We start from the raw sequence: 115,343 nt of genomic DNA, 5'->3' as shown, positions 1-115,343 counted from the left end.
TTAAGTAAATCTTTTGGCATCATTGCGGTCTATGGTGGTTCATCTTTAAGTTTTGCCGGTGTGACTTTACCTTTAAATAATGCGCCCCTATTCACCCAGCTCTGGTCCAATATTATTCCGTTTACGCCCTATGCCAAATTACAAACTGAACAATGGGTGATTGGTAGTCCATTGCATATTTCACTGCAAGCTGGATTCATGCTGCTGATCTATGCCCTAGTTTACGCTCTGCTGGCTTATCTGTTTCTTAAAAAAATAGTTAAAGGAGCAGTCCAATGAAATCCCTCTGGTTTTACTATCTGCAAAGCTTTAAGGATATTGTCAGTCACGGCACGATCTTTACCACGCTTATTCTATCCGTCTTGTTTTACAGCTTTTTTTATCCAACCGCTTATCAGGCACAGCAGGCTGAAGCCTTACCGATTATTATTGTCGATGAAGAACAAAGTAACTTAAGCACCCGTATTATTGGTCAAGTGGCACAAAGCCCCAATGTGGAGATTGAGGCGATTACCGGCAATTTTTCCGAGGCCAAACAATGGGTGGAATCACAAAAAGCCGATGGTATTTTACTTCTGCCAGACAATTTATCGCAAAGCTTAAGGCATGGTGAAACAGGTGGCATTGGCCTGTATTTAAGTACAGCCAACTTTTTAGTAACCAAACAAATTGGTCTGGGCTTAGCCACATCAGTTGAGCAAACTTTGGCAGATTATACTGAACGCTTTGGCAAGGTCTCGGATTTTTCACCTGCCCTTTCTGTGCATCAAATTCCTTTATTTAATCCGCTGTCCGGCTATGGCAGCTATGTCTTTCCTGCGGTTGCACCTTTAATTATCCACCAAACCATTCTTTTGGGTTTGAGTATGCTGATTTTGGTATATCGGGAAAGAAAAATAGAATTAAACACAAATGCATTGATTGGGATGTGTTTAGCGGTCTTCACCATTGGTTGTCTGGGATGTTTCTATTTATTCGGCTTTAGCTTCTGGCTATTTGATTATCCGCGCGGTGGCAACCTGCTCGGGATGCTGCTGGCTGTTGCGGTTTTTATCTACACGATAATTGGCATGACCTGCTTATTTGCTAGTTTTCTGGATCTGCCGGAACGTGCGGGGCATGTCATTGTATTCACTTCTATTCCACTGTTCTTTTTATCTGGTGCGGCCTAGCCGCATGCTGCCATGCCCACCTGGATGCAAGTCGTTGGCGAAATCCTGCCCTCTACCCAAATTGTGCAGATGTTTATTCAACTCAATCAGATGGGTGTGCCTACAACACTGATCTTGCCTAAATTGCTCTATCTTGGAATGATCGGTAGCTTGTGCTTTTTTTTGGCTTATCGACGTTTAATTTCTGGTCATCAAAGCAGATAGAGCATTATAGCAATGCTCCTATTCCACTTATTTACCCGATTCGCCAAAGACTTGAATATTGAAATTATGAATCTTGTTGCTACCATTCGGCTTGTCAAAACTAACATCATACTGAACCAGATTTTCTGGATAGGCAATTTCATAGCTGACCTTATATTGCCCAAGCTGATCGGTTGCTTCTTCAATCTCTTTGGTCATTAAAGTCTTAGACTTGTATTCACCTTGAGGAATTGAACGTGAAAAGCGTTTCATCAGCTTTTCATTGTCCTTAAACTGGGTTTGCAACTGCGGCTCTAACTGATCCAAAAACTCGTCATACTTCCCATCACGCAACTCCTCATAGGCTAGCTGTGCCGCCTTTTCCTGTTCAGGACTCGGATCTGGAATATTGTCCATTGAATTACAGCCACTCAATGCAACCGCTGCTGCCAACAACATTAATTTGGTTTTCATCGCTTACCCTTATGCAGTCAACGTTTATAAAAAAGGACGCCGAAGCGCCCTTTTTATCAGTAAAAAACTTATTCTTCTACTGAATTTTCACCGTCTTTTTCCACTTGCTCAGTTTCAGCAACTGCATCCGTTTCAGCCACTAAAGATTCTGCACCTTCAATCGCTTCAACAAACTCGTCTTCTTCCACAGCTTCAATCGCCTCTACACCCACCAATGTTTCGTTTTCACCTAAGCGGATTAAACGCACACCTTGTGCATTACGACCTGTTTGTGCCACTTCAGAAGCGCGAGTACGCACTAATGTACCGCCATCAGAAATCAGCATCAGCTCTTTACTTTCATCAATCGCAACTGCACCGACCAATTCACCATTACGTTCAGAGGTCTTAATGGCAATCACGCCTTTACCGCCACGTTTTTTGGTTGGGAAGTCATCTACAGGTGTACGCTTACCATAACCATTCGCCGAAGCACACAAAACTTCGCCTGTTTCTGGTACTACAACTAGCGATACAATACGACTGATGAGTGCTGAATCTGAATTATCTTCATCATCGCTATCTACTTCTGCATCTTCGACATCTTCAACTTGCGCAGAACCAAAGCTGACGCGCATACCACGTACACCTTTGGCCGCACGACCCATTGACCGCACATCAGTTTCAGCAAAACGAATGGCTTTACCTTCATTAGAGAACAACATAATTTGCTGTTCGCCATCGGTAATTGCAACACCAATTAAAGTGTCTTCTTCATTCAATTCAATGGCACGTAAACCATTCGAACGCACGTTACTGAATTGTTCCAATTCAACACGTTTCACTGTACCTGATGCCGTTGCCATAAATACATAGAAGTTTTTACGCAAGGATTCTGCTTGTGATGCAAATTCCGCAATAATCTCATCATCTAAATCGGTTGCAGAAAGCTCTACACCCAATTGTTTCAATTGCACACGTAATGCGTCAGATAAATCATCACCATCTGCTAATTCAGCAAATGCTGCTTCTAATTCTGCATAATGTGCAGCAATGATAGCGTTGGTTTGCAGATGTGCCGCATTGGCTTTCACATAGCTACGGAAGTCCGCTAACCGCTCGGTAAATTTCTTCGGTGCATCAATGACCGGTAAAATCGCAGTGATGGTTTCATTGGCATCTAACGGCAATAAGTTCACCATTGGACGACCTTTAGCACCACGCGATGCTTGCGGGACTTCAAACACTTTCAGACGGTACACTTTACCCACATCGGTAAAGCACAGCACCGTTGCGTGGTTGGACGTCACAATTAAATGCTGCACATAATCATCTTCTTTCATCGACGTTGCAGATTTACCACGACCACCACGACGCTGTGCTGCGTAATCTGACAATGGTTGAGTTTTTGCATAACCTGTTTGTGAAACAGTCAGTACCACTTGTTCTTCTGGAATTAAATCTTCACGCGAGAAATCAATACGCGATTCTACAATTTCAGTACGACGTGCATCGCCATATTGTTGTAAAACTTGCGCCAACTCTTCACGAATCACGCCCATCAACAAATTAAAGTCATTCAGAATTGCAGTTAATTCAGCAATTTGTGCCAAAATTTCAGAATATTCCGCATGTAACTTGTCTTGTTCTAGACCTGTTAAACGATGCAAACGTAATTCTAAAATTGCGGTCACTTGCGCAGGCGATAAACGATAAACCTGACCATCTAAACCAAATGGGCGGTTAGGATCTTCACCTTCAATTTCGTCTGGACGTACAGAAACTGAACCAGCTTTTTCTAATAATGCGACTACACCGCCTGCTGCCCATTCGCCTACCTGTAAACGCTCACGCGCTTCGGCTGGGTTGGCAGAAGATTTAATGGTTTCGATGATGGCATCAATATTGGCCAACGCGACGGTTAAGCCTTCTAAAATGTGCCCACGTTCACGTGCTTTACGCAACTCGAACATGGTACGGCGGGTCACTACTTCTTGGCGGTGACGAATAAATGCCGCAATAATATCTTTCAGGTTCATCAATTTTGGCTGACCATTGTCTAGGCAGACCATGTTGATGCTGAATGAGTTTTCTAACTGCGTATTTAAGAACAGGTTATTCACAATCACTTCAGCGTTTTCACCACGCTTCAGATCAATTGCAATACGCATCCCTTCTTTATCAGACTCATCACGTAATTCTGAAATACCTTCGAGTTTCTTCTCTTTCACCAGTTCAGCAATACGCTCAATGGTTTTGGCTTTGTTGACCTGATAAGGGATTTCAGTAAAGACGATGGTGGTACGACCAGATTTTTGATCTTCTTCAAAATGGTACTTACCACGAATATGCAAACGGCCTTTACCTGTACGGTAAGCATCAACAATGCCTGATTTACCGTAAATAATACCGCCTGTAGGGAAGTCTGGACCTGTGATATGTTCCATCAACCCTTCAATTGAAATATTTGGGTTGTCTGCATAAGCCAAACATGCATGCACCACTTCAGTCATGTTGTGCGGTGCCATATTGGTCGCCATACCTACAGCAATACCTGCAGCACCATTGACCAATAGGTTTGGAATACGAGTAGGCATCACTTGAGGAATACGCTCAGAGCCGTCGTAGTTATCTTCCCAATCGACAGTGTCCTTTTCTAAATCGGCCAACAGTTCATGAGTAAGTTTGCGCATACGGACTTCGGTATAACGCATGGCTGCGGCACTATCGCCATCAATCGAACCGAAGTTACCCTGACCATCGACCAATTGATAACGCAAACTGAAATCTTGCGCCATACGAACAATTGTTTCGTAAACTGCATAATCACCGTGAGGGTGATATTTACCGATGACGTCACCGACTACACGGGCAGACTTTTTGTAAGCTTTGTTGTAGTCATTGCCCAATTCGTGCATTGCGAATAGCACACGACGATGCACAGGTTTTAGACCATCTCGTACATCTGGCAGCGCACGTGACACAATCACGCTCATCGCATAGTCTAAATACGAGTGCTTGAGTTCATCCTCAATGGCAATCGGTCTAATTTCCGATACGCTCATGCATACTCCTTATTCTGCAAACAAATTTTGCTTGCATTTTATATGTCGTAAAACTTGCAAATGATTAGCCTGAAATGCAGGCTAAAAATAAAAACTAGCGAAAAATTATAGCATATACGCCTGTGTTTTTGTGCTTTAGAGATGATCTTAATCTTGTTAATTTACTTAAATTTAACGGTGATTTTTTAGACAAAAAATATTCACACTCAAGAAACAAAAGTGCTTCATATTTTTAAGAGTCACGTCAAAATATCTTCAACATATACTTGCTCGATATGTACCCACATATACGCTAAGTTCACATAATGTACTTAAAACCAATCACTGCATCTTAATTAAAAAAAGACAATAAAAAACGCCCCTATGCTATTCACATAGAGGCGTTTTTGACTGTGTTCAGTAATTAGATTTTAGATACTAACTCTGGAACAACAGTGTTCAAGTCACCCACTAACCAGTAGTCAGCTACTGCGTTGATTGGCGCTTCTTCGTCTTTGTTGATCGCAACGATCACTTTAGAATCTTTCATACCTGCCAAGTGCTGAATCGCACCAGAGATACCTACAGCGATGTACAAATCAGGTGCAACGATTTTACCTGTTTGACCTACTTGCATGTCGTTTGGTACGAAGCCTGCATCTACTGCTGCACGTGAAGCACCTTGTGCTGCACCAAGTTTGTCTGCTAATGGATCAAGTACTTTGTGATAGTTCTCACCAGAACCTACACCACGACCACCAGAAACTACAATACGAGCTGCAGTTAATTCTGGACGCTCTGATTTCACAATTTCTTCAGAAACAAATTTAGAAATACCAGCATCACCTGTCACAGTCGCAGCTTCAACCGCAGCCGAACCACCTTCTGCAGCCACTGGGTCAAATGCTGTACCACGTACAGTACCTACCACAATCGCTTCTGAAGATTCTACAGTTGCAATCGCGTTACCTGCATAAATTGGACGTTTGAATGTCTTTGCAGAATCTACAGCGACGATGTCTGTGATCATGCTAACATCAAGAAGTGCAGCCGCACGCGGTAAAATGTTTTTACCTGTTGTTGTAGAAGCAGCAAGGATATGGCTATAACCTTTGCCTAATTCTGCAACAAGTTTTGCTACGTTTTCAGCCAATTGGTTTGCATAAGCCGCATCGTCAGCAAGTAATACTTTGCTTACGCCTGCAACTTTGGCTGCTTGGTCTGCAACTGCTTGTGCACCAGAACCCGCAACCAATACAGTGATATCACCACCGATTTTTTGAGCTGCAGCAACAACGTTTAATGTTGCACCATTTAGTGCTTTATTGTCGTGCTCAGCGATAACTAAAATACTCATGATTTTTATCCTTCTGTATTAGATCACTTTCGCTTCGTTTTTCAATTTATCTACAAGTTCGTCTACAGATTTCACTTGTACGCCCGCTTTACGCTCGGCAGGTGCTTCAACTTTTACAGTTTTCAGCTTAGAACCTGTTGCAACGCCATAATCTGCAGGAGATTTGGTGTCTAGCGGTTTTTTACGTGCTTTCATGATGTTTGGAAGTGCCGCATAACGTGGCTCATTCAAACGTAAGTCAGTGGTAATGATTGCAGGAAGTGCAAGCTCAACAGTTTGTAAACCACCGTCAATTTCACGTGTTACCTGAACTTTGTCGCCATCTACTTTTACTTCTGAAGCAAAAGTACCCTGACCTGCACCCAGTAAAGCGCCGAGCATTTGACCAACTTGGTTAGAGTCGTCATCAATGGCTTGTTTACCCAATAAAATAAGTTGTGGTTGTTCTTGTTCAACAACACCTTTTAAGATTTTAGCCACTTCAAGTGCACCAATCTCATCGGCTGTTTCAACCAAAATACCACGGTCTGCACCAAGCGCCATTGCAGAACGGATTTGTTCCTGCGCTTCTTTAGGACCAATGGATACCACCACGATTTCTGAAACAGTTCCTTTTTCTTTTAAACGAACCGCCTCTTCCACTGCGATTTCACAGAATGGGTTAATTGACATCTTAACGTTAGTCAGGTCAACTCCACTATTATCCGGCTTAACGCGAACTTTAACGTTGGCATCTACCACACGTTTTACAGCAACAAGAGCCTTCATGTAATCCTCGGCTGTTTTAGCAAAAGTAAATATTGAGAAAAGTTAATAATAACTCTTCGCTTTAAATTTTTTAGGTGTCCTATCTTGCTATGTGATCGGCATTTCGGTCAAGTCAGAATTGTCTAAACAAGGCTAAAAATGCCGAAAATTAACTGAACGATGCGTTCATACTTTTTTATTTCTAAAAATAAACAAACCAAGCGACGATTATATAAGCAATTTTAAACTTTGATTTATATTATGTTTTTTATTTATTCCCCTCATCAACAAAATTGATTGAAATGCAATTCAAATTGAGTTCCGCCTACAATTTAAGCAAAGTTCCTTACATAAAACCCTATAACCTGACTGTCATTTAAGATAGAAAACTTTATTTTTTACAGTATTTTTTCAGATATAAATGCGCTTTTAAACTGTGACTGCTGGTTCACAAAACTGTATTTAGCAATTGAATGGGTATGAATTAAACAATCTATTTTATTTTGATGGATATTTATGCGCTTTCACCACGCCAGCTTCCTGATAAGGGAGATAAAAAAACTCAGCTTAAACTTGCTGAGTTTCCAAGAAGTCACGGTGGATATGACTCAGATCAATCAATTCATACGCCTGTAAATTAAAAATTTTCCAGACTGCAATAAAATCTTGTTTTACATCTATTTTACTGCTTACATTTGGGCCTGCTTGCCACTGTTGATCTGAAATCCACACATAGCTTTGTTGTGTTTGTGGATGAATCGCTTGCATTTTACCTTCGGCATTAATGCCCCGCACTACACAATCGGCAGGTAATTCTTGCTCAATCATCGGCAAACTTATTTCGACAAAATGTTTCACTTGACGCAAGCCATAACCTGAAAAAATTTCTTTTTGGCTTGGACTCAATTGTTCATACTTTTCTTGAAGATTTGAAATCATGGTTTTGCCTATCATTTGATATCCAAAGTGTTATACAGTGGAACAAAAAATAATGTCATCCATGTCTATTATTCATGTGACCCACTCTTTCTGCTTCTTTTATACTTCATAACTCACTTTTTTATTATTCTACAATAGTTGCAATGACATCTAGGTGAAAGCGCTTTTACTTAAAATATTGAGTACAGCACTAAGACTTTGCAACTGACTGTGAGAAAAATATTTGCAGTATGAAACTTATAGGGTCTGATGACACTTCGTCTATGTTTGCGGCGACGCATATTTTTTAGCTGTTATAAGGCATGGGACAGGAAATTTAGTCATTCTAAATGACTGGCACATAACGCAATAGCAGCAAAAAATATGCTCGCCCTGAAAGGCTGTGGCTAAAACTATCTCAGATTGCGTTATGAAACTTGACAATAGTCTCGCTATTCCCTGCGTTTCATGCCTAATCTGCTCAGTTTTAGCCTACAGCGCAAGCCATTTATGAAATGTCAACAGACCCTAGATTTTAACTAGCAAAAATAATGCCTACTTTAAGGTAAAGCTTTACTTTTTACTCGCACGTGGATGTGCCTGATCATAAACTCGTGCTAACTGATCAAAATCGACATGTGTATAAATTTGCGTGGTGCTTAAATTGCTATGCCCAAGCATTTCTTGGACTGCACGTATATCCCCACTATTCGACAGCATGTGACTGGCAAAACAATGTCGCAATAAGTGCGGATGTAAATCGACATTCACGCCCGCACGCTGTGCCTGAAACTTCACCCGATTTTCTATTTGGCGTGCTTTTAAAGGTTCGCCTTTTTGGGTAATAAACAATGCTGCATCAGGTACAAAATCGCCCTGCCACAGAGGATAAATCTGTAACCATTGCATCACTGCATCTTTGGCTTTACGACCAAAAGGCACAATGCGGGTTTTATTGCCTTTACCTGTTATGCGCAGCAATTGACGGTTAAAATCTAAATCGCGGATACGCAAACTTTGTACTTCTGCTAGGCGCAAACCACTCGAATATAACAATTCTAAAATCGCTTTATCGCGTCGCCACATTTGTTGTTGTACTTCAGTTTCAGGTTCTGGCTGATCCAAAATTTGATGAATCGTTTCAATATCAATCAAACCTGGCAAAGGTCTTGGCTGACGTTTTAGCTGAAAATTATCAATTGGATTAAATTGTAAATATTGTCCATACTCAGCCCATTTCATAAACTGACGAATCGCTGACAACATGCGCTGCAAACTGCTGCTATTTAATTGCTGCTGTTCTACTTTTTGCGCTAAATAATGGCGCAAATCTGCAGCTTCTACATCATATAAGGCAAGTTGTTGTTGCTCACAAAAGCTAAAAAAATCATTTAAATCACGTGCGTAGGCTTTTAATGTATGTGGTGACTGCTGTTGTATTTCGCGCTCTTTGAGCCACATCTTTATTAATTGCTGCGAATCGTACATTAGTCACACTCCGATTGCTGAACTGAGGCAAACTGAGATAAATAAGCAGCAATGTATTCAGCTGCCTGATCTGCATGTGTTTCTAAAAACAAATGATCACCACCATGCACAACTCTTAATACAGCGTGTGGAAATTGTTGCTGCAAAAACTCACCTACAGCCAGTGGACTTATCGGGTCTTGATCGCCCCATAACAACAAAATAGGCATGTGGATTTTAGCGAAGTCTGCTGTGTAATCGACTTTTGCCTCAACAAACCAGTCAGGATAATTTAAATCACTTGCTTTATAGTCTTGTCGCCAATCTTGCGCCTGAAAACTGCTTAAATCCATGCCACCAGATGTTGCAGCCAATACCAATCCTTTCACTTTTTCTGGATATTGCAACGCGGCAGCAACTGCAAAAATACCGCCCATCGACTGTGCAATGATAATGCAATCATCTGGGATATTCGCCAACACATAAGCCTGCAAACTTGCAAAATCATGTACCTGTGAATGTGCAGGTTGATGATTAAACTCAGGATAAGCCACAATTTTTACAGCAAGCTGCCACGGCAATTTTTCAATCTTTTCGATTAGAGGATGAAAAAATGCGGTATTGCCTGAAGCGCCAGGTAAAAAAATCAGTTGCGGCATAATGAGTAGAAGTTTTTAGAATGACGTTCGGTACAGCATACCTGATCCGTGCCGCAAGATACAAAAAAGCACCATTCGTTTTGAATCGTGCTTTTAAGTAAGATAAGGGCTGTTTATGTTAGAACGAAGCTTCAACCCTGAAAATAATTTAAATCCAAACGACCGTGATAGACGTTAGCAGTTGGCCCTGTCATCCACACCACATCACCTTCACGCCATTCGATTTGCAACTTACCACCTGCCAGTTCAATTTCAACTGAATTAGACAATAAGCCACGACGCATACCCGAAACGGCTGCAGCACATGCACCTGTACCACAAGCCAAGGTTTCACCCACGCCACGTTCAAACACACGCAAACGCGCATGTTTTTCATCAATGATTTGCATAAAACCTGCATTGACACGCTGCGGGAAACGCTCATGTGATTCGACTTGTGGGCCAATTCCTGCAACATCGGCAGTCAATACATCAGGCACAATGGTCACAGCATGCGGATTGCCCATATTCACCACATCAATGGTCAATGCAGCACCATTTTTCAGCGCGATGTCATATAAATTATCAGGCTGATCGGCAATGAATGGAATCTCATGCGGCAAGAATTTTGGATACCCCATATTCACTCGCACCCAACCGTTTTGCCCCAGCTCAGGCTCTACAATGCCTGCCTTAGTTTGCACCTTGATTTTGGTTTTAGTCGTAAGCTGACGTTCATGCACAAAACGCGCAAAACAACGCACACCATTGCCGCACTGCTCCACTTCAGAACCATCGGCATTGAAAATGCGATATTTAAAATCAACATTTGGCAAATCGGGCGGTTCCACGATCAGGAGTTGGTCAAAGCCAACCCCAAAGTGACGGTCTGCAAGGCGCTGAATGGTCAATGCATCCAAATAAGCACGTTGGCTGATGAGATCAACCACTATGAAATCGTTGCCCAGACCATGCATTTTGGTAAATTCTAATAACATCTCGAATTCCCCTTATGGCAATAAACGCTCTCTTTCCCACAACGATTCAATGCTTTCACGTTCACGAATTAAATGTGCTTGATTTGCATCGACCATGACTTCGGCTGCACGGCCACGGCTGTTGTAGTTAGAGCTCATCACAAAACCGTATGCACCCGCACCCATCACAGCCAAAACATCATTTTCTTTGATCGCAAGCTGACGTTCTTTACCCAAGAAGTCGCCTGTTTCACAAATTGCACCAACCACATCCCACTCTAGCGTTTCAACATCCGTACGCGGGGTTACGGGCTGAATGTCCATCCATGCTTCATATAACGCAGGACGGATTAAGTCATTCATGGCAGCGTCAATAATCGCGAAGTTACGATGATTGGTCGGTTTGAGTAAATCAACTTTCGTTAGCAGCACACCTGCATTTGCAGAGATACTACGCCCCGGTTCCATATACACTTTAAGACCTAACTTTTCTAAAGCGGGACGTAAAGCATTGGCATATTCTTCAACCGTTGGTGGGGTTTCGTCTTTATAAGTCACCCCTAAACCACCGCCAATATCAATGTGTTTGAGCTGAATACCCATTTCTTTTAAGGTATCAATCATCACAATCACGCGATCTAAAGCATCTACAAACGGTTGTGTTTCGGTCAATTGTGAACCGATGTGACAGTCGATGCCGACGATATCTAAGTTCGGTAAAGATGCAGCATATTCATATGTGCTGTACACCGAATCTGACGGAATACCGAATTTATTTTCTTTCAAACCTGTCGAAATATAAGGATGGGTTTTGGCATCAACATCTGGATTAACCCGTAATGAAATTGGTGCTTTGACATTCATGCTTGCCGCAACTTTTTGGATACGGTCTAATTCTGCATGTGATTCTACGTTAAAGCAGGCAATCCCAACTTCCAAAGCTGTTTGAATATCGGCTTCAGTTTTACCTAAACCTGAAAAGACTATTTTCGAGGCATCACCGCCTGCTTTGAGAACACGCGCCAATTCACCGCCTGTCACAATATCAAAACCTGCACCCAACTTAGCCAATACATTCAATACCGCAAGATTAGAGTTTGACTTTACCGCAAAACAAATTTGATGATCGATAAAGTGAAAAGCACGATCCATATCTAAATAATGCTTTTCAAAAGTCGCTTTTGAATAAACATATAGCGGTGTGCCAAATTGCTGTGCGAGTTGTTGTAGCGAACATTGCTCTGCATGCAATACCCCTTGAATACGGGTGAAACTCATGGAGGTATCCTTTATCTAGAAAGCGTTAAGGTGTAGTCGATGTAGATGCAGCAGGTGCAGCAAACTGCTGTTGCACAGGTACGGCTGTGTCTGACGATGTTGCCGATTGCGTTGCACGTTTAGGCGCAGCATCTGGATATAACAAATATTTTGCGCGTTTGTCGTAATTTGGGTCATTGGGTAACTGTAATGTACCTGACTGACCACAACCGACCAAAACCACTGTTGTAAGCAAAACACTCATGCAGCAAATGACGGTACGCATCTGACCACCTATAAAATATTTTCGATGAAGTATAACGCGATCACTGCCGCGACCAAAGTGCTAATGCAGAGAGATTATATTGAGCTTAGTAAAAATTCTAGCTTACTTACTATTCTGCTGGCATAGATTGACCTTATCAGGTCTGAAAAATTGCGACTTCTGACACAGATAAAGTCAATTTTATTTCAAGGCATCAATTGTCAAAATCTAAAAACTATGCAAAAAATATAACGTGCTTAAAACCAAGTTCTTTTAACAGGAAGTTTTAAAGACTGGCATATCACTTGCTTAATTTTTACAACTGTTCAACTACAGTCACAAACTAAGCATTTATACACTGCGTTTATAAGAAGAAATTTATGCAAAATTTACAATCGATGATGGAAACCCTAAGCGGTTGGGTCTGGGGCCCATACATGTTGGTGCTCATTGTAGGCACAGGTGTCTTCCTCACCTTCCGCTTATTGTTCTGGCAATTCCGCATGTTGCCACTGGCTTTTAAACAAGTCTTTTGCAAACACGACAAAGCGCAAAAAGAACCGGGTGATATTTCACATTTCGCATCACTCATGACTGCACTCTCTGCCACGATTGGTACGGGAAATATTGCAGGTGTTGCAACGGCTTGCGTACTCGGTGGTCCGGGCGCCGTATTTTGGATGTGGATGACTGCTCTGTTTGGTATGGCCACCAAATATGGTGAAGGTGTTTTGGCGGTTAAATACCGTATTAAAAACGAAAAAGGGCAAATGTCAGGCGGCCCAATGTACTACATTGAACGCGGACTAAAATGGAAATGGCTCGCGATTATCTTTGCTTTTTTTGGTACAGTCGCCTCGTTTGGGATTGGCAGCTCAGTACAATCCAACACCGTAGCTTTAGCGGTTGAAAATAGCTTAGGTTTAGAAACTTGGATTACAGGCGTGGTAATTACCGTATTTTCTGCATTGGTGATTTTGGGCGGAATTAGCTCAATTTCCAAAGCATCTTCGGTGATTGTTCCAATTATGGCCATTCTATATGTTACAGGCGGTTTAATTATCATCCTGAATAATTTGCACCTTGTCGTGCCTGCGTTTGAGCTAATTTTCCGTGATGCCTTTACTGGCGAAGCGGTTGCTGGAGGTGCAATTGGTGCAGTAATTCGTTACGGGGTGGCACGTGGCGTATTCTCTAACGAAGCAGGGATGGGTTCTGCCCCTATTGCTGCGGCGGCCGCCAAAACCGACCACCCTGCGCGTCAAGGTTTGGTGTCTATGACAGGTACCTTTATCGATACCATTATTGTCTGTAGCATCACGGGGATTGTTTTGGTAATGGGCTTCATTATGGCAGGTAATAGCTTTGGTGGTGCAACAGGTGCTGTACTCACCACACAGGTTTTTGACCAGTTATTGCCAGGCTTTGGTGGTTGGGTCGTCACTTTCGGGATCATCTTCTTCGCCTATTCCACCATTCTCGGTTGGAGCTATTATGGTGAAAAATGCTGTACTTATTTATTCGGCGAAAAATACGTGTTGATTTACCGCTTAATTTATATTGCTTCAGTGTTCATTGGCACCATCGCCACCCTAGATTTAGTCTGGTTATTTGCCGATACCTTTAATGGTTTAATGGCTGTACCAAACTTAATTGCCTTGTTGTTACTGTCTGGTGTGATTGCCAAAGAATCCAAAGACTTTATTGCGAAACGCAAATCTGGCGAGTTGTATTAGATAAGCCCAATTCATTGAATTATTCCCTTCAAATCATAAATCATACAATCACCCACGTGGTTGTATGATTTTCCATGAAAAATCTAGATAACATTCATTTCGCGAACATTCCTCTGTATGCTGTAGTCAGTTTTTAATTGATGCAATGACTGGGTTATGGCAAAAGTAAAAAGTGTCTATCGTTGTGAACAATGTGGTGCAGATCATCCTAAATGGGCAGGTCAATGTTCAGAATGTGGGGAATGGAACTCACTTCATGAGGTCAGTATTGCCCCTGCGGTGACGCATCGCGCCCAACCTAAAATGGGCGGTGGCTATGCAGGACAAGCGGCCGCCATTACCACCCTCAATAAAGTGTCTGTATCGCATGAAACCCGTTTAACAACAGGCATTGGGGAATTTGACCGTGTTTTGGGTGGCGGTTTGGTTACGGGCTCTGTAGTACTGATTGGTGGTGATCCTGGTATCGGAAAATCGACCATTTTGCTACAAACTGCGACACACATGGCGGCTGCCAATAACACCGCTTTATATATCACAGGTGAAGAATCTCTTTCTCAAGTGGCGTTACGCGCTCAACGCTTAGACTTACCCACCGATCAACTGAAAGTCATGGCAGAAACCTGTGTCGAACGGATTTGTGAAGTTTTGGCGCATGAACGCCCTGCGGTAGCCATTTTGGACTCGATTCAAACTTTATATACCGAAACATTGCAGTCTGCTCCAGGTGGTGTTTCACAAATTCGTGAATCAGCTGCCTTGCTGACCCGTTTTGCAAAAAATAGTGGCACTGCGCTGTTTATTGTCGGTCATGTGACCAAAGAAGGGGCTTTGGCTGGGCCGCGCGTCCTTGAACACATGGTCGATTGCGTCTTGTATTTTGAAGGACAGTCAGACTCACGCTACCGTATGATTCGAGCAGTCAAAAACCGTTTCGGTGCAGTGAATGAACTGGGCGTTTTTGGCATGACCGATAAAGGCTTACGCGAGGTTGCCAATCCATCGGCGATATTTTTGAGCCGTTATGATGAGGCAATTCCAGGTTCTATTGTCATGATTAGCCGCGAAGGAACGCGACCACTTTTAGTTGAAGTACAAGCTTTGGTGGATGATGCACATGGTCAGCCTAGACGTGTGGCTTTAGGTCTGGAACAAAACCGTCTGAATATGCTATTGGCGGTGATGCATCGGCATGGTGGCGTACAAACGTCAGGGCAAGATGTGTATGTAAATGTGGTCGGTGGTTTAAAAATTACCGAAACAGGTTCAGACCTTGCTGTATTGCTTGCCTGTGCCTCTAGCTTGCGTGGCAAAGCGCTACCACAACAATTGGCCGTATTTGGTGAGGTCGGTTTATCGGGTGAAATTCGCCCAGTGCCGAATGGTCAAGAACGCTTAAAAGAAGCGATTAAACACGGATTTAAATACATTATTGTGCCGCGTGGCAATGCTCCACAAAAAGCCATTGCAGGTGTGCAAATTATTGCGGTGGCGCGTTTGCATGAAGCCTTAACTGAAGCTATGAATTTAAGTGAAAACTTAGGCTAAATCCTTGGATAATATTTTTTGTGTTTCAAGAAAAATATCATATTTATATTGAAATTCGCAGCAAATGCCTGCATAAATACACAGCTTAACTTTATTTTAATATAGGAAAATTTGATGGAAGTTCGACAGCGTGGTTTGATCGCAGCAATGCTCACAGCGACTTTATTGGTAGCGCCGTTAGCAGCAGAAGCAAAACGTGCAGGTGGTGGTAAAAGCCATGGCATGAGTCGTTCGGCTGCTCCAACTCAGTCTTACCAACAACCTCGTCAAACAACACCAGCACAACAACCAACAACTGCACCAGCACAGCAAAAATCTGGTCCAGGCGTAGGTGGTATGGTTGCTGCAGGTGTTGCAGGTGCGGCAATTGGTGCGGTTGCTGCCAATGCCTTGGCTGATGATCAAGCTGCAAGTGCTGCCGAAGCGCAAGAGGAAAAAGGTGGTATTCCAAGTTGGATTTGGATTTTACTTGCTGCTGCCGTTGCCTTCTTCATTTTCCGTAAGATGGGCGCAAAAAAAAAACTAACGCCTAATCCGTATGCGCCAAATAGCGGTGCCAATCAGGCACCGTTTGCGCAAACACCACCTGCTGCTGCACCACGTAATGACAATACCAATATTTTTGGTCAATCTGTTGGGGGTTCTGCAGCTTCTACTCAAGCGCCTTTTGGTCAAACTACCAATAATAACGCGCCATTTGGTGCAGCTTATACCAACAGTGGCAATCAATTGCCTGATGGCTCAGAGCCTGCAAGCTTTTTACGTGTAGCACGTCAGCGTTTTAACCATATTCAGTCTATGAACACCGCCAGTAATATCGCAGAAATTCAGCGTTATTTAAGTCCTGATCTATATCAGTCGATGTATCAAGACATTATGGCGAACCAAGACCAAGATGTGGCTGAGTTTTCTAACTTGAATGCCATGGTGGTCGATTCTGCAACTGAAAATGGTCAATATGTCGTAAGTGTACGTTTTACTGGTACAGTCAGCGAAGACCTGAACAGCCTACCGCAACCATTTACAGAAATTTGGCACTTTGTAAAACCTGCAGGTTCTAATCAAGACTGGTTGGTAGCAGGCATTCAACAAGAGCAATAATTTCAATGGATCTAGAAAAACAGTGACTTCGGTTGCTGTTTTTTATGCCTTTCTTTATTTAAGTTGAGACCCATCATGTATAAACAGCACGTTTAACTCTTCTAAGACATCAACACCGAATTCATCCACACTTGCCACACAAAAGCAAACCCTCGATTGATTAGATCTATCAAAAAGTATCCTCATTCATCAATACAGTTTATTTAGCCCACCTTCTCTTTGTATCTACCCAGAGATAAATCAATTCACCTTATCCGTATCACTTTGATTATTTACAGTCGATCTTCATTGACTTAACCAACAAAAAAGCCCTGCAAACGGGCAGGGCTAAATTGTTACTGTTAAATCTATTATTCAGGCAATGGGATAAATTGCTTATCAGTATTTTGAACTTTGCGCTCACCAACTACGACTTGCAAATCTAAGGCTTCTTCACCACGTTCCACTGAAACAGTCACCGTCGTATGCGGTGCTTGTGCAGCAACATAATTAATTAAATGCGAGGTTGAAGTAATCGCTTCATTATTCACTTTTAAAATTTTATCGCCACGTTTTAAACCAGCCTCTGCTGCAGGGCCGCCGGGTAGTACATCGGCCACCACTACACCGCCTTGTGTAGGTTCTAAAATATTGTCTTGTTGCACAGGCAATAAACTAATGCCTAACCAGCCACGAACCACACGTCCATCTTTTAAAATCGAGTTTAAAACCTGCTGACAGACTTGTGCAGGAATTGCAAAGCCAATGCCCAATGAACCACCCGATTGCGAGAAAATTGCGGTATTTACCCCAATCAAATTTCCTGCCACATCAATCAATGCACCGCCTGAGTTACCTGGGTTAATTGCTGCATCGGTTTGAATGAAATCTTCATAGGTATTAATGCCCAAGTCAGAACGTCCTGTCGCAGAAATAATACCTTGCGTCACGGTTTGTCCCACACCAAATGGGTTACCAATCGCAAGCACGACATCGCCCACTTCATTGCCACTGAGTTTAAATGGCAATACAGGCAGTTTTTCTAGGTCAATTTTAATTACCGCCAAGTCTGTGTCTGGGTCAGTTCCAACGACTTTTGCAATCGCACGGCGACCATCATGCAAAGCCACCACAATTTGTTCAGCCTGCGCAATCACGTGATTATTTGTTAAAATATAACCATCTGGACGAACAATTACCCCAGAACCCAAACTATTTTCATTTGGGCCTTGCTTAAATTGATCTGGCAACTGGTTACCAAAAAATTCACGAAACGCAGGATCATTTAACAATGGATGATCCAATTGTTTAACTTTTTGTGTGGTAAAAATATTCACCACCGCAGGCGCTGCCACTTTAACCGCAGCACTATACGACACCACCCCACCTGTCCGTGTTGTATCAATTAATGGTTCAACTTTTTCGGCAGGCATTTTGACCCCATCGGCAGCTACAGGCGCTTTCGGTTTTTGCAGTTGTTGCCAAGTCACAAAGCCAATAATGACTAGAATGAGTAACACCCAAGGTAACCAGGTAAAGGTCCGGCGCACGTTTTATACCTCTAAATAAATTTTTTTGATGATTAAGTCATTGAATGAGCTATTGTAAAACGAAATACAAATAGAAACATAAAAAAGCCCAAGAGTTTTGTCTTGCTTTAGTTACAATACAAAATATATTTTGATATTCGCTAAATATGAGCAATTTGAGAGAGTTATGGCGCAATTAAAAGAAATTATTCAATGGTGTGATCAAACTTTAAATACACATGAATTTAAAGATTATGCGCCAAACGGTTTACAAATTGAAGGCAAGTCTGACGTTCAAAAAATTTTATGTGCAGTGACTGCCTCTCAAGAAGCTATCGATGCTGCAATTGCGCAAAATGCAGACTTATTGTTGGTGCATCATGGCTATTTTTGGAAAGGCGAACCTTACCCAATTACAGGCATGCGCGGTAAACGCATCAAAAGTTTAATCCAACACGATATTTCTTTGGTCGGTTATCACTTACCGCTCGATTCACATCCAAGTCTAGGCAATAACGCAGCGATTGCTGAATGTTTAGCGTTAGAAAATTTGCAAGCCTTGGACCCTAGTGAACGTCATCCTATTGGCAATATTGGTTTTTTAAAGCAAGCCATGAGTGCAACTGAATTTCGTGATTATCTTACAGCACGTTTAGGCTTTAATACCATTCATCTTCCTGCCGAAAAAAGTCAGATTCAAAAAATAGGTTTTTGTACTGGTGCAGCACAAGATTTTATTGGCAAAGCGGCTGAACAAGGTTGTGATGCCTTTATTTCGGGCGAAGTCAGTGAACGCACCTATTATGAAGCCAAAGAATTAGGTGTGCATTATTATGCCTGCGGACATCATGCGACTGAGCGCTATGGTGTACAAAGACTCGCAAAAGCTATTTCAGAACAGTTTAATATTGAGTATAGTTATTTTGAATTAAATAACCCAATTTAATACACTGTTTCACCCAACATTTCACTCAAATGACAGCTGTTTTTAACATCGTCTTTAGATGTATACATTCGAGTCTAATTCTGTATGGTTATTTAAACCTAATGCGCAATTTATCTCGAAATCTATTACAATAGAGCCACTTAATGTTAAAACCCAGCAAAATGCAAGGAATTGAAAACATGACAACCATTACTTTACCAGCTTTACCATACGGTTACGAAGATCTTGCTCCACACATCAGCAAAGAAACTTTAGAATACCACCACGACAAACACCACAACACTTATGTTGTGAACTTAAATAACTTGATCGCGGGTACAGAGCTTGAAGGTAAAACTTTAGACGAAATTATCAAAGCAACTGCAGGTGATGCAGCTAAAGCTGGCGTATTCAACAACGCAGCGCAAGTTTGGAACCACACGTTCTACTGGAACTGTATGGCGAAAAACGGTGGCGGTAAAGCAACTGGTGCTTTGGCTGCTAAAATTGATGAAGCTTTCGGTTCTTACGAAAAATTCGCTGAAGAATTTGCTGCTGCAGCAACCACTCAATTCGGTTCAGGTTGGGCTTGGTTAGTGGCTGACGAAGTGAATGGCAAACTTTCTATTATGAAAACTTCAAATGCCGACACACCAATGGCACACGGCAAAGTTGCAGTATTGACAATTGACGTTTGGGAACACGCTTACTACATCGACTTCCGTAACGCACGTCCTGCTTACATCAAAACTTTCTTAGAAAGCCTTGTAAACTGGGATTACGCAAATGCGAAATACGCAGGTCAAGAAGCTGGTGTAGAAAAATAATTTCTATTTTTTCTGTAGAAAAACTGCTCGTTATGGGCAGTTTTTTTATTTTTGCAGATGAAATGAATATTTATAACGCAAACAATCCATTTCTAATGATGAACGTGTTGACGACTTAAACTTTCATCCCTAAAATGCCCCACAGATTCTCCAATAGCTCAGTCGGTAGAGCGACGGACTGTTAATCCGCAGGTCCCTGGTTCGAGCCCAGGTTGGAGAGCCAATCTATTCTCCCATAGCTCAGTCGGTAGAGCGACGGACTGTTAATCCGCAGGTCCCTGGTTCGAGCCCAGGTGGGAGAGCCAAGATTTTAAAAATCCCACGCAGCATGACGTGGGATTTTTTTGCAATTTTTATCGTTTTTATAGTGAATAAGATGTTCTAATCGAATTGAACAGGCCTCACTCTCCCCATAAATTAAAATTAAAACCATACAGTGAAGATCGGGCTATCCCCTCTTGTGATGCCTCTATTTTTTCGCTAACTTAATAGGTGCATCAACAACAATAAAACTTGAAAGCCCATGCAAGCGCCTTGGTTAAAATCCCTGATTTTTTGGACAATTCTAATTGTGGTGATTTTTTCAATTTTTCAATGCACACAAAAATCTGAAAGCAATAAAACTGCTGCGACACTCATGTACGAACGTCTATATCAATGCAGTCGAGATCTGAACGCACAACAACAAGCCACTTTAAAACAAATTCAAAACCAAGTGAAAGCAGAAATGACCCAGCAAGAGATGCTGGAATTAATTAATTTATGTCGCAAAACTAGCCCTCCACAAACACGCGAAGATTATATAAAAGCCATTCAAGCACTCTAAAAACTGCGTTAAAACAAAGCTAGATGATTATTTTTAAAGCAGTTAATCTATAATTACGGTTTTTTTTCAATTCTGACTTGACCAAAAACAGATAGACACATAGAATGCGTGTCAGATTCTCCCATAGCTCAGTCGGTAGAGCGACGGACTGTTAATCCGCAGGTCCCTGGTTCGAGCCCAGGTGGGAGAGCCAAAATTCTTAAAAAACCCACGCAGCATGACGTGGGTTTTTTTATTCCTGCTGTTTATTTGGGTCTAACGGCACCGCATCATCTATGTTTGAATCCAGTCAATCGACTTTCTTGCTTATTGGCAGCTTGGCTAGCCTTGCCCTGTTTATCTTAATTTTTAAGCCATTATTTTTCCCCAATAAAAGTTTTTATCCCAAACCGATTATGACTGCTTTTGAACGCAAAATGTTTATGCGTTTAAAACAGGCTTTTCCTGAGCATCACATCTTGGCGCAAGTGGCATTTAGCGCATTAATTACTAACAGCCACTATAAAATTCGTGCGCTGTTTAATCGTAAGGTGACTGATTTTGTAATCTTAAATGCAGAAATGCAAGTCATCGCAATTGTAGAGCTAGATGACCGCAGTCTTTTCCTAATTGACCAAAGTTGTCAAATTGATTCTTTATAGATTTTTCATTGACATAGTACATTTTTTAACCTTTAATTTATTTGACAATCGTCATGGATGGAACATTCTGTGAAAGTTAAATACCTTAAGGATTATGATCACTCAGACACTTTAGATATTGCTAGCCGTTACTGGCTAAAACAAGAAGAACAGAAGCTTAATAAGCTTACTGCACTAGTAGCCCTCTATTGCGCGTATATCGAATGTTTGAAGGGTACATCGAGTCAACACTCAATATTCAATTTAACATCGTCTGCTGCACTGGAGGATCATGTAGAGTGCTTTATAGGATTTATCTACACTGAAATAGATACAAGTAATTACAACAAATACCACTATAGCTATGAAGTTCAGTTAGTATTCAATAATCTAGCTTTATTTCTAAATAAAAGGAAAACTACAATTTTCCTTTCATTTAATACAATAAGTGAAGACGTAGAACATTGTATATTTCTATATAAAAATACTGAAAAAAATATAGAAAAAATTGAATATTATCAAGGTTGGAGCATTTGCAGCAATGATAAGAAAATTATGAATCTAAATATCAGTATTATTTACGATGCATATGGAAAAGAGTTCACACATAAATTACATCAAATAATGATAACTTATGGAAAAAAAATAATATCAACCACATTGTCAAAAAAAATTGGATATCTAGTTAGCTTATTTAGAATTTTAGTTCTAGTTTATCCAAATATTAAAAACTTACAGAGGGCAATGTCTTCAGAGTATGCATTTGAAAGCATGCTTATTATTTATAATTTATGCTTAATTGATGCAAAAATAAAAAACTATAATATTGGTCATTTTCACGGAAGATGGAGTCGTATGGTCGATATGTACAGCTTATTAGTCAACTATGGAATATTTCAAGAACCTCTCACAGAAATACTTAGGCCAATCTATAAAAATTGTACAAATAAAAATACTACAACAAATGTGATAAAAAACAATAAACAACAATTATTACATAATAAATTAGTAACACAAATTCCACTAAGCTATACAGATAGTGAGGCTAAAGAATTAATTTTTATTAAAATAATTAATGAAATTGACCATATAGTCTACTGTTCAGAATTACTTAGACAAAAAGTAAATGAAAAATATGATTATTTTATTGAATGCAGCAACAAAGGAACTATTAAAGTAAACCAAAATAATAATTTAAGAAACCCTGTACCGATAGGAACTATAAGTAAAAATAACACATTTCGTACTTTTTATGAAACTCCCTTTAAACACAAAGACATTAAGAATTATTCAAACTTTCTAGGTATATCAGGTTTTAGCAAGGAAAAAGATATCATTAAGGATGAAATTTTTTATTCAAGTTATAATACATTATATCCTTTACTTATACTATTAATTAATCAACATCCCGCGATTACTGAATCATGGCTACTGAGTTGGAAATTGTATGACAATAAGAGTAATGTAGGTCTTTTTAAAATTGGGGAATCTTGGTATAGCAAGTCTTTCAAAAAAAGAAAAGGAGTGAATCATGCTGAACAATTAATTAAGTTAAATTCTCAATCGGTAAAAATAATTGAAGACATCATAAGAATTACTAGCATAGCAAGAAATTATTTAAAATCAGAAAATAATAAAGATTATGAATACATGCTATTAGCTTCAAGAACTGCATTTACAGAACCAAAAAGAGTAAAAAAGATTGAAAATGGTACATGTACCACACTAATTAATTGCTTAAAAAATTCATATGAAATAACAAGTTATAGAAATAGTGAGATATTACTTAATAATAACGAAAGTAAACATATCTTTCAAAATTTAACCTTAACAAGGTTTAGAGCAAGTTGTGGTGTACGTGTTTACTATGAAACAATGTCTGTCAATAAAATGAGTATAGCACTAGGTCATGAGGAATATAACCCTAGTTTGATAGATTCATATTTACCAGATGCTCTATGGAAATTTTACACAAATAGATGGATACGAATATTTCAAAATGCTCTAATTTATGAATCTATGAAAGAGTCTATTTATTTATTTGAATCAGTAGACTTCACTAAAGATGAACTTGATAAATTCATAAATAATCATGCATTCAAAGACATGCCTCATCATATTGAAAAAGGATTTCATGAAATAAATATTGAAAAAAAAAATAACAACGATAAAAATAGTTATATAGGTATTTATTTAATAACAGTTCCTCTTCTACAAATTTTTCTGGCAGTTAAATACTTATTTGAGGAGACTTCTCACAATGAAAAAGACATAAAGAAACATTTAAAATGGTGGTACACAAGTCATACGCGCCAACTTAAGGCTTAAACTGTTGAAATATATTATAATTATCGCTTGAAAAATAAAAAAGGTGGTTGTATTTATTAATGCGCTAACACAAAACACAACCACCGTGGCGTATCATGATTCATTTTCAACAGTTATTACAAGTACTTCCTTCAAATATTGAACAAATGGCGATAAATTGTAATGCTTTTCAACGGGCTAGAAAAATTAAATCGCCTTTAGAACTGTTTAAATTACTTATGCTGTATTGTGGCCTCGATTTGTCTTTAAGAGCATGCGCTGGAAAATTCACTGAAACTTATTCCGCAATCAGCGACGAAGCCGTAAAAAAGAGATTAATATCTTGTGCTGACTGGATTAAATCACTTTTAAAAGAAACTCTTACCACAGATCATAACCATACAGAAGGCGATTTAAAATTTATAGCTGTAGATGGCTCTACCGTTCAGGAACCAGGTGCGACACAAACGAGCTATAGACTACATCTCGGCATAGATTTGATGGATTTAACGCTCACTGATGCTGTTGTTACAACAGACAAAGTTGGCGAAAAACTTCAGCATTATCAGCTTCGTGAGGGTTATGTCTTTGTGGCTGACCGTGGCTATAGTCGAGTTCAAACCATTATGCCGACAGTCGATCAAGGCGCTGATGTCATTGTCAGATATACACCGAACTCCATGCCTCTCTATACATTTAATTCGAATAATCAAAAGCTTAAGATTGATTGGCATCAGCAACTTATATCACGGTCTGAGAAAAATCAGGTGATTGAGTGTTATATGATTTTAGGCGATAAGAGGATCAAGGGTTATGTCCATGCGATAGCTAAAAACACAAAAGTTGCAGAGAATGAACGTCGAGAAATGATGACCTTTGCTAAGAAAAATGGGCGAAAAGTCAGAGCTCAAACACTTTACTTAACGAACTGGATGCTGGTATTTACAACGATTCCGCCGCAGGTTCTTAGTACGCTTCAAGTTCAAAATATTTATAAAGCCAGGTGGCAAATCGAACTATATATAAAACGATTAAAAAGCTTGCTTAACATAGATTTACTAAGGGCTAAAAAAGACGGTAAATTAGCTGAGGTTTATTTACTCGGAAAGCTACTTTACGCAGTTTTAGTAGAGAAAATCTATAAACAACATTATTTTAATCATGGTGTTAGTTTACTCGATAAAAACCGAAACTTAAGTCCTTGGCGGCTAATTCAAGACTTGAATGATCAGATTAAATACAGTTTGTTAGCAGAATATCCAAGCTTTGAAGCCAATCTAGCAAGCAGTATTAAAAGTATGTCGGAGCGGCCTAGGAAGAGGAAATTACAACGATTTACAGATGATATTTCAATGTTATTTAGGAGGCACCAGAGTGTATGAAATATCATCAACATGGCTTAAGTTGGCGCGTATGGGTACACAAGTGCGAATTATGTAATATCTCAGATTGAAGAATCACAAAATAATTTACAACAATGCTTGTATTTGACTAAAGACATAATAGAAATGTATAAAATAGCGAAAAACAACCCAATAAAGCATCAAATAATTGAAGGAATATTTACAAATGATCGTGGATAATGCATTAAAAGAAATTATATCCGACATTAATAAAAATATTGAAAATATGTCAATAAATGAACTTATGCTATTAAAGAATGAGATGATAAAAAACCCTAATAACTATGAATTAATTGAAAAATCTTTTGAAAAAACATCGACCATACACAATTTAAAACTATCAGATGTAAGAAATCCAGATTGGTTTTATAATAATACTAAATTTGAATCAAATATATGGATGATAAAAATAAATAAAAAAATAACAACGATCAACTTCAATAAAATAAAGATTGATAATAATATTAAACTAACAGAAAGACCAAAAATTCTAAATACCTTCAAATACTGGCTTTGCATTCAAAGCCACCCTATTTACAATAATGGTTTTTTACTCAAAAATCAAACAATAAGCACCAACTTAAGTAATATAATACACTTCATAAACTCTATTTTAATTAACTCAAAATATTTAAAATTAAGCAAGTACAATTTAGAAAAAGTCAATGAAGACTATATTGTTGACTATTTAGTCAATATAGCAAACTATGGTAAAATAAATGCATCAATAAATTATTATAATTTAGTTGCAGAGTTCCTAAGAGAAAAGATTAAGGAAATAAATTTAAATGATATATTAGAATTTGAAAAAGAATTTCCTTTTGTTAATAATCACAACCATAATGATGAACTTGACTTGACATTAGAAGAGCTAAGAAAGTCTAAATATTGGCTTTATTTTAATAAAGGTTACTCTACATATAATCCCAACAAAGTGTTAACTAATTTTTTCATTAAATGCTTTGAGAATAAAATCATTGTTTTTAACCAGCACCCCATTACTTTACATCAATTAAACTTAATTAAGGATAAATCTAATACAGAGTATTTATCTCTTCCTTGTAAGACTACAGATGAAGAAAACTTTTCATATCAAGATATTCAATCTCAAATAAAGAACTTAAAGAAAATTGTATTTATCCACTCTCAAAATGATTGTGCCCAAATAAATATTTCAAACTTTAATACTATAGGTGTAAAACGAATAAGTAAAATAACCCCTTTAAGAGATCTGGGGCGATTTGCAACACTACCTGCTGAGGTAACTTTTAAAGCAATACATGATTCATTTGAATTTATTCATAAATATTTAGATATATTACTTGATACTATTATTAGATATTCTTTATTCATAAAGAATAAAGAAGGAGATTTCAAAGATTTCTATAACTCTCCAGATTTTCCTGACACATTAAAGAGCATAGGTATTAAAGAGTTAAAAATACCTGATGATGAAAATTTTTTTATAAATTTACGAATGAATCATGGATTTATAGATTTTTACAATATTCTTTTAGGGTCCATATTAGTTGCATTAGGTGCAATCACCGCTAGACGCATCTCTGAAATTATTGATCTACAATCATTAGATTGCTTATTGCCTAAAAATGTTGATCCATTTACAACAGAACATAAAGAGTTTGAGGTTATATTTGATAATCGAAAAAGTGGTGTTGGTGGCATTAATTTTCATCGTGAAAAGATGGCAAGACCTATACCAAGCATAATAGCAAAAATAATTTATAAACTTGAAAAGTTCAATTCAGTAATTTTAGATAATAATTTATCTAAATTATCAGATATTAATTTGGTTAATAGATATTCTTATGCTAGAAACACATGGTCAAAGTTATCTCATTCAACTTATGGTAACTTACTAAATTTATTTTGTGATTATTTTCAAACAAAAGTAATAGAATTTACCCCAAATGAATATAGAAGATATTATATACGACAGCATCAACTTAGACGTTTTTTTGCAATGATGTTTTTCTGGTCAAAAAGCTTTGATGGTTTAGATACATTACGCTACTTCCTTGGTCATACAGATATTGAACATTTATATCATTATATTACTGAACCTTTAACAGGTAGCGTTCTAAATGGCGTAAAATCTCATACAATTTCTGAAGCTTATTTAGGAAAATCAGGCCCAATTGTTAAAAACATTGAAAATTTGCGTGCAGTATTAATAAGTCATTTCAATGTTGATGACTTGGAAATAATAAGCGCAAACAACTTTAAGCTGACAAATAATTTATCAAGCAAAATAAACTATCTTATAGATGAACATATAATTGACCTTCAACCTAGATTTTTTACCACCAAAGACAAAAAAAATAATACAATCCAAGAATTTGAGCTAATATTAATAATTAAGGATGATTTATGAAAAAAATTGATTCTCTTGAAGTTGAAAATTCAATTCAATCTGAAATTGACTTACTTCAACTTATAGTAAAAAAACCAAACAATTATATTAATGACAATACAATAAAATATGCTATTTCATCTCAAAAAAATATGGCTAAATACTCTAATAATGACTATGGCATTATCTCTCTATCACTAAACTCACACAAACTTTATGTAAACAAGTATGCTAATATGACTTATAATCAGTTTAATGAATTGAGAATAAAAGCATTATTTTCAATCAGTAAAATCCCTGCAACCAAAAAGAATAAAATTGAAGAATTAAAAGCAGAGAATAACAACTTAAAAATCAATAACTTAATCCTTATAAAGATCATATATGATCTAAAGTCAACAATTTCAAATTTAGCTTTAAAAACCAATAGCAAATATACAATTGATGAAATAAATAATAAACTAAAACAATTTGAAAAATTATTAAACCATGCTAATGAGGTTTATTTTCATGAAGAATAAAAAACTATATTCAATGGTTATTAATTTTTCACTACCAAATTATATCTCCACATCCAAACAAGATATAAAATTTTACAATCTTGATGCCTTACCCTTTTTATTATTCCCTAATGGAATCCCATGCTATGAAGCTAATTCATATCTTATTTATAAATTAAAATTTGGTTATTCTGAAAACTATAATGGCGGCACATATAGAATATTTGCCAATCATTTGAGTCATTTTATCAGATTTACTTTTTATTGTAAGGAAATTGAAAATTTCTCTCAATTTGATGATAATTTATTTTCTGATTTTATGGATTATTTACAAGATGATCCTCTTGTTCGTTCGAATAATCAAATTATAAACATTGCTTATCAAATTATAGATTTTCTTTTTTTTATTGGGGAGCTTTATAATATTAATAATTTTATTGGAATTGGTAAAAATAATAATATAAATTTAAGTAATAAAAATAAGAATGTTTATAGAGATAATAACAAAAAAAACTCTAACCCTAATTATTTTCATTATTCATTTCCTCCTCCTTCACCTAAACGAAAACGCTATCCTGTTTCCCTCGATGATTACAATAAGCTTCTGAATCATATAAATAACTCTGACATTGAGCCCCTAAGACATAGAAACTTATGTCTTCTCCAAGCACTTGAAAATACAGGTGGTAGAAGATCTGAAGTCTGCTCTATATCCATGAATTCTTTAAGATCAGCTTTAAAAACTGATTCAATCTCACCTTTGCTAGAAATTATAAATTTAAAAAATAATCGTTTAACAAAGACACGGGAAATTCCTGTTTCAAGAACTTTTTTACTGAATTTACGCTTTTATGTTCAATACTATAGAAATCCGATACTTCAAAAAAAAGGCATTAATCATGATTATATTTTTATTTCCCACACAACTGGTCATCCCTTACAACCAGATACATTAACTACTTATATGAATAATTGGTCCAAAGATGCCAATCTTTCCTCAAAAGTCTGTGCCCACATGTTCCGTCATAGATTTATTACAGAAAAATTTAAATCTTTAATTTTAGAACATGAATTATCGAATAGCGATGAATTTCGTAAACTGCTATTAAATACTTATCGATTAAAACAAATTATGCTTGAATGGACTGGTCACAGATCTATTACATCTTTAGATACATATATAAATTTAGCTTTTGATGAGCTTTCTGAAATCGATGAATTAAAAGAAAGAATTCTTTCAACCCCTTCTAATCATGTGATTAACACACACATCAATTTTTTAGAAAACTCTTTAAATAATAATCTTCCGATTGATCCTATTATATTACGCGAACTTATTGATCAACTTAAAAAATAAAACAAACTCTTAAATAAAGTTAATTACTTAATTTAATATTACATAACAGGTTCATTATATATAAACTATTCTTGTACAAACCTGCCAATATACCTTTATTTTACAATAGCTTTCTCAAATGAATTGGCCTATACCTAAACTGGTAATCCTCCCATAAATAACCGAAGTTAAAAGTAGAGGTTAAGCAGCCATTAGAGGTGGCTTTCCTTTGTTAGCTTGATGTGGTCTTTCATGGTTGTAATGCCACAACCAGTTTGTTGCATAATCTTGTACTTCATACAAAGTATCAAATAAATGCTTGCTCAGCCAACTATAACGTATGGTCCGATTATAGCGTTCAATATACGCATTCTGCTGTGGCTTACCCGGTTGAATATATTCAATACGAATACCGTGCTCAGTAGCCCAGCGCACAAATTCGTGACTGATAAATTCGGGACCATTATCGCATCGGATCACTAACGGTTTTTCTCTCCACTCCAGCAATTGATTCAACGTACGAATAACCCTGATTGTGGGCAATGAGAACCCTGCTTCAATGGCTAGGCCTTCGCGGCGGTAATCATCAATCACATTCAATAATCGAAACTTGCGACCATCGGAAAGCTGATCATGCATAAAATCTAATGACCAAACCTAATTTTCTCGGATTGGTTCTTTCAATGGTTCAGGCGCATGCCGTTTTAGTCTTCTTCTCGGTTTAATACGCAGATTCAGTGCCAACTCACAGTAAATGCGGTAAACCCGCTTGTGATTCCAGCAGCAACTCTCAACATGCTGTAAATACGAGAAGCACAAATCAAAGCCCCAATCGGAATTTTCCTCAGTGAGTTCAATGAGCTGTTCAGCAATGAGTGCATTGTCATCGCTGAGTTTGGCTTGATAGCGGTAGCAGGTTTCACTAATGCCAAATGCTTTACAAGCCAAACGAATACTAATGGCATGCTGGGCAACTGCCTGTGAACCATATTGCCAAGAAGAACGCTTACTTCAATGGTGTTTGCAACTTGGTTTCAATGGATCCATGCTCTGCTGAAACTCTGCATCAAGCCATAGATGTTGGTGAAATCTGGGGCGTAGGCCGAAAGCATTCCAAGAAGCTCAACAGCCTGGGGATTCATTCAGTTATGGATTTTGTCTTGACTTCCCCTGTGATGATCAGGGACCAATTTTCTGTAGTGATGCACAGAACCTTATTGGAACTCCATGGAATTGCTTGCATTGAACTGGAACATACGCCACCAGCCAAGAAGCAAATTATTGCGAGTCGCTCTTTTGGTCAACGCATCTACCATATTGATGATCTCAAGGAGGCTATGTCGCTATATGTCATGGATGCGGTTAGCAGACTGAGAGATGATAATCTGTTGTGTGGTTGTCTGATTGGTTTCGTACAATCAAACCCATTTGATAGCTCAAAGCCCTTCTACAACAAGTCTTTATCCTTGGCTTTACCAGAACCTACCGACAACTTATTGCTGCTATCTAAACTCGCTACAGCGATGATTGATGGCCTGTATGCCAAGGACATTGCCTTCAAGAAATGTGGCGTGATTCTAACGTGTCTCGAACCAAAGGCAAGCCATGTATATGATATGTTTACCGACATGAAGCATATCGAGATCAGTGACGCTTTGATGGATTCCCTTGAAGCGATTCATCTTAAGTATGGCAAAACCAAGATTGCCTTGGGCGCAAGTTTAATGCCGAACAGAACATGGAATATGTCACGAAATCGGCTAACACAGAACTACTTTAAATGGGATCAACTGCTAACAATTAAAGATTAATCCTTAAAGCTTTCATTCAATGCTTGTTGTACTGCATCAATGCGTTGCTTACAGCTTTTATAAGCTGCCATGGATTCTTCAACAACTTTCATCAGGTTATCAATGTCCGGCTCCTCTTGAGACTCTAGAAGCTCAGCATTCTTCTTTAAGATGTCATAGCCTTCTTTAAATGTTAGTTGTTGTTCACTCATTTGGTTTCACCTGTAAAACTTGTGTATTGATTAAACCATCATGTAATTGAATCGCCAAAGTTTGATCCTTGGCTTGATGAATGGATGTTATAGCCTTCCCTCCACTACGAACGATGGCATAACCTCTAGCCAATACATTTGTAGGGTTTTGGATCAGCGTCATTCGCATCAGCGTTTCCACATTAAGCGTTGCTCGTTTCAATTGTTGCTGAGCAAAGTAATGGACATTCGTCTTCACTTGGTCAGCTTGTTTGCTGGTTTGATTAAGTTGTGCCTGAGCCATAGATTTGGTGATTTGCATTAACTGATCATTTTGGCTTTGGTACGCTTGGATCTGCTGCTGAGAGTACAGTTGGATGGATTGAATGAAAACCTTGACCTCATCTACACGTTCAGCAATATGGTTTCTAATACCGCCAATCACTTTACTTGGTGTATCAAAAGATCGATGTGCAATTTCATCGAGAATGGTCTTATCTCGTTCATGTCCAATACCAACCCAAATAGGTACTGATCGTTTGCAAAGCAAAGCAGCTAGATCGTAATCATTCAAGTAAGCCAAATCATTGACAGCACCACCACCACGAATGATGACAATCAAGTCAGGAGGTGTTTTGTATTCATTGGCCCACTGTCTTAATCCTTGGCTTAAAGAAGCAATTATACTTGCTGCTGCTGTATTACCTTGAAATGTTGCTGAGTGATAGATGAATTCACAGACCCCTGCTTTATACAGAATATCAGCATCCTTTCTAAAGTCTCCTAATCCTGCAGCTTGTTCAGGTGCAATGACGAGAACCTTGTTAATGTCAAATGGTGTAGGGAGTTTCTTATTCTTGTCAATCAAGCCATCTTCTGTGAGTTGCTTTACGATCTGTTGGTAACGTCTCGCAAGATCACCGAGCGTAAAGCTTGAATCAATGTCTTCAATGTTTACTGAGAACCCATATTGTGGGCTAAAGCTGGCTTTGACTTTAATCAGAATATTCAGGTCCTTTGACAGCTCCATTCCACTTTCGTTCTGAAACTTGTACAGAAGCTTAGCTGCAGTGGACTTCCAAATGGTTCCTTTACAAGATGCAATGACTTTATCAGTGCCCTCTTCTTTTTCAGCAAGTTCTAGGTAGCAGTGACCACTCTTGGTGTTCAGGCTTCTAATTTCAGCTTTAACCCATACAGGATCACCAAAGGCAATCTTTACGATCTCTTGGACTGTTTCGAGGTATTCACTGAGGGAAAGCTGTTGATCAGGCATACTTAGTTTTTATGAATTGTAATTGTCAAAGACTATAGAAAGTTTGGCTTATAGGCAAACACCTATAGGTTATGAAGTAATAATGCCACTTCATGTATCGCAAGTCATGCCGGTTAGGGCAGTGACGATAGAAACCAAAAAAGTGGCTAACATTTCAACTAAAGGTCTTCAATGGCTACTCGAATCCTGCCTTGTTGTGCACGAGATTCGACAAGCTGATTCAGCTCTGCATCTTCTCCTTGGTTCATTACTCGATACACAGTAGCTACCCCACAACCAACAGCTTTCGCAATTTCCTGCTTAGTCATGTTATTTGTAGCAAGCAACTCCTTGATTCTTTTGTGCTTGGCTTCATTTGGTTTCTTACCTGATGGTTTGTACCCTGAACGCTCTAAACCCTGCTTAATACGTTCAATACGCTTCTCATTGTCCAAGCGAGCCATAGTCGCCAGTAGGTCGATCAGCATGTTGTTAATGAGATCTAGGATCGAGCTTGTAATGCTGTCATTGGTTTGGATTAGTTGATGAGTAGTTGGAAGATCAGCAACTACTAAGCGTAGTCCCTTGTCTTTGATTCGACGCTTAAGTTCTTGGAAGTCTGCTTGGCTTAGACGGGACAGACGATCAACACTTTCTACCAACAGCGTGTCGCCTTGGTTTGCTTCTGTGAGCAACCTGTTTAGTTCAGGACGATCCAACTTCGTCCCTGAGAAATTCTCAATATAGGTAACCGATTCACCTAACTCGAGCCTTTGGTTTAAGTCATCTAATTGGTTTAGTGCTCTCTGTGCATCTTGATCTTTGGTTGAAGCTCTTAAGTAGATTCTAGTCGTCATGGTTTATCATTTGAGATTATTGACTATACTACAATGATACAGCTATCATTTAATCAACATAACAACTCTAATGATATTTCGTTGTAACTAACTGTTTCCTTATCATTCGGGTATAGTCCAATGATAGAACACTAGTCATGGTTGTAGGGGCAGAGCGGGAACTTTGCCCCACTTTTATAACCAATTTGAAACAGTTGTTACTTCAACAAAGGATGACCTTGAGGGACCATCATTTTAATTTAGTTGCTATTTAATTGCTGATTAGTTGCTATTTAGTTGATATAATATCCTAAAGTTTAGGATATGGATATTTTAATGAGCGTTCAATCGAGATTATCAAAAAATGCGTGTAGATTAATAAAAGCCGCGCAGTCCATTATTTTTGTTCGCTGGCAAGCAGACAGCGGGACTCAAAAAGTCGTAGCACTGGCACAGATGGCGGAATGGCAGCACCCATTGATTCTATGTGCTGGCGATGGTTTTTGGGATGCTCATGACTTTGACAAAGCAAAGCGTTCTATCAAGCGACACAACAAAGGCATAATTTTTATTGATAGACGCGATTTTATTTTTAACGATCCGTTAGAGCTATCGAAGCTATAGCAGAGCTGACCGCAGAAAGAAAAAACTATAGTCTTTTAATAAAAAAGCATGACTAAAAGCCATGCCTTGGGAATTCGTATAACGTGTAGTATGTTAATTTTAGGGAAACTTAATTCTATAGGTGATACCAATGGATAAAAAGATAGAAGAGAAAACTAAAGATATTAATGAAAAAATTCAAAAATTGGATTTAGCTATCCAAGAACTAATAGAAACTACAGACAATTTTTTTATTAATGATAAGTACTATGGAATTGAATGTGCTTTTATTTTAGACCATGCACTAAATATTAAAATGCACTTTTTCAACAAGTATCCAGCATTTGCACCACCTCACTTACGAGGAGTAGAAAATTATGATCGAATTATACATATTAGAGAAAATAATCCTGAAGATAAGCTAGAACAAATTTCTCCTCTTAAAGACTAAATTTTCTAATCGCGTACTTAGAAGCCCCTATTATTTAACATAATGGCTGTTATGCGAAACGACAGAGAGCTACCAGCTCTCGTTTTTTGTTATGGAAACTGCTAAAATTCAAATACGCCATTGACGTATAAAGAGTCCATGTTATTTATTGAAACCAGCATCTTTACCAAGCAAATTAAAGACCTTGTATCTGATGAGGAATATCGTCAACTTCAGCAAGATCTTTTGGTACAGCCTGAAACGTCCGGTGCTTTACAAGCCTGAACGATCTGCTGTTTAAATTCAGCACAGTATGTTCTTCGTTTTTTCGCAAGAGATGCGATGGATGTCTGATGATTTGTAGTCATAAATTTAAGTCCCCACTTGTTTCTAAGTGGGGACTAAATTAAGGCTTATAGGATGAATTCAGAAGGTGTGTTCAGCGGACGCTTACCAATGATGCCCATCTAAAATTATTCAATTATTTGAAAATCATTGAGATCTGCCTGAATAGATTTTGGATTATTTGCATTTACAAATTCTGCATTTGTATACAACCAGCCTATTTGACCTTGCTGATTAAAGCGTTTATTCAAATATTTAAGGATAGGAGTATTTGAGAAAATCTCTTCTGAAAATACTTTAAATTCTCCTACATCTAGCGCTTCACTATCTTTCATAAATAATAAGCCATTTTTTTTAGTGGCAGATATATCTAAAGAGCTACTAACTAAACGATACCCATCTTTAGCCTGAGCATTTATCATATTTTGCAATGCTAAAGCGCGTTCAAGTTTTGTACTCTCTGTTGGATAGTCTTTGTATCGATATGTGTAGGTACCATTATGTTTACTACTATTTATACAAGTTGCTATCTTAGGTTGATTTTCTTTATTATCTAAAATTTCTACATGATTTCCTGTAAAGTATTGTTTAAATTGAATAATGCGACAACCTTCTTGACCTAATTTATTAAGTACATTTATTAATTGATTAGTGTCAACAAGTGGGGAAAGATAACCACTATCGTAAGTGTATGATGCATTATCATTTTCATTTTTTAAAAAATAGTCTTTAAAATTTAAGTCAGTAGAAGGCCTTACAGAATGAAGAAATTGGTATCCAGATTTTCCATTCTCATTAAGCTTACTTAACCATGAAAAATAGATATTGCTAATAGAGCTTGCAGTTCGATCAGACACAATAGCGGAGTAGCGAGTATTCTGATTAGCTAACTTCATATAGCTATTTACAGTTTGATTTCCATACACCTTATTATTGTATGCGACAATTTTATATCCTTTTTGCCCCATTTCATTAAGCTGAGATAGGAATGCAGTACTACTGGTTGAATTAACCGCATCTACATTTAAAAAATTTGCTGTTGTAATAAGGATCTTAGGTTTTTCTGCAGTAAATAATCCGATATTACTTTTTACATAACAGCGATTATCCTTGTAGGGGTTAGATATGGAATTCCTTTCTAACTTAATGTAAGCAGGATTATTACTAGTTGAATTAATAATACAAAATGAGTCATCATCTAAAAAAGTTAAGACTCTATTCTCTTCTGAGGTTGTGCTATATTTTTGATATTTAATAGGATAGTAAAAGAAGTTATCATATTTGATACCAGTTTGAATGTCTTTTAGTATTAGATCTCCAAGTAATTGATAACGCTTGCTAACTAATTCACCTCCACACGTTTTTAATGCTGAATTATATTGAGAATATTGGATCCCTTCATTACTACCTTCTACAGAATTATCCCCAGTTTTAAGAATTTCAATCTGAGCTAAACTACAATCAGAAATACCTAAATTAGATGAGCCTTGAATCCACTCTCCAGCCAATTTATCCGCTACTGTTGTTGGAGTTGGAGTTGGAGTTGGAGTTGGAGTTGGAGTTGGTGTTGGTGTTGGTGTTGGTGTATTGGAATTATCTGAGCTGTCACTGTTACAACCAACCAAAGCAGTAATTATTACAGTCACAAAGCCACTTATAATTATCTTGTTCATAATAAGCTACTCACTAGATATATTTTTCACAGAGATAGCCATCAAAATTCTGATAGCTATGTTATCACTATGGCTCCATTTTAAGAATTAATGAATTAAATGAGACTCTACCCATCCATTTCCATATTCTGTTGTTACTTCGATTAATCCATTTGAGCTGACATTACCTGCATAAATAATGTCAGAATTTTTAGAAAGCCTAGTTTTTACTTTGCTTGATTTATTAGACGTTTCATAAAGCGGTAAGTTGTTTAGTTTTGGGGTTAATTTTTGTCCTATAGTACGTTCAATATTTGTAGATGTTTCATTATTACCACGAAACTTAGTCATTTCTTTGGCTGTACCTGCTACTTCTTTGGTCGTTTCATTAATTTGACTTAAGGTTCCTCTTAGATCTCTTAAACTGTCTGCAAAGCCAGCATAAGAAGACGTTGAACTAGCAAAGATGGTTAACAGAAGAATCAGGGGTGAAATTTTCATCATACTTACACCTTAACGATGATTATTTAAATTTAATACTTTATCAAAAAATGCGAAAACTTCGCATTTTTTATGATAGAATATTTAATTAACAGTTGTAAATAGATGAACGTTAAATAGTAAAAAATTAAAAAGTCATAGATTGAGAGCCAGGTTGAGAGTATTTTTATTTCACAAGGAATACGAAAATTCATCTGATATAATTTGTGAGGTACTAAAAATAGTGAGAAAATTTCAATTAAAGTTCTATTGCTGTTGGTGTAATGACTAAACTTCCTACTAATGATGCTGAGTTTAATTTAAAGCAAGTGCTTGCACTCATGGATTATCTTAGCCAATGGTTAATTCGTTCTGGTGTTGGATATACAGAATTTTCAGCTGCTTTAAAACCAATTTTTTATCAACAGGCTCTTCAAGAATTAGAAAGGATTGATCAAAAGCCTACTATTTCTGCTATTAGTTTATTATCTGGTCTACACCGTAAGGATGTCAGTGCATATAAAGAGACAAAGCTGGCGGGTAAGCCTTTGACTGAAGCAAATATCTCTGAACCAATTAGTGTTCCTTCTCGGGTTATAGGTTTGTGGTTAGCAGAAGGCTGGGGAGAGTGTTTACCATTCAGTAGTGATGAAGAAAATAATTTCGAAATTCTGGTAAAAAGAGTATCTACTGAACGCCATCCTAGGTCTGTGTTAAATGAGTTGATCCGATTAGGCATAGTACTTGAAAAAGACGGTAATATTTTCTTGCAAAAAGGACAGTTTATTCCTGATCCTTCTTTACAAGAAGCTCGTAAAATTTTAGTTAAAAATTTACAATCCCATCTGGCTGCAGGTTTACATAATTTATTTGAAAATAATGAGCAAAACTTTTTAGAACAAGCTGTGTGTGCGGATGGATTAACAGAAGCATCTGTTCAGTTTTTACGTGATCAAAGTCTAAAATTGTGGCACGAATATTCACTACAACTACTCAAGCTAGCTTCTGAAAAATGTACAGAGGATGAAGGCAAGCTAGATGCTACTAAAACTTTTATATTTGGGGTTTATCAACATGACCGTGAAGAAAATGGTTAAGCTATTTTGCTTTAATATTTTATTTTTAACAATGATTGGTTGCGGACAGGATTTTAGTGTAGGGGGAGCTAGTTTAGAAGGTACAGGTAATGGGCTTCCACCTTCACCTGGTCTTGGGAATGCTAACGACAGCAATACTGATGATGTCTTTAATCAGGATCAATATACGTTAAGACTATCTGGGGCTGCAACTGATTTGTGTGGTCTAGTCGTTCGCGAAATTCAATTTTTGGATTTAAACCAAAAAACAGATTTACGTAAAGATGCATCATATGATCTGAAAGTTGATAAAGATAAAGGTATTCCTATAGAGATTAAATTATCTTTTCTTAATAATTATTCGGATAAAGTGATATTAGAATATCCTGATTGCAATGTGCCTTTAGATTTTTATAATACTGAAACAAAAGATCAATTATTTCCTGAGATGCAGTGTTCCATTATTAGAAAAGTTGAATTAATGCCAGATGAAGAGCGTATTTTTCAGCTAAAATACAAGTTATTTGAACCTGTAAAAGGAGTATGGCAGTTAAATAATCAAGTCAAAATTACTATCCCATCTGATGAACCAGAAGAAGAGTGTGGAGAATTACAGCTACCATTGGAATTGATAAAAAATAAAAATTTTAATTGATGAAAGAGAGTCTAGTCAGGACTATGCACCACCGTTTTGATACAATTAATCGTGTAGTGAATGATTTAGGTTTAAAGCTCACAGTACAGCACGCTTAAGGCTTTAAAAAATATAGTAAAAATGGGAGATATAAGCTCCCATTTTTATCGTTAAACATTGAATCCTATATGTTTTCCTGTTGGAAGCTCTACATCAATACGGAGCTTCCCACCCATTGCCTCAACATACTTTTTCATGGTTGAAATCTTTAAATCATTACCACGATTTTCTATTGCTGAAAGCGATGGCTGTTTTATTCCCAAAGTTTCAGCAAGCTCTTTTTGAGAAATTTCGAGTTCTTCGCGAATAAGATGAAGCCGATTTTCTAGCAGTAATTCATCTGCCATTTTTTGAATACGGGCTTGGCTCTCTGGAGAGCGGCTAGCTAACAATTCTTGTAGAGTCTTAGCCATTAGATTTATCTCCTAGGGTGGTGAGATTAAGTTGGTATTGTTCATCTGCAATATCTAGCATGTCTTTATAAAAACGCTTTTTACCGCCTTTATCAGCAATACATAGAACAATAGCCTGTCGTAAGGGATCAAATGCGAAGAACGCTCTTAGTGGTCTACCGCGATGTTGAACGCGCAATTCTTTCATATTGGTAAATTTAGACTCATACACAGCATCTACTAAAGGACGGCCTAAATTCGGTCCCTGCTGCTGTAGAACAACCAGGGCAGCCAGAACCTTCTCTTGTGTCGATTCATCTTGCTGTTCAAGCCACTGATTAAATAGATCTGTCGTAATGACTGTCCACATACTACAACCTAAATATAGATTATAGTCTATATTTTAGGGCCATTATGTTTGTTTTGCAAATGAGAAATGAGAGGCAATAAAAAACCCTGACATCCTGTCAGGGTTTTTTATAGTGCGATCTTTGGTAGCTCTGCTATTCTACCTCACTATCCTAGTGTTAGAACTTATCATTATTGTTTTTTGTTCCGGAACATCCTGTTCCTGTATGACTTCATCATAAGTAAAAAAACACAGATCCCCTAGCCGCAAAATCCCTAAATATCTGTGCGCCAGAGCGTACAAACCAGGATAAAAGTTGTCCCGGTTTTATCCGCAGAAATTGGGGATAATTTTTTCCCTGGGTATCTTATGTAATCAGGGAAAATCGCAAAACCGACTACTTTTTAAACAAATTTATTGGCAAGAACTATCAAAAATGATCACAAAAAAGCCGACTTGTTTCCAAGTCGGCTTTTCGGGTTTGCGTCCCCGTTCTCTTATAGCATAACTTTTTGAAATATAACACTATTTATTTTACTGTTATTCACCAATTAAAATGTCTATGCGATAAACCATTTAAAATGTCCTGTTTTTAACCAAAAGAGTCAAGCACAGGATTTAACTTTCTTTGTTCAATATCGGCTTTCTGAGCTTTACGGCTTGGCATATTTTTATTTGTTCTTGAACATTTATTCTGTTTTTCCAATTCTTCATGCTGCTGTTGAATATGTGCCAGAACTGCACCTAACCGTTTATTCTCAACAATCTCATTTTGCTGTAGCCCAGCCAATTTATTAAAGATGCTGTAGTTGAGCTTTCGGCCTTCATGCATGATGGCCACAGTGCCATCCGGGTACTCCAGAAATGAAATGTATTGCCCAACAAGCTTATGATTCAGCTCTATCGGTTCAAGCAGATAAATACACTTGTCATACGTGATGGTTAGGTTCTTCGTGACCTTACGCGGTTCCTGCCAGGTGAATATATCCTCCAGCTCAGCATCAGATTCCGTTAAAGATCGATGCAAGTTCTTTGGGTTTCTCGCACACTTGGTGAACTTCTGGTTGAAATGCTCAATAAAGCAGGGTAGCCAGGCATTGGCTTCGGCAATTGAACTGATGCCTTCCAGACGCATCTCTTTGATCAGACGGTCTTGAATGGTTCTATTCGCGCGTTCTACGCGACCTTTGGCCTGTGGTGAGTTGGCAAAGATAATATCAATGTTTAACTCATTCAGAATCCGGCCAAATTGCGTGATCTTGCTGTCCTGGCTCGATTTCTGGTTCACTCGGAAGACCGAATGTTTATCGCTATAAAAGGCCAGAGGCTTACCGTATTGTTCAATGTAGGCTCGGGTTGAAAGCATATAGTCGAAGGTCGTTTCCGCCTCACAGAAGCGCAGATGTAACAGCTTTCCAGTGGCATCATCGATATACACCAATAAACAGCACTTAGCAGCGCGTCCTTCGAACCAGTCATGATATGAGCCATCAATCTGGATCAGCTCACCGAAGCAATCCCGATTATAACGTGGCTGATATGGACGTTTAAGGCGCTTGGATCGCGGAATCCAGAGGTCATTTGCAGTCATCCAGCGCCGAAGCGTTTCTACCGGGATATTCAGGTCAAATATGCTGCTGAGCTTCTCATGGGCCAAGGTGGGTCCAAATCCCAGCAGATGTTCAGAAATAATGGAAAGACATTTTGATTTTAATAAATCATCATGGCGACGATGACCTGGTTGACCACGACTGGCATGTGCCATACCTGAGACACCATCTTGATTGAGCTTTTGTAATAACCGGGTAATTTGACGGGTTGAAAGATTGAGGATTTCAGCACCACGGACTTGGGTAATACGTTGATCTCGAACGTCTTGCAGAACAGCCTCAAATGCCTCAATATTGTTTCTGACCAACTCCATGGTTTCGGACCCACTTTAGCGCATGAAAAGCTCACCACTGTACATGGATTCGATCTTTCAGTAGAAACTCTGCGTTCTTGGATGATTGCAGCTGACTTATGGATGCCTCGATCCAAGCGCCTGAAACGCCCGTATCAGCCTCGTTACAACCGGGATTGCTTTGGTGAACTGATCCAAATTGATGGCTCACACCATGACTGGTTTGAAGGACGCGCTGCTAAATGCTGTCTGCTGGTGTTTATCGATGATGCTACAGGAAAATTGCAGCATTTACGCTTCTGTGAGTCAGAATCAACCTTTGACTATATGATTTCAACACGCTTATATGTCGAACAGCACGGTAAGCCTTTAGCATTTTACAGCGACAAACATTCAGTCTTAAGAGTGAATCAAAGCAGCAAGAAAGACACCAAGATTACCCAGTTTGGACGCGTACTCAGTACCCTGAATATCGATATCATCTTCGCCAATTCACCACAGGCCAAAGGCCGTGTGGAACGTGCCAACAGAACCCTTCAGGACCGTCTGATCAAGGAGATGCGTCTGGAAGGTATCAGCTCGATTGAGCAAGCTAATGCCTGGCTACCCTGCTTCATTGAGCAGTTCAATCAGAAGTTCGCCAAGATGGCTTTTAATCCTAAGGATCTACATCGGCCTATCACTGAAACAGCCGAAGAATTAGATGATATTTTTACTTGGCGTGAACCCCGCAGAGTCACGAATAGCCTGACGATTACTTATGATAAATGCGTATATCTCCTGGAAAACACCGAAGAAAATCAAAGGTTGATCGGTAAGTATCTTGAGTTCCTGGAATACCCGGATGGTACTGTAGCCCTCATGCATGATGGCCGAAAGATCAATTACAGCCTCTTCGATAAATTAAGTCAGCTGAATCAGCGAGAGATTGTTGAGAATAAACGGTTGGGTGCTGTTCTGAATCATATCCAACAACAGCATGAAGAACTGGAACAACAAAACAAACGCAATCGTTCTCAAAAGATGCCAAGCAGACGTGCACAGAAAATAGCAATCAAAGAACGAAATCTAAATCCTGTGCTTGACTTGGAATTGTCCATATAGGACATTTCTATTTGGTTATTAGGTAGGACATTTCTACTTAGGAATAACACAAAAATGGGAGCCTAAGCTCCCATTTTTATTGATGATTTTTTAATTCTTTAAGCATGGCATCCCGTAAAATTTTATTCATTCGTGTTTGATAGCCTTTGCCTTGGGCTTTTAGCCACTGCATGACATCTGCATCGATGCGAACCGTAGTTACTTGTTTAGTCGGCTTGTAAAATGGATTTTGCACTGCATTTTTCCAGAAGCTGTCATCAAGTTCAGGAATATCTGAAAAATCGATTTCACTGTCTGGACGTTTATCTAATGCTTCAAGTCTTGCCTTTTGTTCTTCAGACAAAACAGGAGGATTATTCAAATCCATTTTGTAAGTAACGGTTTTGCTCATACTGTTTCCTCTCTTTTTTCTCTGCCTGTCGTGCCGAAATAATGCGGATATGATCCATCCCATTATGGTCTTGTACTGTGTGGGCCACCAATAAAACAGCTTGCCCATGTACCATACCTATCGCTTGCCAACGATATTCACCATTTTCAAAGCGATCCTGTTTGAATACGGCATAGGCATCGTAAAAAACCAAGGTTGCATCTTCAAAAGCTACACCATGTTTTTTGAGGTTTGTTTCTGCTTTATGCTCATCCCATGAAAACTCAATTTCCATAGTTGTATCGCTTTTTGTTAATATAAAAATGTTAATACAAAATTGTAAATTTTGCAAAATTTAGCCAATTTTTATTGGCAAAAAATATCAAAACTGCTCATAAAAAAGCCGATTTGTTTCAAAATCGGCTTTTTTTGCATTTTTGGCTTTTTAAGGTTTTATTAAGTATCTGATATTTATATTAATATACAAGTGTATTGCGTATAACCACCATTATGTTAATTGTAGGAAAACTTAATTTTATTACCTTATTGAGACATATCTTTGATTTGACGTTTATGTCTATACATTTGCTTATCTGCTTCAACTACTGTTTGTTGTAAATCCGTCCCTGGTTGACGTGCTGCAACACCAATAGCAGCATTAATTCCAGCCTGTTTTAAGGATTCTGAAATTCGATTTGCTAGTTTTTGAGTATTTTCTAAGTTAGTTTCAATATTTAAAATACCAAACTCATCTCCTCCTAAACGTGCAACTAAATCATTAGAGCGCACAGTTCTTTTGATAATTTGGACTGTTTCTTGAATCATCTGATCACCTTTTAAATGACCAAATTTATCATTTATATATTTTAAATCATTTAAATCTATGACAATAATTGTTGTTGAGTGTCCGTAAATTTTACACCGACTTTCTTCTAAATCTAAAAGTTTATCCCAAGCACGACGATTAAAAACACCCGTTAAATGATCGGTTAGCGAATCCATTTCAAGCTTTTCACTAACTCTTTTTTGTTCATTAATTTTAAGTTCATTTTGTAAAATTCGACTAAGTAATAAGCTAAACAATTCTAATAGATCACTATATTGTTCTATACTTTGAGGCTGTACTGATGGATCAATAGCACATAATGTGCCGAAAATAGAACCATCCTCATTGAATAAAGGTTGCCCAATATAGGCATTTATATCCACTACCTTATTAATTCCAGCCTCTTCATATAATGGAATTTTTTTTGAATCATGTGCTATACGTGGCCCCTTGCCTAGTACCATCTTAGAACAATATGAATCAGTCCAATTAAAAACTTGTCCTGCCTGTACTCCATATCCACTGTCTTTAGCTTGAAGAACTATCCAATCATTACTTTCAGTACGAGTAATCATCCATAAAGCAAAGCCTAAGTGATTATGTAAATACTCTAAAATGGCTTTACCAGCATCTTTAAAATCTTTAAAGTTTTCATAAAAAAGACTCATAACTACTCACTATCAATACTTTAAAAATTTATATAACTTTATTTTAACAATAGTAGATCTCTTGCGAAAGTCATTATTGAAAATTTATCCGGTTTACCAGTGCAGCGATTAAGTTAATGCGTAAACCGAATCTTTTCCGTCTATTTCGATAGCGTTCACTTAATATTCTAAATGTCTTCAATTGACTATTGATGTGTTCGATCACAACTCGTATTTTTCCAATCATTTTATTGTACTTTTTCTCAACATCAAATAAGGGGGAATTCTTCTTTTTCTTTATTGGCATCAATAATTTAAAGTCATCTTGCTCTAATCCGTAGTACCCTAAATCGGTCATAACATATTCACAATGTTTGAATTTCTTAACCGTTTTTCTTGCCAATTTAATATCATGCTGACTGCCATTCGATATATCTAGCCCTATGATTTGTTTGCTGTTCGGATGATAGATCACTTGTGCTTTTAGCGTATGTTTCTTCTTTTTACCACTGTAGAACTTACTCTGATTTTTTTTTCGGACGTTCTATTGAACATTCTGTCGCATCAATAATGACCCAGTTAAAGTGTTCGTCTGCTGTGGTAATGCTTCGTTTTGGCAGAGTAAAACGTCTTGATTTCATCAATGCATCTTCAACCTTTTTAATGGTTCGATTCACATTACTTTCAGCGATATGGTAGTGTGCCGCCAATTCCAGTTGAGTACTGTAGTTGCGTAAGTAATTGAGCGTTAATAACAACTGATCCTCTATAGCTAAAGTATGAGGACGACCTGATTTCTTTTTGAGTGATTCTGCTTTTTCTAAAACCTCTACCATTTCGGTAAAAACTGGTCGAGGTACGCCAACCAAGCGTTTAAATTCAGAATCTGAAAAACGGTTTAAGTTCTGATATCTCATGAAACTTAGATTGAGGTGGTTTTTACTTTCGCAAGAGGTTTAGTTTTATTTAAATTATTTTATTTAAAGATGAATTTACAAATTTCATAGATATGGTAATCCCCCCTAAAAATAATAGGATCTAAAAGTAGAATTTTCTCTTAAGATACGAGCAGGAGATTCTGCATGAAAACATCTAAATTTACTGACAGTCAGATCATGTCCATCTTGAAACAGGCAGAATCTGGCACACCTGTAGCGACCCTTTGCCGTGAACACGGCATGAGTAATGCTACCTTTTATAAATGGCGTGCCAAATATGGTGGTATGGATACATCATTAATGGCTCGACTGAAAGAGCTAGAAGCCGAAAATACCAGACTTAAAAAGATGTATGCGGAAGAGCGATTAAAGGCCGAAATCATCCAGGAAGCGATGGCAAAAAAGTGGTAAAGCCATCTTGCCGGCGTAAGATGGCACAACAGGCAGTTGCCCAGCATGCCATTAGTATTCGTTTGGCTTGTAAAGCATTTGGCATTAGTGAAACCTGCTACCGCTATCAAGCCAATCTCAGCGATGACAATGCACTCATTGCTGAACAGCTCATTGAACTCACTGAGGAAAATTCCGATTGGGGCTTTGGTTTGTGCTTCTCGTATTTACGGCATGTTGAGAGTTGCTGCTGGAATCACAAGCGGGTTTACCGCATTTACTGTGAGTTGGCACTGAATCTGCGTATTAAACCGAGAAGAAGACTAAAACGGCATGCGCCTGAACCATTGAAAGAACCAATCCGAGAAAATCAGGTTTGGTCATTAGATTTTATGCATGATCAGCTTTCCGATGGTCGCAAGTTTCGATTATTGAATGTGATTGATGATTACCGCCGCGAAGGCCTAGCCATTGAAGCAGGGTTCTCATTGCCCACAATCAGGGTTATTCGTACGTTGAATCAATTGCTGGAGTGGAGAGAAAAACCGTTAGTGATCCGATGCGATAATGGTCCCGAATTTATCAGTCACGAATTTGTGCGCTGGGCTACTGAGCACGGTATTCGTATTGAATATATTCAACCGGGTAAGCCACAGCAGAATGCGTATATTGAACGCTATAATCGGACTATACGTTATAGTTGGCTGAGCAAGCATTTATTTGATACTTTGGATGAAGTACAAGATTATGCAACAAACTGGTTGTGGCATTACAACCATGAAAGACCACATCAAGCTAACAAAGGAAAGCCACCTCTAATGGCTGCTTAACCTCTACTTTTAACTTCGGTTATTTATGGGAGGATTACCGATCACCTGAAATATTTAATACAGACCAAGGCAGTCAGTTTACCAGTGATGCATTTATTGATGTATTGAAATCAAATGGCATTCAAATCAGTATGGATGGTAAACTTGCGCAGTATACTGCTCATAGATTGATAATGTGATGGTTGAACGATTATGGCGGAGCGTTAAATATGAAGAGGTGTATCTCAAAGCTTATAGCAGTGTCACAGATGCGAAAAAGCAATTGAGTGCATATTTTGAGTTTTATAATTTGAAACGACCTCATTCGAGTCTAGACAAAATGACACCAAATGAGTTTTACTATGATCAGCTACCCCAACAAAACAAGGTGGCTTAACTAGAGCGGAATATCACTTATAGAAGTTGTTCAAATTTCCGGGTCCATCTCTCTATCTCACAGAGCAAATATGCTGCAAAAAAAAAATCTATTTTTAAACTTCTTGTCCTGACTGTAGTGATCATGAATATGTTCATGATCAGCTTACTAGTCTATACCTTACATACTTCACGTGAGCGCGAAGAAGCTGAAGCTCGGACCAGTGTAGAAAATTTAACCTCACTGCTTGAAAAAAGCGTGAGCAGCAGTACTCAAGAAATCAATTTGTCTTTATATACCTTACAAACCTATATCGAAAAAGAATTACGTGAAAAAAAACAAATAAATCATAAAGAGATGAATATCTTTATTCAAAAAGAAAAAAATTGGATCGGTTCTGTTGCTCGAATACACATTACCGATGAAAAAGGTCAAGTCCAATTCGCTGATCATGATATGGACGGTCAGAGGTCTAATTATGCAAATTATAGTTTTTTTAAAGAGGCCCAACAAAAAAGTACGGATCAACTGTTTGTCACCAAGCTGATGAGAGATCCAAATGGCCAAGGCTGGGTTCATCTATTTGCACGACGTTACAATCAGGGTGATGGAACTTTTGCAGGCATGATTATCACTGCTTTACCTGCTAGCTACTTTAATCATCTGATTGCAGAACTGGATGTAGGCCCTAAAGGAGTGGTACTGTTACAAGACCTGGATATGCGAGTTATTGCACGTAATCCCATGCTTAAAACACCGAACGGAAAGGTGGGTTTTGTGGGGGGGCCACCGGAACTGTCACAACTGGTTCACTCCGGCGCACAGTCTGGCACTATTTATACTCGACGAACTACAGATAAAATCCCGCGTATTGGTAACTTTCGCAAGCTAAGTAGCATGCCTATTTTTGTTGTTGTTGCCTTCGGTGAAAAAGACTATCTGGCCCAATGGTATGAAGATGTTATTAAAGCCGTTTTGCTGGGATTACTCTTCATTGCGGTGACCACGATTGCTGGATGGTTACTTTGGCGGCAAATTCGGGCAAATATGTTGACCAATCGTCGTAGTCGGATGCTGTTACGTAATGCACAAGATGGTATTCATGTTCTAGATCGCCAAGGCAAGCTTCTTCAAGGTAGTGATTCCTTTTTTCGCATGATTGGTAGTACTCCGCAGGCAGCCTTGGGCAAAACCCTGTGTTACTGGGATAACGACTATAATAAGGCTGAGTTGCAAGAGCTGATCAATAGAGGGATTTCTACACCTGGAGGTATTCGCTTTGAAACCTGTTATCTAAACGCCCAAGGTGAGTGTTATCCGGTAGAAGTCAGTTCAATCCTGGTGCATCTTGATGATGAGGTATTCTTCTGCTCGGCACGTGATATTACCGAACGTAAAAAAGCAGAAGAAAACCTGCGTATTGCAGCGACCGCATTTAACTCTCAAGTCGGGATGATGATTACAGATCCTCATTTGGTTATTTTACGCACTAATCATGCTTTTACAGAAATTACTGGCTATAGTGAACAAGAGTTGATTGGTTATACACCTAAAATCTTACAATCAGGCCTGCATGACAAAAACTTCTATACCAGCATGTGGAACCATATTCGCACGACAGGATCTTGGCAGGGTGAAATCTGGAATAAGCGCAAAAATGGCGGACTGTATCCACAACACATCTTGATTGCTGCTGTACGTGATGAGCATGGCCAAACCACACATTATGTTGCAACGATTAACGATATTTCTGCCTATAAAGCTGCAGAAGAAAAAGTACACTTGCTAGCGTTTTATGACTCTCTGACTAAACTGCCAAACCGTAGCCTATTTTTGGAACACCTTGAACAGAGCATGAGAGATACAAAAAATAAAAAACAGCTCGGCGCTGTTCTGTTAATAGATCTGGATAATTTTAAAGCTATAAATGACACTGCAGGCCATGAAACCGGAGACTACTTATTACAGCAAGTCGCAACTCGCCTGCTAGAATGCGTAGAAGCCAATCAAATGGTTGCACGACTGGGAAGTGATGAATTTGTGGTTCTGCTTGATCATCTTGGAAGCTCAGAGATGGAAGCTATCCCACAACTAGAAAAAACCGCAAAATATATTTTACAGACACTCACTCAACCTTACTTTTTGGCCGACTCTGAATATCATAATTCAGCCAGTATTGGGATCAGCCTATTTGGGATAGAAGCATGTGAAAATATCCAAGATCCAATTAAACGTGCTGATATGGCACTGTCTGACGCAAAGAATTATGGTCGAAATACTTATCGCTTTTTTGATCCTGAGATTCAATCTCAGGTTCAGGAGCGTGCTGAGATTGATACCGGATTACGACAAGCACTAGAAAAAAACCAGCTGGTATTATATTACCAGCCACAAGTGAATGGTGCACAACAGGTGACAGGAGTAGAAGCCTTGTTACGTTGGCTGCATCCAGTTAAAGGAATGATTTCCCCTGCTCGTTTTATACCCGTCGCAGAAGAAAATGGTTTCATTATTACTCTGGGTCAATGGGTACTGGAAAGTGCCTGCCAACAATTGAGTGACTGGGCCAAGTATCCGCAAACTGCTCACCTCAGCATGGCTGTAAATGTCAGTGCTAGCCAATTTGCTCGCGATGAATTTGTTCAAGACGTACTCGAAATTCTGGAACGTACACAAGCTCCCGCACACTTACTCAAACTTGAACTTACCGAAAGCGCCTTAGTGATGCGGGTAGAAGACATTATTGAAAAAATGACGGTTCTTAAACGTTACGGGGTGATGTTCTCTCTAGATGATTTTGGTACAGGATATTCTTCTTTAACTTATTTACAGCGGATTCCGATTGATCAATTAAAAATTGATCAAGGTTTTGTTCGGGATATTATGGTGAGTGCCAATGATGCTGAAATTACCAAAATGATCATTGTTTTGGCAAAAACTTTGGGAATTTCTGTGCTGGCTGAAGGTGTAGAAACCGAAGCTCAACGGGATGTATTAGAAAAACAGGGTTGTTATCATTACCAGGGCTATCTGTTTGGTAGACCGATGCCGATTGATGAATTTGAGCAGTATTTCATACTTCATCGAACTCCGCATTGAATAGCCTTAGTTAAACTATATTGATGGCTTTAGATCAATTTGTCCCAACATATTGTTAAGAACCTAAAGTAATTTACCTGATAACTAATACAGAGGTGGGTAATACCCTCTGGAACGTTCTCGTTCAACCGACTTGGAAACAAGTCGGTTTCTTTTTAAGCAAAACTGTAACTTTTAGCCAATAAAATTGATCAAAAAACATTCGTTTTTACATTTTTTCCTGATTTCTCAAGGGTCACAGTTCAGAAATAATCCCCAATTTTTGCGGATAAACCTTGGGGTAAGTTTTGAGCAATCTTGTAAGCTCAGGCTGACATGAATTAAGGAGCATTGCGTCTATGTCACCCGTGAATTTTTTCATATGATGGGGACATAGAGAACAGGATGTTCCGAACAATAAGAATAAAGAAAATCGCACAAGGATTGGCAGGTACGACAGGAGTTATACCAAGCAAACCAATATGAAAAAGCCCGACAGGATGTCGGGCTTTTTTATTGCCTATCATTTCTCATTTGCAAAACAAGCATAATGCCCCTAAAATATAGACTATAATCTATATTTTGGTTGTGGTATGTGGACAGTCATTACGACAGATCTATTTAATCAGTGGCTTGAACAGCAAGATGAATCTACACAAGAGAAGGTCCTAGCTGCACTGGTTGTTCTACAGCAGCAGGGACCGAGTTTAGGCCGCCCTTTAGTAGATACTGTGTATGAGTCTAAATTTACCAATATGAAAGAACTGCGCGTTCAACATCGCGGTAGACCCTTAAGAGCTTTCTTCGCATTTGATCCCTTACGACAGGCTATTGTTCTATGTATTGCTGATAAAGGCGGTAAAAAGCGTTTTTATAAAGACATGCTGGATATTGCAGATGAACAATACCAACTTCATCTCGCCACCCTAGGAGATAAATCTAATGGCTAAGACTCTGCAAGAATTGTTAGCTAGCCGCTCTCCAGAGAGCCAAGCCCGTATTCAAAAAATGGCAGATGAATTACTGCTAGAAAATCAGCTTCATCTTATTCGTGAAGAACTCGAAATTTCTCAAAAAGAGCTTGCTGAAACTTTGGGAATAAAACAGCCATCGCTTTCAGCAATAGAAAATCGTGGCAATGATCTTAAGATTTCAACCATGAAAAAGTATGTTGAGGCAATGGGTGGGAAACTCCGTATTGATGTAGAGCTTCCAACAGGAAAACATATAGGATTCAAAGTTTAACAATAAAAATGGGAGCTATAGGCTCCCATTTTTAGATTCGTATAACGTGTATTATGGTAAGCGTCCGCTGAACACACCTTCTGAATTCATCCTATAAGCCTTAATTTAGTCCCCACTTAGAAACAAGTGGGGACTTAAATTTATGACTACAAATAATCAGACATCCATCGCATCTCTTGCGAAAAAACGAAGAACATACAGTGCTGAATTTAAACAGCAGATCGTTCAGGCTTGTAAAGCACCAGACGTTTCAATTGCTTCAGTCGCTTTGCAACATGGATTGAATACAAATCTTGTATCCAAATGGATTCGCTTAATTGATGCTAAGCCAGGGAGTGATCGCTCACCACTACCGAATAAACCTGCATTTATTGCCTTATCTTGCTCTGCACCATTAGATCCTACTCCTACTGACATGTTAAAAGTTCAAATTACTTTACCCCACTCAAAAGCAGAAATTGGCTTGAAATGGCAAGTATCGAAAATATCTGCTTTAGCAGAATTACTCAAGGTACTTGCAACATGATCCGTATCAATGAAATTTGGCTCTCTACCCAGCCCATGGATATGCGAGCAGGAATGGATACTGTCATGGCTCAGGTGGTGAGAGCCTTTGGCTACATCAAACCGCATTGCGCCTACCTGTTCTGTAATAAACGTGGTCATCGTATGAAAGTGTTGGTACATGATGGACTGGGCATCTGGCTGTGTGCCCGGCGTTTGGAACAGGGTAAATTTCACTGGGCTCAAGTTCACCAAGGTGAAACCGTGGCCCTCAGCCCGGAACAGTTACAGGCATTAATCCAAGGTTTGCCCTGGCAGAGAATTGGATTGCAGCAAGTGGTGAATATGCTCTAAACCAAGCTCGACCATTCTGCCATCCTCCAAACGTTCTATTTCATTCTCTTCATGACCTCAGGCATACTGCGGTCATGAATACGCTGCCTGACTTAAGCCAACTGACCCATGAACAACTGCTGGAATTCACCAGACAGTTGGCGATGCAGCATCAGTCTCTGGCACAATCAAATCAAGAATTAGAAAAATCAAACCAGCAATTAGATTCTAAAGTTCAACATCTTTCTATTCTCAATCAAAAATACGAGCATGAACTGGCGCTGTTTAAAAAGCACAAATTCGCCCAAAAGAATGAACACTTAACGGCAAAACAAATCCATCTGTGGGATGAAGCGGTTGAAGAAGATATTGCCGCGGTTGATCTAGAACTGGAACGGCTAAATGCAGATAAAACCAATGCAGCGACACAGAAAGCCAAAACCAATAAACCTAAACGTCGACCACTGCCAGATCATCTACACACCATCCGTATTGAGCATGAACCTGCATCAACCCAATGTGCTTGTGGCTGCCAACTCCGTCGTATCGGCGAAGATGTCAGTGAAAAACTACATTTCAGACCGGCACAGTTCTATAAGGAACAGCATGTGCGTGGTAAATGGGTCTGTGATCAGTGTGACACTCTGACTCAGCAAGCGATGCCCGCCTATGTGATTGATAAAGGCATTGCTTCACCTGAACTGCTCAGCCATGTTTTGGTATCGAAATATGCCGATCATTTGCCGCTGTACCGTCAGCGCCTGATCTATCAGCGGGCTGGCATTGATCTGTCCAGATCCACGTTATCTGACTGGATAGGTCGCTGCGGTGTAGAACTGGAACCTCTGGCCAATGCCTTAAAAGAGGTGGTGCTGCAACAGCGGGTGCTGCATGCAGATGAAACACCGGTCACCATCATGCGGATGGGTGAGAATAATAAAAAACCGAAGAAAGGTTATGTCTGGGCCTATGCCACTACACAGTACAATCCAGTTCAGGCGGTGATCTATGACTTTCAGGATAGTCGTTCAGGCCAGCATGCTGAAGAGTTCTTGAAAGGCTGGCAGGGTTATCTAGTCTGTGATGATTACAGTGGTTATAAAGCACGTTTTAAATCAGGTCAGGTCATTGAGGTGGGCTGCATGGCGCATGCGCGTCGTAAATTCCATGAACTGCATGTGACCAAAAAAAGTCAGGTCGCTGAACAGGCATTAGTGCTGATTCAGAAACTGTATGCGATAGAAGCAGAGCTCAGGAAAAAGACCGATGGTACAGCGGAAGACCGCCGCGAATACCGACAACAGCATAGTCAACCAGTGATGCAACAACTATATGAATGGCTCAACCAACATCATCTGACAGTGCCATCGAGTTCTCCCACCGCCAAGGCCATCAATTACACTCTGAAGCGTTGGCCAGCTTTAAGCCGCTATCTGGATGATGGCAATCTACCTATTTGCAATAATTGGGTCGAGAATCAGATGCGTCCCTGGGCGTTGGGGCGCAAGAACTGGCTGTTTGCAGGTTCGCTGCGCAGTGGTCAGCGAGCGGCAAACATCATGACTTTAATCCAGTCAGCAAAGCTGAATGGCTTGGATCCGTATGCCTATTTAAGTGATGTGCTGAAAAGGCTGCCGACACATAAAGTGACCCAGATTGAAGAGTTACTGCCACACTGCTGGAAACCTAAATCGAATTAAAAAATAGGTATGGGATTCAGCGGACGCTTACGTATTATGTTAATTTAAAATAACTTAACAAATCATGGTAAGTGATAAAGCATTACAGCAACTTGGACAATCTTACTTGAATCATCATTCATACGAAACTCATAGTTTTGCCATGTTTCATCACGTTCTGATGAGTATCTAAGATAATTAGGATGTTCACTTATATATTCACGAACTTTTTCTATTACAGATGTGAAGTCTTTATTTTCAACAAATAAAATTACAGCTGCCTTATTATCACGCCAAGATAGGTAACTAAGAAGTTGAGAAATTGTTTCTAAAAAAACTTCTTTGCCTCTCCAAAACTTACATTCTCCAACAAACTCATTAGATTTATTATTTCGAACTAAAAGGTCGGTTTTCCCTCGTTTATTAAATGTTTCACCAGTTGCAGAACCAGAGACAATACTTTCAAGAGATACTAAGATATGATCTCGTAAAGCTTCTTCATCCTTGTCAGCATAGGTCCTTGGCAATCTCTCAAACATTCTCCCAACAGAATGAATACACTCTAGAATTTTATTATATTCAGGAACTTGAAATGAGGATTGCTGTTGCCCAATTTCCCAACGATATAGATCATTTTCCTTTAAAGAGTCCAAGCACTGTTTAATAGAAACTAAAATATCTACTTGTCGGTCAAATAATCCTATCATTTGATCCACAGCCCAAGGACAATTAGCAAGCTGTTGAGCCTTATCTTTTGCAGCCTGAGAAACATCTCTAAGTTGATCTATTTGATAAACCCAACCACCATGAAATGAATCAACAAATGATTTTAATGTTGGGAAATATCTAGCATCGTTAAATTCAACGAGACGAAATGACATAAAGCCTGCAAGATTTCGACCATCAGCATAAATATCTTCTAAAGGATTGCGATCTTTAAACGGGAGATCATAAACATTTTTAAAATCTTCCTTATTTTTTAAATTCGGCCAATCATAAATATTATAATTATCAAAAACTTTTGCGTACTCTACCAATCGACTAAGTATTAAAGTAGCTGGTTGAAAATCACTTCTTATTTGCATATTCCCCCCAAATATCTTCCAAATTAAGAGGCTCAACACTTTATAGAACCTTAAGCCTAAAATCTATGCTTATGTAATGTACTACTATTGATATGATAATTTTCTGTCTAACAGAAAATCTTTATTCGAAATTCAATATAAGTGAATAATCCACCAATTTACAGCCCATTTAACATAATGGCCGTTATACGAAGTTGAAAAAATGAGACTATAGCCTTAATTTTTATGTATTTTTTAAAATTTAAGACCTAGGCCAGTGCCTAGGTTTTTTTATTTCGTATAATCGCCATTATGTTAAATAGATAGCAGTTGGGAGATTATTTATTCTTTCAATAGACAAAAACTTGCGGAATTTTTCTTAATTTGTAATCCTTGCGGCCAAGGGTGTCTAGCGTAGCTAAGACAGGTATTCGTTATAGTCGGGCCGCTATAATACGGATGACGAGTGCCTGTATGTTTAACCTAAATATCTTTAACAAGATCTCTAGCGAAGTATTGACCATCAAAAATGATCTTGAGCTGAATTCTGAAAATCAACTGATAACTAAGTATAAGACTTCTACTTCTGAAGATTATAAACAGGCTATTGTTTTGATTTTTAAAGAACGTGGCTATACACGTTTGGAAATAGGTCAATTACTTGGGGAGCCAAAAGCTTCATAAAATACCGATTAAACAAAGCTTGGATATAACATTCAGGCTTTATAAAAAAGTACCTAGCTGTTACCCTTGTCCTGATTTTTTTACTCTAAAACGTTCTTTCATCTTATGACACTTACGCCACCTTAAGTTTATTTACCGTCTTAAATCTGTAAATAACTCATCACTGTCTAGTGATGTGGTGTAGTCGCTTGTGTGTTGTATATATCACATCACTAGCCTATCTGAAAAATTAAAAAACAGGCTATGTTTATGTTGTCTAATGTCCGAGAACAGTGGTTCTCTAACATCCGTGGGGATGTACTTGCTGGATTAGTCGTCGGTCTTGCACTCATCCCTGAAGCCATCGCATTTTCAATTATTGCAGGTGTAGATCCTAAAGTCGGTCTATACGCATCTTTCTGTATAGCCGTCGTGATTTCTTTCGTAGGCGGTCGTCCAGCTATGATTTCAGCAGCTACAGGGGCTATGGCACTGCTCATGGTTACTTTGGTCAAAGAGCATGGGCTTGAATACCTGCTTGCAGCAACAATTTTGACAGGCGTGATTCAAATAATGGCTGGCTATTTAAAGCTCGCCAAGTTAATGCGATTTGTATCTAAATCTGTGGTTATTGGATTCGTAAATGCGTTAGCAATTTTAATTTTTATGGCTCAGCTGCCTGAACTGATTAATGTGACCTGGCATGTATATGCTTTAGTTGCTTTAGGTTTGGCGATTATTTATCTCTTCCCTATGATTCCCAAATTAGGAAAATTATTGCCTTCTCCACTTGTCTGCATCATTGCAATCACATTACTGGCAATTGCTCTAGGAATTGATGTAAGAACTGTGGGTGATATGGGATCGTTACCTGACACACTTCCAATGTTCTTGATTCCAAATATTCCTTTGAATATTGAAACATTGATGATTATTTTGCCTTATTCAGTCGCACTGGCGGCTGTAGGTTTACTTGAATCGATGATGACAGCAACCATCGTGGATGAAATGACAGATACACCAAGTGATAAATATCAGGAATGTAAAGGACAAGGTATCGCGAATATTGCTTCTGGCTTTATGGGGGGGATGGCCGGTTGTGCCATGATTGGTCAATCCATGATTAACGTGAAATCGGGTGGTCTTACACGCTTATCAACATTCTCTGCGGGTATTTTTCTTCTTATTCTGGTTGTATTTATCAGCGATTGGCTCAAAGTGATTCCAATGGCTGCATTGGTAGCGGTAATGATCATGGTCTCTATCAGTACCTTTGAATGGAGTTCTGTCACTCAGTTAAAAGATAATCCTAAGAGCAGTAATATCGTCATGATTGCGACTGTGATTGTAGTTGTTGCTACGCATAACCTGGCTTTGGGTGTGTTAACAGGCGTATTACTTTCAGCTTTGTTCCTAGCGAATAAACTTGAAAATGATATCCAAGTAATAGCATCTTTTGAAGGAATGGCCCGTTTATATGATTTGAGAGGTCAGATCTTCTTTAGTTCTTCTGAAAAATTCATGCAAGGGTTTGACTTTAAAGAGAATGTAAAGGATGTGATTATTGATTTGACCCATTCTCACATTTGGGATGTAACATCAGTCGCCATGCTTGATTCTGTTGTAAATAAATTCCAAAAGAATAGTGTGAATGTCACTGTGCGTGGTCTAAATGAAGCCAGCTCTATCATGATTGATAAGTATGGAACACATGCCAGAATCTAAGTTTTAAAAATTCTATATTTATGTAGAATCTCTAAAATTAACATAATACACCTTATACGAATCTAAAAATGGGAGCCTTTAGCTCCCATTTTTACTATATTTTTAAAGTTTTAAGCGTGTTGTACTGTGAGTTTTAATCCTAAAGCATTTACTACACGATTAATCGTATCAAAACGTGGTGCTGAATCCTGACGTAGGGCTTTGTAGAGTGCTTCACGCCCAATCCCTGCTTCTTTAGCGATTTGAGTCATGCCACGAGCTTTAGCAATAACACCAAGTGCATGGGCTAATTCAGCTGGATCATTTTCTTCAAGAACCATATTGAGATACATCACAATGTCTTCTTCAGTTTTGAGCGACTCAGCCATATCAAAACTTGGTAAATCAGCGACTTTAACCATTTTAATCCTCCAATGTTTTCGATAGTTTGACTGCCCGATCGATGTCTTGTTGTTGAGTTGATTTATCTCCACCACCAAGCATTACAATCACAACGTCACCATGTTGGATGTAATACATCCTCCATCCAGAACCGAAGAATTCTCTCATTTCCCAAACGCCATCTTGGAGAGGTTTAATGTCTCCCCAGTTTCCACGTTGAACCTTATCTAATCGACGATTCAGGCGGATACGGGTCATATTGTCTTTAATGCCATCCAACCATTCATCAAATTCTGGAAGACGTTTAATTTCAATCATGAGGATTCCTTATCTTCTCACTATATTGTATTCGATCGAATACAATATGCAAGTAATTTATACGAACATCCATTAATTTCGTATAACACCATTATGTTAAATACATAATTTTTTTGGTTAAAATTTAAACTTTTTTAGTGTTTTTCAGGCAAGATGCATATTTTTTTGAAGCCATACTTTCCTTGTCAGATGTTCAAACATTTTAAGGAGAAAGCAATGACACAAACAGCGAATGATCAACGTGCTACAGTAAAAAATCCTAATAATATTCAACATGCGCAGAATCAGGACAACCGTAGCCGACAATTGAATCCTAATCATAAACCTACGAAATCTAAATAAGGATGAAAACTATGAGCACAGCAGGTTGGCCTAGTACTACTGGAAATCCATCAGGTGGTGGCCGAGACAATAATCCACCTCGTAAATAAAAATTTATTTATCTTGTAATATCAATTCAGAAGGCCAAAGATATTGGCCTTCTGAAGGATATTTCTTCAGGAAGGCTTCCCATATCACGATAAAATCTTCTGATGTAGCTAACGTAGAAACGCTGGCTGTTTTTGAAAATGTTTATAATAAAAGTCTTGCCAAAAATATATTAACCATAGGCCAGCTATGGCATTAATACTTTCAAACCACTTATCTTCTGGAAGTTCATTTTTCAGGAATAAATAATTCTCTTCTGAGACTTGTTCATAAATTTCATCATTTTTAAACTCACCATAAGGTAGACCTAGGAACTCATAGACTTCATTCAAGTAGCATAGTCTTCTGTTTTCTCTAACTTTTTTAATTAGTTGTATAAATTCTTTAATTTGTTCATCTTCGAGAGAAGGATCTAACCATTGCTCAAAACCATTAGTTGGAGGAATAGTCTTCAGAATCTCGACTTTATGTCCTTTTGTTGCTTCAAACTTTGCATTTATCTTTAAGATAAATAAAAGAAAATCTGTAAAAGTTTTTGATGGGAAGTATGGTCGTTTATTTTTAAACTTAAACTTTAATGCTTGGTTTAGTGAGATTGATTGGAATCCCCACTTCTTAGAAATTAAATGATCTAAGTGAATTAAAATTAGCAGTATATTGACGCCAGAATTTCTAAGCATCTCATGACTAATAATATTCTTTAAATCACCGTTAAAGCTAAAGTTATTTACCAGAAAATCATGTAGTTTGCAGACATCTTCATATAAAAAATTATTTTTTTCTAATTCTGAAAATAGCTTTATATGCTCATTCCAATAAAAAAATCGTTATTCTTAATTGGATATAGTTCTAAGATTTTTAAGCAGTATGCAAAATTATAGTTTTCTTCATCTACAGCTAAAGAAGTTGCTGAATTAAGTACGAAAAACCCCATTTCTGAAGCAAATTCGGATTTAATTTTAACTTTAGCTATTTCATCATTTTTAAATGGAACATTAGTATATTTTTTCTCAATTTTACCTAGTTTCTTAGCCAGGTTTTTATCCATATTTTTCAATATTAAACAGTAGAATTCTAAAGGATTCATGGATGCCCTAATTTTTTAAAAAATCTAAAATTAACATAATACACCTTATACGAAATGCTTGATATTTCTCTTTAAATATCATTATATTAAAGCAAGCCGTTCTGGAATATAGGGCACCAGAGCGGCTTTTTATTGATTATTCATGTTCCACGCTTAAAATTCGAACAGTGTTTCATGATTTTTATAAGTTAAACTAAATTTAGTTGCTAATCCCAATAAGCTATTCACTAACTTGTAAATATCGGTATACCGCCTGACGACTAATCCCAAAAGCTTTCCCTAATGCCATTTTCGATGGATACTTCCCCTCCTTCCATGCTTGTCGTAAAGCTTCAGCTTGGTCAGGCTTTAGTTTATGCACCCGACCTTTGTACTTCCCCTGAGCAGAGGCGAGTTTTATTCCTTCCTTTTGCCGCTCTAAAATGATCTCACGTTCGAACTGTGCAAAAGCACCCATCAATTGCAGCATCAAATTATCCATCGGGGTGGATTCGGCTGTAAAAGTAATATTTTCTTTTACAAACTGGATGGCGATCCCTCGTTTGACCAGTTTATCTACTTCAGTGACCAAATCTTTTAGGCTTCGCGCAAAACGATCCATTGAATGTACAATCACCCTGTCCCCTTCCCGGACATAGTTCAACATTTCCTGAAATTTAGGTCGGTCAGTATTTTTACCTGAAGCACGGTCAACAAAAATCCGGTCGACCTCAATTCCTTCAAGTTGACGTCCAGTGTTTTGCTCGACAGAACTTACCCGGACATACCCTACTTTTTGGCCTTTCACTTTTTCACGCCCCAATTGGATAAAAATGAACAATTTCGTAAATTATAATTCTTTAACACTAAAGTTACATGTTACTTATGATTAAAAATCATTTAAATGATACATAATTTCATGAACTTTCAGATTGTAACTTTAGGGTATACTCTATAGTTACATAATTCGTGATTTAAAGAGACCTAGAAAAAGAGAAATGGTATTTATTTGAGCTAATCAAAGTTGAGAAACTTTAGAATTCTTGCGTTAGTCAAATTTTAAGCAGCCAAAAGCTATATTTTATGAGGTTTTAGCCAATTCAAAAATTAGATAAACTATACTTTCGCAAGAGGTCTTTTGATTAAATAATAAGCGTGGAACGTGAAAAATCATAAAAAAAGCCCACCTTGGGGAAGATGGGCTATCAACTAGAAACTACAGCATTGATTTCTAAAGAGAATTATAACGCATTTCGTATAAGGTGTATTATGTTAATTTTAGAGATTCTTAATTTCCATCTATCCAAACTTGCTTGATCCAATCTGCTAAATCTTCCCACTGCTCATCGCTATATCCATCTGCTGTCCAATATCTAATTTTATGATTAGGAGATAGGCAATAATAACTACCATTATCTTCACAAATAGGTAGCCAATCTTCTGGCAGACCTTGCTCCCTAGCATCATTTAATATCTGAGATAGCCCTCGATAGCATTCTTTCTCATCTGTAAGAGACGCTAATTCAATTGTTCCATAAAAGATATTGCTAATCTCTTTCAAAACTTTTTTATAATCTTTTGGAAAAATAAAACCTATTTTTCGTTCATAAGCAGATATGAAAATATCATCAGGTAGTTCTATGTTTAGACGACTATTCCCAGATAGTTCTTTTAATTCTTGAATAATGTTATCAAGCTTATTTTGCATATACATTCTGCTCTATCGCATTAAAGTTCTTACTACAATTTAACATAATGGCTGTTATACGAATTGAACTTTTCTTCATCTAAGAATATAGTGTGATTAACAATGTTAATCATAGGAGCTTAACATGGCTTCAAATGCACTAGTCCATCATCGCAACTACAAAACAAGGGAAGAAGCCAAAGCGGATATTACAAAATATATAGAGTTATTTTATAATCAGCGAAGAATTCAAAAAGGCTTGGATTTTAAGACACCAAATCAAATGGCAGAAGACTTTTATCGGTTAGCTGCCTAGAATCTCCCAAGTGAAAGTCTCCTGCTAATTCAGCACACATCAGTCTTTCCACAGATGGATAAAAAGTAGGATGTTAAATTGACCAACACCTCTAATAAACACAACTCCTCCTTTAATTATACAAGTAGATTAAGACGTGCACGCCATCGCTTTAGTCTGCTGGCAGATAAGGCAGAAGATGATGAAATCGAGCGTCGTATTCGTGATGGGATTGAGCTATCAGGAGCCATTCCCTGGATTTTAATATTCGCTATTTTTATTGCATCAGTCGGATTAAATATCAATTCAACAGCCGTGGTTATTGGAGCAATGCTAATTTCTCCACTTATGGGACCGATCATGGGGGTGGGGCTGGGTGTAGCAGTTTATGACTTTAAACTGGTAAAACGGGCACTCTTCAACCTAGGTATTGCAACACTGATCAGCTTGGTCGTATCCACTCTATATTTCTCGATATCACCCCTCGATAATGCACAATCTGAACTTTTATCACGAACTAGCCCAACCGTTTGGGATGTGCTCATCGCATTATTTGGTGGATTGGCAGGAATCATTGGGATCACTCGAGAAGAAAAATCAAATGTTATTCCAGGGGTGGCGATTGCTACAGCATTGATGCCACCTGTCTGTACTGCTGGATTTGGTATTGCAACTGGACAGTGGAGCTTTGTTGGTGGTGCACTGTATTTATATACCATTAATTGTGTGTTCATCAGTTTGGCAACTATTATCGGTATCCGGATTTTAAGGTTAAAGCCACATAGTTTTGCTGACGAAAAAGTAGAAAGACGTGTAAAAATATCTTTGCTGATGATCGCAATGGTGACCGCAATTCCAAGTGCCTATCTGGCGACTAAATTAGTTAATGAAGAAGTTTTTAAATCAACTGCCAACAAATTCATTACACAAGAATTTACCTTTAAAGAAACACAAGTCGCCAGTTCAAAAATTGATAGCAAGACACGGACCATTGAGTTGGCTTTAGTCGGTTTGCCCTTAAGTCAGGCGACGTTGCAGAATATTGAAGGGAGACTTGCTGTTGCAAATCTCGAAGGAACTAAAATTATTGTGCATCAAACCAATGATGATAAGGTTGATGTGACTGCCTTAAAATCTGGGGTATTGAGTGATTTGTATCTGAATGGACAAGAAGCCCTGCGCCAAAAGGATGAACAGGTAAAACAATTACAGCAAGAATTAAGGGTGAAAAATGCTTTATTTGCCAATGCAAATGATGTTTTTGCAGAGCTACGTGCACAGCATCCCACTGTAAGCTCTATTTTTCTAGGACAAGGCATTGATTTACCGACTGATCCCAATCAAAAGCAAATACTGCAACTTAGTGTGAGAACATCTGAACCACTATCGAGTGAAGATCAAATTCGCATTGAAAATTGGTTCAAGGTTAGAATGAAGACGGATGCTGTACTATTAGATTTTTTGGTAAATCAAGATATTGTTAATCAAAAAGATAGCAGTTCAAACTAATACTTGTTAATTTGAACTGCTATGTAGATTGTTTAATTACGGACTACATTTAAAAAATACAAGTGGCGTTCGTATTGATCAATAATGTCCTGGAGTAAATCTTCTTGTGTCCATTCCATGACATTGTAGTTTTTCCCCCCTTCTTTTAGAAAAACTTCCGCTTTGTAATATTTCAGAGAGAGGCTACTTTCGTCATCGAGCATAAAACTCGGAGCTCGTGTTTCAGTAGCCACGACTTGATAGATGAAGTTGATTTCATTTTGATGATCTACTTTCAGTAATAGCCCCCCATCAACCTCACGGATTGAAACATCCAGATTCCGGCGCTGAAATTCATGTTTTATGTTCTGAAAAGCCTGATGAACATTCTGATGAATATAGGCTGTTACTTCGGCTTTAGAATGTGGGTAATGCATAATTAAACCTAGACGCTGTTGCCAGCTTCTTGGGTTTTGTATAGCTCGTGGTGTGATCCTAGCACTTTGTAGGGCCTGTACTTTTAAGACATCTAAACGTAGTGCCTTGATTAACCCCCAGCACAATAACAGCATAATGAAAGTAAAAGGCAAGGCACTCATGATCACTGCAGATTGCAAGGCACTTAAACCACCAACGATCAGCAAGATAATAGAAAGAACAGCAATCACAGCTGTCCAGAACAAACGTTGCCAAACAGGGGAGTGCTCCGTTTTAGCCGTAAGGTAATCTGTGATCAAGGCTCCTGAATCAGCCGAAGTAACAAAAAACAGGAAGATCAGGAGGGTAGCAACCAGACTGGATACACTAGAGAGAGGTAAAGTCTTTAAAAATTCGAATAAGGCAACAGAAGAATCTTTTTCTACAGCCAATACTAGACTGGAATGATTTTGAACCGTACCGGGTTTGTCGGAGACTTTTTTATTTAAGTTAGGCCACCTGACCTAACGGGTTAATCTTATCATTGAACCGTACTGGGTTTATCGGAGAGAAGTTTTTAATATCTAAATTTATGTAACTATAGAGTATACTTTAAAGTTACACAAAACATCTATATGAAGACTAAAGTCCAAATTAGTGTTTATGTTGGTTCAATGTATTACATTCCGTACTTTCTATTTGTAACGTAATTTCAGTAATACTATGATTATGTTTTAGAACGTCTAAGGCCTTTTGATAGAGCTGATCTGGATTGCTATTAGGAGCAACTAAATGAGCAGTTAAATGAATGTTTTTTGAAGATATAGCCCAGACTTTCAACTGATGAATCCCTTCAACACCCTCTAGCATCAATAAATCATTTCTTAACGACTCAATATCAATCTCATCAGGAACCCCTTCAAGCAGAATATTAATACTTTGTTTTAATAAAATCCAAGTTCGAGGTAAGACCCAGAAGCCAATTAACACAGCGATTACGGTATCAACCCACATCCACTGGGTAAAATAAATAACTATTCCTCCGATAATCACGCCTATCGATCCTAGAGCATCACTAAGAACTTCTAAATATGCACCTTTTATATTTAGACTTCCTTCAGCACTAGCAGAAAGGATTTTCATTGAAATCAAATTTACGACCAAACCAATGACCGCGACAATCATCATTTCAACACTTTGAATTTCAGCAGGGTTCGTAAAACGTTGATAAGCTTCATATACAATATATATTGCTACCACAAAAAGCATCACCGCATTAAACAGAGCCGCTAAAATTTCAAATCGCTGATAGCCAAAAGTTCTTTTATCATCTGCGGCTTTTTTACCAATTTTGATAGCGGCAAGAGCAATAGCTAAAGCGGCTACATCAGTAAACATATGAGCTGCATCAGATAACAAAGCCAAACTTTGGGTAATAAAAGCAGCGACAACTTCTACTATTAAAAAAGTAGTCGTTAAACCTAAGGCAACCATTAACTTCTTACTATTTTCTTCAGTAACAACCGCATGGCTATGATCATGATGTTCTGACATAAAATATTTTCCTTATTCTATTTATGATGAGCAGAGATATTGGATAACAGCCAATATCTCTGCTGTAAATCGACTAATCTATTGGATTAAGAAACTTTCTTTTCATTCATCCAACGATAAAGCACGGGTAACAGCACCAAAGTTAGTAATGTTGAAGAGATAATCCCGCCAATCACTACGGTTGCCAGTGGCCGTTGAACCTCAGCCCCTGTTCCGGTTGCCAGCGCCATTGGTACAAAACCCAGTGAAGCCACACAAGCTGTCATCAACACTGGTCTTAAGCGCAAAATAGCCCCTTGCCACACGGCTTTATGCACTGGATATTTGTCCCTTAATTCCTTAATAAAGGTCAGCATTACCAGTCCATTGAGGACTGCAACACCAGATAAGGCAATAAAGCCAATTCCAGCTGACATCGATAATGGAATATCCCTTAGCCAAAGGAACAGCACACCACCGGTCAAGGCAAAGGGTACCCCGGTAAAGACCAATAGACTTTCTTTGACATTGTGAAAGACCGCCATCAGTAAAATAAAGATAGTGATTAAAGCCAGTGGAATCACGATTTGCATCCGTGCTTTGGCTGAAGCCAAATTTTCAAACTGACCGCCATATTCTATCCAATAACCACTTGGCAAAGTGTATGCTTTGAGCTGTGTCTGTACATCAGAAACAAAAGACCCTAAATCACGCCCTTCAACATTCGTTGTAACCACAACTCGGCGTTTACCATTTTCTCGACTGACTTGGTTGATTCCTTCAATGGTCGAGACTTGCGCGACATCCGACAATAAAATACTGCCACCATTTGGAAGCTGAATAGGTAACTGGGAAACAGATGCGACACTACGGTCTTGCTCTCCAAGACGGATAACAAAATCAAAACGACGATCGCCTTCTAAAATCTCTCCCACGCTTTGTCCACCAATACTGGTTGCCACAAGGTCTTGAATTGAACGCACACTCAAACCATATTGTGCAGCCAAAGTTTTATTTACCTCGACATTCAGTAATGGCAAACCTGAGGTCTGCTCAACTTTCACGGCACTGCTACCCGATATTTGCTGAATGATTTTGGAGATTTTAGTCGCCTCAGTATTGAGGACATTCATATCATCACCGAAGATTTTCACACCAACATCACTACGCACACCTGAGATCAATTCATTAAATCGGAGTTCAATCGGTTGTGAAAATTCACTATTATTGCCTGGAATCGTGGCTAAATACGTCACCATACGGCCACGTAATTCATCTAAACTTTCTTTAGGATTTGGCCATTCTGAACGAGGCTTTAACATGATATAGCCATCTGAAATATTGGGTGGCATGACATCTGTTGCAACCTCGGCTGTACCCGTTCTGGCAAATACTGCCTTAATTTCAGGGAAACTCTTTAAAAGAAGTTTTTCAGTATTCTCCTGAATACGTAAAGACTCTACTAAGCCTGTACTTGGTGAACGTAACTGTTGTACCGCAAAGTCTCCTTCACTGAGCTGTGGTGCAAATTCACTGCCGAGTTTGGTACTGATAAATCCCGTAATCACTAATACACACAGTGCAAAAGTCAGCACAACTGCTTTGTATTGATACGAAATATCAAGAGTTTGCTGATATTTAGCTTTTAGCCATAACATCCAACGACTTTCTTTTTCTTGAATATCGCCTTTGACCCACAATGCCACAGCAGCAGGCACAAAGGTGATCGATAAAATAATGGCTGCAACAAGGGCGAGTACCACTGTCAATGCCATCGGATGGAACATTTTTGCTTCCACACCACTTAAAGCAAAAATCGGCAAATACACCACCAAAATAATAAGCTGACCAAAAATAAGAGGACGACGTGCTTGGCGGGCAGCCAGAAAAACTTCCTTAAAGCGTTCACTTTGTGTGAGAGGTCGTTTTAACAGTTGCTGTGTATGGGCTAAACGCCGGATACAGTTTTCGACAATCACCACAGCACCATCGACAATGATGCCGAAATCGAGTGCACCTAAACTCATCAGATTGGCACTGATATTTTTCTGTGCCATCCCGGTTAAGGTAAACAGCATAGAGAGTGGAATGACACAGGCAGTAATCAAGGCAGCACGGATATTCCCTAAAAACAGGAACAGAATGATGATGACCAGGATTGCTCCCTCTACCAAGTTTTTCTGAACGGTTTTAATCGCCTTCTCAACCAAGGTAGTACGGTCGTACACCGTTTCAATCACTACCCCTTTAGGCAAACTATTCTGAATATCTTGAAGCTTGGCATCCACAGCTTTAGAAACAGTCCGGCTATTTCCACCCATCGCCATCATGGCAACCCCTAAAACGGTTTCTTTGCCGTTATAGGTTGCCCCACCGGTTCTTAAATCATGCCCAATAGAGACTTGCGCAATATCACCAACCCGAATTGGGCTGCCATTTGGGCTACCCAGCATGGTGTTCTCAATATCAGAAAGCCCATTGAATGCACCCGGTACACGTACCGTCAGTTGCTGACCATTGTCTTCAATATAACCTGCACCTCGGTTCTCATTATTTTGCGCTAAAGCCTGTTGCAGTTGTTCTAATGAGATATTCAGTTGCTGCATCCGGTTTAAATCGGGAGAGACCACATAGGTTTTTTCAAAACCACCAATACTGTTGACCTCTGCAACTCCCTTAACACGTTGCAGTTGAGGACGCACAATCCAGTCCTGAATCTCACGCAAATCCATCGGCGTGTATGCAGTTCCATCCGGCTTTTTCGCATTCGGATCTGCCTTCAGTACCCATTGATAAATCTCACCGAGACCCGTAGAAACGGGGGACATCGTCGGTGCGATTTGTGCAGGCAACTCAGATTGCGCCTCCTGTATCCGTTGGTTAATCTGCTGACGGGCCCAATAAATATCAGTCCCATCTTTAAAGACAATGGTGACTTGAGAGAGTCCATAACGGGATATGGAACGGGTAAGCTCCAGATCCGGAATGCCAGCCATGGCATTTTCAATGGGATAGGTAATCCGCTGTTCGACTTCAAGCGCAGTAAAACCCTTGGCTTGAGTATTAATCTGGACTTGGGTATTGGTAATATCGGGTACAGCATCAATCGGGAGTTTCTGATAGCTATACACCCCGACCGCAATCCAGGTACAGACAAAGAGCAACACCCAAATCGCATTTTGTATGGAAAACTGAATGATTCGTTCGAATAAACCTTCTGGTTTTGGCAGATCAGAATTAATGTTCATGGCCTGCCTCGTCTTTTTCTAATTCAGATTTCAACAAGAAACTGCCTTGAGCGATATACTTCTGCCCTTCAGTCAGCCCAGAAATCACTTCAAGCCATTGTCCATCACTTGAAGCCTGCCCCAATTGCACTTTCTGTGCTTTTAAGTGGACTTGACCTTTTTGTTCTGAATCTACGATGAAAATACTGTCTTCACCTTCAATACTTTGCAGCGCAGACTTTTGAATCCGAAGGGCTGATTTTGCTGTAGCTTCCGGAATCAACACTCTCACTAACACATTAGAACGCAACTCAGTAGCTTGCGCATCGAGTTTTGCGCGCACCACCAGACGCCCTGTTTGTACATCTGCCTGAGAGGTTAGGCTTTGTACAGTAGCTTTATAGATTTGATCTGAATCATTCACTTTAAAGTCAATTTTTTGCCCGGCTTGCAGTTGACCTGAGAATTGATTCGGCAAATTAAACTCAAGCCATAAATCTTTCAGCTGTTCAATGACAAAGAGCTGATTAGCCAGTTGCACATTTTCACCGACCACAATATCTTTTTGACTGATCACCCCAGAGATCGGTGCTTTAATCAGAAAACGCCCATTGTTATTGCCACTTGCACCTAATGCATTTAAACGTGCTTGTGAGGACTGGACAGTAATCTGCGCTTGACGGTAGGCATTTTCGGCACGCTGGTAATCCTGTTTGGCAGAAATCCCCTGTGACCAGAGTTGCTGTTCGCGCTGGTAATCTTTACGGGCCAAATCCAGATTCACCTGTGCCATACGCAGATTTGCCTGTTGGTCGATCAGTTCAGGCACGATTAGTACAGCCAGCGTTTGTCCTTTTTGCACGCTCTGTCCTAAAGCCACATTGACCTGCTCGACATGACCACTAAAATTAGGCGATATATGCGCTTGTTGATCGGTATTCACCACCAATTTACCTGGCAGGGTTGTCAGCTTTTCAACCAATCCTGTGGATGCAACAGCAACTTTTAAACCTTGTTCAACCATTTGTTGGCTGGTCAGTTGTATTTCGCCTTCTTCAGCATGTCCTTCTTCAGAACTATCTTCATCAGAATGTTCGGCATTTCCCTCATCATGACCATGCCCCTCAGATTCAGTTTTTTTTGAACTTAACCAAATAACCAGACTGACCAAGACCGTAATCAGAATCAAAATTGCAATCATGAGAGACTGGGATATTTTTCCGTTTTGCTTGGCGTTCATTTTATCGTGCTCCCCCATTGATTAAATTTTGCGATGCTTCGACTGCCTTTTTATTCAGTTGTGTATAGGCATCCGAACGGCTAATTTCTTCATAACTTGTGCCAATACTGAGTGCCTCAGCTGCGAGGGCAGTTTGCCAAGCTTGACGTAGAATTTGTAATTGACCCAATCGAAGATTCTGCAGTTGGGTGGTTGCTTGCTGAACGTCGGTAATGGACAGTTTCCCTGCCTGAAACCCTTGTAAAGTACGGCTCTGAACTTTGGTCGCCAAAGTAACTTGTGCTGTTGTGGCATCGAACTGGCTACGTAAACCTTTGAGCTGATGCATGCTGTTGGCAATATTGAGTATTTGTTGCTTCAGCTCACGCTGCTGCTGTTGGTTCAGCAATATTTGCTGTTGCTGGACCATCGGGATCGCATATTGCTGGCGGTTGAAAATATTCAGTGGAATAGCCACGCCGATTGCCAAAGTCGTATCGTTGCTTTCATTAGGGGTTTTGCTACGTTTCATGCCTACATTTAAAGTCGGATTGGGACGTGCCTGAATTCTTAAATTTTCAATTTGATGATCCGATTGCTGAATGTTCAAGGCATAGAATTTTTCTAGCCACCCTTCAGCAATATACCGTTGCACAGTTTGGAGACTTTGCTCTGGCCAAGGGATAGCGGTTTTATTCAATTGAAGATGTGAAGATGTTTCTCCCCCCCACAAATTAGACAGCTGACGACCGGCAGCTTGTTTATTCAGCATCGCTTGCTGATAAAGTCGTTGGATTTCTAGCGCTTCAATTTGGGTACGCTCAAAATCAACCAGGGCAATACTGCCTGCCTGATAGCGTTTCTGGGCACTGTCCAGATTGGCTTTACTTGTTTTTAACTGTACTGAATAAGCAGACTGCTCAACCTCAGCAAGTGCAAATTGCGACCATGCAAATTTAACAATCAGTTGGCTTTGTGCCTTCCATAATTGCTGTTGCAATTGGATTTGTTGATTCGAGGTATTGGCAATCACCCGGTTCAGCTTACGCTGACCAAATAGATCTAGAGGTTGACTAACGCCAACATTGAATTCCTGTTCTTGACCTGAGCCAAAGCCAGACTGTTCTAAACTTATACTTGGATTCTGCCATAACCGACTTTGCTGAATATTCAATTCAGATATTTGCTGAACTTGTTGCCACAGCTTGTCTTGAGTCTGGTAACTTTGTACTTTTGCTAAAGCGGATTCAAAGCTGGTAACGTTTTCAGCATAGCTATATTGCATAGCCGCTGCACATATACAAGCAACCAAGCTATGACGCAAGAGTATAATTGATTGTGAAGACATGATTTTTCCCACTTATTTAAATAATAAAAGTGGTGGGAATGTTTTAGGCTACCCCACCATGAGCGGGGAAAATTTGGGAGGTGGGCTTTGTTGAAACAAGTCAGGAGCCTGATAGCTGTTTTTCCAATGAAATTGTGGATTCACTTTAACTTCAGAGCTTGGATGAAACACATCTACTTTTTCATTTTGTACAATCAAATGCGTCATCGATGGTAGATGATCTTGATGATCTTCACCGATTTCTAAATCGCTACTGAATGTTTTTATGTTTTCTGACTGTCCATTATGATCGTGTTGACGACTATCGCTGGCACACAAGGTATTTTGGTGATGACCAAAATGATAACTCTGCTGTGATTGAGGCTGTTGTTCATGGACACAAAAGGCCGCCGCCACATTCCAAAAGCTTTGGAACATGAACAATCCAACCAAGACTGTAATCCATGTAGTAGAACGCATCATCATAACAATCGAAAAATTTGTACCAAGTATAAGGCTTAGAGCCACTCCAAGGTCAAGCTTAATAAATTAAATTAAACATTCAATGAACACTGAATAGCCGGCACTTTTGCAAATTTACCTTGTCTCTATAAGCTCACATCAATTTCAGGTAAGAATAACAATAGATAGTGAACCGTACCGGGTTTGTCGGAGAGTCAATATTCTGAGAGACTACCCCGATGACAAAATTAAAATATACCCCTGAAATCAGAGGGTAATCCTCCCATAAATAACCGAAGTTAAAAGTAGAGGTTAAGCAGCCATTAGAGGTGGCTTTCCTTTGTTAGCTTGATGTGGTCTTTCATGGTTGTAATGCCACAACCAGTTTGTTGCATAATCTTGTACTTCATCCAAAGTATCAAATAAATGCTTGCTCAGCCAACTATAACGTATGGTCCGATTATAGCGTTCAATATACGCATTCTGCTGGGCACTGTTGCAAATAGAGATTTGAGTCGATGAAGTTCCTTTTTAAAAGTGCTTAGAGACCGAAAACCCTGTTGATTAGACACACTTCACCCTGAGGCTGACCATAATAAAATGACCATGCTTGTCCTTTACGTAGTGCACGCATGACTTCAATACCTTTAATTGTGGCATAAGCCGTCTTCATAGATTTGAATCCTAATGTGGCCCTGATGATCCGCTTTAACTTACCATGATCACATTCAATGACATTATTTTTATACTTAATCTGCCTGTGCTCAATATCTACTGGACATTTTCCTTCTCGCTTTAACCGTGATAAAGCATGGCCATAGGTCGCTGCTTTATCTGTATTGATGACCCGTGGAATTTGCCATTTTTTCACCGTATTGAAGATCTTTCCTAAAAAACAATAGGCTGATTTACTGTTCCGTCTAGCGGAAAGGTAAAAGTCAATCGTATGACCACGTTGATCAACTGCACGATACAGGTAAGTCCATCGCCCCTTCACTTTGATATAAGTCTCATCCATATGCCATGAATGTAAATCTGTAGGATTACGCCAATACCAGCGTAAGCGTTTTTCCATTTCTGGAGCATAACGCTGAACCCAACGATAAATTGTGGTGTGGTCAACATTCACACCTCGTTCAGCGAGCATTTCTTGAAGTTCACGATAGCTGATGCCATATTTACAATACCAACGAACAGCCCAAAGAATGATTTCACCTTGAAAGTGCCGACCGTGGAAGGGATTCATCTGCTGTATCTCGAAATAAATAAGATATTTAGCTTATCATGTCAGCCTATTTGCAACAGTGCCGAGCTGAGATGAACAAAAACGTGTACCTGACTTGGTGAAACGGAATTTTAGAGCAGATCATCCTAAATCACTTGTCGGTTGCTGACTTCGCATATATTCGAACCAATTCTGGTTGGGTTTATGCGGCAGTGAATTACTGCATTATATAACTTGTAGTTCTCCTTCTTTAGAAGGATTCATGTTGATCATTTTCAATATCGTTGAAAATATTCACTATAAAACTATTCTTATTTTCTAATTCCTTTAACTCTTTAGATATAACATTCTCATATTTGTCGAAAAAACCTTGTAGATCTGGGTTTTTAGTAATGATATTTTCAATGAAAACTTTTTCGATTTTACGTCTTTCGAGTGCATTTTCCAAACTCTTTTGTTCCTCAATTAATGCTTCTTTGACTTTCTTTACTTTCTCAACATTTCGATAGGATTTTAAATAAGAAGATTCGCTGTATCTAAAAATATTACGGTTATCCTTGTCTCTCACTGTTAAAAGAAAATTGCATTTTACTAGTATATTTAAGCCTCTATAAATACTTTGCTTTTCAGAGAGTTCAATAAATTGTCTATCATTAAAAATAGCCTTTATAAAGTCATTCGCTCGCCATTCGATGATTTCATGATTCAGTAAAATGTGAAAAAAATCACTGTAAAAAGGTAGAGTATATTTTGACATGGATAAGCACAATTAAAGCAAAAGAGAGTTGATGACCTTAGTGTTGAACTGTATATAGAATCATAACTTTAACAATTGGTAGAGGATCAAAAATAGGCTCTTGAGATCAACGCAGATCTGGCAAGCTTGTTCAAAAGTTACCATCGGGCAATGTAATGTCGACTTCTTGATTTCACAATACTAAGGAATCCTTAGTAATAACTCAAGTTGAAACTAAGAAAATCTTAGTTTTAAGGTGGGTGCTTATGTTTAATGCCAACACATAATTTAAATGTTTTTGCCTTACGACTTCGTATAGCGCGAAAAGCAAAAAAACTTTCACAAGAGCGCTTGGGGATCTTGGCTGGAATTGATGAATCTTCTGCTAGTGCGCGTATGAATCAGTATGAACGTGGAAAACATGTTCCTGATTTTTTAATGGCTTCCAAAATTGCAGAAATTTTAGATTTACCAACAGCATATTTTTATGTAGAAAACGATTTATTGGCAGAAATAATACAAGTTAGTCATACTTTAAGTAATGAGCAGAAGTTAGAAGTTCTACGATTTATTAAAGACTTACAAAAGTTTTGAATCTTATATCTTTCTTCTTGAATAAGATGAGTATAGTTCATGATGCAACTTTGACTTCGGTCTGGCGGAGGCAAAATGCTAGCTCATCTTGCCTCCTTCCTATGATTTAATCTCTGTAATACTTTATTTTTAGATCTAAGTAATCAAAAAGCAGAATAATATTACGTTAATTTGTTAGCTAATTAGATAACTTCATATACTAAATATATTATATTAGCTATATAGCTAACATATTGTGGCCGAATTACTATGGCGAGTAGAGTAGAAATTGGAAAAAAAGTTCGTATAGAACGAAGAGACCTTGGCTATACACAGCAAAAACTATCCGAATTGATCCGAATCAATAAAACTACAATCTCTGAGATCGAGAATGGACGTTTTACGGGTTCATTTGACATATTTGAACGTGTACTTGATGCGGTTGGTTTGCAGTTTGATGTATCTCCAAAGCAACATTCCCTGCCCCATTGGGATGAGATTGAAAATATGTTTGCTGAGGAGGATGAATGAATTCTCAAACCAATCTTCCTGCAAAAATCACCAATATCATGGTGCGTGCCAATCAAACTGAATTAGGTGTCTTAACCTATGGTTCAGTTCACCATTATCAGCCATTACAAGAAAAACAGCATGTGTCACTTACCATGACCCGGAAACGTATGGATGGTTATTCTTCAGGCCCGCTCCATCCAATATTTGCGCAGAATATTCCTGAAGGGTTCAATCGTAGATTAATAGTTGAAAAGCTTTCAAGATATACCAAGGTCAATGACATGTACTTATTGGCACTGCAAGGTGATCAAGGCATCGGCATACTCTCATACAAAAGTGAGTTAAATTTTCCCGAGGTAGAATCTTTGAACTTAAGTGAAATTCTATCCTATCGTAGTAAAGAGCCCCTTTTCCCACAACTCTTAGAAAAATACTATCTCAGGACTTCATTGGCTGGGATGCAGCCCAAGGTAAGCATTCCGGATGCATATACTGTTCAATCGGATAACAAAGTTCAGCAAAGGGATTTGATTGTTAAGTCCTTTGATTCCGAATTTCCATTACTTACCGTCAATGAGTTTGTCTGTATGCAGGCTGCACGGCATTGTGGGCTTGAGCCACCAAAGACTTACTTGTCTGAAAATTTAGAAACCTATGTGGTAGAACGTTTTGATAAAACCAGTGATGGTACAAAACTAGGCTATGAAGACTTTACGACGCTCATGAAAAAATCAAATGATCCATGTGCAAAATATACAAGTAGCTATGAAACTCTTCTGAAAGCAACTTATCTATATACGGGTAGCGTAGCTGAAGTTGAAAAAATGTATAAATACATCGTATTCAACTGTTTAATCGGTAATGGCGACGCACATCTTAAAAACTTTGCTTTGCAATATTCCTCAGATATGAAGAACATTTTTGTTTAACCACCCTTTGATCTTACCCATACCCTGATCTATGAATCAATTGATAATCAGATGGCACTCAAACTGGCGGGTAGTAAAGCATTTCCAGACCTGTCACATCTCATCAAATTGGCTGAAAGTGACCAATTTAGAATCAGAAATCCCAAAGCAATTATAGAATTCTTGAGCGAAAATATATTGGACTATCTTCAAACCTCTAACGAGGTTCAACTCTTCGATGGCTTGCGGACATCTATTGAATGTTCAATTTCAAATATTATGGCGGCAAGCCATGTTGCCCAGAGTTACCACGATGACAAAAATCATGGTTAAGACATATCAATCCATTAACTGGGATATTATATGACTAATTACAAGCTGTTCAATGCACTAGTTTAGTTTTAGTATTGGTCAATTCGATTAATTTTCATTCTTATTCCCATAGCGACATGATCCGTATTGATGAAATCTGGCTCTCTACCCAGCCGATGGACATGCGTGCGAGTATGGATACGGCTATGGTTCAAGTGCTGATAGCCTTTGGCTATATAAAACCGCATTACGCCTACCTGTTCTGTAATAACGTGGTCATCATATGAACGTGTGGTGCATGATGGGCTAGGTATTTGGTTGTGTGACTGGCGATTGGAACAAGGGAAGTTCCATTGAGTGAAGATTTATCAATTTTAAGAGGTATTGTTGCACAAACCTATCTCTAAAGGCTTATTCCACAATATAATTTTCAAATGCATAAGCCTACACCTAAAATTTACCGTACAACCAATTAGTCTTCATACAACAGAGCTCTTATTAATCGCGAAAATTTTGCCATTTGGTTTGATCCCAAGATTCAGTGGTATGCACTAACCAATAGTAAACAAGGTCGAAATCAAACTTACTCTGATGCAGCTATCCAGTTTGCTTAATGGTTAAATCCTTATTTCGTCTGTCTTTACATATGGCCACTGGCTTTATTAAAAGTCTCATTAAACTGTGTGGTCTAGATCGGTCAGCTCCAGATTGTTCCACTATTTGTAGAAGAAAAAAGTAAATTGATATTGCATTTCGCTATCAAAAAAGCAGTAGTGGGCTTTATCTACTCGTTGACTCAACAGGTCTAAAGTTTTTAGATGAAGGAGAATGGAAACATAAGAAACACCAACCTGGATATCGTCGCCAGTGGCGTAAACTGCATATTGGTATAGATGCTAAAACCCTGCAAATAAAAAAAGTTCAGCTTACAACCAACAACGTGAGTGATTCGCAAGTCCTTGGATATTTACTTAATCAAATTCCGTTGGGTGAGCAAATAGATTCCGTCTATACAGACGGAGCATATGATATGAAACAATGCCGCCAGGTCATTGCGGAGCGGCCGCATGCATTGGTTCCACCTAGAAAAAGATGAAGATTAGGAAAGATAAAAAATTTCATTCTCAGGAGCGAAATGAATTACTTCGAATAATTAAAAGTCTAGGCAGAACATTATAGAAAAAATGATCAGGCTATCATCATCGGATCTTGGTGGAAACCAAGATGTATTGCAATAAATTAACAGCAATAAGTTTTCCTAGTCAGGTAAATATGATTCATGCACGTGTGGCAGTGTTAAATAGGCTTAAGGAATTAGGTCGTCCACACACCCAAGTTGTCACTTAAATTTAGATAACTTGGGGAAAATTTAGCTTTTGAGTATATGTGCCACAAAGCCTATCAAAATTAAGACTTTAATGAGTGAAATTTATTCATTAAATTTGCTCTCTTTTCTACTATGTAATTTCATATGAAATGACTGTTTTTATTTGACAACTAAATTTATGAAATTAGGAAAACCTCACATATTGGTAAAGAACAAGAAGATGCAGAACGTGACGCAATGTTTCACGAGGCGGGTTATCGCGTTGTCCGATACACCGAAATTCCGAGTATCAGACAATTGCAATCAGATTTGAGCTGAAATCATCAACTCGATATTAAGGTGTAGCTTCTGAAGCGGCTTGTATCTGACCCGCCAGCTTCGCTTGCTGTTCTGCAGCTTCACGCGCTTCAATACGCGCAATAATTTCTGCCTGTTGTTGTTTATATTTTTCCTGATTTTTAGCATCACTATTGACTGCTAAAAATGCCATGCTGACCAAAAAGATAGGAATCAACAAACCTAAGCTTGCCAAGAAAATCATCTTTTTTAGGCTTGGCTTTTTTGCAGGACTTTGCTGTTCAGACTGTGACATCATCTATTCCTAATTCAAACTTCTAAATGAAGCTCAATATATCAGAATAATGCTGATTGTGCTTTGTGCATAAGTACGCACGTTCTAATGCTCAGTTTAATTTTTAACAGCAAAAATTGATCAGAGATCGAACAAAAAAGCACCTAACCACACTACCATTGGATACTTTGCTCAGTTTTTTTTCGCACAGAAATATTTACATTAAAGCCAATACGATTCCTAAAAAAATAATCAGCCCTACCCAACGGTTATGACGAAATGCCCAAAAACAGCGTTGCGGGTCTTTATCTTTGGTTTTACCCCATTGATATATAAAGTCTGCCACTACCACCAATAATGCCACTAAACCAAATGGAATCAGTAAATTTTCTAACCACAAAGCCGTACCAATCAAAAGCACACTGGCCGCTTGCAATAAGGAAATAATTAGAATGTCATAGCGACCAAATAAAATTGCAGTCGATTTCACCCCAATTTTTAAATCATATTCACGGTCTGTAATTGCGTATTGGGTGTCATACGCCACAGTCCATGCTAAATTGCCGAAATACAATAACCAGCAAGTGAGATCAGGCGTTGCACCAACAGCGGTATAAGCCATGGGGATAGACCATGAAAATGCCGCTCCTAAGAACACTTGCGGCAAATGGGTGTAACGCTTCATAAACGGATAAATAAACGCTAAAAACAATGCCCCAAAAGACCAATAAAACGTTTCAATCGGTAAGAACAACAACATGGCTGCGCTAAGTGCAACCAAACCTAAGAATACATAAATAGCTTCTTTGGCACTAATCACACCCGTGGCTAAAGGACGTGTTTTGGTACGTTCTACATGACCATCTACCTTACGGTCAGCAAAGTCATTAATAGCACAACCTGCGGCGCGCATAAAAATTGTGCCTAGAATCATAGGGATTAATATCCCGATAGATGGCATACCCTGATTGGCAATCCACAAAGCCCACATCGTTGGCCAAAATACCAGTTCTGTGCCAATCGGTTTATCGAAACGACACAAATAATAATACGCTTCTAAACGCTCACGCCACGTGATCTGCTGTGCCAATGCCATACCAATCTCGTATCTTAATATTGTTGAATAAATTGCTCAAAATGCGGTAAAAAAGTTTCTTGCACAATAAACTTACATCCATGCCAAGTATAGCAACTCTGCCGTGTCCAGCCTTCTTCGAGCAAAACCACACGTCTTTGACATAGTGGATTGGTGCGATGAAACAAAAACCAGCCAATCGGTTTATTGCCAATGTGCTGAAATAAACGGGCTTTGCTTTGTAAACTTAGAATCGGAAAAATACTTTTGGCTTTGACCCATGGCTGTTCATCACAGCCATATAAATAGCTTTCACGCACCCATGAGGTGTGCCAATGTGGCATTTGCATCCACTGGGCATCTTGTAAATTTAAACGCTGAAAAGATTGTTGCAGCGGCTCAACTTTAAATTGTCCGCCTGCGAGCTGAGTCAGTTGTTGGGTCAAAGAACCTGCTGCATATAGCCATGTTTTTAATTCAGAAGGCAGATTTGCCTGCTTGGGAAAAATAGGCTGTGTTCGCATGTTCCGCCACCTTAACAAGATAGCCTAGTGTAGCCCAAATTTAGGCAAAGTTTTGTGACCGATGGCGCAATTCTGTGCAATTATCCAAAAAAATTAAGTGAATTCTTATATTTTGATAAAATCCATGCCAATTCAAAACCATGATTGCACCATCTAAAACAAAAAACCCGCCGAAGCGGGTTTTTCAAATTTAAGATTTTCGATGTATTACAAGCTGTAGTACATATCAAATTCAACTGGGTGAGTAGTCGTGTTCAAACGACGTACATCTTCAGTTTTCAATTCAATATAAGCATCAAGCATGTCTTTGGTGAATACACCACCTTTTAATAAATAGTCGTGATCTTCTTTCAAAGCATCAAGCGCCATTTCTAGGTTGTGTGCCACAGTTGGGATTTTTGCTTCTTCTTCAGGCGGAAGGTCATACAAGTTCTTGTCTGCTGCTTCACCTGGGTGAATCTTGTTTTGAATACCGTCAAGACCCGCCATCAACAAAGCTGCGAAACCTAGGTACGGGTTCATCATTGGATCAGGGAAACGTGCTTCAATACGTTTGCCTTTCGGGCTAGAAACATAAGGAATACGAATAGATGCAGAACGGTTACGCGCAGAGTAAGCCAACATAATTGGTGCTTCAAAGTGCGGTACTAAACGCTTGTACGAGTTTGTAGATGGATTCGTGATCGCATTCAATGAACGGGCATGCTTGATGATACCACCAATGAAGTACAACGCCGTTTCTGACAAACCAGCGTATTCATCACCCGCGAACAGGTTTTTGCCATCTTTAGAGATTGACATGTGAACGTGCATACCAGAACCGTTGTCGCCTACCATTGGTTTAGGCATAAAGGTTGCAGTTTTCGCGTATTGGTGCGCTACGTTCCACACTGCATATTTGAACTGTTGTACTTCATCCGCTTTACGCACCATGGTATTGAAGCTTACACCAATTTCTAATTGGCAAGATGCAACTTCGTGGTGATGTACTTCTACACGACCTGGGCCCATGATCTCTTCGATTTTTGCACACATGTCTGCACGCATATCTTGAGAAGAATCTACAGGAGGAACTGGGAAGTAACCACCTTTCACACGTGGACGGTGACCAGAGTTACCAGATTCATAGTCTTTACCAGTTGACCATGCAGCTTCTTCAGCGATCAATGTATGGCGCGCGCCAGACATGTCGATTTCCCATTTTACTTCGTCAAATACGAAGAATTCTGGTTCAGGACCGAAGAATGCAGTATCACCAATACCTGTCGATTTTAAATATTCTTCTGCACGGCGAGCGATTGAACGTGGATCACGGTCATAACCTTGACCAGTTGAAGGTTCAATGACATCACAAGTCACCACTACTGTAGGCTCAGCGAAGAACGGGTCGATAAAACCTGTTTCAGCATCTGGGCGTAAAATCATATCTGACGCTTCAATACCTTTCCAGCCAGCAATTGAAGAACCATCGAACATTTTACCGTCTTCAAATGTATCTTCATCAATAGTGTCTGCTGGGTAAGTCACGTGTTGCTCTTTACCTTTAGTGTCTGTAAAACGGAAGTCTACCCATTTTGCGCCACTTTCTTGGATGAGTTGAAGGACCTTGTTCGCCATGCTCAATTTGCTCCGATGTTTTTTTGTTGCACCCGAAAGTGCGTGTTAGTAGTTGGCAGTTATTAAGCAATTAGCGTACCAACTTTTAAAAGCAAAGATAAAACTATGAATTCCGCATGAGAATACATCATTTAAAAAAATTACTTTATCGTTATTATACTGTCAGAAATACGATTTGCACCATATTCAAACATTGTTGATGTGATTAGATTTAAAACTGCAAAATATAGCACCATTTTAGTGCATTAATGTTTTATTTCTGTTGAATTTTAGATCAAAAAATAGCTCAAACTGTATCTATGCAAGCATTTTGCTGTGCCAAGCTTGCATTGAGCAATGCAAATTGTCCGACCAATCTTAAACAACCTTTTATTTTTTATTGAGCAAAAATAATAAGATCGTTTAAAAATCCTAAATCTGTATTCTTTTCGAGCAAACCGATTGAAAATACCTTTACTACACATTTGTATTTTCTATCGAAACGCTGCACTCAAACTGCCTGACGTGAACCGCTAATAACATGCGCCAGGATGCTACTTTTGGCGCATTTTTTATGCTGTCTTAAGTGTGAAGCTAAAATATGACGGCAGAATGACCCTGCTTGATTAAGTGGTCATTTCTTTCAAATCAAACCTGAACATTGCGCAGCAAGCTTTGAAAATCTATAAATTGGTGAATGCGCTGATAAGCTTTAACAGTGATTATCATATAAATAGTCCGCAGAAAATACTTATTATTTGCTATGATGATAAGTGCTTCCTTATTCCATTTTCTTTTCGATAAGAAAAATAAAGCCCTTTCTCATTATAGGCGCAGGAATAAAGCAAATTATTTCAGACTCTTTAGCACTTAAAGTTTTTAATTTTCAATAGGTTAGCTCATGCTTTTAATGATAGATAACTATGACTCTTTTACCTACAACATCGTCCAGTATTTTGGCGAGTTAAATCAGGAAGTAAAAGTCGTTCGTAATGATGCCGTGACATTAGAAGATATTGAGCGATGGCAACCTAAGTATTTAGTGATTGGTCCTGGCCCTTGTTCCCCATCTGAAGCAGGGATTTCCATTCCTGCAATTCAGCATTTTGCAGGCAAAATTCCGTTACTTGGCGTGTGTTTAGGACACCAAAGTATCGGACAAGCTTTTGGCGGAAACATTGTACGCGCTAAAACCGTGATGCATGGTCGTTTATCGGATATGTACCACAGCAATACAGGTATTTTTAGCAATCTGCCTTCTCCATTTTCTGCAACCCGTTACCACTCTTTGGTGATTGATCAAGCAACCTTACCAGATTGCCTAGAAGTGACATGCTGGACCAAAGAAGCAGATGGTTCGATGGAAGAAATTATGGGTGTGAAGCACAAAACTTTGCCAGTTGAAGGCGTGCAATTTCACCCTGAATCGATCCTTAGCCAACACGGCCATCAAATTTTTAAAAACTTTTTGGAAATTTACGCATAATGAGCGAGTCAACTCCCATGAATATTCAACAAGCACTCAACCATATTACAAAACAAATTCACCTGACTCAGCCTCAAATGGAAGATGTAATGCGCGCGATTATGTCGGGTGAAGCAACAGAAGCTCAAATTGGTGCATTGATGATGGGCTTACGCTTAAAAGGCGAAAGCATTGATGAAATTACTGCAGCTGCACGTGTAATGCGTGAATTTGCCATTAAAATTGATGTGAGCGATATTCCGCACCTTGTGGATATTGTAGGTACAGGCGGCGATGGTCAAAACCTATTTAACGTTTCTACCGCCTCTGCTTTTGTGATTGCAGCTGCAGGTGCAACCATTGCCAAACACGGTAACCGTGGGGTTTCAACTAAATCGGGTTCATCGGACTTGCTAGAGCAAGCAGGCATTAATCTTGATTTAAATATGCAACAAACTGAACGCTGTATTCGTGAAATTGGCTTAGGTTTCTTGTTTGCACCGAATCATCACAAAGCCATGAAATATGCGGTTGCACCACGTAAAGAGTTGGGTATTCGCAGTATTTTCAACTTACTGGGGCCATTAACCAACCCGGCAGGTGTAAAGCGTTTTGTCATTGGTGTATTTAGCGATGAATTGTGCCGCCCTATTGCAGAAGTGATGAAACTGCTGGGGGCTGAGCATGTCATGGTGGTGCATTCAAAAGATGGTTTAGACGAAATTAGCCTTGCTTCAAGCACTCATGTTGCAGAGCTCAAAAATGGTGAGATTACTGAATGGGAACTTACTCCTGAAAGCGTGGGAATTGAATCTCAAACTTTAACAGGACTGACTGTAGACAACTCGGCTGAAAGTTTAAATTTGATTAAAGATGCTTTAGGCAAAAACAAATCCGACAAAGGCGAAAAAGCGGCCAACATGATTGCACTCAATGCGGGCGCGGGTATTTATGTTTCTGGTCTAACTACAAGCTACAAACAAGGTGTCGCTTTGGCACATGACATTATTTATGGTGGACAAGCTTTGGAAAAAATGGGCGTGTTATCTGAATTTACCAAAACGCTCAAACAGTACGAAGCATAAAACAAAACAGGAAGATGCATCATAGTGGATATTCGCAATACCATTTTAGGTAAAATTGTAGAACGTAAAAAAGAAGAGTTTGCAGAGCGTTTAAAACAACGCAGTTATGCAGACTTAGAACAATTGGCACGTGCAGCGACACCTACACGTGGCTTTGCGCAAGCCTTGGATAACAAACGCCCAGCGGTAATTGCGGAAATTAAAAAAGCATCGCCGTCTAAGGGCATCATTCGAGAAAACTTTGACCCTGCCGAAATTGCACAGCAATATGAAGCAGCAGGTGCAGCCTGTTTATCTGTACTGACTGATGTCGATTTCTTTCAGGGTGCAGATGAAAATATTCAGATTGCCCGATCACATTGTAACTTGCCTGCACTGCGTAAAGATTTCTTGATTGATCCATATGGTGTAGTGGAAGCACGTGCTTTAAACGCAGACTGTGTGTTATTGATTGTGTCTTGCTTATCTGACCAACAGTTGCAAGAAATGTCGAAAACGGCTTTTGAACATCACTTAGATGTGTTGGTTGAAGTGCATGATGAAAAAGAATTGGAACGTGCTTTAAATCTTTCAGAACGTTGTATTTTAGGCGTCAATAACCGAAATTTAAAAACATTTGAAGTTGATTTAAATAACTCATTGCGTTTAAAAAATCTTTTACCTCCTTCTCGCCTTTTGGTTACAGAAAGTGGTATTGCGACTCCTGAAGATGTACGCATGATGCAAGAGCATGATATTCACAGTTTCTTGGTCGGCGAAAGTTTTATGAAACAAGCACGTCCTGACCATGCTTTCCGTGATTTATTTGGGCATATTGATGCTTAAAATCGATCTAGCCAAGCGATATGAAAATCGCTTGGTTATGCTTCATTTTTATTTACTTTGTCCTGTTAAAACATAGATTTCTGTTAAACCTTTACGATCAAACAACTCGTTCTGTTTAGTTGATGAAACTAGTAAACTATCAATTTCACCTTTAGGTTCATCCCATAAAGGATGATTAAATAATCTTTGCAAACAAGCTTTAATTCTTTCTTTTTGGTCACTCGTCATGAGATCGCGATACAATAGCTTTTTGCGCTCATCATGCGTCATAAAATTAAAAGCCATACCTAAAATACTTTCTAAATAAGGTGACCAGGTTGATACAGCACCTTTATGCCAAATACGGCGTGATTTGAGCTCAAGATCAGTTAACTCTTTCCCTCTGATATTTTGTACCCAACTATTCAAATAACCATGTTGCACTAGCAATTGTGCAAGTTCTTTAAAATTTTCAAGCTCTGTATCTCTATAATCATTGACCGCTTTAAAATTTGCAGAAGATGGCTCCAAATATAGGGTATTGCTAAAAATTGTTTTTTTGAGCAAATCAATCGACAAAGGATATGCCGCATCCTTAGATGCTTCCGCAATAAAAGGTCTTAATGCAGAAAGTTCAATTGCGTTATCCATAATTGCACTTTTAAGCATTTCCTTCGCATCTTTTTTATTCTGTTGTTTTTCAGCCACTAAAAACTTAATGAAATTCTCTTCTGAATGCTGCCCGACCGCTTTTTTCGCCGTAAATTCATCTAGCATCTCTTTATAAATAACAGATAAACGATCTAACAATGTAGAGGTATAAAATGGAATTTGTTTGTGCTTTGAATGTGCTTCTAAATTAGTGATCATCAAGTCATCAAACAATTTTTTAGCTTTTTCTGTATCATCAGGCGATACATAAACCTTAATATCTACTTCTGTATTGTTATTGAGGACTTGTGCTGCCAGTTTATGCTGACCATCAAACAATTTAAATTTACGATCAATTAAACGCGCAATAGATGGTGCTAATTGTGGATGAAATTTAAGATGATTTCTCAGAGAAATTAATCTCTTATAATCAATAACTCTCGGTTGCAAACCTTCTTGATCATCGTTTTCAAGCCATTTGACCGGGATTCTACCGTAGAAGTATTCAACTTCTAAAATATTATCAAACAATAAATAAAATTCTTTTTTATCGACACCATCATCAATAATAATAGAATGCTCTTTTTTCGTAAAAATAAGGGACTTTTGTTCAATATCTTTTAGCTTAAAAATATCTTGCAACTTTATTTTATTCTTTTTTTCAATAAACAATTGCTCAAGTTTAAGATTATCTCTAACCTCATATAAAGACTGATCAGACTTTCTTCGATTATATATTTTTTTAACAATACGGATATTGGCTAAATCAGTATCTCCCTGTTTCGCATAAGGTAAAATGTGATCGTACTCTATCTCATCATTGATTAAATCGATAATTTCCCCAGAAATAAAACAACTCAAGGAACCATTTTGATTACGTTGTTGTTCTTGGACTAACTTCTTATCTTGCTCAGAAATTTGTCGTTTCATAGATTCCCTCAATCAAAAATAAATTTTGTAAAAATAAAAGCCAAAATCATATAGTATAAATCATCATTTCTATTTTTGTTTGATTATGAGTAGACACGACTCCTCTCTTTCTAAAGAACAGTACAAGTTACTAAAATCTTTTAAAAAGCAAATCACTCAGCCTCATACTTCAAGTATTGCCAAGCCGTTTGAACCCAAAGTTCAGACGCCTGAGCAACAACAGGAAGATGATCTCGCTTTGTTTCGTCAGCAAATGCAAGGTGTCCAAAAAATGGATGCTGGCAATATTGCAAAAATCGAACACACTGCCAAGAAAAAACCTGATGCACAAACACTGGCCAAACGTGCTGCAGCGATGGGACCAATGGAAACAGATGAAACTTTGCTGTCCGATACACAAGCCATGCTGAATCCAGTTGGCAGTCAAGCTTCGCTGAGTTATCGGATCGCAACTTTGCAACATAAAGTCTTTGAAGATTTAAAAGCAGGTAACTTACGCTGGTTTGAAGCTGTAGATTTACACGGCTGTACCGTAGAAGAAGCACGAGTTGCAGTTTTGCAAATCATTCAAATGGCCAAAGATGAAAACCAGAACGTGATTAAAATTGTACATGGTAAAGGCCCTGAAGCCATTTTAAAAACTTATGTAAATGGTTGGCTGCGTCAGCATCGTGATGTTTTGGCTTTTGTGAGTGCGCCTGAAAAACAAGGTGGCACTGGTGCAGTTTTAGTGTTGCTCAAACGCAGCGAAAAAAACCCAAAGTTTAAACAGTAATCGGTTTCATCTTTTAAACAAGGCATTACAATAGTTTTCTGTTACAATGCCGTCCTTGTTCAATATCAGTGTAAGTGAACACGTCTTATGTCTATGCAGCAATCCTACGCAAATATCCTAACCGCCGTTGGTGAAGATCTTAATCGTCCAGGTCTAAAAGATACGCCGATGCGTGCTGCTAAAGCTTTTTCGTATTTAACTTCGGGCTATAGCCAAACCTTAGCCGAAGTGACCAATAATGCCGTATTTCCATCCGACAACCATGAAATGGTTTTGGTGAAAAATATTGAGTTCTACTCACTGTGTGAGCATCATTTATTGCCATTTTATGGTCGTGTGCATATTGCCTATTTACCTGAAGGCAAGGTTTTAGGTTTGTCTAAATTTGCTCGCATTACCGAAATGTTTGCGCGTCGTTTGCAAATTCAAGAAAATCTGACTCAGCAAATTGCGGAAGCTGTAGCTGAAGTAACTCAAGCACGTGGTGTTGCTGTGGTGATTGATTCGGCCCACATGTGCATGATGATGCGCGGTGTCGGCAAACAGGAATCGACCACACGTACCGTGTCTTTTTTAGGTGACTTTAAAACTGATAAAGAAGCCCGTCGTGAGTTTTTAAGTGCGGTGCCTGAAAGTTTTTAAATTGTGGCTAAGTTCCACAATCAAACAAAAAATCCCGAAATTTATGTTCGGGATTTTTGGCTTTTAGATTAAAAAATTAGCTCGATACATCTTCAGATTCAACCTACAGACACATTGTTGCGTCCATTATTTTTTGCCATATACAAGGCTTTATCCACTTCTTCAAAAAAACGTTGATAGTCTGGATGCCCATCATATTCATGCACACCTATACTAATGGTAAAGTTAAATTCTTCACCTGTTGATGTTTTTAATGTGGCTTTTTCGACACGTTTACGAATATTTTCAGCGACTACCAAGGCACGATCAATGGTGGTATCAATCTGTAACAGTAAAAATTCTTCGCCGCCAATTCGGAAGGCATAGTCACTGCCTTTTGCATATTGCAAAATCACATCAGCTAAAAACTGTAATGCATCATCTCCTGCTGCATGTCCATAACGGTCATTGATTGATTTAAAATGATCGGCATCTATCGCCAACAATGTTAAAGGCGAATTATTTTTTCGTGAAAAATTAATTTCACGGGACACGATGGTATTTAAATAACGGCGGTTGAGCAGTTGAGTTAAGGCATCATTGCCCGAACTGATATATTCAGACACCTGAAAAATCTGATCAATTAAATGCAAAATCTCACGATTCTTAGCACGAATGGATTGAATCATTTCAATTGCCTGTGCCTGACTTTCACATTGACCAATTTTCTGAATTAATTCATCCACCTGATAAATAAATTCAGTAATAGTTTGTACTTGTTCCGAACTTGAAAAAGCATAAGCCGCTTTATGAATAAACCACAAACCAAATTCAGTTTTAGATAAAATCGGTTGCGTCATTTTGGTGTGATCGGACACCACCTGAAACATCAACTCATTTTCCCAATCCAGCAAAGTCCCGCGTTGTCGGTCTTTGTGCACTGCAACATCTTGCATGGCAGAAAATAAGCGATAGGTATGTTTCATATCATTATGAACTTCGACCTTCATTTCATAAGATCGGCACATAATTTCTGTGGCAAAACACAGAATTTGGCATAAATAATTAAACTGATTTAAGTTGCTATTGGCTTCTGTTGCAAAAAACTAAAAGCCTTTTTTATAATAACGCGCACACCACGAATAATCATCCATGATGGAATTTGTACACGTGCATGCACATCGCCTACTTTAAATTGTTTTTCTACAATCTCGTTATAATTGTGTTGAAACGGAACTTCAAAACTGGAAATTAGCCACTGATATAAAGAGTTTTTTAAGCGATTCTTCACCATCTCTGCAGACAAAAATTCTGTCGCATGTTCTTCAAGCAACATTTGCTGATAGAACTCGATCACAAAATCTTCTGCATGTGCTTGAATAAACTGGAATGTCGCTTGCAAATCTTCTGGCTTAAATTGCTCGCAAATTGACTTCCATTGCTCTGCAAGCTCATGCGTACACTCTTGATACATCCACAACAACCCAGCCAAAAGAAACTGCTAAATTTTAACGGGTTTCACCAGCAACTCAACTTGTTTAGCTGGTTTTTTACAATTCAGTATAAATTCAACAGCTCTTTAAAAAAAATGAACATAGCCTAAACTGGTCTTGTTCCAGTCCTGTTTATCCTGTTGTTGATATTCCCAACCTAATCGCAATACATGCTGCGGGTTGAGTACATATTGCAATTGGCTGTTCAGCTTAAATTGCCATTGATGACGATCTTCCCAATATGGCAATTCAACCTGAACCAAACTATTCATGCGTGCTGACCAAATATTTTGACAACCCAGTGTTGGGCCAATTCCAACACGCCAACCTTTGTCTAAAGCCTTACCCGCTTGCACATGATTTTGAATTTGCGCATAACACAAATGCTCACGCGCTTGATTAGCCACGCTATAACCAAACTGTGTTTTTAAACTCAAAACACCGTGCTGTTCTGTTTCGCTAAAAGCACCATGCGAATTTAAGGCTTCTTGCTGCCAACCCAAATTAAAGCCCCAACTGAGTGGTGTTTTAAATGCGGTCAATGGGTTATAAGAATTTACTGAAAGTAAATCTAACTGATTCAGTTTTAAGCGATCTTCGCGGTATTGCACCGAAGCTTCTAAAAAATTGAGCTGTGTACCAGTACGAAAACCACCCTGCGGATCAAGTAAATCATGGTAAGCCTGCCGAAGACTCAACTCTACAAAATGCTTGCCTTGAACCTCGCCAGTACGCACAGCATAGCTTCGTGCATAATGCCCCTGCACAGGATCAACCTGAGGGCGTGCTACATCCTGACGCTGCTTTTCTAAATTGATCTGACTTCTTAAATTTAAAATTTGTCTGAGTCGCGGTTGAGCAGCTTTGGCTTCAATTTTGCGCCCAATTAGTTTTAGATATAAATCATCATAGGCCATTTCTAGAATTTTAGCCTGATCGATTTGGCTATGATTTTGCAAAATTGCCGCCACATTTTCAGGTTCTGCTTCGGCTACTTGATGGGCAGTTTTTGCCAACGCTGTACCATGTTGTCTGGCTTGCGCCAATAACTGCGTTTCCAAAGCAGGACGATAGACCACATCGGCCACTAAATTTTCCTGCTCTATGGCTTTTAGTGTTTCGATTGGAATAGATGCGACTTTAAACTGTTGCTGTAAATTGAGTTCAGGGCGCACCAAATCCATTAAACCCAATAAGCGATAGGCACAGTTGTCACTGATAAAATAATACGGAAATTGCACATGCTTCATTTCCCAAATGTGCTGCACTAAAAATGTGGTTTCTTGCTCATTCAGTGCCAGTTCATATTCCCATAAATCACGGCTTTCTAAATCACCATATTCTTTTACTTTTCGGTAATACGGCATCAGTGTATATTCACCTGGATACTGCCCTGTAAGCCCTTTCCACGCATAAGACCAACCTTCACTACCAGTCACGGTTGCCGCATAATTGACCGCATAGGAAATTAAGTTCAATTGTTTTTGATCTTTCGGGTCTAAGCGCAATAAAGTATGCCCAAACATAGAACTTGGATTGCCCATAAAGTCTGTGGCGTAAATTAGCACCGCTTTATAAGGTTTAATTTGTCCAATCCATTCATCCAATTCAGGACATTGCACCTGCGCCAAATCTTGCTGAGGAATTTGTAATTGTTCAACCAACCAGCGACTACGTGCAGGAAATTTGCACTGCACCGATTGATTGGCAGGTGCTGTTTCAAATAATGCCTGCACATTGCGAAGTAACTCTTGGTCTAAATTGCTTCCACCTTGTTCCGACACAAAATAGCCTGCATATTGCACTTCACTTTTGCTTTGCTGCGCATACATTAAACGCTTCCAAGTCACCTGTTCTGCCAAGTGTAAGTCTTTGGCTTTTAGCACATAATGTGCGGAAAACATTGCAAATTTATTTGTATTTTGTGCTGCAGAAGTCACTGAAAGTGGCTGAATCTGTATTGGAGATGCTTGAGGAGATAGCGCAAAAACCGTAGGAGATAAAAAAACTAAACTACTTAAAATAATGGATTTCATGGACATTTTATAAATTTTATATACATATTCGGGTTTAAACGTATTCTTGTGCTATAAAAAAAGCCCTGCGAATAATGCAGGGCTTTTATTCAAACTTAAACGTATGCTTTTAATACGTCGTCATTCGCCATCACGTTCTGTAAAGATGCCAATACTTCTAAAGAAGTCTGGTTTTCTGCAGAATAAATAGATGCAAAGTTTTGCTTAGAAACCGCAAAGAAATGTGCTTTATCTTCCGATTTAATGCTTAATAATTCAGCCAATACGTTTAAGCTTTCGCCTTCACCAACAGCCATATCGCGTGCCAATGTTTCAGCATTTTCATTGGTAAATGTCACAACTTGTGCAGTTACTGTACCTGTACCGCTACAACCTAAAGTACCAAATGTGATACCAAACAATTGGTTCGCAAAAATACCGTTTGTAGTTGCTGCTAAAATTTTTGCAACTTTGCCAGACTGACCTGCCCAAACTTGAGAACCAATACCACAACCTGCATCACGGTCTGCAAATGCTGCTGTAGAACCCACTGCCAAGACAGCAGCCAATGCTAATTTTTTAATCATTGCCTTACTCCAGAGATTTATTATTCGAAAAATTATGCTTCGAATCGTTATTCTTTATTGCTATGTGTAATTTTTATTACACCGCTTTAAGATAGCGAGATGTCACTCAGAAGGCAAAACATTTATCACAAAATCAGGCATTATTTTTGTGCATTTTGTAGCGATGATTGATTTTATCTTCAAATTTGGATTTAAGTTTAAAGATAGATTCTCTATGTTCGAGGTCGTATTAAGATTTAGTGCTGCTGATTTTCAGCTTTCAGTCTCCACTGACCTTGGGAATCGCGATAACCCAAAATTTTCATGACCAAAACCAGACTTAGTAACAGCAATAAATACCAAGAACCGAGTTTGCCCCAGCCGACCATGTGCCATGCATCGACCTGACTTGGATACAACCATATTTGATAAAAGGTGCTAATGTTTTCTGCCACCCAAATAATAAAAGCTAAAAGCAGCAATACAGGCAACATCGGCAGTTGTAATAGATGCTGTTGTAATTGAAAACGAATTTTGGTTTTCCAGAAAATCACAACGCTCCACGCAAACAAGCCATAACGAATATCAGGGATAAAAAACTTGCTCATGAAGTTGATGTACGACAACACTGCCAAGGCCATCATATTGCCAAAAGTCGGCAAATTCCGTAAAGATACGCGATACAAACGCAAAGAACGCGCAAAGAAACTGCCAACTGCAGAATACATAAAGCCTGCAAAAAGCGGTACGGTCATAATTTTAAAGACAGCAGGTTGAGGATATTGCCAAGATGCAATTTGTGGATGGGTTAAAAAAATTTCCATGATCATCGCTAAAATGTGAAATAAAGCAATCACCTTGGCTTCAGCCCAAGATTCTAGTTTTAAATATAAAAGACAAACCTGAATGATTAAGGCATAAAACAGCAAATAGTCATAACGAAAAAAGCCAAAATATTCCTGACTACCCATAGGTGCTGTAAATGCAAATGCAATCAGCAATAAAATTCCAAATAAGGCAGCCGAAGCTGCCTTAGTCGAAAACTCAAGTCCTGACTTTAACCATGTTATCCACATGATCTGACAACCTGACCGAAGCTGAAATTACACCTATACATCTAAAAATGATCCATCTATATCATTGTGCGATTATAGATATTTGGCACTGTATTCATGAACCGTGTCGATAAATACTTTAGGACGTTCAGGGTCTACCCATTGGGTAATGCCGTGACCTAAGTTGGCCACATAACCTGTTTTTTCACCATTGGCATAGGCATCATCTAGCATCGCACGTGTCGCTTTGGCAATTGCTTCAGGTGAACCATATAAAGTTGCTGGATCTAAGTTACCTTGCAATGCGGCTCGACCATTCACCGTTTGACGTGCAACATTTAACGGTGTTGTCCAGTCTAGACCAAAAGCATTTGCACCTGTTGCAATCATAGGCTCAAGCCATTGACCGCCACCTTTGGTAAATAAAATAACAGGGATTTTACGTCCATCTTTTTCACGTTGCAGACCCGAGACAATTTTCTGCATATAGTGGAGTGAAAATTCAAGATACTCACGATGGGCCAATGCACCGCCCCAACTGTCAAAAATTTGTACTGCCTGCGCGCCTGCATCAATTTGTGCATTTAAGTATTCGGTCACTGCATCGGCCAAACGGTCTAATAGTGCATGTAAAACTTCAGGCTGTGCGTACATCATGTTTTTGGTGAAGCGGAAATCTTTGCTTGAACCACCTTCCACCATATACGTTGCCAAAGTCCACGGGCTGCCTGAAAAACCAATCAAAGGCACTTGTCCACCCAAAGCAGAACGAATGGTCGACACCGCATTCATGACGTAGTCTAGGTCTGACTTGGCGTTAAATTTTGGTAAATTGGCAACGTCTTGCTCAGTACGCACCGTTTTATGAAACTTTGGCCCTTCGCCTGCTTCAAAATACAGACCTAAGCCTAGTGCATCGGGCACAGTTAAAATATCTGAAAATAAAATCGCAGCATCTAATTCGTAACGACGCAAAGGCTGTAAAGTCACTTCACAAGCAAATTCGGTATTTTTGCATAGAGAAAGAAAATCTCCTGCCTGCGCACGTGTTGCACGATATTCTGGTAAATAACGTCCTGCTTGACGCATCATCCATACGGGCGTGCAATCTACTGGCTCACGTAATAAGGCACGAAGAAAACGATCATTTTTTAAGGTCGTCATTTACTTTCCCAACTCATTTTCAATCTTGCAGCCATCATATCAAAAAGGTTGAGGTTTTAATAACTTCATTTCTGGCTCGCCTTTTCAGCCTATTCTAAGTGTTCAAATTCAGCTTACGTTTATGTGAAATACATCACAGAAACAAAAATTACGGTAAAATTGGGGTTATCTTGAATATTTACACAAAACAACTACTGCATCTCCTTAGTTTTTCTGCAATACTTGGCTAGTTTTTATCTATGTAAATAAACAATTCTCAAGGTTGAATTACATGTTGGTTCGCACAATACTCGCAATGAGTTTAAGTTGCATTTTTGCAGGAACTACTTTTGCTGCATCTACTGCTGAACAACCGTTAAATCCACAAGTGATTAACAATAACGCTATTGAAGATCCGATTGATCCTTTAGCGACAGAAGCATCGGCTGCACAAAATAATCTAAATGCAACAGACACTGCTATTACGCAACAAGAACAAAATGATTTAAATAAGGCTTCAAAAACCTTAGATGATCTGCACAAAACTGAAGATACTACTGCCGATGTTGGCACTGCACCAACAACAAGTTCAGCAAGCCAAACTGCTACATCCAACACAGTAGCACCAAAAGCTTCATGGACTTTAGATGCCTTAAATAATGCCACTTGGTATGAAAATATTGGTAAAGGTCAGTTCCCTGTGTATGCACGTGCACACGTGATGCTGAACAATTCACACGCTTCTCCAGGTGCAATTGATGGTACCAGTGGTAAGAACACCCTAAAAGCGATTGCATCTTTCCAGCAAATGAATGGCATTAGCCCAACGGGTATTTTAACCAAAGAAACTTGGGATGCGTTGGTTGCACGTCAAGGTTCACGTCCTGCATTTGTAGAATACACGGTTACTGAAGCGGACTTAAAAGGTCCTTATGCGAAATCTATTCCGCATGACTACGCTGAACAAGCCAAAATGAAAGGCTTGTACTATACCCGCGTGAGTGAAATGTTGGGTGAAAAATTTCACATGGATGAAAATTTCTTAAAGAAATTAAATCCGAATGCGACATTTAACAAAGTGGGTGAAAAGTTATTGGTGACCAATGTTCGCAATGACTTGCCTGAAGACATTCACCTGATTGTGGCGCACAAAGGTGCAAAACAACTGTATTTGTTCAACAAACAAAACCAAATGGTCGGCTCATTTCCAGCAACCATTGGTAGTGCAGATACACCATCGCCAACAGGTACTTATAAAGTGACAGGTGTTGCACCAAACCCATGGTACAGCTATTCACCAAGTAACTTTATTCAGGGCAAAAACTTAAAACCGCTGTCTTTACCACCAGGCCCTAACGGCCCTGTGGGGAATATCTGGATTGGTTTAAGTAAAAAATCATTCGGTATTCACGGCACACCAAACCCATCGACCATTTCAAAAACGGCGTCGCATGGTTGTATCCGTTTAACCAACTGGGATGCAAACGATTTAGGTCGTAAAGTACGTTCTGGCGTGACTGTAAAATTCCTTGAATAATCAGTGATCGCTTTAAACCGCAAAAGACCCACGTTTTTACGTGGGTTTTTTAATGCCGCGATAAAACTCTAAAATGTCTAGGTTCTGCAAAAAATCTACACATGTTGCAATTTTAGAACGGCATGTTGCAGTTCGCCTCTAGGTCGGCTGCGGTGAAAAGATTAAGATTAGTTCAAGTTAAAAAAATGATAGGAGCATTATCATGAATGCTTATTTACACCGTAGTGAAGATCGTGGTCATGTAAAAATGGGTTGGTTAGACACCAAACACAGTTTCTCTTTTGGTAGTTGGTACAACCCAAAATACATGGGTGTTAGTGCCTTACGTGTCATTAACGATGACCGTATTGCTGCACATAATGGTTTTGGTACTCACCCGCACGACAACATGGAAATTTTGACCTGTGTATTAAGTGGTACGATTTCCCACCGCGACAGCATGGGCAACGAACGCCATATTACTGCGGGTGAATGGCAGTTAATGAGCGCAGGTACGGGCATTCAGCACAGCGAGATTAACAATGGTAATGAAGAAGTGCACATGCTGCAAATTTGGATTCAGCCAAATGTACGCGATGCAGAGCCGACTTATCAGCAAATTCAACGTGATCCAAACACAGCACCCAACCAGTGGCATTTAATTGTCGGCCCGAATGACAATGCCCCAATGCACATTCGCCAACAGGCAGAAGTAAAAGCAGCTGTTTTAGAAACTGGACATCGTTTAGAAGTTACGGCAACGCAAGCAGTGAACTATGTGCATGTAATTCGTGGTGAAATCAGCATTGGCGACCAAACAGTTAAGGCTGGCGATGCCTTGTTATTTGCTGATAATGCTGTAATTGAAGCCAAAGAAGACAGCCAGTTCATTTGGTTTGATTTACCAAAACAGTAAGTCCTGACTGTCACCTTATTATGATTGAGCATCTTTAATTTTTTGAGCTGCCCTCTCGCCCTCTTTTACAGAGGGCTTTTTTATGGCTGAAATTGCATGATTCATTTTTTAAACACAGTTTTTGTCACGATGATGACTTTACGCTGTTGTCTGTAAATACACAGCAATTTGCTCCGCCACATTCCGTGCGGTTCGGGAAACACCAATTAAAGTTGCCGAAGCTGCGCCTGTCCAATCGCCATAACCGACCAACCATAAATTTTGCTGTTGCAGCGCTCGATTTTCTAACACATCGACTGTGCCGTGTGCATTGACCACATTCAAACTTTGTAAATGCGACAATGCTGCCTTAAAACCTGTACACCAAATAATGGCATCAATTTCTTGTTCGCGGCCATCTGCCCAAACTGCAGTATGTTCGGTTAAATAATCAAATGGCGGCATACCATGTAAGACATCACGTTGCCGTGCTTCTTTAACACTTGGAATCATCACAATATCGCCCAAACCACCCATTGGTTGTTCAATACTGCGACCTTCCTGTTGGGCTTTTAAGCGCTCCGTGGCACGTAAAAATAAAACTCGACCATCTACATCATCGGCTAAAAAACTTGGCGGCTGCTGTGTAACCCAAAAGGTTTCAGCCACTTTAGACACTTCTGCCAAAATTTGTGCGCCTGAGTTACCCCCACCGACAATCATGACTTTTTTGCCCTGAAATGCATCAGCATTGCGGTAATGAGCTGAATGAATTTGTGAGCCTACAAAGCGTTCGCATCCTGTATAAGCAGGAATAAAAGGCTGACTCCACGTTCCAGTGGCGCTCACAACGGCTTTGGCACGCCAGCTTTGCTGTGCAGAACAAACAATTAAATCATTGCCGTCCTTCAGGACTTTTTCGACCTGCACAGGACGCAACACAGAAAATTGATAGCGTGTTTCATACGCTGTTAAATAGTCAATCACTTCTAATCGTTTCGGATATTCCTGATCAGTTTTTGGCATTAACCAACCAGACAAAGAACTCCATGTATTGGGAGAGAATAGCTGCAAAGAATCCCACGCATGTTGCCATGCACCACCCGACTTCGTTTGATTATCCAAGATCAGAAAATTGATTTTTTGCCGTTTTAAAAAGTAAGCCGTGGCTAATCCTGCTTGTCCGCCACCAATAATAATTACATCGGCATCCATTATTTGATTCAAAATGGCTCTCCTGCTCGCAATACGCATCCTGTTGCTATGCCTAATCTTAGCGCATAAGTGCAACACGTGAGAGATTAAAAATTCAGTCCATCGAACTCAACTTATGCAAGCACCTAATTAGAAGCAAGCAATCTTGGAAAATGAGGCTGCAAAAAAGCCAAGTCCTTCAACTTGGCTTTTTTTTGTAAGATAACTTGATGTGCAAAGCTGTAGAATCAGGTTCAGGTGTTAAAACGCCCTGCCGATGAGCTAATTCAGTTCGTGTCGCCCTAACCGATGGAATAGGAACTCATTGCACTGCAAGCCGAATTGTATGAACTAAAAAAGTCGATTTATACCATCAGTAAAATGACTACAGTATGTTCAGCTCAGTCGGACAATCAGCAGCTTATCAACAGGTTTGTGACTTACTCAAAAAAGCGGCAGGTGCCAAAGTTTCCACTTTGCTGCAAGGTGAAACAGGTGTCGGAAAAAAAGCCTTTGCTCCTGGTGTGCATGAACTCAGTCAACGCAAAGAACATGTTTTTGTCGCAGTCAACTGTGGGGCTATTCCACCTGAACTGATTGAATCTGAGCTATTTGGTATCGAAAAAGGTGCATTTACAGGTGTACATCAATCACGTGTAGGTGAATTTGAACGCACCCATGGCGGTACTATTTTTAGATGAAGTGATTGAACTTTCACCACGCGCTCAAGCGGCTTTGCTGCGTGTGCTAAAAGAAGGTGAAGTGGAACGTGTCGGAGATTCACAAACCCATCATATTGATGTTCGCGTGATTGCTGCACAATGAAGATTTAGAACAATCGGTTAAAACTGGGCGTTTCCGTGCCGATCTATATTACCGTTTAAATATTTTTCCTGTGCAAATTCCACCACTGCGTGAACGCCGTGAAGATTTACCATTATTGGTTGCACATTTCTTAATACGCTTTGAAAAAATGTATGACAAACAGATTCATGGCATCAGTGAAAAAGCCACTGATTTTATGCAAAGCTATGCTTGGCCTGGCAATATTCGTGAACTGGAAAACCTGTTGGAACGTGCAGTACTGTTGACGTAAGATCAACAACTGATTAAACTGAATGCCCTGTTTCCGCAAATGCACAGCGACCATACTGTAGATGAGCAAGACAGCGTAGATTTAGACACGCTTTTAACCGAAGGTTTTGATTTAGAACAGCATGAGCAACAACTGATTATCACCGCGATGCAAAAAGCCAAACACAATGTATCTGAAGCGGCACGCTTATTGGGAATTTCCCGCGCTGCACTGGATTATCGTTTAAAAAAATACGCCATGCGCTAGAAATTCCGCAATAAAAAAGCCCTGTTTTTCAACAAGGCTTTTGCATTTCAAGCAGCCGAATTACCAGCTCAATGTTTGAGTGCCTGGACGGAAAATTGCGTCACCCATGGCATCTGGATTGGCAAATTTGAGACCTTTCATTAAGTCACCTTCAACAACACCTTACTGATCCATACACATTTTGCAGATATAGACATCACCACCTTTGGCGATAATACTTTTCAGCTTGTTTTGATGCTCTGCATATTTATATTCAAAACGGTTGGATGCCGATATTACGCCTTGATCGACCAAATAAATCGTCAATGGATGACCTTTGCCAAATTGCTTATTGCTCATGCCAATAGCCATTTTGGTGCGGTGTGCATCACTGCTAGTAAGCAAGACAAAAAGTGGATCTTTTTCGCTCTCTGCCATTGCTGGAGATAGACTGGCAAAGGTCAGTAAGACCGATAAACATAACAAATGAATCAATTTCATGGCAGAACTCATACTGAATTTAAATTTGGTCAAAATATTAGCATAATAAATATGCTATATTTAAATAATAAATTAAGACAATAGTCAGTATGCAATAAAGCCAAGCACTAAACTTTGTCGAAAATCAAAAATTAATCACTGTAAAATGACCTCAGCATCAACAATCACAATTCTATACGTCCAAACAAAGCGCCACCGAAAACGGCAGCGCCAAGCATGTATTTAAGAGCAATCTTTTCTAGCAGAATTGAAGGGTTAAACTGCTAAATTTTTCTTAAGCTCATCTTCCACAATGCCAATTTCCAACTCACTGAAACGGCGGATTTCCCCTTCTGCATGTTTTTCCAACATACCGCCAATCAATGGCACTTTAACCTTAATTGTCCAGTTTAATTGAATATCAATTTTTTCATGATTGCCAGTCACGCTACGCTCACCTTTGGCTTCTAAAGGCAAGTTTGCACCAAGTTCCACGGTAGAAGTTAGCGACGTTAAATTGGTCACATCATTTCGTTTTAAACGAAATGCATCTTTTAATAATTTTTTAGCCAAATCAGGAATATTCACATCCAAATTATAGGCACGGCGTAAAGTGTAAATATCACCGTTTTTTTTAGATTCTAAAATTTCCAAATTTTCACCAGGAATACGTTTGCAAACTGCTTCATGCAAAGCAACATCTGCCACTAAACGCTTAAATTCGTCAATTGAAACGCCATGAATCGTCGCGTTCACAGTAAATTGATGTGCCATTTGAGTTCCTTTTATGTTGTTTATTGATGGAGTAGGTCTAGCATCATCGTGCAATATAATTTAGCTGATGCCCAACAGGTATAAGTTGTTTTATATCCTACATACAACTTTATTTTCAGGTTATTAAAGCGTTTGTTCCTTCTACTGTCATTGACTCTATTTTGTCTATTCAGTGTGAATGATGCCAAATTCAGCGGCATAGGTTTCATGGCTATAAATAATCAAATAATGCCCATAAAATTCAATTTTGGCATAAAAATGTTCTGCGCCATCATCTAGTCCTGTGGCACACCATGTCGTCCCTTTGGGAAAATCATCTAACCATTGGGCTTGGTAAAAATCTGCAATCGAATCAAATTGTAAATAACGCTCAGGATACGCCAAAATATCCATTGCCAATAAATCAAATTGTTTAAGCTGCACCTGTTTAAAATCAATCAGATTGCTCATCGCGACACACCATCACAGCGTAGAATCTGCCGTATGTTGTTGGCGGATTTTATACCATTCGCGCCAGCCCAAATAAGCCAGCACCACAAAGCCTGCATATAACACAGCTGTTAGCAGCAACTCTTTGTAAATAAACATGCCGATATACACCAGATCGACCACAATCCATAACACCCATGTTGCCAAGTATTTACGACTGCTCCAATAGGTTGCCAATAGACTCATGGCGGCCAGTTGTGCATCCAATAAAGGCAGTGAAGCTTGCGTCCACCACTTTAAAATCAGCCCAAACAATAAACCAAGTAAGCTACACAGTGCAATTTGCAGCCACATTTTAGAGAGTGGCAAGCTCTGAATGACGATATGTTGTTTTTGCTGCTGTGCAGTTTTCCACTGCAAAAAACCATAAACAGCCATGCCCATAAATAGGGTTTGTAATACCGTTTCGCCATACAATTGATATTCAAAGAACAAATAGGCATACAGCAAACAGGCAATAAAATTCACCACCCAGCAAGCAATATGTCGCTTAATGGTTAATGTCACGCCTAAAACACTAATCAACACAGCAATGATTTCTAAAACCGACATTGATGCTGCCTATGTAAAAGAAAAAGGCATGATACCTCTTTTCGGGAAAATAGCGCAAAACTCAACATTTTACCAAACGCTTAACTGACGTGAAGATGCTGCAATCAATTTTCAAAAAACTTCTCTAAAACCTTAAATAGAAAATCAGGTATGAAAATTAATCTGTTTGAAATTGCTCTGAATTATTGTATTTATGCTCTTGTCCAAAACGGTCTACATGGGTAATAAAAATTCCGTATTTGCCGACATAATATTCAAGGGATTGCTCGCAAAAGCTCCAGTAAATCGACCATTCACCCAAGTCTAACTGACGAATTTGCGTATACGCTTTGGCAGGCATTTTATTCAGCACTTCTTGTTGAATGGTTTCGGCATCTTCAGGGTCATGACTAGATACTTTTAAGCTTAAAAATATTTCTGCGATATCATCAAATAATTGCTGTTCGTATTCTACAACTTCTTCCACCACCTCTTCTACAGGGCGCGGTGCTTTGTGGGTAATCGGGTCTTGGACAATATTGGCAATATCTTGACAGCTTTTCTGAAAAGTACGATTAATTTTTATTTTGAACCAGACTTTCCAGACTGCATAAACAGCAATCAACAACAAAATCCATAACAATAGTTTTGCCATCTTGGTCTTCGCTCTTATTTCAGGCGTTTCAATAAAGTATAACCATCTCAGAACTTAGCGTCTATTCACTGCTACACGATTCAACGTTTAAGCTTTAACAGATGATTCCATCCGTGCATCGCCAAAAAGTGCAATGCTTAATTACATAATGATACCGATTGCCTCAAAATTAGGACTTGTACTGCTTTATAACGCAGCAAAACACAACAATTTTCTGCTATTTCTTTAAACGCTTTTCACTTCCAATAGAGCCTTGTTTTATCTATCACCCTAAGCCTAGATGATTAGAGCTGCACAAATTCAAGATGTCACCAATTTGGTTGCGGTATTACATGCCAGTATTCGCTCTTGTATTCAAGATCATCAACGTAATGAAGCCAAAATTCAGGCATGGCTAGAAAAGAAAAGCTACGAAAATATTTTAATGCTGCTGCATTACAACAATTGTTGGGTCTATGTCTTACAGCATGTGGTAGTCGGCTTTATTATGATGAGTGATCACGGGCAAATTTTACAACATGCCATTGCACCCGAAATGCAGCAACGCGGTATTGGTCAAGCCTTATTACTTGAAGCAATAAGCGAATTACAGCGCAAAAATGTATCGCACATGAGTGTATTTAGCACGCAGACCGCTTTAAGTTTTTATGAAAAAAATGGTTTTGAAGTACAACCACAAAAAATTAGCTATGGGCACTTCACGCCCATGCTCAAACATCTCAATGGCGAACCCTTAGAGCACACTTAAAAACAAACTTTCCAATATAATGAACGCGCATAAAAAAACCGCTTTCAGATGAAAGCGGTTTTTTATTGTATGCGGATTCGATTTTATAAACGAACTAAGGCAATTATTTTTTCTGCCAGTTCTTCTGTAGCTGTCGCAGTCAACTCTGCATCTGCGCCACTGTTTACATCGCTAATCACCACAATGCCTGTTTCGCGTAGTAGTGCAACCTGCGCAGCATCTAAACCTGCTTTGGCAATGGCAACAATACCCTGCTGAATCAGCAAACTTTCAAGCGCTTGCGCCTGTTCAAGTGCTTGGCTTGGTACACATACCGCTGCAGGTTTTTGACCTAAACGTGCAGCACGGTCTTCTGCTGTGACTGCTGCATTGTGTGCAGACCATTCTACACAAGCTTCAACCATACCTGCGCCAATGGTCACGTTATTTAAACGGTCAATGAAAATAAACGAACCTGTATAACGACTATCTTGATAACGGTCAAATACTACAGGCGCATCAAATTCGATGGTGACATTGGCAATTGCATTCAGTTCAAGCTGTTCAACCTGTACCTGTTCCAAAGTATTTACATTGGTGCGGTAATGAATGGCTGTGACTTTCGCAGGAACGGTTTGTGTACCCACTTTTAAGTTATATAACTTGCCAATAGATAGTGGCTGATCAGCCATCCACACCACAGTGGCATTTACAGCTCGTGAAATTTCAGGGCGCACTTGATCTTCACGCACCAACACATTACCACGTGAAATATCAATTTCATCGTTCAGTGTTAGGGTAACGGCTTGACCTGCAATTGCATGTTGAAGATTGCCATCAAAAGTCACAATCTCTTTAACTGTCGAGCTTTTATCCGAGGGCAATGCCACAATGCGGTCACCCACATGAATATCACCCAAAGCAATCGTACCGCAAAAACCACGGAAGTCGAGGTTTGGACGGTTGACATACTGCACTGGGAAACGGAAATCATTTTGAGCCGATTTACGGTTAATTTCTACCGACTCCAATGTTCCCATTAACGTATCGCCAGTGTACCAAGGCGTATGCTCAGACTTGTTCACTACGTTATCGCCGTTTAAGGCTGAAATTGGAGTGAAAATAATATTCGCTGGTTTACGATCACCCAATTGATTCACAAAGTTCGCATATTCCGCCTGAATTTCGTTGAATCGTGCTTCGGAATAATCCACCAAATCCATTTTATTGATGGCCACCACAATATTGTTTATGCCCAATAAACTAGAAATATAGGTATGACGACGGGTTTGCGTTTGTACACCATAACGTGCATCAATCAAAATAATCGCCAAGTCACAGGTCGATGCACCTGTGGCCATGTTACGTGTATATTGCTCATGCCCTGGCGTATCGGCAATGATGAACTTACGCTTTTCGGTAGAGAAATAACGATAAGCCACATCAATGGTAATGCCCTGCTCACGCTCGGCTTGCAAACCATCCACCAATAAAGCCAAGTCAGGTGCATCGCCCGTAGTGCCGACTTTTTTCGAGTCACGAGTCACCGCTTGTAACTGATCTTCATAAATCAATTTTGAGTCATACAATAAACGACCAATTAATGTCGATTTACCATCATCTACGTTTCCGCAAGTTAAAAAGCGCAGTAGATCTTTGTTTTCGTGCTGTTTTAAATACGCCAAAATATCTTGGCTAATTAAATTCGATTGATGAGACATTGCTCAAAGCTCCGCATATTCTTTAGAAATCGGTTTTTAATCTTTAATCTCTCTAAATCTCCCTTTTATAAAGGGAGGCTTGGCTCCGCTTTTTATAAATCCCTCTTTATAAAGAGGGGTTTGGGGAGATTTTTCAGGAGAGATTAGAAGTAACCTTCTTGCTTTTTCTTTTCCATTGAGCCAGCTTCATCGTGGTCAATCATACGACCCTGACGTTCTGAACTGGTTGCCAATAGCATTTCCTGAATAATTTCAGGCAAGGTATTCGCTTCTGACTCGACTGCACCCGTAAGCGGATAACAACCTAAAGTACGGAAACGTACAGATTTCATTTGAGGAACTTCACCTTCTAGCAGTGGCATACGTTCGTCATCGACCATAATTAAAGTGCCGCTACGTTCAACGACAGGACGTTTTGCAGCCAAATACAACGGTACTAATGGAATACTTTCGAGATAAATGTATTGCCAAATATCCAATTCAGTCCAGTTAGACAATGGAAACACGCGGATGCTTTCGCCTTTATTGACCTTACCGTTATACAAATTCCACAATTCAGGACGCTGATTTTTCGGGTCCCAACGGTGTTTTGCATCACGGAAAGAATAAACACGCTCTTTGGCACGTGATTTTTCTTCATCACGACGTGCACCACCAAATGCCGCATCAAAACCGTATTTGTCTAAAGCTTGTTTTAAGGCTTGGGTTTTCATGATGTCGGTATATTTAGAACTACCGTGGTCGAACGGGTTAATGTTGGCATCTACCCCTTCTTTATTCTGATGAACAATCAAGTCAAAACCGTGTTGTTTTGCCATGTTGTCACGGAAAGTGATCATATCTTTGAACTTCCAGCCCGTATCCACATGTAGCAGTGGAAATGGCAGTTTCGCTGGATAGAATGCTTTTAAAGCCAAATGCAACATTACCGCTGAATCTTTACCAATCGAATACAACATGACTGGATTTTCAAATTCGGCTGCAACTTCACGGATAATATGAATACTCTCAGCTTCAAGCTGCTTAAGATGAGTAAGTCTTTCCTGATTTATTGACATTGATCACACCGGGTATACTTAAACTTGTGTACGGATAACACAGATAGAATTTGATTTTCATTATAGTGACTTAGTTATGCAAACTATTGCTTGTTTTATTATATTTATATGCAAAAAGCTCATATAAAAGAAAACCAATAAGTAATATAAGCTTTATTTAATCAATAGCTTATTCCATCATATATTGAAATTTAACGTCATTCTCGCTACGTTTGATACATACAAATCGCGCTTAAAAGTTGCTCTTTTTTGAATAACTTCATAGATTATTCATCTAATTCAGTGCTTCAAGCATGAACAAGAAATGCTTAAAGTAAAAACATATTTTTTTTTTAAGATGCTCCCATGTCACAGATTGAACAGATCAAATCCAAACTTGAACAGGCGCAACTGGCTGGTTTTTGTATCAGCACAGTCCTGAACTACTCGTCTTGCAAGAGCCTTTAAACGATTATACTTCAATGCTGAATATTTTTGTGCAGCATCAACTCATTACAGATCAAATTCGGCTGCCATTTGGTTTGCGTTGTCGTGATCATCAACTCTCCTTTTTAATAGGCGTGACGCATAGCAATCAAGACCGCAGCTATGAAATTGGTGCGGGCAATTTAAAGGCCGAACAAAAAGCCTTTAACTTAATGTATGCATTTTATAATTATCCTAAAGGTTTTTATTTGGTAGATGTGCCTTTAAATGCAACCACGGCAGAACTGCATCAAGCGATTGAAACGCAATTATTTTCGCAAGAAAAACTGGATTTCTTAAACACTGCTATTAAAACCAACCCCATGGGTACACAAGTAACTTGGATGAAAGCGCATATTTTGCAGCAAGCTTTAGAGATGAAAGTACGGATTCAAACGGCGTTGTTATAAGCATCATCACTTTAAGTTTCTGCGGATTACGCAAGATGCACTTAACCCCCGCCAAAACTGGTTGATTGATTAAACTCGAAATTATCGTATACTGCACATATACACAATACACTTGGATACTAAGGCTTGATTAAGAGTTTTAAACATAAAGGTCTTCAGGCTTTTTTCCAAACTGGTTCAACAGCAGGTATTCAAGCAGCGCATTCTACAAAATTACGTTTAATACTTGCAGCACTACATGCTGCATCTACGGTGAATGATTTGCGAACTCCACCCAATTGGCGTTTACATAAATTGAGTGGAAATCTACAAGATCAATGGTCACTAACAGTAAATGGTAATTGGCGTGTAATTTTTAAATTTGAAGATGGTGATGTCTACATTGTAGATTATTTGGATTATCACATAGCTTCTAGCGCAGGAGTACAAAGATGAATATGATGTTTAATGCACCTCATCCGGGCGAAATGTTGCGCGAATATATTGGTGAAACTTCTGTGACTGAAGTGGCTCAAGCACTTGGAGTGACACGTGCAAACCTATCTCGCATTTTGAATGGTCATACTGGAATTTCTGCAGATATGGCGATTCGTTTGAGTGAAGCCTTAGAAACCTCACCAGAGTTTTGGTTGAATTTACAAATGCAGCATGATTTATGGCTTGCCAGTCAACGCCAGCGACCTATGATCAAAAAATTGGTGGCAAGTGTTTAACTTTAAGTTACAACAAAAAAACAACCTGCATTTCTGCAGGTTGTTTTTTATGTCGCCAACGATGCGCTAAAACTTAGTTTTTATGACGCATGTGTGGGAATAAAATCACATCACGGATACTTGCAGCATTGGCAAACAACATGACCAAACGGTCAATCCCGATGCCTTCACCAGCAGTTGGAGGTAAGCCGTATTCCAAAGCTTCAACAAAGTCTGCATCGTAATGCATCGCTTCATCATCGCCTGCGTCTTTTTCTGCAACCTGTGCTTGGAAACGCTCAGCTTGGTCAATCGGGTCATTTAATTCCGAGAAACCATTCGCCAATTCACGACCACCAATAAAGAACTCAAAACGGTCAGTAATGTGTGGATTATCGTCATTACGGCGTGCCAAAGGCGACGTTTCTGCAGGATATTCTGTAATGAAAGTCGGCTGACGCAATTGAGTTTCTACGGTTTCTTCAAACACAATCGTTTGTAATTTGCCCAAACCAAAACCTGGTTTCACCTGTTCTTTCAATTCTTCCTGCACAAATTTAGCCAAGAAATCGCGGTCATTGACATTTTCTGGCATGAATTGTGGATTATGCTCAAGAATAGCATCAAACATCGAAATTTTCTTGAATGGACCTTTGAAGCTATACACTTCATCGCCATACGGTACATCGGTAGTGCCCAAAATATCCAAAGCCAATTTTTCTAGCATTTGCTCTGTCAATGCCATTAAATCTTTATAGTCGGCATAAGCTTGGTAGAATTCGATCATGGTAAATTCAGGGTTATGACGTGTAGACACCCCTTCATTACGGAAGTTACGGTTAATTTCAAACACACGTTCAAAACCACCCACCACTAAACGCTTTAAATATAATTCAGGTGCAATACGCAAGAATAACGGCATATCTAAAGCATTATGATGCGTTTCAAATGGACGCGCAGATGCACCACCAGGAATCACATGCATCATTGGCGTTTCAACTTCCATAAAACGCTGTTCGGTCAAAAATGCACGAATACCCGATATGACTTTAGCACGAATTTCAAAGGTTTTACGGGTGTCTTCATTTACGATCAAGTCTAAATAACGCTTGCGGTATTTCGCTTCGGTATCGCTTAAACCATGATATTTGTCTGGTAATGGACGTAGAGATTTGGTCAACAATTCAAAATGTTCAATATGAACGTATAAATCGCCTTTGCCTGAACGACCAATATAGCCTTTCACTGCAATAATATCGCCCAAGTCGAGGCTCTTGATCGTCTCTAAAGTTTCAGCACTAAGTTCTTTACGCGCCACGTACAACTGAATACGACCTGTCATGTCTTGAATGACGATGAATGAACCACGATTCAACATCACACGACCAGCCACAGATACATACACTTTTTCGCCTGCTTCAATTTCTTCTTTAGAAACTTCTGCGAATTGTGTCTGCAAATCTCCTGCGTAGTTTTCACGCTTAAAAGTATTTGGCCAAGGGCTAGTTCCCTTCGCCTTCGCTTGTTCTTGAATTTGCTTTAACTTGGCATGACGCTGCGCAATTAAATCGTTTTCGGAAATAGTGGGTTCAGAAGTCGATTGAGCGTTATGTTGCGTCATCTCTGCCTCGAATAATTACTAAAAAAAGAAGTTCAATAGAATAGCAGATTTAGACACGATTTCGTATGCCTTCTCTGACTCGGGCAATTTATTTTTTCAATTGCCCCTTGCTTTTGTGATTTTTTGTAGACTTAGACCAAAAGCTAACTTCTTTCTCAGGCTAAGCGCACTACAATATTGTTCAGAAAATAGATGAAAAAGACAGTATTTTGCTGTTTTTAAACTTCCCGATGTAACAGTCTAAATATCTTATTTTCTATCCTCTTTATCTTTAGGCTCAGTTTGACTCAAGATGCTTAACTTCGTGAATCTGGCAATGAATACATGCGCTTTAAAAGTCTTGTTTTTACATGGATTAGATTCCTCACGTGAGTCGACTAAATTCCATGCCATAGATGCAAAACAAAAATTTTGTATCGATGTCGATTATCGCAACTTAAATTATCAAACCGTTGCCGATTTTTATCACAATATCATCCAAAAAATTAAGCCTGAAATTTTGGTGGGACATAGTCTAGGTGGGTATTGGGCGCTTAAAATGTCATTGTCGCATCATATTCCGTGCGTGGTGGCAAATCCAAGTTTAGCTCCCACATTTCGCAATGATTATCCTGCAATTTCAGATGTTGACTTGCAGCACGATATTCCACAATTGGCTTATTTAGAGTTGGGCGATGAAATTTTGGATATGCATGCCGCACAAGCATTTTTAGAAAACTATATGCAAACCTCTACTTTTGAGTCCGGACATCATCGCTTATTACATCCAGAAAATATTAATTCTTGTATTCAACAAATCGAACAAGTTTATCTTGCCAAATAAAGCCAAAGCGATCCATTAAAAATAATCCATTAAACATTACCCATGAAAAAAGCCTGCTCACAACCATGGAGATCAGGCTTTTTTACAGCAGTGACAACAACTTAAAAGGATTAAGCCACTGCTTGTTCTGGTTTAGACTTATTGTCCAACACCGACCAAATATCTAAACCTAAGTTTTTGTGTAAATCTGGCAAGTCTAGAAAAATGCTGGCACCCAAAACTTGATGATTACATTTTTCAGCCAATTGTTTGACTGCTTTTAACGTGCCGCCAGTCGCCAATACATCATCAACAATAATGACTTTTTGCGCTTGCACATCGGCAGCCATTTCTAAACGATCTAAACCGTATTCTAAGCTATACCCCACACCCACAACTGGTGGTGGCAATTTACCTGCTTTACGTACAAGTACCAAACCTTTGCCTGTACGCTGTGCTAAAAGGCTCGCCAATACAAAACCACGCGCTTCTACTGCAATAAAGCTTTCAACTTCAGCTAATTTTTCTGCAGGAATGTTGGCAATTAAAGCATCTGTTAATGAATCCAAATTATTCATAAACAAAGGCGTTAAATCATAAAAATCTACGCCTGGTTTTGGGAAATGAGGAACTGTACGAATATGCGACCACAAAAAAGTAGACAAATTGCTCATGGAAGATCAGAAATGTGACTAAAGAATGGTTGAATTTTACCGTTTATTTTCACACAAGGCTAGTGATCGAATCGGCAAGACCGCCTTCAATCACGCATCAAAACACTACAAGGTTTTGATTTATATAAACTTTAATATACTTAAAAAATACTTAAAAATATTAATATATTTGTTCGATCATAAAATAGCAAAAATATAAGACTTTTACTCTACGACCAAGGTCTTAAATGGCATTTATACGTATAAAAACGTGATTTTTCCTGCAGTCTTTCTCTCATTACAGTGCCGTATCTCTCTCAAAACAGGTTTTTTCTGCGCGGTTATGTCCCATGCAGCTATTCATTCTATAAAAGCAAAGATTAAAATCGCTTATTGACTTTACTTTAGCCTTATAACTGCGTAAAAACTTAATCAAATAGAGATATCATACAACTAGTTGTAGATAAGTTTTTTGCTGATCTGGAAATTTATAGGTCGGTTTATGGAGAATGGAATGAAAAAGTATCAATGCATCGTTTGTGGATGGATTTATGACGAAGCAGAAGGCTGGCCTCAAGACGGTATTGTGGCAGGTACATTATGGGAAGATATTCCTGATGATTGGACTTGCCCAGACTGCGGCGTTTCAAAAGCTGATTTTGAAATGATTGAAATCTAAGACCACGAAAAGACCATGTCCGATGGTCTTTTTTTAACGCCAACTTCTATGCCCTTATCATTTGGAGTACACCTTAATGCATCCCATCGTTATTATTGGTTCAGGCATGGCAGGTTATACAGTTGCACGCGAGTTTCGTAAGCTAAATGCAGAACAAGCCTTAATCATGATTAGTGCAGATGATGCTGCCAATTATGCCAAACCAACTTTATCTAACGCCTTGGCGGGCAATAAAGCACCAGCTCAAATTGCATTGGGCGATGCCGCAAAAATGGCAAGCCAACTCAATATGCGTATTGAAACCCACACTTGGGTGAAAGCAATTGATGCAGAGGCTCATGTACTTGAATTAGAAAAAGAGGGAGTGAGCAGTCAACAACCTTATTCTAAATTGGTTTTGGCAGTGGGTGCGAGTCCTATGCGTTTAGCAATTGCAGGCGATGGCAGTGATGACATTCATGTGGTAAATAATTTAAGTGATTACACCGCATTTCGCCAACAGCTTGAACAACGTCAAGACAAACGTGTGGTGATTTTAGGTGCAGGTTTAATTGGTTGTGAATTTGCCAATGACTTGCAGCAAACAGGACACCAAGTCACGGTGATTGACCTTGCACCACAACCACTAGGTCGTTTATTGCCGGATTATGTAGCCAGTGCTTTTAAACAAAATTTAGAAGAAACGGGTATCCATTTTGTACTTGGCACAACCGTTGAAAAAGTTTCGAAAATTAAAAATGACGACTATTTAGTGACCATTACCAGTGGTCAGTCTTTAATTGCCGATGTGGTACTGTCTGCCATTGGTTTACAACCAAACATTGCACTGGCTAAAACAGCAGGCATCGAAACCAGTCGTGGGGTCTTAACCAATGCGCAACTTGAAACCAGCCAAGCTGATATCTATGCAGTGGGTGACTGTGCCGAAGTGAATGGAATTCTTTTGCCATATGTAATGCCAATTATGCAGCAGGCACGTGCCTTAGCTAAAACCTTAAATGGTGAAACCACACAGGTGCACTACCCTGCCATGCCTGTTGCGGTTAAAACACCAGCTGCACCACTCACTGTTTTACCTGCACCACTTGGGGTAGATGTGAACTGGCATACTGAAGAGTTTGATGATGGCATGATTGCTAGAGCTTATGACCAAACTGACACCCTGCGTGGCTTTGTACTTTTAGGAGCAACTGCGGCTAAACAACGCTTGAGTTTGACTAAATTAGTGCCAGACTTATTGCCAATAACAGAATAAAATAATAATAAGGGCAAGGCTTCGGCTTTGCCTTGAATGAGGACAACAACATGAATAGTGCACTTCAGTTCAATACTTCGCCCTATACGGCATTTATGCACGAAACCAAAGTCGATTTAGGCAACGGAATTCAGCTGCATGTCGAAGTGGGCGGCAAAACTGAAGATCCACCTATTTTGCTGATTATGGGGCTGGGTGCGCAAATGTTGTACTGGCCCGATTTCTTTTGTAAATCTTTAATTGATCAGGGCTATCGGGTGATCCGCTATGACAACCGCGATATTGGTTTGTCATCCAAAATTCGCCACAAAGGTCCACGTCTGAACACCTATAAAATGATGGGGCGTTTTAGCTTAGGTCTGCAAAACCACGGTGCGCCTTATAACTTATTTGATATGGCGGATGATGCTGCGCTACTTTTAGAGCGCTTAGGCATTGAAAAGACCGATGTCATTGGTGCTTCTATGGGCGGCATGATTGCACAAATCCTTGCAGCCAAATATGCAGATAAAGTGAATAATTTAGGCTTATTATTTACCAGTAATAACCAGCCTTTTTTACCACCACCATTTCCGAAACAACTGTTCAGTCTGCTAGAAAGACCAAAATCACAAGATGAAAATGGCATTGTTGATCATAGTTTAAAACTATTTAAGGTGATAGGCTCACCTGGCTATGTGAATCAACTCGAAACGATGCAAACTGCACGCAAATTATATCAGCGAAGTTATTACCCTGCGGGTGTACTTCAACAGTTTTTAGCAATATTATGTACAGGCTCGTTGCTACAACTGGACAAACAAATTCAGCAACCTACCCTTGTGGTACATGGTTCGCAAGATCGTTTGCTCCCACCAGGGCATGGTAAGGCTGTTGCGAAAGCGATTCCGGGCGCTAAGTTTGAATTAATCAAAGGAATGGGGCATGATATTCCTCCACACTTTATTCCTCATCTTAGCGAACTGTTTGCTCACCACTTTAAATCATAATCATTAGGACACTATGGCTGCATTACCATCTTTAAGACAGCTGTCATACCTCGTTACACTGTCTGAAACGTTACATTTTACAGAAGCGGCTCGCCGCTCTTTTGTAACTCAGTCGACTTTGTCTGGCGGGATCATGGAACTGGAGCGCCTGCTTGGCGGCGTACTGGTAGAACGTGATCGACAGAATGTACGTTTAACCCCATTGGGTGAACAAGTCGTAGCACGCGCCCGTGTTCTGTTAGCAGATGCACAGGACTTAATGCGTTTAAGCCGTGAAATGAGTGAGCCTCTCACAGGTGATTTACACTTAGGCGTGATTCCAACCATTGCCCCATTTATTTTGGCGCAACTGTTAGATGAAGTGCATAAGCAGCTACCTAAAATTCACTTGCATTTACACGAAGCTCAAAGTGAAAAAATTGTCGAAAAATTGGAACACGGCAGTTTAGATATGGTTGTGTTAGCCCTGCCATTCGATACGCGTGGCTTGAAAGTCGCAGAGATTTCTAAAGAAGATTTGTTCTTGGTTTTTCACAAAGGCGATCAAAAATCGGCGCAGGCCAATTCTTTAGATGATTTGGATTTATCGCGTTTAATGCTGCTTGAAGAAGGTCATTGCTTACGCGACCACACTTTAAGTGCCTGCCCAATTGGTGAACGTAAAAACGATCAACGTTTAAAAGCCAGCTCTTTGCCAACCTTGGTTGAAATGGTCTCTGCAAATTTGGGCTTTACTCTATTGCCTGAAATTGCAATTCATAATGCCATGATCAAATCGAATCCAGACATACAGATCAAAAGTATTGAGGCTGCACCAAGCCGTACTCTGGCTTTGGTGACGCGTAAAAGCACGCCACTACAAAGTGAATTTGATGTTTTGCTACAGATTTTACAAAAAATCACTCAAAACACAGACTAAATTTAGACACACCAACCAACTTTTCATTAAGGAGCCAATCTGGCTCCTTTTTTATTTTTCGTTCAAAAATGTGTATTGTTTTTGCAGTTCAGGATGATTTAAGTGACTTATAAATATGAACAAGTTTTTAAAATGTGAGATTCATCACAAATTCAACAATCCACTCTTACCACTGAACGAAAGAACGGTATCGAGTTACATTACTCACGTTTTCAACACATTTCAAAAAAAATATTCAGCAACAAATACTTAGATTTACTCTTTTTATATAATAATCACTATATTTAAGGGTATTCAGTTACAGTAATAACACGCACAATCTATTTATCAGAATTATTTATAGAACAGCACAGGAGTATTTGACATGATTCACAGAGATCTCATTTTACCTGTACCCGTTCTGCTGATTGATGATCAGGTGGAAGCATCAGAAAATTTAAGCCATATTTTACAAAATTTTGGCTATCCAAAAGAGGTTCTACTTTGCAGCCCATCGCTCACAAATGCAGTGTTGATGGTGCAGCAACATTTACCTAATTTGGTATTTATCAATTTACAGTCTTGGTCAAAAGCACAAATTGACTTTATTCAAAATCTCAAACATTTCCGTAAAGACACCTTAATTGTGGCGGTGCTGCCTTCAAGTATGCCCAAACAATTGCTACAAGCTATTCATTTAGGCATTTCAGCCTATGTCTTTAGCGACCAATCTGCGACAGGCATGCAAAACCAGATTCGCACCATTTTACGTGGCGGATCACCGCTAGATGGTAACTTAGCCAATGAAATTTTAGCCTGCGAACAATCCATTGTCGCACATGGTCATTCTTTGGCACTCTCTAAAACTGAACATGAAATATTGGCGCTTTCAGGACAAGGTTTACCCTCACAGCAGGTTGCTGCCAACCTGAATGCTTCCGAACAACTGGTGCATGCTTATGTAAAAAGTATTTATCGAAAAATTATGAATGCGGATGATGCGATGTGCTGTTTTTCTTAAATTATTGATCAATATAAAATATAAATCAAAAACATAAGTATTAAATAAATATTAGAAACGAAAAAAGAGCGATGTCTAGCATCGCTCTTTTTACCTGCTATAAATGTTTGAAACTAAACAATACTCTCGGTAAGGATTCGCTGCGCATTATGCGGCTCTTCACCGTCAGCCGCTTTTACACGCACCCAAGATCCATCGCCCTGCAACAGCCATGCCTGTTGATTATCTTGCATATAGGTCAATAAGCCCTGCTCATAAATCCGCTTTTTCAAGGCTGGATCTTCAATTGGGAAACAGGCTTCAACGCGGTTAAATAGGTTACGATCCATCCAGTCTGCACTTGAACAATAAATACGCGGATTGCCATTATTAGAGAAATAATAGACACGGGTATGCTCAAGGAAACGTCCAACAATCGAACGCACACGAATATTTTCCGATAAGCCTGGCAAGCCTGGACGTAAACAGCAAATTGAACGGATAATAAGATCAATTTGCACACCTGCCTGAGAAGCCTCATACAATTTATTGATCAATTGCATCTCAGTCAGTGCATTCACTTTCACAATAATTTGCGCTGGCTTGCCTGCTTTGGCATTGGCAATTTCTTCATCAATATAATTGACCAACTGCGCGTGCAGGGTAAATGGCGCATGCAATAACTTTTTCAGTTTTGCCATTTTGCCCATGCCTGTCAGCTCTTGGAAAATACGATGCACATCTTCACATAGCTCTTTATCTGTGGTTAGTAAACCATAGTCGGTGTAAATACGCGCATTGCCGGCGTGGTAGTTACCTGTGCCTAAATGCACATAACGCACCAATTTATTATTTTCACGGCGCACCACCAAAATCATTTTGGCGTGGGTTTTGTAACCCACAATACCGTACACCACTACAGCGCCCGCTTCTTGCAACACGTTAGCCACAGCAATGTTAGATTCTTCATCAAAACGTGCGCGCAGTTCAATTACCGCAGTCACTTCTTTACCGTTGCGTGCAGCTTCTGCAAGCACTTGCACAATTTCAGAATCTGCGCCACTGCGATACAAAGTTTGTTTTATTGCCAAGACTTGTGGATCACGTGCAGCTTCACGCAGCAAGTTAATTACAGGAGCAAAAGATTCAAACGGATGGTGCAATAAAATGTCTTGTTTTTGCATTGCTGAAAAAATATTTTCAGACTTTTTCAACACCTTTGGAATGGCGGGTGTATGTGAATCATAACGTAAATGCGGACGCTTAAAATTTGACAATAAACGTGCCAAGTTGACTGGACCATCGACTTTATAAAGTTGTTCTTCTTCAAGATCAAATTCATCTAATAAATAATCATAAATGGCTTTAGGGCAGTTCTGCGTGACTTCCAAACGAACAGCACGACCAAAACGGCGTGAATTTAATTCGCCTTTCAGGGCTTTGGCTAAATCTTCTACATCTTCATTCAACGCC

Annotated in this window: 102 protein-coding genes, 3 tRNA genes and 17 pseudogenes (2 of these 122 running past the window's edge); 61 read left to right on the top strand and 61 right to left on the bottom strand. The window is 39.0% G+C overall.

Going from position 1 to position 115,343, the window contains the following annotated elements; all coding sequences use genetic code 11:
- On the top strand, positions 1–279 hold the final stretch of the coding sequence (locus LZP46_RS04855) for an ABC transporter permease (protein ID WP_131261184.1). It extends 852 nt beyond the left edge of the window; only the last 279 of its 1,131 coding nucleotides appear in the window; its start codon lies off the left edge, out of view; it ends in the stop codon at positions 277–279.
- A pseudogene (locus LZP46_RS04850) lies at positions 276–1,376 on the top strand (ABC transporter permease). The gene LZP46_RS04855 and the pseudogene LZP46_RS04850 overlap by 4 nt, the downstream one beginning before the upstream one ends.
- Positions 1,377–1,403: 27 nt before the next feature.
- Here the strand turns inward: LZP46_RS04850 and LZP46_RS04845 are convergent.
- The 10 genes from LZP46_RS04845 to lptM all read right to left on the bottom strand — a co-directional run bounded on the left by LZP46_RS04845 (position 1,404) and on the right by lptM (position 12,499).
- Complete coding sequence (locus LZP46_RS04845) at positions 1,404–1,829, bottom strand: DUF3887 domain-containing protein (protein ID WP_179994643.1); 426 nt, start codon at positions 1,827–1,829, stop codon at positions 1,404–1,406.
- 68 nt (positions 1,830–1,897) lie between these two features.
- Positions 1,898–4,873: a DNA gyrase subunit A gene (gene gyrA / locus LZP46_RS04840; protein ID WP_236094837.1), complete on the bottom strand. Its 2,976-nt coding sequence runs from the start codon at positions 4,871–4,873 to the stop codon at positions 1,898–1,900.
- Between the two features lie 403 nt (positions 4,874–5,276).
- Positions 5,277–6,209: an electron transfer flavoprotein subunit alpha/FixB family protein gene (locus tag LZP46_RS04835; protein ID WP_004971866.1), complete on the bottom strand. Its 933-nt coding sequence runs from the start codon at positions 6,207–6,209 to the stop codon at positions 5,277–5,279.
- 18 nt (positions 6,210–6,227) lie between these two features.
- A complete protein-coding gene (locus LZP46_RS04830; RefSeq protein ID WP_004971869.1) occupies positions 6,228–6,977 on the bottom strand; it encodes an electron transfer flavoprotein subunit beta/FixA family protein in 750 nt (249 codons plus the stop codon).
- Between the two features lie 546 nt (positions 6,978–7,523).
- The gene (locus tag LZP46_RS04825; protein ID WP_236094836.1) at positions 7,524–7,895 is read right to left on the bottom strand and encodes a hypothetical protein; all 372 of its coding nucleotides are present in this window, start codon (positions 7,893–7,895) and stop codon (positions 7,524–7,526) included.
- Between the two features lie 552 nt (positions 7,896–8,447).
- A complete protein-coding gene (gene xerA / locus LZP46_RS04820) occupies positions 8,448–9,362 on the bottom strand; it encodes a site-specific tyrosine recombinase/integron integrase (RefSeq protein WP_236094835.1) in 915 nt (304 codons plus the stop codon).
- Entirely contained in the window at positions 9,362–10,000 is a 639-nt protein-coding gene (locus LZP46_RS04815) for an alpha/beta fold hydrolase (protein ID WP_236094834.1), read from the bottom strand. Before LZP46_RS04815 ends, xerA begins: the two co-directional genes overlap by 1 nt.
- Positions 10,001–10,131: 131 nt before the next feature.
- Positions 10,132–10,977 (bottom strand): diaminopimelate epimerase, encoded by an 846-nt coding sequence (dapF, locus tag LZP46_RS04810; RefSeq protein WP_236094833.1) that lies wholly within the window; start codon positions 10,975–10,977, stop codon positions 10,132–10,134.
- 12 nt (positions 10,978–10,989) lie between these two features.
- A complete protein-coding gene (gene lysA, locus LZP46_RS04805; protein ID WP_236094832.1) occupies positions 10,990–12,234 on the bottom strand; it encodes a diaminopimelate decarboxylase in 1,245 nt (414 codons plus the stop codon).
- Between the two features lie 25 nt (positions 12,235–12,259).
- On the bottom strand, positions 12,260–12,499 hold the full coding sequence (lptM, locus tag LZP46_RS04800) for an LPS translocon maturation chaperone LptM (protein ID WP_004971884.1): 240 nt from the start codon (positions 12,497–12,499) through the stop codon (positions 12,260–12,262).
- 359 nt (positions 12,500–12,858) lie between these two features.
- Between lptM and LZP46_RS04795 the strand changes: the two genes are divergently transcribed.
- The 3 genes from LZP46_RS04795 to LZP46_RS04785 all read left to right on the top strand — a co-directional run bounded on the left by LZP46_RS04795 (position 12,859) and on the right by LZP46_RS04785 (position 16,863).
- Complete coding sequence (locus LZP46_RS04795; RefSeq protein ID WP_236094831.1) at positions 12,859–14,214, top strand: alanine/glycine:cation symporter family protein; 1,356 nt, start codon at positions 12,859–12,861, stop codon at positions 14,212–14,214.
- Positions 14,215–14,370: 156 nt separating this feature from the next.
- Positions 14,371–15,762: a DNA repair protein RadA gene (radA, locus tag LZP46_RS04790; protein WP_104853204.1), complete on the top strand. Its 1,392-nt coding sequence runs from the start codon at positions 14,371–14,373 to the stop codon at positions 15,760–15,762.
- A 114-nt stretch (positions 15,763–15,876) separates the two neighbouring features.
- A complete protein-coding gene (locus LZP46_RS04785) occupies positions 15,877–16,863 on the top strand; it encodes a Tim44 domain-containing protein (RefSeq protein ID WP_236094830.1) in 987 nt (328 codons plus the stop codon).
- A 350-nt stretch (positions 16,864–17,213) separates the two neighbouring features.
- Here LZP46_RS04785 and LZP46_RS04780 read toward each other — a convergent pair whose 3' ends face one another.
- The gene (locus LZP46_RS04780) at positions 17,214–18,392 is read right to left on the bottom strand and encodes a S1C family serine protease (protein ID WP_236094829.1); all 1,179 of its coding nucleotides are present in this window, start codon (positions 18,390–18,392) and stop codon (positions 17,214–17,216) included.
- 166 nt (positions 18,393–18,558) lie between these two features.
- Here LZP46_RS04780 and LZP46_RS04775 point away from each other — a divergent pair, with 166 nt between their 5' ends.
- The 12 genes and pseudogenes from LZP46_RS04775 to LZP46_RS04720 all read left to right on the top strand — a co-directional run bounded on the left by LZP46_RS04775 (position 18,559) and on the right by LZP46_RS04720 (position 29,507).
- Positions 18,559–19,317, top strand: a complete 759-nt coding sequence (locus tag LZP46_RS04775; protein WP_236094828.1) for a Nif3-like dinuclear metal center hexameric protein — start codon at positions 18,559–18,561, stop codon at positions 19,315–19,317.
- A gap of 179 nt (positions 19,318–19,496) precedes the next feature.
- Entirely contained in the window at positions 19,497–20,123 is a 627-nt protein-coding gene (locus LZP46_RS04770) for a superoxide dismutase (RefSeq protein ID WP_070154187.1), read from the top strand.
- 147 nt (positions 20,124–20,270) lie between these two features.
- Positions 20,271–20,346, top strand: a tRNA-Asn gene (locus LZP46_RS04765).
- A 6-nt stretch (positions 20,347–20,352) separates the two neighbouring features.
- Positions 20,353–20,428 (top strand) — tRNA-Asn (locus LZP46_RS04760).
- 218 nt (positions 20,429–20,646) lie between these two features.
- Positions 20,647–20,949, top strand: a complete 303-nt coding sequence (locus LZP46_RS04755) for a hypothetical protein (protein WP_236094827.1) — start codon at positions 20,647–20,649, stop codon at positions 20,947–20,949.
- A 117-nt stretch (positions 20,950–21,066) separates the two neighbouring features.
- Positions 21,067–21,142 (top strand) — tRNA-Asn (locus LZP46_RS04750).
- Positions 21,143–21,224: 82 nt separating this feature from the next.
- Positions 21,225–21,548: pseudogene (locus LZP46_RS04745) on the top strand (DUF2726 domain-containing protein); the annotation flags it as partial.
- A gap of 111 nt (positions 21,549–21,659) precedes the next feature.
- Positions 21,660–23,897 carry a hypothetical protein gene (locus tag LZP46_RS04740; protein WP_236094825.1) on the top strand — a complete coding sequence of 746 codons (2,238 nt, stop codon included), beginning with the start codon at positions 21,660–21,662 and terminating at the stop codon, positions 23,895–23,897.
- Between the two features lie 95 nt (positions 23,898–23,992).
- Entirely contained in the window at positions 23,993–25,258 is a 1,266-nt protein-coding gene (locus LZP46_RS04735) for a transposase (RefSeq protein ID WP_178319675.1), read from the top strand.
- A gap of 187 nt (positions 25,259–25,445) precedes the next feature.
- A complete protein-coding gene (locus LZP46_RS04730) occupies positions 25,446–27,671 on the top strand; it encodes a hypothetical protein (RefSeq protein WP_236094824.1) in 2,226 nt (741 codons plus the stop codon).
- A complete protein-coding gene (locus LZP46_RS04725) occupies positions 27,668–28,171 on the top strand; it encodes a hypothetical protein (RefSeq protein ID WP_236094823.1) in 504 nt (167 codons plus the stop codon). The genes LZP46_RS04730 and LZP46_RS04725 overlap by 4 nt, the downstream gene beginning before the upstream one ends.
- Positions 28,161–29,507 carry a tyrosine-type recombinase/integrase gene (locus LZP46_RS04720; RefSeq protein WP_178319662.1) on the top strand — a complete coding sequence of 449 codons (1,347 nt, stop codon included), beginning with the start codon at positions 28,161–28,163 and terminating at the stop codon, positions 29,505–29,507. The genes LZP46_RS04725 and LZP46_RS04720 overlap by 11 nt, the downstream gene beginning before the upstream one ends.
- A 180-nt stretch (positions 29,508–29,687) precedes the next feature.
- Here LZP46_RS04720 and LZP46_RS04715 read toward each other — a convergent pair.
- Positions 29,688–30,467, bottom strand: a pseudogene (locus tag LZP46_RS04715) (IS3 family transposase); the annotation flags it as partial.
- Between the two features lie 2 nt (positions 30,468–30,469).
- On the opposite strand from LZP46_RS04715, the pseudogene LZP46_RS04710 reads away from it, so the two are divergent.
- Positions 30,470–31,297, top strand: a pseudogene (locus tag LZP46_RS04710) (DinB/UmuC family translesion DNA polymerase); the annotation flags it as partial.
- Here LZP46_RS04710 and xseB read toward each other — a convergent pair.
- The 3 genes and pseudogenes from xseB to LZP46_RS04695 all read right to left on the bottom strand — a co-directional run.
- Positions 31,294–31,488, bottom strand: a complete 195-nt coding sequence (gene xseB / locus LZP46_RS04705) for an exodeoxyribonuclease VII small subunit (RefSeq protein WP_020753603.1) — start codon at positions 31,486–31,488, stop codon at positions 31,294–31,296. The pseudogene LZP46_RS04710 and the gene xseB sit on opposite strands and share 4 nt — an antisense overlap.
- Entirely contained in the window at positions 31,481–32,743 is a 1,263-nt protein-coding gene (gene xseA / locus LZP46_RS04700) for an exodeoxyribonuclease VII large subunit (protein ID WP_020753604.1), read from the bottom strand. Before xseA ends, xseB begins: the two co-directional genes overlap by 8 nt.
- A 248-nt stretch (positions 32,744–32,991) precedes the next feature.
- Positions 32,992–33,579 (bottom strand): annotated as a pseudogene (locus LZP46_RS04695) (recombinase family protein); the annotation flags it as partial.
- A gap of 303 nt (positions 33,580–33,882) precedes the next feature.
- Between LZP46_RS04695 and LZP46_RS04690 the strand changes: the two are divergent.
- From LZP46_RS04690 to LZP46_RS16300, 3 genes are all read left to right on the top strand, one after another.
- Positions 33,883–34,182 carry a hypothetical protein gene (locus LZP46_RS04690; RefSeq protein ID WP_227515244.1) on the top strand — a complete coding sequence of 100 codons (300 nt, stop codon included), beginning with the start codon at positions 33,883–33,885 and terminating at the stop codon, positions 34,180–34,182.
- A 130-nt stretch (positions 34,183–34,312) separates the two neighbouring features.
- The gene (locus tag LZP46_RS04685) at positions 34,313–34,612 is read left to right on the top strand and encodes a hypothetical protein (RefSeq protein WP_000358348.1); all 300 of its coding nucleotides are present in this window, start codon (positions 34,313–34,315) and stop codon (positions 34,610–34,612) included.
- 138 nt (positions 34,613–34,750) lie between these two features.
- The gene (locus LZP46_RS16300; protein WP_256732323.1) at positions 34,751–34,876 is read left to right on the top strand and encodes a hypothetical protein; all 126 of its coding nucleotides are present in this window, start codon (positions 34,751–34,753) and stop codon (positions 34,874–34,876) included.
- Positions 34,877–35,064: 188 nt separating this feature from the next.
- Here LZP46_RS16300 and LZP46_RS04680 read toward each other — a convergent pair whose 3' ends face one another.
- Both LZP46_RS04680 and LZP46_RS04675 read right to left on the bottom strand, forming a co-directional pair.
- The gene (locus tag LZP46_RS04680) at positions 35,065–36,609 is read right to left on the bottom strand and encodes a PT dipeptide repeat lipoprotein (RefSeq protein ID WP_236094822.1); all 1,545 of its coding nucleotides are present in this window, start codon (positions 36,607–36,609) and stop codon (positions 35,065–35,067) included.
- Positions 36,610–36,696: 87 nt separating this feature from the next.
- On the bottom strand, positions 36,697–37,092 hold the full coding sequence (locus LZP46_RS04675; RefSeq protein WP_236094821.1) for a hypothetical protein: 396 nt from the start codon (positions 37,090–37,092) through the stop codon (positions 36,697–36,699).
- A gap of 260 nt (positions 37,093–37,352) precedes the next feature.
- Between LZP46_RS04675 and LZP46_RS04670 the strand changes: the two genes are divergently transcribed.
- Positions 37,353–38,165, top strand: coding sequence for a DUF6502 family protein (locus tag LZP46_RS04670; protein ID WP_236094820.1), 813 nt, complete (start codon positions 37,353–37,355; stop codon positions 38,163–38,165).
- Positions 38,143–38,799 carry a hypothetical protein gene (locus LZP46_RS04665; protein ID WP_236094819.1) on the top strand — a complete coding sequence of 219 codons (657 nt, stop codon included), beginning with the start codon at positions 38,143–38,145 and terminating at the stop codon, positions 38,797–38,799. Before LZP46_RS04670 ends, LZP46_RS04665 begins: the two co-directional genes overlap by 23 nt.
- Positions 38,800–38,948: 149 nt before the next feature.
- Here the strand turns inward: LZP46_RS04665 and LZP46_RS04660 are convergent, their stop codons facing one another.
- The 3 genes from LZP46_RS04660 to LZP46_RS04650 form a co-directional block, all read right to left on the bottom strand.
- Entirely contained in the window at positions 38,949–39,251 is a 303-nt protein-coding gene (locus LZP46_RS04660) for a helix-turn-helix domain-containing protein (RefSeq protein WP_178319595.1), read from the bottom strand.
- The gene (locus LZP46_RS04655) at positions 39,244–39,600 is read right to left on the bottom strand and encodes a type II toxin-antitoxin system RelE/ParE family toxin (RefSeq protein ID WP_178319596.1); all 357 of its coding nucleotides are present in this window, start codon (positions 39,598–39,600) and stop codon (positions 39,244–39,246) included. The genes LZP46_RS04660 and LZP46_RS04655 overlap by 8 nt, the downstream gene beginning before the upstream one ends.
- 571 nt (positions 39,601–40,171) lie before the next feature.
- Positions 40,172–41,503, bottom strand: coding sequence for an ISNCY family transposase (locus LZP46_RS04650; RefSeq protein ID WP_236094818.1), 1,332 nt, complete (start codon positions 41,501–41,503; stop codon positions 40,172–40,174).
- Here LZP46_RS04650 and LZP46_RS04645 point away from each other — a divergent pair.
- Positions 41,468–42,586: pseudogene (locus tag LZP46_RS04645) on the top strand (ISNCY family transposase); the annotation flags it as partial. The gene LZP46_RS04650 and the pseudogene LZP46_RS04645 sit on opposite strands and share 36 nt — an antisense overlap.
- A 76-nt stretch (positions 42,587–42,662) precedes the next feature.
- Here the strand turns inward: LZP46_RS04645 and LZP46_RS04640 are convergent.
- The 4 genes from LZP46_RS04640 to LZP46_RS04625 all read right to left on the bottom strand — a co-directional run bounded on the left by LZP46_RS04640 (position 42,663) and on the right by LZP46_RS04625 (position 45,346).
- On the bottom strand, positions 42,663–42,977 hold the full coding sequence (locus LZP46_RS04640) for a BrnA antitoxin family protein (RefSeq protein ID WP_004740255.1): 315 nt from the start codon (positions 42,975–42,977) through the stop codon (positions 42,663–42,665).
- Entirely contained in the window at positions 42,940–43,251 is a 312-nt protein-coding gene (locus LZP46_RS04635; protein ID WP_236094817.1) for a BrnT family toxin, read from the bottom strand. The genes LZP46_RS04640 and LZP46_RS04635 overlap by 38 nt, the downstream gene beginning before the upstream one ends.
- A 248-nt stretch (positions 43,252–43,499) precedes the next feature.
- Positions 43,500–44,450 carry a sensor domain-containing diguanylate cyclase gene (locus tag LZP46_RS04630; protein WP_236094816.1) on the bottom strand — a complete coding sequence of 317 codons (951 nt, stop codon included), beginning with the start codon at positions 44,448–44,450 and terminating at the stop codon, positions 43,500–43,502.
- Positions 44,451–44,523: 73 nt separating this feature from the next.
- Positions 44,524–45,346 (bottom strand): IS5 family transposase gene (locus tag LZP46_RS04625; RefSeq protein ID WP_236094813.1). Its coding sequence is split into 2 segments (ribosomal slippage): positions 44,524–44,964 and positions 44,966–45,346, totalling 822 coding nucleotides; the frame shifts between segments, so codons are not numbered across the junction.
- 165 nt (positions 45,347–45,511) lie between these two features.
- Here LZP46_RS04625 and LZP46_RS04620 point away from each other — a divergent pair.
- The 8 genes and pseudogenes from LZP46_RS04620 (at position 45,512) to tnpC (ending at position 53,802) form a co-directional block, all read left to right on the top strand.
- A protein-coding gene (locus LZP46_RS04620) for an IS3 family transposase (RefSeq protein ID WP_085946061.1) occupies positions 45,512–46,587 on the top strand; the annotation gives its coding sequence in 2 pieces (ribosomal slippage) (positions 45,512–45,764 and positions 45,764–46,587; 1,077 coding nt in all).
- 35 nt (positions 46,588–46,622) lie between these two features.
- Positions 46,623–46,963, top strand: a pseudogene (locus LZP46_RS04615) (transposase); the annotation flags it as partial.
- Between the two features lie 135 nt (positions 46,964–47,098).
- Complete coding sequence (locus tag LZP46_RS04610) at positions 47,099–50,041, top strand: bifunctional diguanylate cyclase/phosphodiesterase (protein ID WP_178319640.1); 2,943 nt, start codon at positions 47,099–47,101, stop codon at positions 50,039–50,041.
- A gap of 572 nt (positions 50,042–50,613) precedes the next feature.
- On the top strand, positions 50,614–50,970 hold the full coding sequence (locus LZP46_RS04605; protein WP_096902775.1) for a type II toxin-antitoxin system RelE/ParE family toxin: 357 nt from the start codon (positions 50,614–50,616) through the stop codon (positions 50,968–50,970).
- Complete coding sequence (locus tag LZP46_RS04600; RefSeq protein ID WP_096902776.1) at positions 50,963–51,265, top strand: helix-turn-helix domain-containing protein; 303 nt, start codon at positions 50,963–50,965, stop codon at positions 51,263–51,265. The genes LZP46_RS04605 and LZP46_RS04600 overlap by 8 nt, the downstream gene beginning before the upstream one ends.
- A 142-nt stretch (positions 51,266–51,407) precedes the next feature.
- Complete coding sequence (gene tnpA, locus LZP46_RS04595) at positions 51,408–51,791, top strand: IS66-like element accessory protein TnpA (RefSeq protein WP_046880031.1); 384 nt, start codon at positions 51,408–51,410, stop codon at positions 51,789–51,791.
- Entirely contained in the window at positions 51,788–52,123 is a 336-nt protein-coding gene (gene tnpB / locus LZP46_RS04590) for an IS66 family insertion sequence element accessory protein TnpB (protein ID WP_000619347.1), read from the top strand. Before tnpA ends, tnpB begins: the two co-directional genes overlap by 4 nt.
- A 74-nt stretch (positions 52,124–52,197) precedes the next feature.
- Positions 52,198–53,802: an IS66 family transposase gene (gene tnpC / locus LZP46_RS04585; RefSeq protein ID WP_236094112.1), complete on the top strand. Its 1,605-nt coding sequence runs from the start codon at positions 52,198–52,200 to the stop codon at positions 53,800–53,802.
- Between the two features lie 62 nt (positions 53,803–53,864).
- Here the strand turns inward: tnpC and LZP46_RS04580 are convergent, their stop codons facing one another.
- Positions 53,865–54,866, bottom strand: coding sequence for a hypothetical protein (locus LZP46_RS04580; RefSeq protein ID WP_178319673.1), 1,002 nt, complete (start codon positions 54,864–54,866; stop codon positions 53,865–53,867).
- A 453-nt stretch (positions 54,867–55,319) separates the two neighbouring features.
- On the opposite strand from LZP46_RS04580, the gene LZP46_RS04575 reads away from it, so the two are divergent.
- Entirely contained in the window at positions 55,320–55,529 is a 210-nt protein-coding gene (locus LZP46_RS04575) for a hypothetical protein (protein WP_004976362.1), read from the top strand.
- Between the two features lie 249 nt (positions 55,530–55,778).
- The gene (locus LZP46_RS04570; RefSeq protein WP_236094812.1) at positions 55,779–57,233 is read left to right on the top strand and encodes a SulP family inorganic anion transporter; all 1,455 of its coding nucleotides are present in this window, start codon (positions 55,779–55,781) and stop codon (positions 57,231–57,233) included.
- A 110-nt stretch (positions 57,234–57,343) separates the two neighbouring features.
- Here the strand turns inward: LZP46_RS04570 and LZP46_RS04565 are convergent, their stop codons facing one another.
- Positions 57,344–57,634 (bottom strand): addiction module antidote protein, encoded by a 291-nt coding sequence (locus LZP46_RS04565; protein ID WP_004969304.1) that lies wholly within the window; start codon positions 57,632–57,634, stop codon positions 57,344–57,346.
- A 1-nt stretch (position 57,635) separates the two neighbouring features.
- Positions 57,636–57,932 (bottom strand): type II toxin-antitoxin system RelE/ParE family toxin, encoded by a 297-nt coding sequence (locus LZP46_RS04560; RefSeq protein WP_004647749.1) that lies wholly within the window; start codon positions 57,930–57,932, stop codon positions 57,636–57,638.
- 216 nt (positions 57,933–58,148) lie between these two features.
- On the opposite strand from LZP46_RS04560, the gene LZP46_RS16295 reads away from it, so the two are divergent.
- Positions 58,149–58,274, top strand: coding sequence for a hypothetical protein (locus LZP46_RS16295; protein WP_004969301.1), 126 nt, complete (start codon positions 58,149–58,151; stop codon positions 58,272–58,274).
- Between the two features lie 197 nt (positions 58,275–58,471).
- Here the strand turns inward: LZP46_RS16295 and LZP46_RS04555 are convergent, their stop codons facing one another.
- The 4 genes from LZP46_RS04555 to LZP46_RS04540 form a co-directional block, all read right to left on the bottom strand.
- Complete coding sequence (locus LZP46_RS04555) at positions 58,472–59,041, bottom strand: hypothetical protein (RefSeq protein WP_178319642.1); 570 nt, start codon at positions 59,039–59,041, stop codon at positions 58,472–58,474.
- Between the two features lie 119 nt (positions 59,042–59,160).
- Positions 59,161–59,448, bottom strand: a complete 288-nt coding sequence (locus LZP46_RS04550; protein WP_178319641.1) for a hypothetical protein — start codon at positions 59,446–59,448, stop codon at positions 59,161–59,163.
- A gap of 220 nt (positions 59,449–59,668) precedes the next feature.
- Positions 59,669–60,235 carry a recombinase family protein gene (locus tag LZP46_RS04545; RefSeq protein ID WP_236095172.1) on the bottom strand — a complete coding sequence of 189 codons (567 nt, stop codon included), beginning with the start codon at positions 60,233–60,235 and terminating at the stop codon, positions 59,669–59,671.
- Positions 60,236–60,715: 480 nt separating this feature from the next.
- The gene (locus LZP46_RS04540) at positions 60,716–61,135 is read right to left on the bottom strand and encodes an SMI1/KNR4 family protein (RefSeq protein ID WP_001180106.1); all 420 of its coding nucleotides are present in this window, start codon (positions 61,133–61,135) and stop codon (positions 60,716–60,718) included.
- A 133-nt stretch (positions 61,136–61,268) separates the two neighbouring features.
- On the opposite strand from LZP46_RS04540, the pseudogene LZP46_RS04535 reads away from it, so the two are divergent.
- Both LZP46_RS04535 and LZP46_RS04530 read left to right on the top strand, forming a co-directional pair.
- Positions 61,269–61,430: pseudogene (locus LZP46_RS04535) on the top strand (IS3 family transposase); the annotation flags it as partial.
- 78 nt (positions 61,431–61,508) lie between these two features.
- Complete coding sequence (locus tag LZP46_RS04530; protein WP_004871243.1) at positions 61,509–62,918, top strand: TIGR00341 family protein; 1,410 nt, start codon at positions 61,509–61,511, stop codon at positions 62,916–62,918.
- A gap of 32 nt (positions 62,919–62,950) precedes the next feature.
- Here the strand turns inward: LZP46_RS04530 and LZP46_RS04525 are convergent.
- The 8 genes and pseudogenes from LZP46_RS04525 to LZP46_RS04490 all read right to left on the bottom strand — a co-directional run.
- Positions 62,951–63,787: pseudogene (locus LZP46_RS04525) on the bottom strand (BCCT family transporter); the annotation flags it as partial.
- 181 nt (positions 63,788–63,968) lie between these two features.
- Positions 63,969–64,868 carry a cation diffusion facilitator family transporter gene (locus LZP46_RS04520; RefSeq protein ID WP_236094811.1) on the bottom strand — a complete coding sequence of 300 codons (900 nt, stop codon included), beginning with the start codon at positions 64,866–64,868 and terminating at the stop codon, positions 63,969–63,971.
- 86 nt (positions 64,869–64,954) lie between these two features.
- Positions 64,955–68,095 (bottom strand): efflux RND transporter permease subunit, encoded by a 3,141-nt coding sequence (locus tag LZP46_RS04515; RefSeq protein WP_236094810.1) that lies wholly within the window; start codon positions 68,093–68,095, stop codon positions 64,955–64,957.
- Positions 68,085–69,314, bottom strand: coding sequence for an efflux RND transporter periplasmic adaptor subunit (locus LZP46_RS04510; RefSeq protein WP_016658777.1), 1,230 nt, complete (start codon positions 69,312–69,314; stop codon positions 68,085–68,087). Before LZP46_RS04510 ends, LZP46_RS04515 begins: the two co-directional genes overlap by 11 nt.
- Before the next feature lies 1 nt (position 69,315).
- Positions 69,316–70,641, bottom strand: a complete 1,326-nt coding sequence (locus tag LZP46_RS04505) for a TolC family protein (protein WP_035269736.1) — start codon at positions 70,639–70,641, stop codon at positions 69,316–69,318.
- Between the two features lie 48 nt (positions 70,642–70,689).
- Positions 70,690–71,058 (bottom strand): cation efflux protein, CzcI-like, encoded by a 369-nt coding sequence (locus LZP46_RS04500; protein ID WP_035269733.1) that lies wholly within the window; start codon positions 71,056–71,058, stop codon positions 70,690–70,692.
- Positions 71,059–71,394: 336 nt separating this feature from the next.
- A pseudogene (locus LZP46_RS04495) lies at positions 71,395–71,571 on the bottom strand (integrase core domain-containing protein); the annotation flags it as partial.
- A 52-nt stretch (positions 71,572–71,623) separates the two neighbouring features.
- The gene (locus LZP46_RS04490) at positions 71,624–72,328 is read right to left on the bottom strand and encodes an IS6-like element IS1008 family transposase (RefSeq protein ID WP_004733335.1); all 705 of its coding nucleotides are present in this window, start codon (positions 72,326–72,328) and stop codon (positions 71,624–71,626) included.
- Positions 72,329–72,398: 70 nt separating this feature from the next.
- Between LZP46_RS04490 and LZP46_RS04485 the strand changes: the two are divergent.
- Positions 72,399–72,519 (top strand): annotated as a pseudogene (locus LZP46_RS04485) (IS3-like element ISMxa1 family transposase); the annotation flags it as partial.
- Positions 72,520–72,557: 38 nt separating this feature from the next.
- Here the strand turns inward: LZP46_RS04485 and LZP46_RS04480 are convergent.
- Positions 72,558–73,064, bottom strand: a complete 507-nt coding sequence (locus LZP46_RS04480) for a hypothetical protein (RefSeq protein WP_004695718.1) — start codon at positions 73,062–73,064, stop codon at positions 72,558–72,560.
- A 252-nt stretch (positions 73,065–73,316) separates the two neighbouring features.
- On the opposite strand from LZP46_RS04480, the gene LZP46_RS04475 reads away from it, so the two are divergent.
- The 5 genes and pseudogenes from LZP46_RS04475 to LZP46_RS16350 all read left to right on the top strand — a co-directional run.
- On the top strand, positions 73,317–73,637 hold the full coding sequence (locus tag LZP46_RS04475; protein ID WP_004695717.1) for a helix-turn-helix domain-containing protein: 321 nt from the start codon (positions 73,317–73,319) through the stop codon (positions 73,635–73,637).
- A gap of 249 nt (positions 73,638–73,886) precedes the next feature.
- Entirely contained in the window at positions 73,887–74,147 is a 261-nt protein-coding gene (locus LZP46_RS04470) for a helix-turn-helix domain-containing protein (RefSeq protein ID WP_004695714.1), read from the top strand.
- Positions 74,144–75,370, top strand: a pseudogene (locus tag LZP46_RS04465) (type II toxin-antitoxin system HipA family toxin). The gene LZP46_RS04470 and the pseudogene LZP46_RS04465 overlap by 4 nt, the downstream one beginning before the upstream one ends.
- A 413-nt stretch (positions 75,371–75,783) precedes the next feature.
- Positions 75,784–76,696 (top strand): annotated as a pseudogene (locus tag LZP46_RS04455) (IS5 family transposase).
- A gap of 175 nt (positions 76,697–76,871) precedes the next feature.
- Positions 76,872–76,994: pseudogene (locus tag LZP46_RS16350) on the top strand (DUF2726 domain-containing protein); the annotation flags it as partial.
- 16 nt (positions 76,995–77,010) lie between these two features.
- Here LZP46_RS16350 and LZP46_RS04450 read toward each other — a convergent pair.
- The 4 genes from LZP46_RS04450 to glnA all read right to left on the bottom strand — a co-directional run bounded on the left by LZP46_RS04450 (position 77,011) and on the right by glnA (position 80,469).
- A complete protein-coding gene (locus LZP46_RS04450) occupies positions 77,011–77,268 on the bottom strand; it encodes a hypothetical protein (RefSeq protein WP_236094807.1) in 258 nt (85 codons plus the stop codon).
- Between the two features lie 196 nt (positions 77,269–77,464).
- Complete coding sequence (ubiA, locus tag LZP46_RS04445; protein WP_236094806.1) at positions 77,465–78,343, bottom strand: 4-hydroxybenzoate octaprenyltransferase; 879 nt, start codon at positions 78,341–78,343, stop codon at positions 77,465–77,467.
- A 14-nt stretch (positions 78,344–78,357) separates the two neighbouring features.
- Positions 78,358–78,846, bottom strand: coding sequence for a chorismate--pyruvate lyase family protein (locus tag LZP46_RS04440; RefSeq protein WP_236094805.1), 489 nt, complete (start codon positions 78,844–78,846; stop codon positions 78,358–78,360).
- A gap of 207 nt (positions 78,847–79,053) precedes the next feature.
- Entirely contained in the window at positions 79,054–80,469 is a 1,416-nt protein-coding gene (glnA, locus tag LZP46_RS04435; RefSeq protein ID WP_442863540.1) for a type I glutamate--ammonia ligase, read from the bottom strand.
- An 874-nt stretch (positions 80,470–81,343) separates the two neighbouring features.
- Between glnA and LZP46_RS04430 the strand changes: the two genes are divergently transcribed.
- Genes LZP46_RS04430 through trpC form a run of 3 tightly spaced genes read left to right on the top strand, consistent with a single transcriptional unit; the run spans position 81,344 to position 83,817 of the window.
- Positions 81,344–81,928 (top strand): anthranilate synthase component II, encoded by a 585-nt coding sequence (locus LZP46_RS04430; protein WP_004971915.1) that lies wholly within the window; start codon positions 81,344–81,346, stop codon positions 81,926–81,928.
- Positions 81,929–81,945: 17 nt separating this feature from the next.
- The gene (gene trpD, locus LZP46_RS04425) at positions 81,946–82,992 is read left to right on the top strand and encodes an anthranilate phosphoribosyltransferase (RefSeq protein ID WP_236095171.1); all 1,047 of its coding nucleotides are present in this window, start codon (positions 81,946–81,948) and stop codon (positions 82,990–82,992) included.
- Positions 82,993–83,013: 21 nt separating this feature from the next.
- Positions 83,014–83,817, top strand: a complete 804-nt coding sequence (gene trpC, locus LZP46_RS04420; protein WP_236095170.1) for an indole-3-glycerol phosphate synthase TrpC — start codon at positions 83,014–83,016, stop codon at positions 83,815–83,817.
- 48 nt (positions 83,818–83,865) lie between these two features.
- On the opposite strand, the gene LZP46_RS04415 is transcribed toward trpC, so the two are convergent.
- The gene (locus tag LZP46_RS04415) at positions 83,866–85,377 is read right to left on the bottom strand and encodes an HNH endonuclease domain-containing protein (protein WP_178318578.1); all 1,512 of its coding nucleotides are present in this window, start codon (positions 85,375–85,377) and stop codon (positions 83,866–83,868) included.
- A gap of 85 nt (positions 85,378–85,462) precedes the next feature.
- On the opposite strand from LZP46_RS04415, the gene LZP46_RS04410 reads away from it, so the two are divergent.
- A complete protein-coding gene (locus tag LZP46_RS04410; RefSeq protein ID WP_236094803.1) occupies positions 85,463–86,152 on the top strand; it encodes a Smr/MutS family protein in 690 nt (229 codons plus the stop codon).
- A gap of 93 nt (positions 86,153–86,245) precedes the next feature.
- Positions 86,246–86,794, top strand: coding sequence for a GTP cyclohydrolase I FolE (folE, locus tag LZP46_RS04405; protein ID WP_236095169.1), 549 nt, complete (start codon positions 86,246–86,248; stop codon positions 86,792–86,794).
- A 98-nt stretch (positions 86,795–86,892) separates the two neighbouring features.
- Here folE and LZP46_RS04400 read toward each other — a convergent pair.
- The 5 genes and pseudogenes from LZP46_RS04400 to hemE form a co-directional block, all read right to left on the bottom strand.
- Positions 86,893–88,247 (bottom strand): annotated as a pseudogene (locus LZP46_RS04400) (diguanylate cyclase).
- 105 nt (positions 88,248–88,352) lie between these two features.
- Positions 88,353–90,302 carry an Lnb N-terminal periplasmic domain-containing protein gene (locus LZP46_RS04395; RefSeq protein WP_236094802.1) on the bottom strand — a complete coding sequence of 650 codons (1,950 nt, stop codon included), beginning with the start codon at positions 90,300–90,302 and terminating at the stop codon, positions 88,353–88,355.
- A 95-nt stretch (positions 90,303–90,397) separates the two neighbouring features.
- Positions 90,398–90,868 (bottom strand): DUF3015 family protein, encoded by a 471-nt coding sequence (locus LZP46_RS04390; protein WP_236094801.1) that lies wholly within the window; start codon positions 90,866–90,868, stop codon positions 90,398–90,400.
- A 236-nt stretch (positions 90,869–91,104) separates the two neighbouring features.
- Positions 91,105–91,923: a DUF817 family protein gene (locus LZP46_RS04385; protein WP_236094800.1), complete on the bottom strand. Its 819-nt coding sequence runs from the start codon at positions 91,921–91,923 to the stop codon at positions 91,105–91,107.
- A 72-nt stretch (positions 91,924–91,995) separates the two neighbouring features.
- Positions 91,996–93,066 carry a uroporphyrinogen decarboxylase gene (gene hemE / locus LZP46_RS04380; RefSeq protein ID WP_236094799.1) on the bottom strand — a complete coding sequence of 357 codons (1,071 nt, stop codon included), beginning with the start codon at positions 93,064–93,066 and terminating at the stop codon, positions 91,996–91,998.
- A gap of 271 nt (positions 93,067–93,337) precedes the next feature.
- Between hemE and LZP46_RS04375 the strand changes: the two genes are divergently transcribed.
- Positions 93,338–94,582 (top strand): L,D-transpeptidase family protein, encoded by a 1,245-nt coding sequence (locus LZP46_RS04375; RefSeq protein WP_236094798.1) that lies wholly within the window; start codon positions 93,338–93,340, stop codon positions 94,580–94,582.
- 202 nt (positions 94,583–94,784) lie between these two features.
- Positions 94,785–95,477 carry a pirin family protein gene (locus LZP46_RS04370; RefSeq protein WP_236094797.1) on the top strand — a complete coding sequence of 231 codons (693 nt, stop codon included), beginning with the start codon at positions 94,785–94,787 and terminating at the stop codon, positions 95,475–95,477.
- Positions 95,478–95,615: 138 nt separating this feature from the next.
- On the opposite strand, the gene LZP46_RS04365 is transcribed toward LZP46_RS04370, so the two are convergent.
- Positions 95,616–96,710: an ArsO family NAD(P)H-dependent flavin-containing monooxygenase gene (locus LZP46_RS04365; RefSeq protein ID WP_442863539.1), complete on the bottom strand. Its 1,095-nt coding sequence runs from the start codon at positions 96,708–96,710 to the stop codon at positions 95,616–95,618.
- Positions 96,711–96,923: 213 nt separating this feature from the next.
- Here LZP46_RS04365 and LZP46_RS04360 point away from each other — a divergent pair.
- A pseudogene (locus LZP46_RS04360) lies at positions 96,924–97,992 on the top strand (sigma-54 interaction domain-containing protein); the annotation flags it as partial.
- Between the two features lie 162 nt (positions 97,993–98,154).
- Here LZP46_RS04360 and LZP46_RS04355 read toward each other — a convergent pair.
- The 5 genes from LZP46_RS04355 to LZP46_RS04335 all read right to left on the bottom strand — a co-directional run bounded on the left by LZP46_RS04355 (position 98,155) and on the right by LZP46_RS04335 (position 100,900).
- Entirely contained in the window at positions 98,155–98,472 is a 318-nt protein-coding gene (locus LZP46_RS04355) for a hypothetical protein (RefSeq protein WP_236094795.1), read from the bottom strand.
- A gap of 255 nt (positions 98,473–98,727) precedes the next feature.
- Entirely contained in the window at positions 98,728–99,225 is a 498-nt protein-coding gene (locus tag LZP46_RS04350; RefSeq protein WP_236094794.1) for a DUF2505 family protein, read from the bottom strand.
- A gap of 165 nt (positions 99,226–99,390) precedes the next feature.
- Positions 99,391–99,675, bottom strand: coding sequence for a hypothetical protein (locus LZP46_RS04345; RefSeq protein ID WP_236094793.1), 285 nt, complete (start codon positions 99,673–99,675; stop codon positions 99,391–99,393).
- Between the two features lie 12 nt (positions 99,676–99,687).
- Positions 99,688–100,266: a nicotinamide riboside transporter PnuC gene (gene pnuC, locus LZP46_RS04340; protein ID WP_236094792.1), complete on the bottom strand. Its 579-nt coding sequence runs from the start codon at positions 100,264–100,266 to the stop codon at positions 99,688–99,690.
- A gap of 157 nt (positions 100,267–100,423) precedes the next feature.
- Positions 100,424–100,900, bottom strand: a complete 477-nt coding sequence (locus LZP46_RS04335; protein WP_236094791.1) for a hypothetical protein — start codon at positions 100,898–100,900, stop codon at positions 100,424–100,426.
- Positions 100,901–101,180: 280 nt separating this feature from the next.
- Here LZP46_RS04335 and LZP46_RS04330 point away from each other — a divergent pair, with 280 nt between their 5' ends.
- Complete coding sequence (locus tag LZP46_RS04330; protein ID WP_236094790.1) at positions 101,181–101,648, top strand: GNAT family N-acetyltransferase; 468 nt, start codon at positions 101,181–101,183, stop codon at positions 101,646–101,648.
- Between the two features lie 83 nt (positions 101,649–101,731).
- Here LZP46_RS04330 and cysN read toward each other — a convergent pair whose 3' ends face one another.
- Positions 101,732–103,348 carry a sulfate adenylyltransferase subunit CysN gene (gene cysN, locus LZP46_RS04325; RefSeq protein WP_236094789.1) on the bottom strand — a complete coding sequence of 539 codons (1,617 nt, stop codon included), beginning with the start codon at positions 103,346–103,348 and terminating at the stop codon, positions 101,732–101,734.
- 143 nt (positions 103,349–103,491) lie between these two features.
- Complete coding sequence (gene cysD, locus LZP46_RS04320; RefSeq protein ID WP_236095168.1) at positions 103,492–104,400, bottom strand: sulfate adenylyltransferase subunit CysD; 909 nt, start codon at positions 104,398–104,400, stop codon at positions 103,492–103,494.
- Between the two features lie 351 nt (positions 104,401–104,751).
- Here cysD and LZP46_RS04315 point away from each other — a divergent pair.
- The 3 genes and pseudogenes from LZP46_RS04315 (at position 104,752) to LZP46_RS04305 (ending at position 105,994) form a co-directional block, all read left to right on the top strand.
- A pseudogene (locus tag LZP46_RS04315) lies at positions 104,752–105,281 on the top strand (hypothetical protein).
- A 126-nt stretch (positions 105,282–105,407) separates the two neighbouring features.
- Positions 105,408–105,716: a type II toxin-antitoxin system RelE/ParE family toxin gene (locus LZP46_RS04310; RefSeq protein WP_096900967.1), complete on the top strand. Its 309-nt coding sequence runs from the start codon at positions 105,408–105,410 to the stop codon at positions 105,714–105,716.
- Entirely contained in the window at positions 105,713–105,994 is a 282-nt protein-coding gene (locus LZP46_RS04305) for a HigA family addiction module antitoxin (protein ID WP_004971994.1), read from the top strand. Before LZP46_RS04310 ends, LZP46_RS04305 begins: the two co-directional genes overlap by 4 nt.
- A gap of 73 nt (positions 105,995–106,067) precedes the next feature.
- Here LZP46_RS04305 and lysS read toward each other — a convergent pair whose 3' ends face one another.
- Positions 106,068–107,594, bottom strand: a complete 1,527-nt coding sequence (gene lysS / locus LZP46_RS04300; RefSeq protein WP_236094788.1) for a lysine--tRNA ligase — start codon at positions 107,592–107,594, stop codon at positions 106,068–106,070.
- A gap of 316 nt (positions 107,595–107,910) precedes the next feature.
- Here lysS and LZP46_RS04295 point away from each other — a divergent pair, with 316 nt between their 5' ends.
- On the top strand, positions 107,911–108,417 hold the full coding sequence (locus LZP46_RS04295; protein WP_236094787.1) for a YqiA/YcfP family alpha/beta fold hydrolase: 507 nt from the start codon (positions 107,911–107,913) through the stop codon (positions 108,415–108,417).
- Positions 108,418–108,527: 110 nt separating this feature from the next.
- Here LZP46_RS04295 and LZP46_RS04290 read toward each other — a convergent pair whose 3' ends face one another.
- Positions 108,528–109,070 carry an adenine phosphoribosyltransferase gene (locus tag LZP46_RS04290; RefSeq protein ID WP_070155309.1) on the bottom strand — a complete coding sequence of 181 codons (543 nt, stop codon included), beginning with the start codon at positions 109,068–109,070 and terminating at the stop codon, positions 108,528–108,530.
- 493 nt (positions 109,071–109,563) lie between these two features.
- On the opposite strand from LZP46_RS04290, the gene rubA reads away from it, so the two are divergent.
- The 5 genes from rubA to LZP46_RS04265 all read left to right on the top strand — a co-directional run bounded on the left by rubA (position 109,564) and on the right by LZP46_RS04265 (position 113,891).
- On the top strand, positions 109,564–109,728 hold the full coding sequence (rubA, locus tag LZP46_RS04285) for a rubredoxin RubA (RefSeq protein ID WP_070155307.1): 165 nt from the start codon (positions 109,564–109,566) through the stop codon (positions 109,726–109,728).
- A 76-nt stretch (positions 109,729–109,804) separates the two neighbouring features.
- A complete protein-coding gene (locus LZP46_RS04280) occupies positions 109,805–110,983 on the top strand; it encodes an FAD-dependent oxidoreductase (protein WP_236094786.1) in 1,179 nt (392 codons plus the stop codon).
- Between the two features lie 50 nt (positions 110,984–111,033).
- Positions 111,034–111,972, top strand: coding sequence for an alpha/beta fold hydrolase (locus tag LZP46_RS04275; RefSeq protein ID WP_236094785.1), 939 nt, complete (start codon positions 111,034–111,036; stop codon positions 111,970–111,972).
- 13 nt (positions 111,973–111,985) lie between these two features.
- Positions 111,986–112,891: a LysR family transcriptional regulator OxyR gene (gene oxyR, locus LZP46_RS04270; protein WP_236094784.1), complete on the top strand. Its 906-nt coding sequence runs from the start codon at positions 111,986–111,988 to the stop codon at positions 112,889–112,891.
- A 364-nt stretch (positions 112,892–113,255) separates the two neighbouring features.
- Entirely contained in the window at positions 113,256–113,891 is a 636-nt protein-coding gene (locus LZP46_RS04265; protein ID WP_236094783.1) for a response regulator transcription factor, read from the top strand.
- Positions 113,892–114,004: 113 nt separating this feature from the next.
- Here the strand turns inward: LZP46_RS04265 and ppk1 are convergent, their stop codons facing one another.
- On the bottom strand, positions 114,005–115,343 hold the 3' portion of the coding sequence (gene ppk1, locus LZP46_RS04260; RefSeq protein WP_070155301.1) for a polyphosphate kinase 1. The gene runs 743 nt beyond the window's last position; 1,339 of the gene's 2,082 nt are visible here — the last part of the coding sequence; the start codon falls outside the window, past its right edge — the gene reads right to left on this strand; its stop codon occupies positions 114,005–114,007.

This window comes from Acinetobacter sp. SCLZS86, from assembly GCF_021560715.1.
Taxonomy (GTDB): Bacteria; Pseudomonadota; Gammaproteobacteria; order Pseudomonadales; family Moraxellaceae; genus Acinetobacter; species Acinetobacter towneri_A.
This window is presented reverse-complemented; position numbering and strand designations above follow the sequence as displayed.

Excerpts from the sequence above, each read along its gene's own strand:
- LZP46_RS04845 (WP_179994643.1), bottom strand. The coding sequence starts at position 1,829 with ATGAAAACCAAATTAATGTTGTTGGCAGCAGCGGTTGCATTGAGTGGC.
- gyrA (WP_236094837.1), bottom strand. The coding sequence starts at position 4,873 with ATGAGCGTATCGGAAATTAGACCGATTGCCATTGAGGATGAACTCAAG.
- LZP46_RS04835 (WP_004971866.1), bottom strand. The coding sequence starts at position 6,209 with ATGAGTATTTTAGTTATCGCTGAGCACGACAATAAAGCACTAAATGGT.
- LZP46_RS04830 (WP_004971869.1), bottom strand. The coding sequence starts at position 6,977 with ATGAAGGCTCTTGTTGCTGTAAAACGTGTGGTAGATGCCAACGTTAAA.
- LZP46_RS04825 (WP_236094836.1), bottom strand. The coding sequence starts at position 7,895 with ATGATTTCAAATCTTCAAGAAAAGTATGAACAATTGAGTCCAAGCCAA.
- xerA (WP_236094835.1), bottom strand. The coding sequence starts at position 9,362 with ATGTACGATTCGCAGCAATTAATAAAGATGTGGCTCAAAGAGCGCGAA.
- LZP46_RS04815 (WP_236094834.1), bottom strand. The coding sequence starts at position 10,000 with ATGCCGCAACTGATTTTTTTACCTGGCGCTTCAGGCAATACCGCATTT.
- dapF (WP_236094833.1), bottom strand. The coding sequence starts at position 10,977 with ATGTTATTAGAATTTACCAAAATGCATGGTCTGGGCAACGATTTCATA.
- lysA (WP_236094832.1), bottom strand. The coding sequence starts at position 12,234 with ATGAGTTTCACCCGTATTCAAGGGGTATTGCATGCAGAGCAATGTTCG.
- lptM (WP_004971884.1), bottom strand. The coding sequence starts at position 12,499 with ATGCGTACCGTCATTTGCTGCATGAGTGTTTTGCTTACAACAGTGGTT.
- LZP46_RS04795 (WP_236094831.1), top strand. The coding sequence starts at position 12,859 with ATGCAAAATTTACAATCGATGATGGAAACCCTAAGCGGTTGGGTCTGG.
- radA (WP_104853204.1), top strand. The coding sequence starts at position 14,371 with ATGGCAAAAGTAAAAAGTGTCTATCGTTGTGAACAATGTGGTGCAGAT.
- LZP46_RS04785 (WP_236094830.1), top strand. The coding sequence starts at position 15,877 with ATGGAAGTTCGACAGCGTGGTTTGATCGCAGCAATGCTCACAGCGACT.
- LZP46_RS04775 (WP_236094828.1), top strand. The coding sequence starts at position 18,559 with ATGGCGCAATTAAAAGAAATTATTCAATGGTGTGATCAAACTTTAAAT.
- LZP46_RS04770 (WP_070154187.1), top strand. The coding sequence starts at position 19,497 with ATGACAACCATTACTTTACCAGCTTTACCATACGGTTACGAAGATCTT.
- LZP46_RS04755 (WP_236094827.1), top strand. The coding sequence starts at position 20,647 with ATGCAAGCGCCTTGGTTAAAATCCCTGATTTTTTGGACAATTCTAATT.
- LZP46_RS04735 (WP_178319675.1), top strand. The coding sequence starts at position 23,993 with ATGATTCATTTTCAACAGTTATTACAAGTACTTCCTTCAAATATTGAA.
- LZP46_RS04730 (WP_236094824.1), top strand. The coding sequence starts at position 25,446 with ATGATCGTGGATAATGCATTAAAAGAAATTATATCCGACATTAATAAA.
- LZP46_RS04725 (WP_236094823.1), top strand. The coding sequence starts at position 27,668 with ATGAAAAAAATTGATTCTCTTGAAGTTGAAAATTCAATTCAATCTGAA.
- LZP46_RS04720 (WP_178319662.1), top strand. The coding sequence starts at position 28,161 with ATGAAGAATAAAAAACTATATTCAATGGTTATTAATTTTTCACTACCA.
- xseB (WP_020753603.1), bottom strand. The coding sequence starts at position 31,488 with ATGAGTGAACAACAACTAACATTTAAAGAAGGCTATGACATCTTAAAG.
- xseA (WP_020753604.1), bottom strand. The coding sequence starts at position 32,743 with ATGCCTGATCAACAGCTTTCCCTCAGTGAATACCTCGAAACAGTCCAA.
- LZP46_RS04690 (WP_227515244.1), top strand. The coding sequence starts at position 33,883 with ATGGATATTTTAATGAGCGTTCAATCGAGATTATCAAAAAATGCGTGT.
- LZP46_RS04685 (WP_000358348.1), top strand. The coding sequence starts at position 34,313 with ATGGATAAAAAGATAGAAGAGAAAACTAAAGATATTAATGAAAAAATT.
- LZP46_RS16300 (WP_256732323.1), top strand. The coding sequence starts at position 34,751 with ATGTTATTTATTGAAACCAGCATCTTTACCAAGCAAATTAAAGACCTT.
- LZP46_RS04680 (WP_236094822.1), bottom strand. The coding sequence starts at position 36,609 with ATGAACAAGATAATTATAAGTGGCTTTGTGACTGTAATAATTACTGCT.
- LZP46_RS04675 (WP_236094821.1), bottom strand. The coding sequence starts at position 37,092 with ATGATGAAAATTTCACCCCTGATTCTTCTGTTAACCATCTTTGCTAGT.
- LZP46_RS04670 (WP_236094820.1), top strand. The coding sequence starts at position 37,353 with ATGACTAAACTTCCTACTAATGATGCTGAGTTTAATTTAAAGCAAGTG.
- LZP46_RS04665 (WP_236094819.1), top strand. The coding sequence starts at position 38,143 with ATGACCGTGAAGAAAATGGTTAAGCTATTTTGCTTTAATATTTTATTT.
- LZP46_RS04660 (WP_178319595.1), bottom strand. The coding sequence starts at position 39,251 with ATGGCTAAGACTCTACAAGAATTGTTAGCTAGCCGCTCTCCAGAGAGC.
- LZP46_RS04655 (WP_178319596.1), bottom strand. The coding sequence starts at position 39,600 with ATGTGGACAGTCATTACGACAGATCTATTTAATCAGTGGCTTGAACAG.
- LZP46_RS04650 (WP_236094818.1), bottom strand. The coding sequence starts at position 41,503 with ATGGAGTTGGTCAGAAACAATATTGAGGCATTTGAGGCTGTTCTGCAA.
- LZP46_RS04640 (WP_004740255.1), bottom strand. The coding sequence starts at position 42,977 with ATGAGCAAAACCGTTACTTACAAAATGGATTTGAATAATCCTCCTGTT.
- LZP46_RS04635 (WP_236094817.1), bottom strand. The coding sequence starts at position 43,251 with ATGGAAATTGAGTTTTCATGGGATGAGCATAAAGCAGAAACAAACCTC.
- LZP46_RS04630 (WP_236094816.1), bottom strand. The coding sequence starts at position 44,450 with ATGAGTCTTTTTTATGAAAACTTTAAAGATTTTAAAGATGCTGGTAAA.
- LZP46_RS04610 (WP_178319640.1), top strand. The coding sequence starts at position 47,099 with ATGATCAGCTTACTAGTCTATACCTTACATACTTCACGTGAGCGCGAA.
- LZP46_RS04605 (WP_096902775.1), top strand. The coding sequence starts at position 50,614 with ATGTGGACAGTCATTACGACAGATCTATTTAATCAGTGGCTTGAACAG.
- LZP46_RS04600 (WP_096902776.1), top strand. The coding sequence starts at position 50,963 with ATGGCTAAGACTCTGCAAGAATTGTTAGCTAGCCGCTCTCCAGAGAGC.
- tnpA (WP_046880031.1), top strand. The coding sequence starts at position 51,408 with ATGACTACAAATAATCAGACATCCATCGCATCTCTTGCGAAAAAACGA.
- tnpB (WP_000619347.1), top strand. The coding sequence starts at position 51,788 with ATGATCCGTATCAATGAAATTTGGCTCTCTACCCAGCCCATGGATATG.
- tnpC (WP_236094112.1), top strand. The coding sequence starts at position 52,198 with ATGAATACGCTGCCTGACTTAAGCCAACTGACCCATGAACAACTGCTG.
- LZP46_RS04580 (WP_178319673.1), bottom strand. The coding sequence starts at position 54,866 with ATGCAAATAAGAAGTGATTTTCAACCAGCTACTTTAATACTTAGTCGA.
- LZP46_RS04575 (WP_004976362.1), top strand. The coding sequence starts at position 55,320 with ATGTTTAACCTAAATATCTTTAACAAGATCTCTAGCGAAGTATTGACC.
- LZP46_RS04570 (WP_236094812.1), top strand. The coding sequence starts at position 55,779 with ATGTTGTCTAATGTCCGAGAACAGTGGTTCTCTAACATCCGTGGGGAT.
- LZP46_RS04565 (WP_004969304.1), bottom strand. The coding sequence starts at position 57,634 with ATGGTTAAAGTCGCTGATTTACCAAGTTTTGATATGGCTGAGTCGCTC.
- LZP46_RS04560 (WP_004647749.1), bottom strand. The coding sequence starts at position 57,932 with ATGATTGAAATTAAACGTCTTCCAGAATTTGATGAATGGTTGGATGGC.
- LZP46_RS16295 (WP_004969301.1), top strand. The coding sequence starts at position 58,149 with ATGACACAAACAGCGAATGATCAACGTGCTACAGTAAAAAATCCTAAT.
- LZP46_RS04555 (WP_178319642.1), bottom strand. The coding sequence starts at position 59,041 with ATGCTTAGAAATTCTGGCGTCAATATACTGCTAATTTTAATTCACTTA.
- LZP46_RS04550 (WP_178319641.1), bottom strand. The coding sequence starts at position 59,448 with ATGAATCCTTTAGAATTCTACTGTTTAATATTGAAAAATATGGATAAA.
- LZP46_RS04540 (WP_001180106.1), bottom strand. The coding sequence starts at position 61,135 with ATGCAAAATAAGCTTGATAACATTATTCAAGAATTAAAAGAACTATCT.
- LZP46_RS04520 (WP_236094811.1), bottom strand. The coding sequence starts at position 64,868 with ATGTCAGAACATCATGATCATAGCCATGCGGTTGTTACTGAAGAAAAT.
- LZP46_RS04515 (WP_236094810.1), bottom strand. The coding sequence starts at position 68,095 with ATGAACATTAATTCTGATCTGCCAAAACCAGAAGGTTTATTCGAACGA.
- LZP46_RS04510 (WP_016658777.1), bottom strand. The coding sequence starts at position 69,314 with ATGAACGCCAAGCAAAACGGAAAAATATCCCAGTCTCTCATGATTGCA.
- LZP46_RS04505 (WP_035269736.1), bottom strand. The coding sequence starts at position 70,641 with ATGTCTTCACAATCAATTATACTCTTGCGTCATAGCTTGGTTGCTTGT.
- LZP46_RS04500 (WP_035269733.1), bottom strand. The coding sequence starts at position 71,058 with ATGTTCCAAAGCTTTTGGAATGTGGCGGCGGCCTTTTGTGTCCATGAA.
- LZP46_RS04490 (WP_004733335.1), bottom strand. The coding sequence starts at position 72,328 with ATGAATCCCTTCCACGGTCGGCACTTTCAAGGTGAAATCATTCTTTGG.
- LZP46_RS04480 (WP_004695718.1), bottom strand. The coding sequence starts at position 73,064 with ATGTCAAAATATACTCTACCTTTTTACAGTGATTTTTTTCACATTTTA.
- LZP46_RS04475 (WP_004695717.1), top strand. The coding sequence starts at position 73,317 with ATGCCAACACATAATTTAAATGTTTTTGCCTTACGACTTCGTATAGCG.
- LZP46_RS04470 (WP_004695714.1), top strand. The coding sequence starts at position 73,887 with ATGGCGAGTAGAGTAGAAATTGGAAAAAAAGTTCGTATAGAACGAAGA.
- LZP46_RS04450 (WP_236094807.1), bottom strand. The coding sequence starts at position 77,268 with ATGTCACAGTCTGAACAGCAAAGTCCTGCAAAAAAGCCAAGCCTAAAA.
- ubiA (WP_236094806.1), bottom strand. The coding sequence starts at position 78,343 with ATGGCATTGGCACAGCAGATCACGTGGCGTGAGCGTTTAGAAGCGTAT.
- LZP46_RS04440 (WP_236094805.1), bottom strand. The coding sequence starts at position 78,846 with ATGCGAACACAGCCTATTTTTCCCAAGCAGGCAAATCTGCCTTCTGAA.
- LZP46_RS04430 (WP_004971915.1), top strand. The coding sequence starts at position 81,344 with ATGCTTTTAATGATAGATAACTATGACTCTTTTACCTACAACATCGTC.
- trpD (WP_236095171.1), top strand. The coding sequence starts at position 81,946 with ATGAATATTCAACAAGCACTCAACCATATTACAAAACAAATTCACCTG.
- LZP46_RS04415 (WP_178318578.1), bottom strand. The coding sequence starts at position 85,377 with ATGAAACGACAAATTTCTGAGCAAGATAAGAAGTTAGTCCAAGAACAA.
- LZP46_RS04410 (WP_236094803.1), top strand. The coding sequence starts at position 85,463 with ATGAGTAGACACGACTCCTCTCTTTCTAAAGAACAGTACAAGTTACTA.
- folE (WP_236095169.1), top strand. The coding sequence starts at position 86,246 with ATGCAGCAATCCTACGCAAATATCCTAACCGCCGTTGGTGAAGATCTT.
- LZP46_RS04395 (WP_236094802.1), bottom strand. The coding sequence starts at position 90,302 with ATGAAATCCATTATTTTAAGTAGTTTAGTTTTTTTATCTCCTACGGTT.
- LZP46_RS04390 (WP_236094801.1), bottom strand. The coding sequence starts at position 90,868 with ATGATTAAAAAATTAGCATTGGCTGCTGTCTTGGCAGTGGGTTCTACA.
- LZP46_RS04385 (WP_236094800.1), bottom strand. The coding sequence starts at position 91,923 with ATGTGGATAACATGGTTAAAGTCAGGACTTGAGTTTTCGACTAAGGCA.
- hemE (WP_236094799.1), bottom strand. The coding sequence starts at position 93,066 with ATGACGACCTTAAAAAATGATCGTTTTCTTCGTGCCTTATTACGTGAG.
- LZP46_RS04375 (WP_236094798.1), top strand. The coding sequence starts at position 93,338 with ATGTTGGTTCGCACAATACTCGCAATGAGTTTAAGTTGCATTTTTGCA.
- LZP46_RS04370 (WP_236094797.1), top strand. The coding sequence starts at position 94,785 with ATGAATGCTTATTTACACCGTAGTGAAGATCGTGGTCATGTAAAAATG.
- LZP46_RS04365 (WP_442863539.1), bottom strand. The coding sequence starts at position 96,710 with ATGCGTATTGCGAGCAGGAGAGCCATTTTGAATCAAATAATGGATGCC.
- LZP46_RS04355 (WP_236094795.1), bottom strand. The coding sequence starts at position 98,472 with ATGAAATTGATTCATTTGTTATGTTTATCGGTCTTACTGACCTTTGCC.
- LZP46_RS04350 (WP_236094794.1), bottom strand. The coding sequence starts at position 99,225 with ATGGCACATCAATTTACTGTGAACGCGACGATTCATGGCGTTTCAATT.
- LZP46_RS04345 (WP_236094793.1), bottom strand. The coding sequence starts at position 99,675 with ATGAGCAATCTGATTGATTTTAAACAGGTGCAGCTTAAACAATTTGAT.
- pnuC (WP_236094792.1), bottom strand. The coding sequence starts at position 100,266 with ATGTCGGTTTTAGAAATCATTGCTGTGTTGATTAGTGTTTTAGGCGTG.
- LZP46_RS04335 (WP_236094791.1), bottom strand. The coding sequence starts at position 100,900 with ATGGCAAAACTATTGTTATGGATTTTGTTGTTGATTGCTGTTTATGCA.
- LZP46_RS04330 (WP_236094790.1), top strand. The coding sequence starts at position 101,181 with ATGATTAGAGCTGCACAAATTCAAGATGTCACCAATTTGGTTGCGGTA.
- cysN (WP_236094789.1), bottom strand. The coding sequence starts at position 103,348 with ATGTCTCATCAATCGAATTTAATTAGCCAAGATATTTTGGCGTATTTA.
- LZP46_RS04305 (WP_004971994.1), top strand. The coding sequence starts at position 105,713 with ATGAATATGATGTTTAATGCACCTCATCCGGGCGAAATGTTGCGCGAA.
- lysS (WP_236094788.1), bottom strand. The coding sequence starts at position 107,594 with ATGACGCAACATAACGCTCAATCGACTTCTGAACCCACTATTTCCGAA.
- LZP46_RS04295 (WP_236094787.1), top strand. The coding sequence starts at position 107,911 with ATGAATACATGCGCTTTAAAAGTCTTGTTTTTACATGGATTAGATTCC.
- LZP46_RS04290 (WP_070155309.1), bottom strand. The coding sequence starts at position 109,070 with ATGAGCAATTTGTCTACTTTTTTGTGGTCGCATATTCGTACAGTTCCT.
- rubA (WP_070155307.1), top strand. The coding sequence starts at position 109,564 with ATGAAAAAGTATCAATGCATCGTTTGTGGATGGATTTATGACGAAGCA.
- LZP46_RS04280 (WP_236094786.1), top strand. The coding sequence starts at position 109,805 with ATGCATCCCATCGTTATTATTGGTTCAGGCATGGCAGGTTATACAGTT.
- LZP46_RS04275 (WP_236094785.1), top strand. The coding sequence starts at position 111,034 with ATGAATAGTGCACTTCAGTTCAATACTTCGCCCTATACGGCATTTATG.
- oxyR (WP_236094784.1), top strand. The coding sequence starts at position 111,986 with ATGGCTGCATTACCATCTTTAAGACAGCTGTCATACCTCGTTACACTG.
- LZP46_RS04265 (WP_236094783.1), top strand. The coding sequence starts at position 113,256 with ATGATTCACAGAGATCTCATTTTACCTGTACCCGTTCTGCTGATTGAT.